Origin of the sequence: Luteimonas padinae (genome assembly GCF_014652935.1) — a bacterium.
In the GTDB taxonomy this organism is placed as follows: Bacteria; Pseudomonadota; Gammaproteobacteria; order Xanthomonadales; family Xanthomonadaceae; genus Luteimonas; species Luteimonas padinae.
Genome location: NZ_BMZT01000004.1, coordinates 111417 through 223494 on the forward strand (window position 1 = coordinate 111417; position 112078 = coordinate 223494).

The 112078-nt window shown below is 71.5% G+C and carries 105 protein-coding genes and 1 pseudogene (2 of these 106 only partly in view); 42 read left to right on the forward strand and 64 right to left on the reverse strand.

From position 1 onward, the window contains the following. The 6 genes in view from IE168_RS05720 to IE168_RS05745 are tightly spaced (at most 19 nt apart) and all read left to right on the forward strand, a layout consistent with a single transcriptional unit that may run on beyond the window. Window positions 1-223, forward strand: partial view of a hypothetical protein gene (locus tag IE168_RS05720; RefSeq protein WP_189496108.1) — the 3' portion only. The gene continues 140 nt to the left of window position 1, outside the view; only the last 223 of its 363 coding nucleotides appear in the window; its start codon lies beyond the left edge, outside the window; it ends in the stop codon at window positions 221-223. Between the two features lie 3 nt (window positions 224-226). Continuing rightward, window positions 227-787 (forward strand): phage holin family protein, encoded by a 561-nt coding sequence (locus IE168_RS05725; RefSeq protein WP_189496110.1) that lies wholly within the window; start codon window positions 227-229, stop codon window positions 785-787. 10 nt (window positions 788-797) lie between these two features. Beyond that, the gene (locus IE168_RS05730; protein WP_189496112.1) at window positions 798-1337 is read left to right on the forward strand and encodes a protein sip-5; all 540 of its coding nucleotides are present in this window, start codon (window positions 798-800) and stop codon (window positions 1335-1337) included. Window positions 1338-1353: 16 nt separating this feature from the next. Next, window positions 1354-2496 (forward strand): AI-2E family transporter, encoded by a 1143-nt coding sequence (locus IE168_RS05735; RefSeq protein WP_189496115.1) that lies wholly within the window; start codon window positions 1354-1356, stop codon window positions 2494-2496. A gap of 19 nt (window positions 2497-2515) precedes the next feature. Next, window positions 2516-3262: an HAD family hydrolase gene (locus tag IE168_RS05740; RefSeq protein ID WP_189496116.1), complete on the forward strand. Its 747-nt coding sequence runs from the start codon at window positions 2516-2518 to the stop codon at window positions 3260-3262. After that, on the forward strand, window positions 3259-4635 hold the full coding sequence (locus IE168_RS05745) for a leucyl aminopeptidase family protein (protein WP_189496117.1): 1377 nt from the start codon (window positions 3259-3261) through the stop codon (window positions 4633-4635). The genes IE168_RS05740 and IE168_RS05745 overlap by 4 nt, the downstream gene beginning before the upstream one ends. Before the next feature lie 113 nt (window positions 4636-4748). Here IE168_RS05745 and IE168_RS05750 read toward each other — a convergent pair whose 3' ends face one another. The 5 genes from IE168_RS05750 to IE168_RS05770 form a co-directional block, all read right to left on the reverse strand. After that, the gene (locus IE168_RS05750) at window positions 4749-5351 is read right to left on the reverse strand and encodes a response regulator transcription factor (RefSeq protein WP_189496120.1); all 603 of its coding nucleotides are present in this window, start codon (window positions 5349-5351) and stop codon (window positions 4749-4751) included. After that, entirely contained in the window at window positions 5348-6583 is a 1236-nt protein-coding gene (locus tag IE168_RS05755) for a sensor histidine kinase (protein ID WP_189496122.1), read from the reverse strand. The genes IE168_RS05750 and IE168_RS05755 overlap by 4 nt, the downstream gene beginning before the upstream one ends. 18 nt (window positions 6584-6601) lie before the next feature. Continuing rightward, window positions 6602-8485, reverse strand: coding sequence for a CIA30 family protein (locus IE168_RS05760; RefSeq protein WP_189496124.1), 1884 nt, complete (start codon window positions 8483-8485; stop codon window positions 6602-6604). Window positions 8486-8594: 109 nt separating this feature from the next. Further along, window positions 8595-9383 carry an ABC transporter permease gene (locus IE168_RS05765; protein ID WP_189496126.1) on the reverse strand — a complete coding sequence of 263 codons (789 nt, stop codon included), beginning with the start codon at window positions 9381-9383 and terminating at the stop codon, window positions 8595-8597. Further along, a complete protein-coding gene (locus tag IE168_RS05770; protein ID WP_189496128.1) occupies window positions 9383-10297 on the reverse strand; it encodes an ABC transporter ATP-binding protein in 915 nt (304 codons plus the stop codon). Before IE168_RS05770 ends, IE168_RS05765 begins: the two co-directional genes overlap by 1 nt. 271 nt (window positions 10298-10568) lie before the next feature. Here IE168_RS05770 and IE168_RS05775 point away from each other — a divergent pair, with 271 nt between their 5' ends. The 9 genes from IE168_RS05775 to IE168_RS05815 all read left to right on the forward strand — a co-directional run bounded on the left by IE168_RS05775 (window position 10569) and on the right by IE168_RS05815 (window position 18566). Further along, window positions 10569-10715 carry a hypothetical protein gene (locus IE168_RS05775; RefSeq protein WP_189496130.1) on the forward strand — a complete coding sequence of 49 codons (147 nt, stop codon included), beginning with the start codon at window positions 10569-10571 and terminating at the stop codon, window positions 10713-10715. A gap of 102 nt (window positions 10716-10817) precedes the next feature. Beyond that, window positions 10818-11408, forward strand: a complete 591-nt coding sequence (locus IE168_RS05780) for a hypothetical protein (RefSeq protein ID WP_189496132.1) — start codon at window positions 10818-10820, stop codon at window positions 11406-11408. Further along, window positions 11408-12568 carry an FtsX-like permease family protein gene (locus IE168_RS05785; protein WP_189496134.1) on the forward strand — a complete coding sequence of 387 codons (1161 nt, stop codon included), beginning with the start codon at window positions 11408-11410 and terminating at the stop codon, window positions 12566-12568. Before IE168_RS05780 ends, IE168_RS05785 begins: the two co-directional genes overlap by 1 nt. An 8-nt stretch (window positions 12569-12576) precedes the next feature. Next, window positions 12577-13407, forward strand: coding sequence for a hypothetical protein (locus IE168_RS05790; RefSeq protein WP_189496136.1), 831 nt, complete (start codon window positions 12577-12579; stop codon window positions 13405-13407). Window positions 13408-13409: 2 nt separating this feature from the next. Then, window positions 13410-13754: an FtsX-like permease family protein gene (locus tag IE168_RS05795; protein WP_189496138.1), complete on the forward strand. Its 345-nt coding sequence runs from the start codon at window positions 13410-13412 to the stop codon at window positions 13752-13754. Between the two features lie 163 nt (window positions 13755-13917). Continuing rightward, a complete protein-coding gene (locus IE168_RS05800) occupies window positions 13918-15174 on the forward strand; it encodes an efflux RND transporter periplasmic adaptor subunit (RefSeq protein ID WP_189496140.1) in 1257 nt (418 codons plus the stop codon). A 157-nt stretch (window positions 15175-15331) separates the two neighbouring features. Further along, window positions 15332-16024, forward strand: coding sequence for an ABC transporter ATP-binding protein (locus IE168_RS05805; protein ID WP_189496142.1), 693 nt, complete (start codon window positions 15332-15334; stop codon window positions 16022-16024). A gap of 31 nt (window positions 16025-16055) precedes the next feature. After that, entirely contained in the window at window positions 16056-17225 is a 1170-nt protein-coding gene (locus IE168_RS05810) for an ABC transporter permease (RefSeq protein WP_189496144.1), read from the forward strand. Window positions 17226-17249: 24 nt separating this feature from the next. Beyond that, entirely contained in the window at window positions 17250-18566 is a 1317-nt protein-coding gene (locus IE168_RS05815) for an ABC transporter permease (RefSeq protein WP_229823152.1), read from the forward strand. A gap of 81 nt (window positions 18567-18647) precedes the next feature. On the opposite strand, the gene rarD is transcribed toward IE168_RS05815, so the two are convergent. From rarD to IE168_RS05845, 6 genes and pseudogenes are all read right to left on the reverse strand, one after another. Further along, a complete protein-coding gene (gene rarD / locus IE168_RS05820; protein WP_189496147.1) occupies window positions 18648-19550 on the reverse strand; it encodes an EamA family transporter RarD in 903 nt (300 codons plus the stop codon). A gap of 140 nt (window positions 19551-19690) precedes the next feature. Further along, a pseudogene (gene yedA, locus IE168_RS05825) lies at window positions 19691-20590 on the reverse strand (drug/metabolite exporter YedA); the annotation flags it as partial. A 268-nt stretch (window positions 20591-20858) separates the two neighbouring features. Continuing rightward, window positions 20859-23045, reverse strand: a complete 2187-nt coding sequence (locus tag IE168_RS05830) for a carboxy terminal-processing peptidase (protein WP_189496151.1) — start codon at window positions 23043-23045, stop codon at window positions 20859-20861. Window positions 23046-23210: 165 nt separating this feature from the next. Next, window positions 23211-24221 carry a lipoyl synthase gene (gene lipA / locus IE168_RS05835; protein WP_189496153.1) on the reverse strand — a complete coding sequence of 337 codons (1011 nt, stop codon included), beginning with the start codon at window positions 24219-24221 and terminating at the stop codon, window positions 23211-23213. 105 nt (window positions 24222-24326) lie between these two features. Then, complete coding sequence (lipB, locus tag IE168_RS05840; RefSeq protein WP_189496444.1) at window positions 24327-24980, reverse strand: lipoyl(octanoyl) transferase LipB; 654 nt, start codon at window positions 24978-24980, stop codon at window positions 24327-24329. A 44-nt stretch (window positions 24981-25024) separates the two neighbouring features. Beyond that, the gene (locus IE168_RS05845) at window positions 25025-25303 is read right to left on the reverse strand and encodes a DUF493 family protein (RefSeq protein WP_189496155.1); all 279 of its coding nucleotides are present in this window, start codon (window positions 25301-25303) and stop codon (window positions 25025-25027) included. A 165-nt stretch (window positions 25304-25468) separates the two neighbouring features. On the opposite strand from IE168_RS05845, the gene IE168_RS05850 reads away from it, so the two are divergent. Then, entirely contained in the window at window positions 25469-26386 is a 918-nt protein-coding gene (locus tag IE168_RS05850; protein ID WP_189496158.1) for a CsgG/HfaB family protein, read from the forward strand. A 9-nt stretch (window positions 26387-26395) separates the two neighbouring features. Here the strand turns inward: IE168_RS05850 and IE168_RS05855 are convergent, their stop codons facing one another. The 8 genes from IE168_RS05855 to IE168_RS05890 form a co-directional block, all read right to left on the reverse strand. Further along, the gene (locus IE168_RS05855) at window positions 26396-27616 is read right to left on the reverse strand and encodes a D-alanyl-D-alanine carboxypeptidase family protein (RefSeq protein WP_189496160.1); all 1221 of its coding nucleotides are present in this window, start codon (window positions 27614-27616) and stop codon (window positions 26396-26398) included. Window positions 27617-27692: 76 nt separating this feature from the next. Further along, the gene (locus IE168_RS14735; protein ID WP_189496162.1) at window positions 27693-29153 is read right to left on the reverse strand and encodes a septal ring lytic transglycosylase RlpA family protein; all 1461 of its coding nucleotides are present in this window, start codon (window positions 29151-29153) and stop codon (window positions 27693-27695) included. Beyond that, on the reverse strand, window positions 29153-30310 hold the full coding sequence (gene mltB / locus IE168_RS05865) for a lytic murein transglycosylase B (protein ID WP_189496165.1): 1158 nt from the start codon (window positions 30308-30310) through the stop codon (window positions 29153-29155). The genes IE168_RS14735 and mltB overlap by 1 nt, the downstream gene beginning before the upstream one ends. A 65-nt stretch (window positions 30311-30375) precedes the next feature. Further along, a complete protein-coding gene (gene rodA, locus IE168_RS05870) occupies window positions 30376-31488 on the reverse strand; it encodes a rod shape-determining protein RodA (RefSeq protein WP_189496167.1) in 1113 nt (370 codons plus the stop codon). Beyond that, on the reverse strand, window positions 31485-33530 hold the full coding sequence (gene mrdA, locus IE168_RS05875) for a penicillin-binding protein 2 (protein WP_229823154.1): 2046 nt from the start codon (window positions 33528-33530) through the stop codon (window positions 31485-31487). Before mrdA ends, rodA begins: the two co-directional genes overlap by 4 nt. Then, window positions 33527-34012, reverse strand: coding sequence for a rod shape-determining protein MreD (gene mreD / locus IE168_RS05880; protein WP_189496169.1), 486 nt, complete (start codon window positions 34010-34012; stop codon window positions 33527-33529). The genes mrdA and mreD overlap by 4 nt, the downstream gene beginning before the upstream one ends. Next, entirely contained in the window at window positions 34009-34959 is a 951-nt protein-coding gene (gene mreC / locus IE168_RS05885) for a rod shape-determining protein MreC (RefSeq protein ID WP_189496171.1), read from the reverse strand. Before mreC ends, mreD begins: the two co-directional genes overlap by 4 nt. A 21-nt stretch (window positions 34960-34980) precedes the next feature. Then, window positions 34981-36024 (reverse strand): rod shape-determining protein, encoded by a 1044-nt coding sequence (locus IE168_RS05890; protein WP_189496173.1) that lies wholly within the window; start codon window positions 36022-36024, stop codon window positions 34981-34983. A 269-nt stretch (window positions 36025-36293) separates the two neighbouring features. On the opposite strand from IE168_RS05890, the gene IE168_RS05895 reads away from it, so the two are divergent. Further along, entirely contained in the window at window positions 36294-37226 is a 933-nt protein-coding gene (locus tag IE168_RS05895) for a carbohydrate kinase family protein (protein WP_189496175.1), read from the forward strand. Window positions 37227-37410: 184 nt separating this feature from the next. Here the strand turns inward: IE168_RS05895 and IE168_RS05900 are convergent, their stop codons facing one another. The 3 genes from IE168_RS05900 to ubiE form a co-directional block, all read right to left on the reverse strand. Next, entirely contained in the window at window positions 37411-38166 is a 756-nt protein-coding gene (locus tag IE168_RS05900) for a hypothetical protein (RefSeq protein WP_229823156.1), read from the reverse strand. A gap of 63 nt (window positions 38167-38229) precedes the next feature. Then, complete coding sequence (locus tag IE168_RS05905) at window positions 38230-40305, reverse strand: M1 family metallopeptidase (RefSeq protein ID WP_189496177.1); 2076 nt, start codon at window positions 40303-40305, stop codon at window positions 38230-38232. 118 nt (window positions 40306-40423) lie between these two features. Continuing rightward, window positions 40424-41182, reverse strand: coding sequence for a bifunctional demethylmenaquinone methyltransferase/2-methoxy-6-polyprenyl-1,4-benzoquinol methylase UbiE (gene ubiE, locus IE168_RS05910; protein WP_189496178.1), 759 nt, complete (start codon window positions 41180-41182; stop codon window positions 40424-40426). Window positions 41183-41287: 105 nt separating this feature from the next. Here ubiE and IE168_RS05915 point away from each other — a divergent pair, with 105 nt between their 5' ends. Further along, window positions 41288-41743, forward strand: a complete 456-nt coding sequence (locus tag IE168_RS05915) for a nucleoside deaminase (protein WP_189496180.1) — start codon at window positions 41288-41290, stop codon at window positions 41741-41743. A gap of 16 nt (window positions 41744-41759) precedes the next feature. On the opposite strand, the gene IE168_RS05920 is transcribed toward IE168_RS05915, so the two are convergent. From IE168_RS05920 to IE168_RS05930, 3 genes are all read right to left on the reverse strand, one after another. Then, a complete protein-coding gene (locus tag IE168_RS05920) occupies window positions 41760-42065 on the reverse strand; it encodes a HigA family addiction module antitoxin (RefSeq protein WP_229823159.1) in 306 nt (101 codons plus the stop codon). A 12-nt stretch (window positions 42066-42077) separates the two neighbouring features. Further along, window positions 42078-42359 (reverse strand): type II toxin-antitoxin system RelE/ParE family toxin, encoded by a 282-nt coding sequence (locus tag IE168_RS05925; RefSeq protein WP_189496182.1) that lies wholly within the window; start codon window positions 42357-42359, stop codon window positions 42078-42080. A gap of 115 nt (window positions 42360-42474) precedes the next feature. Beyond that, complete coding sequence (locus IE168_RS05930) at window positions 42475-42951, reverse strand: hypothetical protein (RefSeq protein ID WP_189496185.1); 477 nt, start codon at window positions 42949-42951, stop codon at window positions 42475-42477. Between the two features lie 118 nt (window positions 42952-43069). Between IE168_RS05930 and IE168_RS05935 the strand changes: the two genes are divergently transcribed. Together IE168_RS05935 and IE168_RS05940 are read left to right on the forward strand one after the other, a co-directional pair. Then, window positions 43070-44731: a site-specific DNA-methyltransferase gene (locus tag IE168_RS05935; RefSeq protein WP_189496187.1), complete on the forward strand. Its 1662-nt coding sequence runs from the start codon at window positions 43070-43072 to the stop codon at window positions 44729-44731. Beyond that, window positions 44728-47397 carry a DEAD/DEAH box helicase gene (locus IE168_RS05940; protein ID WP_189496189.1) on the forward strand — a complete coding sequence of 890 codons (2670 nt, stop codon included), beginning with the start codon at window positions 44728-44730 and terminating at the stop codon, window positions 47395-47397. Before IE168_RS05935 ends, IE168_RS05940 begins: the two co-directional genes overlap by 4 nt. 55 nt (window positions 47398-47452) lie before the next feature. On the opposite strand, the gene IE168_RS05945 is transcribed toward IE168_RS05940, so the two are convergent. The 11 genes from IE168_RS05945 to IE168_RS05995 form a co-directional block, all read right to left on the reverse strand. Beyond that, the gene (locus IE168_RS05945) at window positions 47453-47887 is read right to left on the reverse strand and encodes a hypothetical protein (RefSeq protein ID WP_189496190.1); all 435 of its coding nucleotides are present in this window, start codon (window positions 47885-47887) and stop codon (window positions 47453-47455) included. A gap of 118 nt (window positions 47888-48005) precedes the next feature. Further along, window positions 48006-49400, reverse strand: coding sequence for an ATP-dependent protease ATPase subunit HslU (hslU, locus tag IE168_RS05950; RefSeq protein ID WP_229823161.1), 1395 nt, complete (start codon window positions 49398-49400; stop codon window positions 48006-48008). Window positions 49401-49402: 2 nt separating this feature from the next. Beyond that, window positions 49403-49954, reverse strand: coding sequence for an ATP-dependent protease subunit HslV (hslV, locus tag IE168_RS05955; protein WP_189496192.1), 552 nt, complete (start codon window positions 49952-49954; stop codon window positions 49403-49405). 56 nt (window positions 49955-50010) lie between these two features. Beyond that, complete coding sequence (gene xerC, locus IE168_RS05960; protein WP_308430342.1) at window positions 50011-50958, reverse strand: tyrosine recombinase XerC; 948 nt, start codon at window positions 50956-50958, stop codon at window positions 50011-50013. A 17-nt stretch (window positions 50959-50975) separates the two neighbouring features. Then, on the reverse strand, window positions 50976-51650 hold the full coding sequence (locus IE168_RS05965; RefSeq protein ID WP_189496194.1) for a DUF484 family protein: 675 nt from the start codon (window positions 51648-51650) through the stop codon (window positions 50976-50978). Further along, window positions 51647-52501 (reverse strand): diaminopimelate epimerase, encoded by an 855-nt coding sequence (dapF, locus tag IE168_RS05970; RefSeq protein WP_386659158.1) that lies wholly within the window; start codon window positions 52499-52501, stop codon window positions 51647-51649. The genes IE168_RS05965 and dapF overlap by 4 nt, the downstream gene beginning before the upstream one ends. 4 nt (window positions 52502-52505) lie before the next feature. Further along, entirely contained in the window at window positions 52506-52808 is a 303-nt protein-coding gene (gene lptM / locus IE168_RS05975) for an LPS translocon maturation chaperone LptM (RefSeq protein WP_189496196.1), read from the reverse strand. Window positions 52809-52817: 9 nt separating this feature from the next. Further along, window positions 52818-53267: a YbaN family protein gene (locus tag IE168_RS05980; RefSeq protein WP_189496198.1), complete on the reverse strand. Its 450-nt coding sequence runs from the start codon at window positions 53265-53267 to the stop codon at window positions 52818-52820. 59 nt (window positions 53268-53326) lie between these two features. Then, entirely contained in the window at window positions 53327-55510 is a 2184-nt protein-coding gene (locus IE168_RS05985; protein WP_189496200.1) for a S9 family peptidase, read from the reverse strand. 57 nt (window positions 55511-55567) lie between these two features. After that, window positions 55568-57685, reverse strand: a complete 2118-nt coding sequence (locus IE168_RS05990; protein WP_189496202.1) for a prolyl oligopeptidase family serine peptidase — start codon at window positions 57683-57685, stop codon at window positions 55568-55570. 106 nt (window positions 57686-57791) lie between these two features. Further along, window positions 57792-58013, reverse strand: coding sequence for a hypothetical protein (locus tag IE168_RS05995; protein ID WP_189496204.1), 222 nt, complete (start codon window positions 58011-58013; stop codon window positions 57792-57794). Between the two features lie 137 nt (window positions 58014-58150). Here IE168_RS05995 and IE168_RS06000 point away from each other — a divergent pair, with 137 nt between their 5' ends. Continuing rightward, window positions 58151-58777, forward strand: a complete 627-nt coding sequence (locus tag IE168_RS06000; protein WP_189496206.1) for a lipocalin family protein — start codon at window positions 58151-58153, stop codon at window positions 58775-58777. A gap of 15 nt (window positions 58778-58792) precedes the next feature. Here the strand turns inward: IE168_RS06000 and IE168_RS06005 are convergent, their stop codons facing one another. Next, window positions 58793-59761 carry a helix-turn-helix transcriptional regulator gene (locus tag IE168_RS06005; protein ID WP_189496208.1) on the reverse strand — a complete coding sequence of 323 codons (969 nt, stop codon included), beginning with the start codon at window positions 59759-59761 and terminating at the stop codon, window positions 58793-58795. Window positions 59762-59768: 7 nt separating this feature from the next. Next, window positions 59769-61157 carry an FAD/NAD(P)-binding protein gene (locus IE168_RS06010; protein WP_189496210.1) on the reverse strand — a complete coding sequence of 463 codons (1389 nt, stop codon included), beginning with the start codon at window positions 61155-61157 and terminating at the stop codon, window positions 59769-59771. A gap of 98 nt (window positions 61158-61255) precedes the next feature. On the opposite strand from IE168_RS06010, the gene IE168_RS06015 reads away from it, so the two are divergent. The 3 genes from IE168_RS06015 (at window position 61256) to IE168_RS06025 (ending at window position 64015) form a co-directional block, all read left to right on the forward strand. After that, window positions 61256-63025 carry an SLC13 family permease gene (locus IE168_RS06015; protein ID WP_189496212.1) on the forward strand — a complete coding sequence of 590 codons (1770 nt, stop codon included), beginning with the start codon at window positions 61256-61258 and terminating at the stop codon, window positions 63023-63025. Then, a complete protein-coding gene (locus tag IE168_RS06020; RefSeq protein ID WP_189496214.1) occupies window positions 63022-63249 on the forward strand; it encodes a hypothetical protein in 228 nt (75 codons plus the stop codon). The genes IE168_RS06015 and IE168_RS06020 overlap by 4 nt, the downstream gene beginning before the upstream one ends. A gap of 628 nt (window positions 63250-63877) precedes the next feature. Then, window positions 63878-64015 (forward strand): hypothetical protein, encoded by a 138-nt coding sequence (locus IE168_RS06025; protein ID WP_189496216.1) that lies wholly within the window; start codon window positions 63878-63880, stop codon window positions 64013-64015. A 115-nt stretch (window positions 64016-64130) separates the two neighbouring features. Here IE168_RS06025 and hemC read toward each other — a convergent pair whose 3' ends face one another. Genes hemC through IE168_RS06060 form a run of 7 tightly spaced genes read right to left on the reverse strand, consistent with a single transcriptional unit; the run spans window position 64131 to window position 72271 of the window. After that, window positions 64131-65054 carry a hydroxymethylbilane synthase gene (hemC, locus tag IE168_RS06030; RefSeq protein WP_189496218.1) on the reverse strand — a complete coding sequence of 308 codons (924 nt, stop codon included), beginning with the start codon at window positions 65052-65054 and terminating at the stop codon, window positions 64131-64133. 24 nt (window positions 65055-65078) lie between these two features. Then, the gene (locus IE168_RS06035) at window positions 65079-65810 is read right to left on the reverse strand and encodes a LytR/AlgR family response regulator transcription factor (RefSeq protein WP_189496220.1); all 732 of its coding nucleotides are present in this window, start codon (window positions 65808-65810) and stop codon (window positions 65079-65081) included. Continuing rightward, a complete protein-coding gene (locus tag IE168_RS06040; RefSeq protein WP_189496222.1) occupies window positions 65807-66868 on the reverse strand; it encodes a sensor histidine kinase in 1062 nt (353 codons plus the stop codon). The genes IE168_RS06035 and IE168_RS06040 overlap by 4 nt, the downstream gene beginning before the upstream one ends. A gap of 3 nt (window positions 66869-66871) precedes the next feature. After that, a complete protein-coding gene (locus IE168_RS06045; RefSeq protein WP_189496457.1) occupies window positions 66872-67540 on the reverse strand; it encodes an alpha/beta hydrolase in 669 nt (222 codons plus the stop codon). A gap of 56 nt (window positions 67541-67596) precedes the next feature. Then, on the reverse strand, window positions 67597-68700 hold the full coding sequence (locus tag IE168_RS06050) for an energy transducer TonB (RefSeq protein WP_189496225.1): 1104 nt from the start codon (window positions 68698-68700) through the stop codon (window positions 67597-67599). 50 nt (window positions 68701-68750) lie between these two features. Then, a complete protein-coding gene (mdoH, locus tag IE168_RS06055; protein WP_229823203.1) occupies window positions 68751-70706 on the reverse strand; it encodes a glucans biosynthesis glucosyltransferase MdoH in 1956 nt (651 codons plus the stop codon). A gap of 38 nt (window positions 70707-70744) precedes the next feature. After that, entirely contained in the window at window positions 70745-72271 is a 1527-nt protein-coding gene (locus IE168_RS06060; RefSeq protein WP_229823167.1) for an OpgD/OpgG family glucan biosynthesis protein, read from the reverse strand. Between the two features lie 154 nt (window positions 72272-72425). On the opposite strand from IE168_RS06060, the gene IE168_RS06065 reads away from it, so the two are divergent. After that, on the forward strand, window positions 72426-73679 hold the full coding sequence (locus tag IE168_RS06065; RefSeq protein WP_189496229.1) for a TerC family protein: 1254 nt from the start codon (window positions 72426-72428) through the stop codon (window positions 73677-73679). Window positions 73680-73779: 100 nt separating this feature from the next. On the opposite strand, the gene IE168_RS06070 is transcribed toward IE168_RS06065, so the two are convergent. From IE168_RS06070 to IE168_RS06080, 3 genes are read right to left on the reverse strand one after another with little or no spacing between them, the layout of a single operon-like run. After that, on the reverse strand, window positions 73780-75234 hold the full coding sequence (locus tag IE168_RS06070; RefSeq protein ID WP_189496231.1) for an efflux transporter outer membrane subunit: 1455 nt from the start codon (window positions 75232-75234) through the stop codon (window positions 73780-73782). Continuing rightward, window positions 75227-78394 (reverse strand): efflux RND transporter permease subunit, encoded by a 3168-nt coding sequence (locus IE168_RS06075; RefSeq protein WP_189496233.1) that lies wholly within the window; start codon window positions 78392-78394, stop codon window positions 75227-75229. The genes IE168_RS06070 and IE168_RS06075 overlap by 8 nt, the downstream gene beginning before the upstream one ends. Before the next feature lie 11 nt (window positions 78395-78405). Further along, the gene (locus IE168_RS06080) at window positions 78406-79698 is read right to left on the reverse strand and encodes an efflux RND transporter periplasmic adaptor subunit (protein ID WP_189496235.1); all 1293 of its coding nucleotides are present in this window, start codon (window positions 79696-79698) and stop codon (window positions 78406-78408) included. A gap of 160 nt (window positions 79699-79858) precedes the next feature. Here IE168_RS06080 and IE168_RS06085 point away from each other — a divergent pair, with 160 nt between their 5' ends. After that, window positions 79859-80536 (forward strand): TetR family transcriptional regulator, encoded by a 678-nt coding sequence (locus tag IE168_RS06085; RefSeq protein ID WP_189496237.1) that lies wholly within the window; start codon window positions 79859-79861, stop codon window positions 80534-80536. A gap of 143 nt (window positions 80537-80679) precedes the next feature. On the opposite strand, the gene IE168_RS06090 is transcribed toward IE168_RS06085, so the two are convergent. Further along, complete coding sequence (locus IE168_RS06090) at window positions 80680-81276, reverse strand: YceI family protein (RefSeq protein ID WP_386659128.1); 597 nt, start codon at window positions 81274-81276, stop codon at window positions 80680-80682. Between the two features lie 305 nt (window positions 81277-81581). Between IE168_RS06090 and IE168_RS06095 the strand changes: the two genes are divergently transcribed. The 3 genes from IE168_RS06095 to IE168_RS06105 are packed head-to-tail and all read left to right on the forward strand — an operon-like array spanning window position 81582 to window position 83470. Then, window positions 81582-82289: a pirin family protein gene (locus tag IE168_RS06095; protein WP_189496241.1), complete on the forward strand. Its 708-nt coding sequence runs from the start codon at window positions 81582-81584 to the stop codon at window positions 82287-82289. 22 nt (window positions 82290-82311) lie between these two features. After that, window positions 82312-82896 (forward strand): cytochrome b, encoded by a 585-nt coding sequence (locus IE168_RS06100; RefSeq protein WP_189496243.1) that lies wholly within the window; start codon window positions 82312-82314, stop codon window positions 82894-82896. Window position 82897: 1 nt separating this feature from the next. Continuing rightward, window positions 82898-83470 carry a YceI family protein gene (locus IE168_RS06105; protein WP_189496245.1) on the forward strand — a complete coding sequence of 191 codons (573 nt, stop codon included), beginning with the start codon at window positions 82898-82900 and terminating at the stop codon, window positions 83468-83470. A 74-nt stretch (window positions 83471-83544) separates the two neighbouring features. Here IE168_RS06105 and IE168_RS06110 read toward each other — a convergent pair whose 3' ends face one another. Further along, the gene (locus tag IE168_RS06110) at window positions 83545-84444 is read right to left on the reverse strand and encodes a pirin family protein (RefSeq protein WP_189496247.1); all 900 of its coding nucleotides are present in this window, start codon (window positions 84442-84444) and stop codon (window positions 83545-83547) included. 108 nt (window positions 84445-84552) lie between these two features. Here IE168_RS06110 and IE168_RS06115 point away from each other — a divergent pair, with 108 nt between their 5' ends. Together IE168_RS06115 and IE168_RS06120 are read left to right on the forward strand one after the other, a co-directional pair. After that, a complete protein-coding gene (locus IE168_RS06115; protein ID WP_189496249.1) occupies window positions 84553-84954 on the forward strand; it encodes a hypothetical protein in 402 nt (133 codons plus the stop codon). Window positions 84955-84979: 25 nt separating this feature from the next. Continuing rightward, the gene (locus tag IE168_RS06120; protein WP_189496251.1) at window positions 84980-86302 is read left to right on the forward strand and encodes an XVIPCD domain-containing protein; all 1323 of its coding nucleotides are present in this window, start codon (window positions 84980-84982) and stop codon (window positions 86300-86302) included. A 52-nt stretch (window positions 86303-86354) separates the two neighbouring features. Here IE168_RS06120 and IE168_RS06125 read toward each other — a convergent pair whose 3' ends face one another. The 9 genes from IE168_RS06125 to dtd all read right to left on the reverse strand — a co-directional run bounded on the left by IE168_RS06125 (window position 86355) and on the right by dtd (window position 94444). Continuing rightward, window positions 86355-87461 (reverse strand): alkene reductase, encoded by a 1107-nt coding sequence (locus IE168_RS06125; protein WP_189496253.1) that lies wholly within the window; start codon window positions 87459-87461, stop codon window positions 86355-86357. 146 nt (window positions 87462-87607) lie between these two features. Next, window positions 87608-88816, reverse strand: a complete 1209-nt coding sequence (fabB, locus tag IE168_RS06130; RefSeq protein WP_189496255.1) for a beta-ketoacyl-ACP synthase I — start codon at window positions 88814-88816, stop codon at window positions 87608-87610. Between the two features lie 2 nt (window positions 88817-88818). Next, window positions 88819-89331 (reverse strand): 3-hydroxyacyl-[acyl-carrier-protein] dehydratase FabA, encoded by a 513-nt coding sequence (fabA, locus tag IE168_RS06135; RefSeq protein ID WP_189496257.1) that lies wholly within the window; start codon window positions 89329-89331, stop codon window positions 88819-88821. A gap of 43 nt (window positions 89332-89374) precedes the next feature. Beyond that, window positions 89375-89557, reverse strand: a complete 183-nt coding sequence (locus IE168_RS06140) for a hypothetical protein (RefSeq protein ID WP_189496259.1) — start codon at window positions 89555-89557, stop codon at window positions 89375-89377. A gap of 70 nt (window positions 89558-89627) precedes the next feature. Beyond that, window positions 89628-89987: a carboxymuconolactone decarboxylase family protein gene (locus IE168_RS06145; RefSeq protein ID WP_189496261.1), complete on the reverse strand. Its 360-nt coding sequence runs from the start codon at window positions 89985-89987 to the stop codon at window positions 89628-89630. A 108-nt stretch (window positions 89988-90095) separates the two neighbouring features. Further along, entirely contained in the window at window positions 90096-90941 is an 846-nt protein-coding gene (locus IE168_RS06150; protein ID WP_189496263.1) for an alpha/beta fold hydrolase, read from the reverse strand. 555 nt (window positions 90942-91496) lie between these two features. After that, window positions 91497-91874, reverse strand: a complete 378-nt coding sequence (locus tag IE168_RS06155; protein ID WP_189496265.1) for a hypothetical protein — start codon at window positions 91872-91874, stop codon at window positions 91497-91499. A 202-nt stretch (window positions 91875-92076) separates the two neighbouring features. Then, window positions 92077-93948, reverse strand: a complete 1872-nt coding sequence (gene rpoD / locus IE168_RS06160) for an RNA polymerase sigma factor RpoD (RefSeq protein WP_189496267.1) — start codon at window positions 93946-93948, stop codon at window positions 92077-92079. A gap of 55 nt (window positions 93949-94003) precedes the next feature. Continuing rightward, a complete protein-coding gene (gene dtd, locus IE168_RS06165; RefSeq protein ID WP_189496269.1) occupies window positions 94004-94444 on the reverse strand; it encodes a D-aminoacyl-tRNA deacylase in 441 nt (146 codons plus the stop codon). Window positions 94445-94487: 43 nt separating this feature from the next. Here dtd and IE168_RS06170 point away from each other — a divergent pair, with 43 nt between their 5' ends. From IE168_RS06170 to IE168_RS06180, 3 genes are read left to right on the forward strand one after another with little or no spacing between them, the layout of a single operon-like run. Next, on the forward strand, window positions 94488-95411 hold the full coding sequence (locus tag IE168_RS06170; RefSeq protein ID WP_189496271.1) for a lauroyl acyltransferase: 924 nt from the start codon (window positions 94488-94490) through the stop codon (window positions 95409-95411). Between the two features lie 50 nt (window positions 95412-95461). Beyond that, window positions 95462-95899 (forward strand): PH domain-containing protein, encoded by a 438-nt coding sequence (locus IE168_RS06175; protein WP_229823173.1) that lies wholly within the window; start codon window positions 95462-95464, stop codon window positions 95897-95899. A 13-nt stretch (window positions 95900-95912) separates the two neighbouring features. Beyond that, window positions 95913-97436, forward strand: coding sequence for a PH domain-containing protein (locus tag IE168_RS06180; RefSeq protein ID WP_386659160.1), 1524 nt, complete (start codon window positions 95913-95915; stop codon window positions 97434-97436). Window positions 97437-97447: 11 nt separating this feature from the next. On the opposite strand, the gene IE168_RS06185 is transcribed toward IE168_RS06180, so the two are convergent. Then, the gene (locus IE168_RS06185) at window positions 97448-98338 is read right to left on the reverse strand and encodes a glycosyltransferase family 2 protein (RefSeq protein ID WP_189496277.1); all 891 of its coding nucleotides are present in this window, start codon (window positions 98336-98338) and stop codon (window positions 97448-97450) included. Window positions 98339-98442: 104 nt separating this feature from the next. On the opposite strand from IE168_RS06185, the gene IE168_RS06190 reads away from it, so the two are divergent. Beyond that, on the forward strand, window positions 98443-99261 hold the full coding sequence (locus tag IE168_RS06190) for a glycosyltransferase family 2 protein (protein WP_189496279.1): 819 nt from the start codon (window positions 98443-98445) through the stop codon (window positions 99259-99261). Here the strand turns inward: IE168_RS06190 and IE168_RS06195 are convergent. After that, on the reverse strand, window positions 99194-100255 hold the full coding sequence (locus IE168_RS06195) for a CDP-glycerol glycerophosphotransferase (protein ID WP_189496463.1): 1062 nt from the start codon (window positions 100253-100255) through the stop codon (window positions 99194-99196). The two genes, IE168_RS06190 and IE168_RS06195, sit on opposite strands and share 68 nt — an antisense overlap. Between IE168_RS06195 and IE168_RS06200 the strand changes: the two genes are divergently transcribed. Genes IE168_RS06200 through IE168_RS06210 form a run of 3 tightly spaced genes read left to right on the forward strand, consistent with a single transcriptional unit; the run spans window position 100254 to window position 104144 of the window. Then, the gene (locus IE168_RS06200) at window positions 100254-101066 is read left to right on the forward strand and encodes a glycosyltransferase family 2 protein (protein WP_189496461.1); all 813 of its coding nucleotides are present in this window, start codon (window positions 100254-100256) and stop codon (window positions 101064-101066) included. The two genes, IE168_RS06195 and IE168_RS06200, sit on opposite strands and share 2 nt — an antisense overlap. Before the next feature lie 10 nt (window positions 101067-101076). Further along, window positions 101077-103014: an asparagine synthase (glutamine-hydrolyzing) gene (gene asnB / locus IE168_RS06205; RefSeq protein ID WP_189496281.1), complete on the forward strand. Its 1938-nt coding sequence runs from the start codon at window positions 101077-101079 to the stop codon at window positions 103012-103014. Further along, window positions 103011-104144, forward strand: a complete 1134-nt coding sequence (locus IE168_RS06210) for a glycosyltransferase (protein WP_189496286.1) — start codon at window positions 103011-103013, stop codon at window positions 104142-104144. Before asnB ends, IE168_RS06210 begins: the two co-directional genes overlap by 4 nt. A 23-nt stretch (window positions 104145-104167) precedes the next feature. On the opposite strand, the gene rsmB is transcribed toward IE168_RS06210, so the two are convergent. The 3 genes from rsmB to def are packed head-to-tail and all read right to left on the reverse strand — an operon-like array spanning window position 104168 to window position 106956. Beyond that, window positions 104168-105490, reverse strand: coding sequence for a 16S rRNA (cytosine(967)-C(5))-methyltransferase RsmB (rsmB, locus tag IE168_RS06215; RefSeq protein WP_189496287.1), 1323 nt, complete (start codon window positions 105488-105490; stop codon window positions 104168-104170). Continuing rightward, window positions 105487-106407 (reverse strand): methionyl-tRNA formyltransferase, encoded by a 921-nt coding sequence (fmt, locus tag IE168_RS06220; protein WP_189496290.1) that lies wholly within the window; start codon window positions 106405-106407, stop codon window positions 105487-105489. Before fmt ends, rsmB begins: the two co-directional genes overlap by 4 nt. A 36-nt stretch (window positions 106408-106443) precedes the next feature. Continuing rightward, window positions 106444-106956, reverse strand: a complete 513-nt coding sequence (gene def / locus IE168_RS06225; RefSeq protein ID WP_189496292.1) for a peptide deformylase — start codon at window positions 106954-106956, stop codon at window positions 106444-106446. Between the two features lie 139 nt (window positions 106957-107095). On the opposite strand from def, the gene IE168_RS06230 reads away from it, so the two are divergent. From IE168_RS06230 to IE168_RS06245, 4 genes are all read left to right on the forward strand, one after another. Further along, the gene (locus IE168_RS06230; RefSeq protein ID WP_225218141.1) at window positions 107096-108268 is read left to right on the forward strand and encodes a LysM peptidoglycan-binding domain-containing protein; all 1173 of its coding nucleotides are present in this window, start codon (window positions 107096-107098) and stop codon (window positions 108266-108268) included. Window positions 108269-108343: 75 nt separating this feature from the next. Next, a complete protein-coding gene (dprA, locus tag IE168_RS06235) occupies window positions 108344-109492 on the forward strand; it encodes a DNA-processing protein DprA (RefSeq protein ID WP_189496294.1) in 1149 nt (382 codons plus the stop codon). A gap of 28 nt (window positions 109493-109520) precedes the next feature. Then, window positions 109521-109994, forward strand: coding sequence for a DUF494 family protein (locus IE168_RS06240; RefSeq protein WP_189496296.1), 474 nt, complete (start codon window positions 109521-109523; stop codon window positions 109992-109994). A gap of 172 nt (window positions 109995-110166) precedes the next feature. Beyond that, window positions 110167-112078 carry the 5' portion of a DNA topoisomerase I gene (locus IE168_RS06245; RefSeq protein ID WP_189496298.1) on the forward strand. 629 nt of this gene lie beyond the right edge of the window, so 1912 of the gene's 2541 nt are visible here — the first part of the coding sequence; its start codon is at window positions 110167-110169; its stop codon lies beyond the right edge, outside the window.

Consider the following 112078-nt stretch of genomic DNA (forward strand, 5'->3'; position numbering starts at 1 on the left):
CAACCTGAAGGCCGACCTGGCCGACGGCGCCGTCGCCGGCCTGTCCGCGCTCGAGGAAGCCGCCGGCGCCGGCGGCGAGCAGGTCGACCAGCTGCTGGAGAAGGGTCGCGACCTCGTCGACAGCGCCGCCGACCTGATCCGCGAGCGCCCGATCGCGTCCTTCGGCGTCGCCTTCGCCACCGGCTGGATCATCGCCAAGCTCGCGCGCAGCGGCGACCGCTAAAACGTGGAGCCGCAGACGCCCCCCGGACCCGGCCCGGCGGAACCCACGCCGGGCGGACCCGAGCCCGGGCCCACGCCACCGCCCACGCCCGACCTGGCCGACACGCTGCGCGCGCTTCGCGACAGCGGCAAGGCCGGCGTCGGGGCCGCGGGCGACGCGGCCAAGGCCCTGCGCGACCTGGTCGCGGCCGACGTCTCGCTGGCACGCAGCGCAGCCGGGCGCAGCGCGGTGTTCGCCGGCGTCGCGGTGATGTTCGGCGTCTCGGCCTGGCTGCTGCTCATGACGGCGTTGATCGTGGTGCTCAGCAACCAGGTCGGCCTGCCGTGGTGGATGTCGCTGGGTGGCTGCGGCCTGGCCAGCCTGCTCGCCGCATGGCTCTCGCTGCAGAAGGCCACCGACTATTTCGAGCACACGCGGCTCAAGGCCACGCGGCGCCAGCTGGCCCGCCTGGGCATCGGCGAGCTGTCCGACCTGATGCCCGACCCCGGCTCGCCGGCCTCCGCCCGCGCGGTCGGTTCCGAGGTCCGCGAAGGCGCGCGGGCCGAAGGCAAGACGCCCCCATGAGGCCATGGACATGAGTTTCGAAGCCCTGCAGGCCAAGGTCGCGCGCGCCGAGGACGCGCTGGAAGCGCGCGAGCGCCAGGTCGCGGCCGATTTCCGCGTGTTCGGCGGCTGCTGGCGGGACACCTGGTCGCCGCCGCGGGTGGTGATCGCCGGCCTCGCCGCCGGCCTCCTCGCCGGCTGGGCGCGGCCCGGCCGTGCGATCGCCGGTGTGCAGCCGGCCCGCTGGCTGCAGCTGGCCACCAGCCTCGCCGGCCTGGCGGGGACGCTGCAGGCGGCCTTCGCGGCGTCGGACGCCAAGGATGCGGCCGAGGACGCCGGCGATGCCGCGGCCGTGGCCAGCGGCCAGCCGCCGGGTGCGAAGGTGCCGGCGGCCGATGCCGCGGCGGCCCGGGCATCGGCGCCGGACGCGGTCGCGCCTGCGCCTCCGACCGCCGCGCCTGGGCGCACCCCGCCGGCGCCGCCCAGCGCCCGCCGCTACGTTCCGGATCCCAGCTGGGATACGCCGCCGCGCCCCGCGGAAGCCGCCACCGAAGTGTCCGAACGGCGCTGAGCGCGCCGCCCCCGCCATGAGCGCCACCGGCCCGGACATCGATTCCGATCGCCCCTCCGCGGACGCCGGCCCGCCCGCTGCCGGCGTCGCGACCCCATCCCCGACGTCGGCGCCGCCGCGCCCCCGGGCCTCCGGCGCGGTGGTCGTCCTCGCCTTCCTCGCGGTGGGCTACACGCTGTGGGCCGCGCAGGGCGTGGTCCTGCCGGTGCTGCTGGCGATGTTCCTGGCGCTGGTCGGCAATCCGCTGATCCGCGGCCTGCGCCGCCTCCACGTCCCCCGCTTCCTGGCGGCCCTGCTGGTGCTGCTGGGCGGAATCGCCGGCGCCGCCCTGCTCGGCCAGCAGCTGCTGGCACCCGCGGTGGACTGGATGCAGGAAGCGCCGCGGCAGATGCGCCAGGTCGGGCGCGAGCTGAGCGAACTGGTGAAGCCGGTGCATGAGGCCAACCGGGTCGCCGAGGACATCGCGCGCCAGGCCAGCAGTGGCGACGGGCGCAAGGTCGAGGTGGTGCGCACCGTTCCCGACGACCCCTACGCCCTGCTCACCCGGGCGCCGAAGGCCGTCGGCGGCGTCCTGGCGGTGGTGCTGCTGACGTTCTTCTTCATGGTCTTCGGCGAGGACCTGCAGCGCCGCGCCATCGCCCTGCTGCCCACGCGCCAGCGCCAGCGGATCACCGTCGACATCATGCAGTCGATCGAGCGCGACCTGTCGCGCTACGTCCTCACCATCAGCCTGATCAACGCCGGGGTCGGCCTGCTGCTGGCGGCGGTGCTGCATTTCGCGCTGGGCGTGGACATGCCCGAGGCCCTGCTCTGGGGCACGATCGCGACCCTGCTCAACTTCGCGCCCTACGTCGGCCCGGCGATCGGCGTGGCGTTGATGCTGGCCATGGGCTTCGTGACCTGGGACGAGGTCGGGCCCTCGCTGTTGCCGGCGGCGATCTATCTCGGCCTGCACACGCTGGAAGGCCAGCTGGTCACGCCGCTGGTGCTGGGCCAGCGCATGCAGCTGTCGCCGCTGGTGCTGATCCTGGCGCTGCTGGTGTTCGGCTGGCTGTGGGGCATCGTCGGGCTGCTGCTGGCGGTGCCGCTGCTGGTGTGCGTGAAGCGGGTGCTGGCGCGCATCGACGGCCTGCAGGGCTGGGCGCGGCTGCTGGAGTAGCCGGTCGTACAATGGCGGCATGGCCTTCGCCGTCCGCGCCATCACCCTCGACCTCGACGACACCGTGTGGCCGTTCGCACCGATCGGCGCGCGCATCGAGCGCGTGCTCGACGACTGGATGCGCCGGCACAGCCCGGCCACCGCCGACATGTTCCCGATCGAGGCCATGCGCGCGCTGCGCGAGCGCGTGGCCGGCGAGCACCCGGCGCTGGCGCACGACATGTCGGCGCTGCGCCGGCTGACCCTGGAGGCTGCGCTGCGCGAGAGCGGCGGCGACGTGGCGCTGGCGGAGGCGGCCTATGAAGCCTTCTTCGCCGAACGCAACCGGGTGGAGTGCTACCCCGACGCCATCGATGCGCTGGAGCGCATCAGCGCGCGCCTGCCCATCGCCGCGCTCAGCAACGGCAACGCCGACCTCGCGCGCATCGGCCTGGACCATCTGTTCACCGCGCAGCTCAGCGCCTGCAGCTTCGGCAGCGCCAAGCCCGACCCGGCGATCTTCCTGGAAGCCTGCAGGCTGCTGGAGACGCCGCCGCAGCAGGTGCTCCACGTCGGCGACCACCCCGACGCCGACGTTGCCGGCGCCGCGCGCGCCGGGCTGCGCAGCTGCTGGATCAACCGCGCGGGCGACGACGGCAGCCGCGCCCGCTGGCCGCACGCCGACATCGAGCCCGACCTGCATTTCGATTCCCTGGCCGCACTGGCCGACTGGCTGGAGGCGGCGCCGCCCGCCCTCGCCGCACGCACACGGAGCCCCCACGCATGAGCCCCATCGACTGCTACGCCCCCGCCGGCACCACCGGCGCCCGCCCGCTGCACCTGGTCTCGAAGGACGGCCTCGGCGCCTGGCGCGAGGCCCAGCCGCAGACGGTCATCGCGTGGCTGGACGCGCACGGCTTCGACGCCTCCGCGGGCAGCTGCATGGTGGTCCCGGGCAGCGACGGGACACCGGCCGCCGCGGTGCTCGGCATCGGCGACGCGCTCGACCCCTGCGCCTACGCGCACGCGCCACGCGCGCTGCCGGCAGGCGACTGGTCCCCGGCCGGCGACCTCGATGCCGATGTCCTGCGCGCGCTGCAGCTGGGCTGGGGCCTGGGCAGCTACGACTTCGACCGCTACCGCAAGGCGAAGCCCGCGCGCGCGCGCCTGGCGCTGGCCGCGACCGATGCCGAGACCCTCGACGTGCTGGCCGCCACCGTGCGCGTGCGCGACCTGGTCAACACCCCCACCCAGGACATGGGCCCGGACCAGCTGGAGGCCGTCGCCCGCGGCATAGCCGAAGCACACGGCGCCCGCTTCGAGGCGATCACCGGCGATGCGCTGCTGGAGCAGAACTTCCCCGCCATCCACGCCGTCGGCCGCGCCTCGCACCGCGCGCCGCGCCTGCTGGCGCTGCGCTGGGGCGAGGACGCGCACCCGCACGTCGCGATCGTCGGCAAGGGCGTGTGCTTCGACACCGGCGGTCTGGACCTCAAGCCCGCCGACGGCATGCGCAACATGAAGAAGGACATGGGCGGCGCCGCGCACGCGATCGCGCTGGCCGAGCTGTTGATGGCGCGGAAACTGCCGCTGCGCTTCACCCTGCTGGTGCCGGCGGTGGAGAACGCGATCGGCCCGGATGCGTTCCGCCCGGGCGAAGTGATCGCCACCCGTACCGGCGTCAGCGTGGAGATCGACAACACCGACGCCGAGGGTCGGGTGATCCTGGGTGACGCACTGGCCTATGCCGGCGAACAGTCACCGGACCTCGTCCTCGACTTCGCCACGCTCACCGGCGCCGCGCGCATCGCGCTCGGCCCCGACCTGCCGGCGCTCTTCAGCAACGACGACGCGCTGGCGCAGGCCTGGCTCGACGCCGGCACGCAGGCGCGCGATCCGCTGTGGCGCATGCCGCTGTGGCGGCCGTATCTCCGCTACCTCACCAGCAAGGTCGCCGACCTGGCCAACGCCGGATCGAAGATGGCCGGCAGCGTGACCGCGGCCCTGTACCTGGAGCGCTTCGTGCCGAAGGACATGCCGTGGGCGCACCTCGACACCTACGCCTGGAACGACAGCGACCGCCCGGGCCGCCCGGCCGGCGGCGAGGCGCTGGGCCTGCGCGCGGCGTATGGAATGCTGAAGCGCCGCGCAAGCGCGTGAGGTGACACGCGCCGCACCGCGATACCCCTGTAGGAGCAGCTACAGCTGCGACCCCAACGCTCCGGCAGGAATCCGGTCGCAGCTATAGCTGCTCCTACAGGGGAAATCCCGGGTCACAGCCAGCCCTTCTGCCGCGCGAGGCGATAGGCCTCGATGCGGTTGCCCACGCCCAGCTTGCCGATGGCCTCGGACAGGTAGTTGCGCACCGTGCCCGGGGACAGGCCCAGCGCGGCGGCGATCGCGCCCGCCGACTGGCCTTCGCCGGCCAGCCGCAGCACCTGGCGTTCGCGTTCGTTGAGCGGATCGGCCTCCGACCAGGCCTCGAGCGCAAGCTGCGGGTCGATCGCGCGCCCGCCCGCGTGCACGCTGCGCAGCGCCGCGGCCAGCTGCTCGGCCGGGGCATCCTTGAGCAGATAGCCCTGCACGCCGGCGTCGAGCGCGCGGCGCAGGTAGCCGGCGCGCGCGAAGGTGGTGACGATCACCACCTTCGTCGCCAGGCCGTGGCGCTGGATGCGCTGGGCCAGCTCCAGCCCGGTCAGCCCCGGCATCTCGATGTCGGTGACCAGCAGGTCGGGCGCGGTGCGCTGCAGCTCGCGCCAGGCGGCCTCGCCGTCGGCGGCCGCGGCCACGACGTCGATGTCGTCCTCCAGCGCCAGCAGCGCCGCCAGCGCGCCGCGCAGCATCGCCTGGTCCTCGGCGAGCACGAGGCGGATCACGCCCCGCCCTCCGCGTCATGGGCATCCGCGTCGTACGGGGCTCCCGCAGCATCGCTCTGCACGGCCAACGGCAGCCAGGCCTCCACCACGGTGCCCTGTCCGCGCTCCGACGCCACCGCCAGCTGACCACCCAGGCCCTCGATGCGCTCGCGCATGCCCGCCAGGCCGTTGCCCGGCGCAGACGCGCCGCCGCGGCCGTCGTCGCTCACCCGCAGCTCGACGCCGTCAGCGTGGGCGCGCAGGCTCACTTCGGCCCGCTGCGCGCGCGCGTGGCGATGGATATTGGTCGCCGCCTCGCGCACCACCAGGGCGAGCGCGGTCTCGACGGCCGGTGGCAGCGAGGCGCCGGCCAGGCCGCGTTCGTCCCAGTCGTGGCGGAGCGCCACGCCCTCGCATTCGAGCAGCAGCTTGGCCGAGGCCAGCTCCGCGGCGATGCCGGCCGCGCGGATCCCACTGACCGCCGAGCGCACCTGCGCCAGCGCCTCACGCGCGACCTGGCTGACGGCATCGATCTCGCGCCGCGCGGCCGCGGGATCGCGTTCGACCAGGCGCGCAGCCAGGTCGGATTTCAGCGCCACCAGCGACAGCGTGTGCCCGAGCAGGTCATGCAGGTCGCGGCCGATGCGCTCGCGTTCGGCCAGCCCGGCCAGCCGGCGCACCTCGTCGTGCGACAGCCTGAGCGCGGCGTCCTTGCGCTGGCCGACATGCTCGGCGTGCACCACCATCGCCACCACCACGGTCACCACCGGCAGCCACACCAGCGCCTGCCAGGGATAGCCGATCCACAGCGCGAACGCGACGAACGCGACGCCCAGCGCCCCCAGCACCAGCAGGTAGTCGCGCAGCGACGCCTCGTGCCAGGTGCGCAGCATCACGCAGCCGAAGATGAAATAGCTCATGCCCGACGGATACCAGGGCAAGAGCGCGAAGCTGAGCGCGACCATCGCCAGCGCGTAACGCGGCGCCACGCGCTGCGGCCTCAGCAGCGCCATGGCGTACAGCCAGAGGAACAGCGGATACGACAGCAGCGTCAGCAGCAGCCAGCGCAGGCTGTAGCCGCCGGGCGAGAACAGCGGGGTGATGAACACCCACAGCGTCCACATCAGGTGGACCCATTCCGTCCACTGCGGACGCCCCAGCCGCAGCGTCGCCGCCATCAGCGAGTCCGGCGCCGGCGCGAACCACGCGCGCCAGCCGGCTCCGGTCCTGCCCTGTGTCTTCGCTGGCTGCATGGCGCGATGATGCCGCACTCAGCGCAGCTCGACCTGGTCGATGAAGAGTTCGAAGCCGCCGTCGGGCAGGCCGGCGGTGATCGCCACGGCGCGCAGCGTGGCGGGATCGGCGCCGGCGAAGGCCGCCAGCGGGATCCGCACTTCGCGCCACTCCGGGCCGGCGGTGAACGGCTGCATCGCCGGCATGCCCTGCATCGACGGACCGGAGAACAGCATCGCCTGGTAGGTGCGGCCGTCGCCGCGGGCCTGGAACACCAGCTCGCTGCGCGACGAGGCGTCCACCGGCTGCATCGGCTGCGCGCCCGGATGGAACATCGTGCCCGCCCAGGGGAAGGCGAAGCCGGGGCGGATCTCGCCGGACACGCGCAGCGCGCCGCGCGATCCGGCGGCGCCGCCCGCGATCGCCTCCTGGGTGGCGACGGAGCGTCCGCCGGCCATGGCGTCGGTGGTGACCTGCCAGCCGTGGCCGAAGCGCACGCCGGTGCCGCCGTCCTCGAAGTCCGCGACGAGAGCGTCGTCGGCGATCGCCGGTGCGGCGGCGGTGGCGGCGGCCTGGCCGACACGCGGCCGCGGCACGGCGTGGCCGTTCTTCCAGATCCCGGCGATGGCGCGCGTGGCGCTGATGTCCGCGGTGGGATCGCCCTCGACCAGCAGCAGGTCGGCGCGCAGCCCGGGGGCGATGCGGCCGCGGTCGGCCAGGCCGAAGCGGCGAGCGGGTACCGCGGTCGCGGCGGCCAGCGCCTCGGCCGGCGTCAGGCCGGCGCGCACCAGCAGCGCGAGTTCACCGTGCATGCTGATGCCGTGCGCGGTGCCGGGATTGCCGGCATCGGTGCCGGCCAGGATATCGACGCCGGCCGCATGCAGCGCGGCGACGCTGCGCAGCGCGTTGTCGAGCGCCTGCGGCCGCGGAGCGCCAGGGAAGCTGGCGGCAAGCCCGGCGCCCTGCGCGGCCTCCAGCCACGGCGACAGCCGCGCGTCGTCGGCCAGTGCGGCTCCGCTGCCGTCCTGGGCGAAGCCCGCGATCACCGACAGCGTCGGCGTGACGAAGCTGCCGGCCCGCTTCGCCGCGGCGACGAAGCCTGGCGACGCGGCCACGTCGTGGAAGACATGCACCAGCCCGTCGGCGCCCGAGTCCACGGCATGCAGCGCGTCGGCCTGCGAGGCCACGTGCACCAGCGCGAGGCGCCCGCCTTCCTGAGCGGCGGCGATCGCGTCCGCGACCTGCGCCGGCGTGATCGTCGGCAGCCGGCGCTCGGCCGAGTGCGTGCTGAAGTCCTCGACGATCAGCTTGATGTAGTCCGAACCTTCCGCCATCCGCGCGGCGACGAAGGCCCGCCCGTCGCCGTCGGCGGCCAGCGTCGGCACCGGCAGACCGAACTGGGTGCCATGGCCGCCCTCGGTGGTGACCGTGGCTCCCGCGGTCCAGAGGTCGGCCTGTGGCGTCGCCGCCAGCGACTGGCGCTGCGCACGCAGCGCCGGGATCCGGTTCCAGTCGCCGAACATGTCGAGCTCGGCGGTGACGCCGAAGCGCAGGGCGTCGCGCTGCGCATCGCCCCAGCTGTGGGTGTGCGCGTCGATGAAGCCCGGCAGCAGGGTGCGCCCGGCGCCGTCCACGACCTCGAGGCCTGCGGGAATGGCGACGCCGGCGCCAACGGCTTCGATGCGGCCGTCGCGCACCACGACGTTCGCCTCGGGCAGCACGCGTTCGCCGTCGAACACGCGCACGCCGGAGATGGCGAAGGCCGCGCCTTCGCCGCCGGACGGCAGGGCTTCTCCGGACGCGGGTGCCGGCGCTGACGCGGCCCCGTGCGCGGAGGGCGAACGCGGCTGTGCGAACACCACCGCGCCGGCGATGGCAGCGGCGATGGCGGTTGCGGCGAGGACTTCAGGCAGGCGCGTCATGGCATGGACTCCGTGGCAGGCAGAAGAAGGCGCAGGGGTGATCGGGACGCTTGCGCGGCGACTGCGGGCGCGAGGCCCGCTCGCGACCGCATCGAGGGTCGTGGCGGCATCAGCCGCGCCGCGCCAGGCGCGCACGCGCCAGGACGAAGAAGCCGAAGGTCACCGCCAGCAGCACGCCGAGATGCAGCGCGACCGCCTGCCTCGCGTCCATGCCGACCACCTTGAGCGCGAGCTGGGCGTGGTGGTAGGACGGCCAAGCCGGCGCCAGCCGCGCCAGCGCATCCGGCAGCATCGACAGCGGCAGCCACAGCCCGGACAGGAAGGCCATCGGCAGGTAGAGCAGGTTGACCACCACCGGCGCGGCCGCGCCGCTGGCGAGCGTGCCGACGTACAGGCCCAGCGCGCAGAACGGCAGCGCGCCGGCCACGTGCACCGCCCACAGCAGCAGCCACTGCGCGGGCGCCAGCGACACCCCGACAAGCGTCGCCGCGATCACCGCCAGCAGCAGCGAGACGATCGCCGAGAACAGCAGGGCCATCGCCATCTTCGACGCCAGGTACGCACCCGGCGGCACCGGCAGCGCGCGCTTGAGCGCGAGCAGTCCCTGGTCGCGGTCCATCGCCACCGTCACGCCGAAGCCGAACAGCGCCGCGCCCATGACGCCGAACACGCCGTAGGTCGCCAGCAGGTACTGCCCGGCGCCGCCGCCGCGGTTCATCGCCACGCCGAACAGCAGGTAGAACATCGCCGGGAACAGCAGCGTCGGCAGCGCGAAGATCGGCGTGCGCAGCAGGCCGAGGAACTCGTACTTCGCCTCCAGCAGGCGGGCGCGCAGCAGCGGGTGCCGGCGCGCGGCCGGGGCATGGGCGTCGGGGCGGACATCGGGAACGGCATGCATCACGCGGCCTCCTGCATCGGTGCGTCGCGGGTGATTTCGAGAAAGGCTTCAGCGAGGCCGGCGCTGCTGACGTCGAGGTCGGAGAGCGCCGGATCGGCCGCCAGCAGGCGCCGCACGACGTCCTCGGCGGCGCCGGCCAGCACCTCCAGGCGTCCACCGTCGCGGTTCGCCGCGCGCACGCCAGGCCAGCGCGCGACTTCGGTGGCGTCCAGCGCGGTGACGCAGCGGATGCGGCGCTGGTCGACGCGTGCGCGCACCTCGTCGAGGCTGCCGTCGGCGACCACGCGGCCGCCGGCCAGCACCACGACGCGATCAGCCAGGGCTTCGGCTTCCTCGAGGTAGTGCGTGGTCAGCAGCACCGAGGCGCCGCCGGCCACCAGCGCGCGCAGTCCGCGCCACAGGCCCTGCCGCGCCTCGATGTCGAGGCCGGTGGTGGGCTCGTCAAGGAACAGCACCCGCGGCCTGCCGCACACCGCCAGCGCGAACTGCACGCGGCGCTGCTGCCCGCCCGAGAGCCTGCCGTAACGGCGCGAGAGCAGGCCGTCGAGACCGGCGATCGCCACGCACGCCGCCACGCCGAGCGGATCGGCGTAGTAGCTGCGGACGAGGTCGAGGTGTTCGGCCACCGTCAGCGTCGGCGCCACCGCGCCCGACTGCAGCATCACGCCGACGCCCTGGCGCGCGGTCAGCTCCCGCGGGTCGCGGCCGAACAGCCGCGCCTGGCCGGCGTCGGGCTCGAGCAGGCCCAGCAGCAGCGACACCGCGGTGGTCTTGCCGGCGCCGTTGGCGCCGAGCAGCGCCAGCACCTGGCCGGCACGCAGCTCGAGGTCGACGCCGTCGAGCGCGGCGGTCGCGCCGTAGCGCTTGCAGGCGCCCTGCAGGCTGGCCAGTGGCATGTCGAGTCGGTGGTCCATGCGCGTCTCCTCGGTGACGCTCACAGGCTAGGAAACGGCCACCGTCCGCGGCAGTCCGCGCGATCACCTATCGCGCATGACAGGCGTCACATCGCCGTCCGCTTGTGCACCACCGTCGTTGTGACCACTGGCAACGGCATGCTAGAAGTCCACGGCCCGCAGCTGGAACCGCGCTGCCGGCCTACGCCCGGCCATCGCGCGGCGCCCGGAAAACCGGATTCAAGTCGGAAGGCCATGGACAGGGCTCTCTCAATGCACAAGGACAGTCAGCATGCTCAAGAACAAGATCACCTCTGGTGTCTTCGGACTCCTGCTCGCGGTCTCGGCCGCGTTCGCACTCCCCGTCCAGCAGGCCGAGGCCGCGACATCGATCACGGTCTGCATCAACGGCAAGTGCGTCACGATCATCATCCACTGATCGCAGCCGCGGGTGGGGGACACGCCCCCTTCCGCGGCACCCCGAACGCCCATGCGCAGCTCCCGCGGGGAGCATCCACGTTGCCAGCAGCGAGTCGATGACATGAACCACGCACGACGCCCGTCGTTCCGGGCTCCGTTCCTGAAGTGCCTCCCCCTGGGGATCGCTGCGCTGCTGCTGGCTTCGGCCTGCACGCAGCCGGCCGACAACGCCGTTGACCAGGCGGTCCCGGCGGAATCAAGCCAGCTCGCCGCCAACGCCACAGACCAGCCAGTGGAGCTCCCGGTACAGGACTTCATCATCGCCTTCCACAAGGCGAGCATCGCCGCCGGCCTTGGTGCCAACACCACCTACGAGTTCCCGGCCATCTGGCTCTACGCGCCCGACGGCACCCTGCACTCCCGGATCACCGACGAAGCCGGCCTTGAGCAGCTGCGGCAGACCTTTGGCAGCCTCGACCCCGCGTCCGCCCAGGGCGATGGCCTCAACCTCGACGGGGTCGCGGAGCTGGTTGCGCAGGCCGGCGCCAGCCTCGACCGTTCCGGCAACCCCGAGGCCTGGACGGCCCTGGTGCTGCTGGGCGAGGAAGCCTGCGGCCAGCCGCCCTGCCCCGCCTTCGCCGAAACCGCAGCCCGGCTGCAGGACGCGCACCCCGATACCCTGCATGCAACCACCGTGACCCTGGTGCAGTAGTGCCCGGCCGCGGCCCTGCGCAGACACTGCGCGCCTGCCTTGTCATCGCCGGGCTGCGGCTGCGGGAATCCCTTGGCCGCCATGCCTACCTGGCCGCCACGCTGATGGTGGGCGTGGCGGGTTTCTGGGTCCTGGGTGCGCTCTCCGCGCCCTTCATCGCTCGGCATGTCTTCAGCGATGCCGGCATCTACGTCAGCAGTTCCCGCGAGGGCACCCTGCTGCCACTGCGCCATGCCGAAGCGATCGCGCGCCACCCGGACGTGGTCGCGGTCAACCACATGAACGTGCTCGCACTGATGTGCAAGCCGCCCATCGGCGTCGCCACGCTCAACGGCTGGGGCGGCACCGATCCGATGCGCAGGCTGCGCGACATCCAGGTCGCGCCCGCCGACATCGCGGCGTGGACGGCATCGCCGCACGCCGTGCTGGTCGGTGCCGAGCTCGCGCAGCGCTGCGGCTGGACCGCGGGCACGACGCTGGAACCACCCGACCTCGCAGGCAACCCGGTTCCGATCACGATCGCCGGCATCTTCCGCAGCGACGAAGGCGGCTTCGGCGAACAGATCGTGATCGCCCATTACGAGCACGTGGACCGCATGCTCCCCGAACCCGAGCAGGGCCAAGCGCGCATCGTGCAGGTGTACGGCCACGATCCGCTGGCCCTGGCCGAGCTGGCCGGCGAAGTGGAAGCCCTGCTCCAGCACGCCGACCCGCCCGTCCAGGCGCACGTGGCCAGCGGCACGGACAGTCTTCTCGGCAGCTTCGGCAATGTCAGCGCACTGTTGCTGTCCGTGCTCGTCGCACTGGCGCTGTGCGTGCTGCTGGTGTTCGTGAGCATCGCCGCACACCTGGCCGCGCAGCGGCGCGCGAGCATGGCGATGCTGCTGGCCCTGGGCTTCGGGCGGGGCCTCCAGCTGGCCGCGATGGTCGTGGAGCTTGCGGTCGTGGTCCTGGTGGGTGCGTTGCTTGGTACGGCCCTGGGAAGCTTCCTGCTGGAGCTGATGTCGTCCCGCGTCGGCCACATGCTCGGCCGCCTGGCGCTGTCCCCGCGCGACGGGCTCTGGCTGCTGGCCGGGCTGCCGCTGCTGGTGGCGATCGCCGCGTCCGCGCCGGGCTTCGCCCTGCGACGGCTGCGTCCGATCGACCTGCTCCGGTCCTGAGCCACGGCATGCCGAAGGCCATCGCCAGCATCCTGGGCATCTTCCTCGCCGGCCACCTGGCACGGCCGCGCGACGCGCTGCTGATGCTGGCCGGCTTCCTGATCGCCGCATCCACCCTCGTCCTGCTCCTGTCCATTCCCGCGGGCATCGACAGGATCGCTGCCAGCAGCGGCGATGCCCGCATCGCCCTGGTGCTCTCCTCGCAGGCGCGCACGGAGATCGAAAGCGTCCTTCCGGTCGATGCCGCCGGCATCATCTCGGCCCTGCCGCAGGTCGCACGCCACCCGGACGGGCGCGCGATGGTGGCGCCGCAGTTCATCGCCAACACCAAACTCACGCGCGGCGACGGTGTGCGCAGCACGGTTCAGGTCCGCGGCGTGGACGCCTCCACCTGGGCCTTGCTCGAGGCGTTCGGCGACCTGGTTGATGCACCCGGACAAGGCGGCGAACGCGACCTGCTGGTGGGGAAGATGGCCGCGGGCGCATACCGGGAGCTCCAGGGCGCGGAATCGCTGCGGCTGCGCGGCACAGCGCTCGCCATCCGGCACGGACTCGCTGCGAACGGCGGCTTCTGGGAGTCCGAACTCTGGACCGCGCTCGCCACGCTGCAGGCCGCCTACAACGCACCCGGCCAGGTCTCGGTGCTCTGGGTGGCCCTGGTGGACGAGGCGGCCTTCGATGCCTTCGCGGCCGGCGTCCGTTCCGATCCCCGGCTGTCCGGCGTGCGCGTCGTCGCACAGGACTCCTATTACGGTGAGCAGGTCGCCTTCGTGTCGCAGCTTGTCCGCCTCGCCGCCCTCGGCGTCTCGCTGCTGCTGGCTGCGGCGCGATCCTGGTGATCATGAACGCCCTGGACACCGCGCTGCAGAAGCGGCGGCGCGAAGCCGGCACGCTCCGCGCGCTTGGTTTCCCGCGCACGGGCATCGGCGCCGCCGTGCTGGTGGAGGTGGCCGTCATCGGCACGATCGCCACCGCGCTGGCGCTCGGCGCCATGTACCTGGCGGTCGACGGGCGGATGTTCGGCACCTCGGCCGGCAGCCAGGCGATCCAGGCCCATGTCGCCATCACCCCAGCGTTGGCCCTGTTGGTCCTCGGCTACAGTCTGGCGCTGGGCCTGCTGAGCGCCCTGCTGCCGACGTGGCGGCTGGCGGGCGGCAGGCTGATCGACTCCCTGCGTGCAGACTGAGTGGCCGGTGCCCCGCCTGCACCGCTCCGGCGCCTGCCTGACCGGAGCACGTGCGGATGCATGACACTTCACAGGTGACACGGCCCGCCCCGGCGCTTGAAAGTGGCGCCACCCCGCGGCGGGCCCGGTCACACTCCATCCACTGCCCTCGTCCCTGGTCCCGATGAACACGAAAGCCGACCTGCTCAAGGAACTCCGCATCGACCGCCAGCCCACGCCGCCGCCCTCGCGCCGCGGCCTGTGGATCGGACTCGCGATCGCCGTCGCGGTGCTGCTGCTCGCGGGCCTGGCCTTGGCGCTGCTGTCCGGCGCCCGCACGACCGAAGTCCGCACCGCAACCGCCGCCGCAACCGGCAACGGCGGCAGCGGCGCGACCTCGGTGCTCGACGCCAGCGGCTACGTCGTCGCCCGGCGCATGGCCACCGTCTCGGCCAAGATCACCGGGCGCGTGCGCGAAGTGCTGATCGAGGAAGGCATGGCGGTGGCCGAGGGCCAGGTCATGGCCACGCTCGACCCGGTGGACGCCGACGCCCAGCACGACCTCGCCCGTGCCCAGCTCGGCGCCGCGCGCAGCCAGATCGCCGGCGTCCAGGCGCAGCTGACCGAAGCCGAAGCGAATGCGACGCGCCTGTCGGGGCTGGTGCGGCAGCAGCTGGTCTCGCGCGCGCAGTACGACCAGGCGGTCGCGCAGCGCGATGCACTGCGCGCCCAGCTCGCCACCGCCCGGCGCAACGCCGAGGTCGCGACCGAAAGCCTGCGCATCAGCGACATCGGCGTCGACAACACGATCGTGCGCGCGCCCTTCGCCGGCGTGGTCATCGCCAAGGCCGCGCAGCCGGGCGAGATCGTCTCGCCGCTGTCGGCCGGCGGCGGCTTCACCCGCACCGGCATCGGCACCATCGTCGACATGGATTCGCTGGAAGTCGAGGTCGACGTCGGCGAGGCCTACATCGGCCGCGTGCAGGCGAAGATGCCGGTCGAGGCCACGCTCAACGCCTATCCCGACTGGAAGATCCCGGCCGAGGTGATCGCGATCATCCCCACCGCCGATCGCGGCAAGGCCACGGTGAAGGTGCGCGTGGCGCTGAAGGAGAAGGACCCGCGGATCGTGCCCGACATGGGCGTGACCGTGAGTTTCCTCGAGCGTGCGCCCGAGACCGGCGACGGCGCAGGCGACGACGCGCCGCGCGGCGTGCGCGTGCCGGAGGCCGCGGTGGCCACGCGCGACGGCGGCGACGTGGTGTTCGTGGTCGCCGGCGACGACGGCGATGCCACGGCCGAGCTGCGCGGCGTCAGCACCGGAGGCGCCTCGGGCGGCCAGCGCATCCTGCTGTCGGGCGTGGCGCCCGGCGAAACCGTGATCCTCGATCCTCCCGCAGACCTGGCCGACGGCGACAAGGTCAGCCCGGCCGGTCCCTAGGCGCCGCTTCCACCAGACACCTGCATCCCACATCCCACCTGTAGGAGCGGCTATAGCCGCGATGGCGCAGACCCGGTCGCGGCTATAGCCGCTCCTGCAAAGAAGCAAAGAAGGCGTTCGGGTTCACCGCATCCACCACATCCACCGGAGCATCGTGATGACGACCCTGGTATCGATCCGCAACCTCACCAAGTCCTACCAGCGCGGCCCGGAGAAGGTCGACGTGCTGCACGGGCTGGACCTGGACATGGCGGCCGGCGACTTCGTCGCGCTGATGGGCCCCTCGGGCTCGGGCAAGACCACGCTGCTGAACCTGATCGGCGGCCTCGACGCGCCCACCAGCGGCGAGATCGACGTCGCCGGCCAGCGCATCGACCGCATGGGCGCGGGCCAGCTCGCCGCCTGGCGCAGCCAGAACGTCGGCTACGTCTTCCAGTTCTACAACCTGATGCCGGCGCTCAGCGCGCAGAAGAACGTCGAGTTGCCGTTGCTGCTGACGAAGCTCGGTGGCGCGCAGCGCAAGCGCAACGCGCAGATCGCGCTGGAGCTGGTCGGCCTGTCCGACCGCACGTCGCACAAGCCGTCCGAGCTGTCCGGCGGCCAGCAGCAGCGCGTGGCGATCGCGCGCGCGATCGTCTCCGACCCGACGCTGCTGATCTGCGACGAACCCACCGGCGACCTCGACCGCCAGTCGGCCGAGGAGATCCTGGGACTGCTGCAGGAGCTCAACCGCGAACACGGCAAGACCATCGTGATGGTCACCCACGACCCGAAGGCGGCCGAGTACGCCAGTCACACCCTGCACCTCGACAAGGGCGTGCTGGTCGAACAGCAGGCGCACGCGGCCTGAGCCGCCGGGGCAACCACCGGAGGGGTTCGCCATGAAGTATTTCCACCTGGTCTGGGCGGCGCTGTTCCGGCGCAAGACCCGCACCTTCCTGACGCTGGCCTCGATCGTGGCCGCGTTCCTGCTGTTCGGCCTGCTCGACGGCATCCGCACCAGCTTCGCCGAGCTCGGCCGCAACGCCGACGGCGCGCAGCGCCTGCAGACCGCGTCGAAGCTGTCGTTCATCGAGACCCTGCCGATCTCGCTGCAGTCGCGCATCGCCAACATCGACAACATCGAGGCGGTGACGCACGCCAACTGGTTCGGTGGCGCCTACCAGGACCCGAAGAACCAGCTCTTCACCTTCGCCGTAGCGCCCAACTACCTCGAGCTCTACCCCGAGATCGAAGTCGACCCGGCGCAGCTCGAAGCGTGGAAGCGCAACCGCACCGGCATGCTGGTGGGCGAGGCGATGATGAAGCGCTTCGACTGGAAGGTCGGCCAGCGCATCCCGCTGCAGTCCACCATCTATCCCAACAGCGACGGCACGCTCGACTGGGCCTTCGACATCGTGGGCGTGCTGCGCGCGAAGGAGGGCGGCGCGGGCGGCGGATTCACCGATGCGCTGATCCTGATGCACTACGACTACTTCGAGGAGTCCTCGCCCTACATCGACGGCGACGTCGGCTGGTACATCAGCCGCGTCTCCGACGTGCGCCGCAGCGACGCCGCGGCCAAGGCGATCGACGCGCTGTCGGCCAACTCGCCGCACGAGACCAAGACCATGAGCGAGCAGGCGGCGATGGCCTCGCAGCTCAAGCAGATGGCCGACATCGGCCTGATCGTGGGCTCGATCATGGGCGCGGTGTTCTTCACCCTGCTGCTGCTGACCGGCAACACCATGGCCCAGGCCGTGCGCGAGCGGACGTCCGAGCTGGCGGTGCTCAAGACGATCGGCTTCACCAGCACCAGCGTGCTGATGATGGTGCTGGCCGAGTCGATGCTGATGGTGGTGATCGGCGGCGTGCTGGGCCTGGGCCTGGCGGCGGTGATCGGCAAGGCGGCGACGGCCGGCAGCGGTGGCCTGGTCAACCTGCCACCGGTGGGACTCGAAAGCTGGCTGCTGGGGCTTGGGCTGATGCTCGCCATCGGCCTGCTGGTCGGCGCGCTGCCGGCGATCCGCGCGATGCGCCTGAACATCGTCGACGCCCTCGCGGGCCGCTGACCGGGAGACACACGGATGAACCGTATGAAGAAGCTGCTTCGTGGTGCGGGCCTGGTGCTGCTCCTGGTCGCCTTCCTCGCCGCCTGGATCGTGCTGCCCTGGCCGGCGCTGCTGGCGCTGGCGGTGGCGTTCGCGCTGTGGATGGTCCTCACCCGCAGCGGCCGCCAGGCCGCTTCGGTGACGCGCGTGGGCGTCAGCACGCTCACGCAGCGGCTGGGCGCGTCGTCGGTGGTGATCGTCGGCATCGCCGGCGTGGTCGGCGTGCTGGTGGCGCTGCTGGCGATGGCCGAGGGCTACCGGCACACGGTCAGCAGCAGCGGCGACGAAGAGACCGCGATCGTGCTGCGCGGCGGATCCTCGGCCGAGCTGATGTCGGTGATGACGCGCGATGCAATCACCGCGATCGAGCGCGCGCCGGAGATCGCACGCGACGCCGACGGCCGCCCGCTGGCCTCGCCCGAGCTGGTGGTCGCGGCCAACCTGCCGATCCGCGGCGGCGGCGCCGACGAGGACGGCAGCGTGCAGCTGCGCGGCGTCGGCGACATGGCCTGGGCGGTGCGCCCCAACGTTCGGCTGGTCGAGGGCCGGCGCTTCGAGCCCGGCAAGCGCGAGCTGGTGGTCGGCAAGGGTGCGCGCCGGCAGTTCGCGGGCCTCGAGCCCGGCGCCGAGCTGCGCCTGGGCAACCAGCAGTGGACGGTGGTCGGCGTGTTCGAGTCCGGCGACGGCATGGAGTCCGAGATCTGGGCCGACGCCGAGGTGGTCGCCACCACCTATCGCCGCGGCTCCAGCCGCGCCTCGGTCTTCGCCCGCCTCACCTCGCCCTCTGCGTTCAACGCCTTCAAGGCCACCCTCGACGCCGACCCTCGCCTGCAGGTGGAGGCGCAGACCACGCTGGCGTATTTCCAGGGCCAGTCGGCCGGCGTATCGAAGGTGCTTCGGATCATCGGCATCGTGGTCGGCTCGATCATGGCCATCGGCGCGGTGTTCGGCGCGCTCAACACCATGTTCGCAACCGTCGCCTCGCGCGCGCGCGAGATCGCGACCCTGCGCGCGATCGGCTTCCGCGGCATGCCGGTGGTGGTCGCGGTGATGCTGGAGACCATGCTGCTGGCCGCGCTCGGCGGCGTGCTCGGCGGGCTGCTGGCCTGGCTGGTGTTCAACGGCTACACCGCCTCGACGCTCGCCGGCGGCGTGGCGCAGCTGACGTTCGAGTTCAAGGTGTCGCCGGAGCTGCTGTGGCAGGGCCTGAAGTGGGCGCTGGCGATCGGCTTCGTCGGCGGCCTGTTCCCGGCGCTGCGCGCGGCGACCATGCCGGTGACCGACGCCCTGCGCGCGGCCTGAGCGGCGCGGCGCCGCCGCCTGCAGCCAGCCGTACGACAACGGCACTGCAGCCGGAAGGCGCACGGCACGCGTCCCAGTGGATCAGGCCTGCTGTGCCACCACCCGCCGCCGGGAGCGGATGAAACCATCGATGGCGAACACCGCCAGACCCGCCCAGATCACCGCGAAGCCGATCGCGCGGTCGCGGTCGAAGGCCTCGCCGAATACCAGCACGCCGCACAAGAGCTGCAGCGTCGGCGCCAGGTACTGCAGCAGGCCGACGGTGGTCAGCGACACCTGGCGCACGGCGTAGGCGAAGCCGATCAGCGGCAGCGCGGTGAGCGCGCCGCCCAGCACCAGCAGCAGGTTGCTGCCCCAGCCCCAGCGCACATCGGTGAAGCCGCCCTGCCCGCCCAGCTCCAGCCAGGCCAGCAGCGCCGCCGCCGGCACCAGCAGGTACAGGTTCTCCACGCCCAGTCCGGCCACCGCATCGACCTGCGCCTGCCGCCGGATCAGCCCGTAGAACGCGAACGAAGTGGCCAGCGCCAGCGCGATCCAGGGGAAGCTGCCGTAGTTGAAGGTCAGCCAGAGCACGCCGCAGGCGGCCAGCGCCACCGCCACCCATTGCGCCGGCTGCAGGCGCTCGCGCAGGAATACCACGCCGATCACCACATTGAGCAGCGGGTTGATGAAATAGCCCAGGCTGGTCTCGACCACGTGCCCGGCGTTCACCGCCCAGACGTACAGGCTCCAGTTGAAGCCGATCAGGAGCCCCGAGGCCAGCAGCATCCCGGCCAGACGCGGCTGCGCAAACACCGCGCGCAGCCAGCCGCGGCCGCGCGTGAGCGTCAGGAAGGCCGCCACCAGCAGCGCCGACCACAGCGCGCGGTGCAGCACTACCTGCAGCGAGGGCACGGATTTGAGCAGATGCCAGTACAGCGGCATCAGGCCCCAGAGCACGAAGGCGCCGACGGCCATCCACAGGCCGCGGGTACGGCTGTCCATGCTCAACTGCGCGCTCCGGGGTCGGGAAGGCGGACGGCGGTGGACACCGCGTCCGCGGTGGCCGGCACCGGCACCGCATCGGCGCTCGAGGCCGCGATCGGCTCCGCCACGGTCGACGGCGCCGGCTGCGGCGGCACCCGGCGGCGCGCGCTGGCGATCGTGATCGCGACCACGCCGGCGAGGATCACCGCCATCGCGCCGAGGTCGTGGGCACTGAAGCGCTCGCCGGCCAGCAGGGTGCCGAGCAGCACCGCGATCACCGGATTGACGTAGGCGTAGCTGCCCAGCAGGGTCGCGCGCACGTTCTGCAGCAGCCAGGCATAGGCCGAAAACGCCACGATCGAGCCGAACACGGCCAGGTAGGACACCGCCAGCCAGCCGCGCGGCGTCGGCATGGCCTCGATGCGCTCGCCGAGCAGGCCGCCGGCCATCGTGAGCAGCACGCCGCCGCAGAGCATCTGCGCGGCGGCGGCCATGAACGGCGACGGCAGCGCGCGCCCGCGGCTCCAGACCGAGCCGAAGGCCCAGGCCAGCGGCGCCACCAGCAGCGCGGCCAGGCCCACCGGCGACGCGGTGAGCGAGCTGCCGGCGTTGAGCCAGGCGACGCCGGCGAAGCCGATCGCCAGGCCGACGACCTCGAGCCGCGACGGCCGCTCGCCACGCAGCGCCGCGAACAGCCCGATCCACAGCGGGCACGAAGCCACCGCCACCGCGGCCAGCCCCGACGACACCGTCTGCTGCGCGATGCAGACCATGCCGTTGCCGAGGCCCAGCAGCAGCAGGCCCATGACCCACAGGTCGCGCCACTGCGTGCGCGTGGGCGCAGGCACCCCGCGCAGGCGCAGCAGCGCATACAGCAGTCCGCCTGCGACCAGGAACCTGCAGCCCGCCATCAGCAGCGGCGGCCAGCCGCCCTCCAGCGCGAAGCGGATGCCGAGGTAGGTCGAACCCCAGACGACGTAGACCGCACCCAGCGCGAGCACGACCGCGGTCGCGCCCGGAGGCGTGCGGGAAGGGAGGGACGGCGAAGCGGCACCCATGGCGCGATCCGGAACGTGTTCGGGGAGGAAGGCCGCGGGAACCCGCCGGCCGGTCCGCCATTCTACGCCGCCGGGGCACCTGCGCTGCCGGCAGCGTCTACGCCGCCCGCGCCGCGCCTGTAGGAGCAGCTACAGCTGCGACCGCATCTCCTCCGACGCCAGGTCGGGCGCCGTCGCAGCTGTGGCTGCTCCTACACAGGCGCGTCCGGCGGAGGCGATCGGTAAATGCGTCCGGCAGGCGCGTCCGGCGGTGCGTCCGGTCGCGGCCTCAGCGCGCCCAGCGGCCCGGGCCGGTCGACTCCGGCAGCACCACGCCCGACAGCTTGCGGTCGGCGTCGAGCAGGCGCACGGCGTCGGCGAGGATCGCGGCGGACTCGCGCAGCAGCGGATCCGGGCGCTTCTCGGCGGCGTCCTCGCGCGCGGTGTCGGTGGCGATGTCGCGCTCGTTGGCGGTCAGGCCGTCGTCGTCGGCAAGTTCGGCCAGCGGATCCAGGTCCAGGCCCAGGCGCTTGCGCTCTTCCTGGCGCTGCGTGCGCTTGGCGGCCTGGCGGTCGCGCTCGGCGCGCCGCTCGGCCTCGTTGAGCGAGATGTATTCCTTGTCGGCCTCGGCGCGGAACTCGGCCACGTCTTCCTTCCACCACTGGAACTCGCGGTCGGCGGCCACGCGCGCCGAGTGCAGTTCGCCCAGGCGCGGCAGCAGCGGGGCGAAGTTGCCGTAGCGGGTGTGCTGCACCGCCGAGATGCGGGTCCACGGCAGCGCGTTGTCGTAGGTACTCTCGCCGAACTCGCTGCCGTTGACCGTGGCCGGGAAGCGGATGTCGGGCACCACGCCCTTGTTCTGCGTGCTGCTGCCGCCGGGCAGGAAGAACTGCGCGATGGTCATCTTGACCTGGCCGTGGCGCGCGCCCTCGTTGGCCGGCCAGCGGTCGAGGTCGAACAGGTTCTGCACCGTGCCCTTGCCGAAGGTGGTCTCGCCGATCACCAGGCCGCGGCCATAGTCCTGGATGGCACCGGCCACGATCTCGGACGCCGAGGCCGAGGCGCGATTCACCAGCACCGCCAGCGGGCCGTCCCAGGCGACGCCGGCCTTGCGGTCGGACTCGACGTTGACGCGGCCACCCGATTCGCGCACCTGCACCACCGGGCCGGTGTCGATGAACAGGCCGGTCAGCTCGACCGCCTCGTTGAGCGAACCGCCGCCGTTGTTGCGCAGGTCGAGCACCACGCCGTCGAGGCCCTTGCCGCGGAACTCGCCGAGGATGCGCGCGACGTCACGGGTGGCCGAGGCGTAGTCGCCGTTGCGGCTGCGGCGGCCCTCGAAGTCCTGGTAGAACGCCGGCAGCTCGATCACGCCGATGCGCCGGGCATCGCCGGTGGGGCCGGCCGGGATGTCGATCACCTTGGACTTGGCGGCCTGCTCCTCGAGCCGGACCTTGGCGCGCGTCAGCGTGATCCTCACCGGCTCGCTGTCGAGCAGCGCTTCGACCGGCACCACGTCCAGCCGCACCTGGCTGCCCGCCTTGCCCTTGATCCTGTCGACCACATCGTCGATGCGCCAGCCGATCACGTCCTCCATCGGCCCGCTGGTGCCCTGGCCGACGCCGACGATGCGGTCGCCCGGCGTGAACTTGCCGCTGCCCGCGGCCGGCCCGCCCGGGATCAGCTCGCGGATCACCACCACGTCGTCCTGCTTCTGCAGCTGCGCGCCGATGCCTTCCAGCGACAGCGACATGCTCTGCGTGAACAGGTCCGCGGTGCGCGGGTTGAAGTAGTCGGTGTGCGGATCGATCGAGGCCGTGTAGGCGTTGAGGAATGTCTGGAACGCGTCTTCCTGGTTGAGCTGGGCGACGCTGGTGGCCATGTTGGCGTAGCGCTTGTCGAGCGTGGCGCGGATCTCGGCGGGCTCCTTGCCGGCCAGCTTCAGGCGCAGCCAGTCGTTGCGCACCGACTTCTGCCACAGCGCGTCGAGTTCGGCCTGGTCCTTGGCCCACTCCGCGTCCTCGCGGTCGTAGTACCAGCGCTCGTCGCCTTCGAAGTCGAAGATGTCCTTGCCCAGCAGGTCGCGCGCGTACTGCACGCGCTCGGCCACGCGCTGCTTGTAGATCGCGTACATCTCCATCGCCACCGCTGTGTCGCCCTGGCGCACGGCCTCGCCCAGCGTCGCCTCGTGGCGCCGGAAGCGCGCGACGTCGGCGGCGTCGAGGAACAGCTTGTTGCCGTCCAGCGCCTCGAGGTAGCGGCGGAAGATGTCCTGCGACAGCGAGGCGTCCAGGCCGCGCGGCCGGTAGGCGTAGCGGCTGTCCGAAAGCAGGCCGTAGACCAGCTTCGAAGTGGTGGCGTGGTCGGTCGAGGGACCGGCCGGGATCGCATCGCCGCCCGACCTCGCCATCAGCGCCAAGGGCATGGCCAGCGCCAGGGCGACGACGGAGGTGGACAGGACTTGGCGTGCTTTCATGGACAGTGCTCGGTGCTCACGTGGGTGGCGTCGCGTCATGCACCAACATCGGCCGCCGGTGACAGGCTGCACAGTGCTGGAAGTCGCATGGAACGCCCTGGAGCCACTCTAACCGCGGCCCAGTGGCGGGGTGTGAACAATTCGCCAGACAGCAGGAAGCCGCGTTCAGGCGGCGACGCCGGCGCCCGCGGCCTGCCGGTCGGCGTGGTACGACGAACGCACCAGCGGCCCGGAGGCGACGTGGGTGAAGCCCAGCGCCATGCCGTAGTCCTCGAAGTGCTTGAACTCCTCCGGGGTCCAGTAGCGCAGCACCGGATGGTGGTGTGCGCTGGGCTGCAGGTACTGGCCGATGGTGACCATGTCGACGTCGTGCGCGCGCAGGTCGCGCAGGGTGGCCTCGACCTGCGCCTGCGTCTCGCCAAGGCCGAGCATGATCCCGGACTTGGTGGCGACGCCGGGATGCTGGGCCTTGAAGCGCTGGAGCAGGGTCAGCGACCACTGGTAGTCGGCGCCCGGGCGCACGTTGCGGTACAGATCCGGGACGGTTTCGACGTTGTGGTTGAAGACGTCCGGCGGATTGGCGGCCAGGATCTCCAGCGCGCGGTCCATGCGGCCCTTGCCGCGGAAGTCCGGGGTGAGGATCTCGACCTTCGTGCCCGGCGTGGCCTCGCGGATGGCGGTGATGCAATCGACGAAGTGCTGGGCGCCGCCGTCGCGCAGGTCGTCGCGGTCGACCGAGGTCACCACCACGTACTTCAGGCCCATGTCGGCGACGGTTTCGGCCAGGCGCCGCGGCTCGTCGGCGTCCGGCGGCTTCGGGCGGCCGTGGGCGACGTCGCAGAAGCTGCAGCGGCGGGTGCAGACATCGCCCAGGATCATGAAGGTGGCGGTGCCGTGGCCGAAGCACTCGTGGATGTTCGGGCAGCTGGCGTCCTCGCACACCGTGACCAGGCGGTTCTCGCGCAGCTTCGACTTCAGCGCCGCGACCGCGCCGTTGGACGGGATCCGCACCCGGATCCACGACGGCTTGCGCAGCACCGGCGCATCCACGAACTCCACCGGCGACCGCCCGATCTTGTCGCCGGCCACCTGCTTCACCCCGGGCACCAGCGACGGCGGCGCGTCGCTGACCACGTTGAGCGGGATGGATCTGGGATTTGCGGAAATATCGGACATTTCTTTTTTGCCACGGATGAACGCGGATAACGCGGATTTACACGGATAGAGCAAAAGCCAAGGCAGATGCGTCAGAAAGCGGATTGTCTTCCAACTGTTTTCGCTTTATCCGCGTAAATCCGCGTTATCCGCGTTCATCCGTGGCAAAAGCTCCTGCTCTTCAGCAGCCTCGACAGGCGCGAGCCCGAGCTGTGCGGCAAGCGCCGCGACCAGGGGGGGCTGGGCGGCTTCGAGGCTGGCGGGACCGCCGCATTCTACCACCGAGGTCACGTCCAGCCCGGCGTAGCCGCAGGGGTTGATGCGACGGAAGGGCTCGAGGTCCATGGCGATGTTGAACGCCAGGCCGTGGAAGCTGCGGCCGTGGCGGACGCGGATGCCGAGCGCGGCGATCTTGGCGCCGCTGTCGACGTAGACGCCCGGCGCGCCCTCGCGGCGCTGCGCGTGGATGTCCCAGCCGGCCAGCGTGTCGATGATCGCCTGCTCGATGCGGCAGACGTATTCGCGCACGCCGATCCCCAGCCGCTTCAGGTCCAGCAGCGGATAGGCCACCAGCTGGCCGGGGCCGTGGTAGGTCACCTGCCCGCCGCGGTCGACCTTCAGCACCGGGATGTCGCCGGGTATCAGCACGTGTTCGGGCTTGCCGGCCTGGCCGAGGGTGAACACCGGGTCGTGCTCGACCAGCCACAGTTCGTCGGGGGTCTCCGGGGTGCGCGCGTCGGTGAAGTCCTGCATCGCCCGCCACACCGGCCCGTAGGCCATCCGGCCGAGGTCGCGCACCCGCACCGGCCGTGCGTCCGCGGCGGCTACAGCGTCCACTTCACCTCGGGATGCTCGCGCAGCGCGGCGTGCGCGCTCTCGTACTCCTCGCGCGAATTGGCGCGGAAAGTCAGCTTCACCGACACGAAGCGGCCGCCGCTGGAGGGGCGGCTGGTCAGGCTCTCGTGGACCACGGTAAGCCCCGCCGCGCGCAGCAGGTTGGGCACCTCGACCTCGAGCCCGGCCGACGCCGGCCCCATCGCGGTGATCTCGAAGTCGCCGGGAAACTGGAAGCCGTGTTCCGGGTTGTCGGATTTGATCTCCATGGGCCCGATTATGGGCCCGCGGGCGCGCGATCCCAATGCCATGGCTGAAACACCGCGACCCGCGCCCGGCCCCGGAACCGCTGTCCGACGGGCGGCCGCGCGGCCGCTGGCGGGCAAGCGCTGCGTTTGGCGATGTGGAATCGACCCATATCCACGGAGCACGACATGCCACGCAAGCCCCTCGCCGCCGCCCTCGCCGCCTGCCTGCTGGCCGCGCCCGCCGCGGCTGCCGCCCAGCAGGCCAACGACGTCCCGGTGTGCTCGCGCAACCTCGGCAGCATCGCCGTGATCGAGCCGACCGGCCAGAACTGGTGGACCGGCCAGCGCCTGCCGTCGCCCGCCGCGCTGATCAAGGTCTACGTCAACCGCTCGCGCTGCTTCACCCTGGTGGATCGCGGCACCGGCATGCAGGCGATGCAGGCCGAGCGCGCGCTCGCCGCCTCGGGCGAGCTCCGGGGCGGTTCCAACATCGGCAAGGGCCAGGTGCGCGCCGCGGACTACGTGCTGGTGCCCGACGTGGTGTCGCAGAACCGCGATGCCGGCGGCACCAACATCGGCGGCATCGTCGGCGGCCTGCTCGGCAACCGCCGCGCCGCGGCGGTGGTCGGCGGCATCAACCTGAAGCGCAGCAGCGCCGACGTCGTGCTGACCGTGACCGACGCGCGCTCGTCCGAACAGGTGGCGATGGCCGAGGGCCAGGCCAGCAAGACCGACGTCGGCTGGCGCGGCGGCGGCGGCGGGATCGGCGGCGCGCTGCTCGCCGGCGGCGCCTCGGGCTATGCCAATACCGAAATCGGCCAGGTGGTGGCCCAGGCCTATATCCAGGCCTATGCCGACCTGGTCGCCCAGCTCGGCGGGCTGCCCGGCGATGCCTCGGCGGCGAACGTGGCCCAGGCGGTGACGATGACCCGGCCGGGCCGGCTGCTGGCCTCGGCCGACGGCAGCGGTGCCGCGGTGCGCGACCTCGAGTCCGGGATGCTGCTCTATCCCACCGGCGCCAGGGCCGGCACGATGTGGGAAGTCGAAGACGAGGTCGGCAACCGCGGCTGGGTCAACTCGACCCAGCTGTCGAACGCGCGCTGAGGCGGGGCCTCAGAGCGACTGCCACCACATCAGCAGCTCGTGCCACAGGCGCTTGAAGAACCCGGCCTCCGGCACGTCGGCGAGCGCCACCAGCGGCGCCTCGGCCACCAGCTTGCCGTCGAGCATCACCCGCACCTTGCCCACGGCCTGGCCCTTGGCGAGCGGGGCCACCAGGGTGCGCGGCACGTCCATGCTCGGCTGCAGCCTGGCGTACTGGCCGCGCTGCATGCTCACCAGCAGCGGCTGGGCCACGCCCAGGCCGATCTCGTTGGCCTCGCCCTTCCAGACCTTCTGGGTGGCCATCGGCTCGCCGGGCGTGTACAGCTCGTGGGTCTCGAAGAAGCGGAAGCCCCAGTTGAGCAGCGCCTGCGAATCGGTCGCGCGCTGGCTTTCGCTGGTCGAGCCCATCACCACCGAAATCAGGCGCTGGTCGCCGCGCTTGGCCGAGGCCATCAGGCAGTAACCGGCGCCCGAGTGGTGACCGGTCTTGATGCCGTCCACGCTCTTGTCGCGCCACAGCAGCACGTTGCGGTTGCGCTGGGTGATCGGGCCGACGGTGAATTCCTTGATCGCGTTGTAGGCGTAGTGCTCGGGGAAGTCGCGCGCCAGCGCGCGGCCGAGGGTCGCCAGGTCGCGCGCGGTCGAGTAATGCTCCGGACCCGACAGCCCCGTGGCGTTCTCGAAGTGGGTGTCCTTCATGCCCAGGCGCGCGGCATGCGCGTTCATCAGCGAGGCGAAGGCCTCCTCGGAGCCGGCGATGTGCTCGGCCAGGGCGATGGCGGCGTCGTTGCCCGACTGCACGGTCATGCCCTTTTCCATCTCCAGCAGCTTCGCGGTCTTGTTGACCTCGAAGCCGCTGTAGCTGCCGTCGGTGCCCGCGCCGCCGGTGCGCCAGGCGTTGACGGTCATCATCACGTCGTCGTCGTTGCTGATCTTGCCGGCGGCCATCTCGGCGGCGATCACGTAGCTGGTCATCACCTTGGTGATGCTGGCCGGTTCCACGCGCTCATCGACGTTCTCGCCGGCCAGCACCTGGCCGGTGGCGTAGTCCATCAGCAGCCATGCGGTGCCGGTCACGGCGGGCGCGTCGGGCACCGGCAGCTGGTCGCTCAGCGCGGCCGCGGGGGCGGCCGGGGTCGGCGCGGGCGCGGGATCCTGGGCAAAGGCGAGGCCGAGCGTGGCGGCGGAAACGGCGGCAAGCAGCGCGACGCGGGCGGCGTGGGCTTTCATCAGGCGGGAAACTCCGGGAATTTCGGGCCACCCGTGTCCGGGCGGCGTGGACAGTCGTTGATTCTAACCGCGCACGTCACTCACGCACGGGCTGCGGCGCGCCGAAACCGAGGCCGGCGACACGGGCGCTGAGGTCGGCGACCGTGGTCGGCGCGACCGGCCCCACGCGCAGGCGCCAGACCGGCTTGCCCGCCGAGGTGCCGTCCTGCAGCCGGGCCTCGCCGATGCCGGCGCCGCGGAGCATCGCCAGCGCGCGCTCGGCGTTGTCGCGCGAGCCGAAGGCGGCGACCTGGAGCAGGATGCCGGCGGCCGCGCGCGGGGCGGGGGCCGAAGCGGCGGTGGCGGATGCAGGCACGGAGGCCACGGCCGCCGGCTGCGTGCTGGATGCCGCGGGCACCTTTGCGGCGCCGGCCGTGGAGGCGGCCGCCGCGGCCGCGCCGCCGGACGCCCGCGCCGGATCGCGCGGATCGGGCGTGCCGGCGCGGCCGGTGGCCACGCGCGCGCGGCGGGCCTTCATCCAGGCGTCGAACTCGTCGGCGGTCATCGCGCGGCCGTCCTGGTGCATGTCGAAGCGCCAGTCGCCCGCGGACGAGGACGAGGACGGCGACGCCGGCGCGGCGTCCGTGCCCGCGTTCGCGGCCCCACCCTGTTCAGGCGCCGAAACCTCCGCGTGCAGCGAGGCCGGCTGCGAGACCGCCGCGATCAGCGCCGCCGGGGCCACGGGCTCCTGCACCGTCGCGACCAGCCCATCCATGCCGCTCTGCGCTGCCGGCTGCGGCCGGCCCGTTGCCACGCGCACGCCGGGCGGCAGCCCGGTCGCGGGATCGACCGCCGCCGTGCGGGCGTCGGCCGGGCGCTCGCGGGCGTTCTCGCCCGGCCCCAGCGCGCGCACTTCCACGCGTGCGGTGCCGCGCGGATGCACGCCGATCTTCACCGCGGCGGCGTAGCTGAGATCGACCACGCGGCCGTCGTGGAAGGGGCCGCGGTCGTTGACGCGCACCACCACCGACTGCCCGGTGTCGAGGTTGGTCACCCGCGCGAAGCTCGGCAGCGGCAGCGACTTGTGCGCCGCGGTGAAGGCGTACATGTCGTACACCTCCTGGTTGGACGTGCGCCGGCCGTGGAACTTCTGGCCGTAGTACGAGGCCGTGCCGGTCTCGACGAAGCCGCGGGTCTCGTCGAGCACCCGATAGCGCTTGCCCAGCACCGTGTAGGTGGGGCCGTTGCCGTAGCGCGACCGCGGCAGGTCGACGACCTCGGGCTCGGGGATCGCGTCCACGTCCGGGACGTAGTCGGGGGTGGTGTCGGCGACACCGGGCTTGTACAGGCCGCCGGCCACGTAGTCGCCGCGGGTGGAGGGGTCCTCCTGCGCCGGCGCATAGGGCGACACCTTCGGGCCGTCGCCGCGCGGGGCGCCGCCGGCGGCGGGATCGGCAGCAGGGGCGTCGCCGCGCTTCGGTGATCCCGCGCAGCCGGCCAGCAGCACGGCCACCGCTGCGACTGCCCAGCACGCGGACTTCGCGCGCCGGAGGCGCATCACGGCCCGCGCCCCGCGATCGCCTGCGCCAGCTGGTGCACCGCCAGCGAGTACATCGGCGAGCGGTTGTAGCGGCTGATGACGTAGAAGTTGCGGTAGCCGAGCCAGTACTCGCGACCCGCGTCGCCGTCCAGCGCGATCACGGTGGCGCCCTCGCCCACCGGTTCGCCGGCGCGCGGGGTGAAGCCCAGTTCGGCCAGGCGCGGCAGCGGGTGGTCGGGCTCGAGCGACTTCGGGTCGCCGCTGGGCACGAACTCGGCGGCACCTTCGGCCTTGTCGGCGCGCGCGACCACGGGGCCGCCGCGCTCCCAGCCGTGCACCACGAAATAGTTCGCGATCGAGGCGAACACGTCGGGCTTGTGGGTCAGCAGGTCGCGCCGGCCGTCGCCGTCGCCGTCCTTCGCCCACAGGCGGTAGCTGGACGGCATGAACTGGCCCATGCCCATGGCGCCGGCATAGCTGCCCTTGAGCGCGGGGATGTCGAGCTGCGGCTCTTCCTTCGCCAGCGCGAACAGCTGCGCCAGCTCGCCGGCGAAGAAGGGCGCGCGCTTCGGGAAGCCGAAGGCCAGCGTGTACAGCGCATCGAGCACGCGGTGGTTGCCGGTGATGCGGCCGTAGCTGGTCTCGACGCCGATGATGGCGACGATGTATTCGGCCGGCACGCCGGTCTCGGCGGCGACGCGGTCGAGCGCCGCGCGGTTCTCGGCATAGAAGGCCTTGCCGCCGCTGATGCGCGCGTCGTTGATGAAGATCGGGCGGTAGTCGCGCCAGGGGCGCACCGCCTCGGCCGGGCGGGACATCGCGTCGATGATCGACTGCTTGTGCTCGGCGCCGGCCAGCACGGCCCGCACCTTCGCGGGATCGACGCCGTAGGTGGCGGCGGTGTAGTCGACGAAGTTCGCGATGCGCTGCGCGCGGTCGATCGCCGGATCGGTCACCGCGGGCGGCGCCACCGGCCGTTCCGGCGGTTGCGGCACCGGCGGCAGCAGGCCGGGCGCGGACGCCGCGGCATCGGCTGCGACCGCCACCGGGGCGGTTTCGCTGGCGATGGCCGGGGCATGGAGGGCGGAGGGCGCGCAGGCCGCCAGCAGCAGCGGCGCAGCCAGGACCGGCAGCAGGCGCGGTCGAGAGGGGGTCGGTCGCGGGTGTCGGTTCATCGGCGGCGAGGTTAGCACGCAGCTGCGACGCGTCCGGGCGCCGCGTTCACGCCCGGTTGTGGCTGTCAGCGCCCGCGCACGGGTCGTCCGGCGTGCACCGCCATCACCACGCCCATGCCGGCCAGCAGCGAGACCGCCGCGGTGCCGCCGAAGCTGAGCAGCGGCATCGGCACGCCCACCACCGGCAGCAGGCCGGAGATCATGCCGCCGTTGACCAGCACGTAGACGAACAGCGCCAGCCCGAGGCCGCCTGCCAGCAGGCGCCCGAAGCCGTCGCGCGACTCCGCCGCGATCCACAGGCAGCGCCCCACCACTACCAGGTACAGGGCCAGCACCGTGACCACGCCGAGCCAGCCGAACTCCTCCGACAGCACCGCGAAGATGAAGTCCGTGGTGTGCTCGGGCACGTAGTTGAGGTGCGACTGCGAGCCCTGGCCCCAGCCCTGCCCGCGCAGCCCGCCGGAGCCGATCGCGATCTTGGACTGGATGATGTTCCAGCCCGCGCCGAGCGGATCCGACTCTGGGTCGAGGAAGGTCAGGATCCGGTCCTTCTGGTAGGGCCGCAGCAGCCAGAACCAGGCCACCGGCGCCACGGCGGCCACGCCCGCCGCCGCCGCCACGAACCACCACCACGACATGCCCGCCAGGAACAGCACGAAGACGCCGCTGCTGGCCACCAGCATCGCGGTGCCGAAGTCCGGCTGCAGCAGGACCAGGCCGGTCGGTACCGCCACCAGCAGCAGGCTCGCCACCGTCGTCGCGAAGGACGGCGGCAGCGGGCGCGTGTTGAGGTACCAGGCGACCATCATCGGCAGGCTGAGCTTGAGCAGCTCGGAGGGCTGGAAATAGAACACGCCCAGGTCGAGCCAGTGCGCACCGCTGCGGCCGGTGCCCAGGAACAGCACCGCGACCAGCGGCAGCAGCGACAGCAGGTAGGCCACCGGCGCGGCGTCGCGCAGGCGCATGAGCGGCACCCGCGACAGCAGCCACAGGACGCCCAGCCCGACGCCGTAGCGGGCGCCCTGCGAGACCACCAGCGCGGGGTTCTGGCCGCCGGCGCTGTGCAGCACGGCCAGGCCGATGCCCATCAGCGCCACCAGTGCGCCCAGCAGCACCCAGTCCAGCGTGCGCACGAAGCGCAGCACCAGGTCGAGCAGGAAGCGCAGGATCACGTTCATCGCGTGGCGCGCTCCGGTACCGACGGCGCCAGCGGCACGGGTGCCGGGTCGCCGGACGCGTCGGACGCGTCGGGGGTGTCCGGCGCGGGCACCGCGAAGCTCGCGCCCGCCCCCGCGAGCACGGCCGACTCGACGCCGCCAAACAGATCGACCATCGGCACCTCCTCGCCCTCCGCCGCCGGCACCGCCGGCATCTCGCCCAGCAGCCAGGCATCGAAGATCCGGCGCGCGATCGGCGCCGCGGTCGAGCCGCCGTAGCCACCGTGCTCCACGACCACCGCCAGCGCGATGGTCGGGTTCTCCGCAGGGGCGTAGCCGGCGAACAGCGCCTGGTGGCGCAGGTGGTAGGGCAGCGTGCGCGGGTCGAGGCTGGCGCTGCCGCGGCGGCTGATCTTCTGCGCGGTGCCGGTCTTGCCGGCCATGCGGTAGGGCGCGCCGCGCGCCATGGCCACGGCGGTGCCGCGGCCGTGGATGGTGTTCTCCATGCCTTCCTGCACCGCGCGCAGGTGGGCGGGATTGTCGGTGATCCGCGGCGCCGGCGCGGCCGGCAGCGGCGACCAGGGCGCGTCGTAGCCGGTGCGGCGCTCGGCGACCAGGCGCAGCGGATGCAGGCGGCCGCCGTTGGCGATCGCCGCGGTGCCGCGCGCCATCTGCAGCGCCGTGGCCACCCAGTAGCCTTGGCCGATGCCGGCGATCACGGTCTCGCCCGGGTACCAGGGCTCGCGGCTGTTCTTCGCCTTCCATTCGCGCGAGGGCACGATGCCCGCGCTCTCACCGGTGAGGTCGATGCCGGTGGGCTCGCCGAAGCCGTAGCGGTGCATGTATTCCGCCAGGCGGTCGATGCCCATGTCGTAGGCGAGCTTGTAGTAGTAGTAGTTGATCGAGCGCGAGATCGAATCGCGCAGGTCCACCCAGCCGCCGCCGCGCCCGGCGTCGCGATAGCCGCGGCTCTGCCCGGGGATGAAGAACTCGCCGGTGGAGAACACGCGGCTCTCGGGCGTGCGCAGGCCGCTGTCGACGCCGGCCAGTGCCACGAAGGGTTTCACGATCGAGCCCGGAGGCCCGCCACCCAGCACGTTGCGGTTGAACAGCGGCCGCGCCGGATCGTCCATCAGCGCGCGGTAGTCGGTGTTGGAGATGCCGTTGACGAACAGGTTGGGGTCGTAGCTGGGCAGGCTGACCATCGCCAGCACCTGGCCGGTGGCGGGGTCCACCGCCACCGCCGAGCCCTGCATGTCGCCGAAGGCGGCCACCATCGCCTGCTGCAGCTCGACGTCGATCGACAGCCGGAGGTCGGCGCCGGCGGTGGCCGGCACCAGGCCGAGCCGGCCCAGCGCGCGGCCTTCGACGTTGGTCTCCACCTGCTCGTAGCCGACCACGCCGCGCAGGGTCTCGTCGTAGTAGCGCTCCAGGCCGGTGCGGCCGGTGTGCGTGAACACCCCGTGCGCCTCGCCGAAGCGCGCGATGTCGTCCTCGTCGGTACGGCCGACGTAGCCGACCACGTGCGCCAGCAGCTCGCCGTAGGGATAGCGGCGGTTGAGGTAGGGCACCAGCTCGACGCCGGGAAAGCGCCAGCGTTCGACCGCGAAGCGCGCGGCCTCGTCGTCGCTGATGCGCAGCTTGAGCGGGATGGCACGGAAGCCGCGCGCGCCCTTGCGCGCCGCCTCGAAGCGTTCGATGTCCTCGGGCGCAAGTGCCACCACCTGCGACAGCGCCTCGATCAGCGCCTGCGGGTCGCCGGCCTCCTCCGGGGTCACGTCCAGGCGGTAGGCCGGCACGTTGTCGGCCAAGATCCGGCCTTCGCGGTCGAGGATCAGCCCGCGTCCCGGCACCACCGGCCGCGGCTTGATGCGGTTGGCCTCGGAGCGCTTGGCGTAATCGTCGTGGTCGAGCACCTGCAGCTTGAAGTACCAGCCGGCCAGCCCCGCCAGCGACAGCAGCACGACGGCGAAGCCCAGCAGCGCGCGCCCGCGGAACAGCTGCGCCTCGGCCTCGGGATTGCGCAGCCGCCGGGCCGGCCGGCCGCGCCTGCCGGCGATCACAGGCGTGCGCCGCGGCCCATGCGCAGCGCGTCCAGCAGCACGAACAGCGGCGCCCAGAGCAGCATGCCCACCAGCGGCGCCCACCAGTAGGCCAGCGGCAGCACCGGCTCGCCGAGGGCGAGGTGGACGACGGTGCTGATGACGCGATCGTTGAGCAGCAGGCCGCCGATCGCCAGCGCCTGCTGCGGGATCGGGAAGAAGCGCAGCTGGGTGCGGAAGCGCTGCAGGATGAAGGTCATCACCACCAGCCGCAGCGCCTGCTCGCCGAGCAGGCCGCCGAAGGCGACGTCGGCGACCAGGCCGACCAGGAACGCGAAGCCCAGGCCCACGCGCTCGCTGTCCTCGATCACCCAGTAGGCGATGACCAGCGCCAGCCAGTACGGCCGCAGCGGCTGCAGCAGCCCGGGCATCGGCAGCAGGCCGAGCAGCAGCGCCAGCACCACGCTGAGCGGCAGCACCCAGGCACGGCCGCGCGCGGTCACGGCGCGGGCTCCGCGGGCGGCGGGGCGGCGTCCGGGGTGGCGTCGGGGGCGGCGTCCGCGGCGGGTGCCGGCGTGGCCGCCGCGGCCGGAGCGGGCGCGGCAGGCACGGCGGGCTCCCGCCGCAGCAGCAGCACGTCGCGGCCGCGGTCGAGCTGGGCCGCGGCATCGACGTCGCCCACCAGGAAGGCGCGGCTGTCGTCGGGGCGCAGCGCCGCGATCGTCCCGACCGGGAAGCCCGGCGGAAAGCGCCCGCCAAGACCCGAGGTGATCAGCACGTCGCCGGGGCGGACATCGCTCGACAGCGGCACGTTGCGCAGCTCCAGCACGTCGCTGCGGCCGGTGCCGTAGATGATCAGGCGCACGCCCGTGCGCGCGACCGCCACAGGCACCGCATGGTCGGGATCGGTCAGCAGCAGCACGGTGGCGGTGGTCGGGGTGGCCTCGATCACCTGGCCCACCAGGCCGCCGGCATCGATCACCGCCTGCCCGCGGCGCACGCCGCTGGCGCTGCCGGCATTGAGCATCAGGCGCTGGCGCGTCGGGTCGAGGTCGACGTCGAGGATGGGCGCGAGCTGCACTTCGTGCCCGCCGCGCTCGGCGGCCCCGAGCAGGCCGCGCAGGCGCGCGTTCTCCTCCGCCTCGACCTGCAGCCGCGCCTGGCGCGCCGCAGCCAGCAGCAGCTCGTTGCGCAGGACGCGGTTCTCCTCGGCCAGCCGCGTGCGCGTGGCGGCATCATCGCGCAGGCTCTCGCCCATGCGCGACGGCAGGCCCGCCAGCCACCACAGCGGCTGCATGGCGACGCTGGCATGCCCGCGGACCTGGGCCAGCCAGTCGCCGCGGTGATCCATCACGATGAGCGCCACCGAGATCGCGAGGTAGGCCAGCAGGCGGAGCGTGCCGGCGACGTCACTGGATCGGGGGTTGGCGGGACCGGCGTAGCTGGACACTGTGGGAGCCGGGCCTGTGCCTTATTCCGAGGCGAAGAACTCGTTGCCGTGCATGTCCAGCAGCTCCAGCGCACGCCCGCCACCGCGGGCCACGCAGGTCAGCGGGTCCTCGGCCACCTGCACGTGCAGGCCGGTCTCCTCGCTGAGCAGCCGGTCGAGGTCGCGCAGCAGCGCGCCGCCGCCGGTCAGCACGATGCCACGCTCGGCGACGTCGGCGCTCAGCTCCGGCGGGGTCTGCTCCAAGGCCTGGCGCACCGCGGCCACGATGCCCATCAGCGGCTCGCGCAGGGCCTCGAGCACCTCGTTGTTGGAGATCGAGACCATCTTCGGCACGCCCTCGGCCAGGTGGCGGCCGGAGATCTCGGTCTCCTCCACCTTGTCCTGCGGGTAGGCGCAGCCGAGCTCGATCTTGACCCGCTCGGCCGTGGCCTCGCCGATCAGCATGCCGTGGTTGCGGCGCACGTAGTTGATGATCGATTCGTCGAAACGGTCGCCGCCGATGCGCGCGGACTGCGAATACACGATGCCGTTGAGCGCGATCACCGCGACTTCGGTGGTGCCGCCGCCGATGTCGACGACCATCGAGCCGCGGGCCTCGGTCACCGGCATCCCGGCGCCGATCGCGGCGGCCATGGGCTCTTCGATCAGCGAGACGTCGCGGGCGCCTGCCTCCATCGCGGAGTCCTTGATGGCGCGCTTCTCCACCTGGGTGGAGCCGGCGGGGACGCAGATCAGCACCCGCGGGCTCGGCCGCAGGAAGCGGCTCTTGTGCACCTTGCGGATGAAGTACTTGAGCATCTCCTCGGTATAGGTGAAGTCGGCGATCACGCCGTCCTTCATCGGCCGGTGGGTGGTGAGGTGGCCGGGGGTGCGGCCGAGCATCTGCTTGGCCTCGCTGCCGACGGCGGCGACCGCGCGCGGGCCGCCGTTGCGGTCCTGGCGCACCGCGACCACGGACGGCTCGTTGAGCACGATGCCCTGGCCGCGGACGAAGATGAGGGTGTTGGCCGTGCCCAGGTCGATGGACAGGTCGTTGGAGAACATGCCGCGGAACTTCTTGAACATCGGGGGCGCGCGTCCGTCAGGAGGGGGGCGGGGAACGGGGGAATTCCCGCGAAAAAGCGGTCGTCAAGCGTAGCAACCGCCCCCTGCCCCGGCAAGGAAAACCGGCCCGCAGGCCGCGCCGCGCTTGGCCGCCCGCCCGCCCGCGGGCTACCCTATGCGGCCCCGCGACGCCGCGCGCGCCGGACCCTTCCGCCGGAACCCGGCCCCTTCCAAGAAAAAGCGAGACCGCCGTCCCGAAGGGCCGGCCCACCACCCGGAGCGCCTCCACGATGTCTGCACTGATCTGCGGTTCCCTGGCCTACGACACCATCATGGTGTTCCCCGACCAGTTCAAGAACCACATCCTGCCGGACAAGGTGCACATCCTGAACGTCTCGTTCCTGGTGCCGCGGATGCGCCGCGAGTTCGGCGGCTGCGCCGGCAACATCGCCTACAACCTCAAGCTGCTCGGCGGCGACCCGATCCCGATGGCCACCGTGGGCGGCGACTTCGGCCCCTACCGCGCGTGGTTCGAGGAGCACGGCATCACGCTGGACCGGGTCAAGGTGATCGACGAGCTGTTCACCCCGCAGGCCTTCATCACCACCGACCACGACAACAACCAGATCACCGCCTTCCATCCCGGCGCGATGATGCGGTCGTACGAGAACCACGTGAAGGACGTGCCGGGCGTCACCATCGGCATCGTCAGCCCCGACGGCTACGAGGGCATGCTGCAGAACGCGAAGGAGTTCCACGAGGCCGGGATCCCCTTCATCTTCGACCCGGGCCAGGCCATGCCGCTGTTCAACGGCGAGGAGCTGCGCGCGTTCATCGAGCAGGCCGACTACGTGACCGTCAACGACTACGAGTCGAACCTGCTGCAGGAGCGCACCGGCTGGGACGACAAGACCATCGCCGGCAAGGTGAAGGCCTACATCGCCACCCGCGGCCCCAAGGGCGCCTGCATCCACGCCGACGGCAAGGTCCACGACATTCCGCCGGCGCAGGAGCGTCGCATCACCGATCCCACGGGCTGCGGCGACGCCTTCCGCGCCGGCCTGATCTTCGGCATCCAGAAGGGCTACGACTGGGAGACCATCGGCCGCATCGGCAACCTGATGGGGTCGCTGAAAGTGGAGCATCCGGGCACCCAGAACCAGCGCTTCGACTACGACGAGTTCGCGGCGCAGTTCCGGCAGCAGTTCGGCTACGTGCTCTGACCCTCCGCCACCCGCATCCACACGGCCACTTGTAGGAGCAGCTATAGCTGCGACCGGCAGACATCGCGCTGGTCGCGGCTCTGATCGCAGTTCTGGTCGCAGCTATAGCTGCTCCTACAGGGGGGCGTGTGGATGCGGCCAGGGGGGCCGCGTGGGTGCAGGGGATCGGCGTGGATGCGGCGGCTCAGTTCCAGGCCGGCAGCTGCGTCCGGTCCAGGCCACCGACCTCGAACTCGGCCGTGCGCGTGCCCCCGGCCTTGACCGGATACTCCACGGCAAGCCGCTTCGCGCCGTCGATCATCCGCCACAGCGCCTTCTCGTCGTCGATGAACATGGCGATGGCCTCGTCGGTATCGGGGCGGTTGGCGGCCATGCGCACCGGCGCCGCGTCGTCCACGGTCACCGCCACGCGGCAGGCGTCGTAGCAGTCGAAGTCGCCGGCCTGCATCACCAGGTAGCTGCTGCGGCCCCAGTCCGGGTGGTCGCGGAAGATCAGGCGCACCGGCTTCGCGCCGCTGCCGTCGCTGTCCACGTTCTCCTTCGAGAAGATCGCCGCCGACAGCTGGCTGCCGCCCTTCACCGCCTCGACGTTGTAGGCCCAGAGCGCGGCCAGGCGCGCGTCCTCGCGCACGGCGTTGCCCTTGGCGCGGGCGTCCTCGTGCAGCGGGCGGATCCGCTCCGCGGCCGCGGTATCGGGATACCGCGCCAGCAGCACGTCGCCCTGCGCGGCCGCCAGCGGCCAGTTCTCCGCGGCATAGGCGGCGTCGAAGTCGGCGGCGGCCAGCTCCGCGGCGGCTTCGCTGGCCTGCCGCTGGGCCGCCGCCTGCGCTTCGGCCTGGACGGCGGGGTCCTGGCAGGCGACCAGCCCGGCACCCGATGCGGCGATGGCGGCGGCGAGCAGGGCGATGCGCGCGGCGGTGGCTGGACGTGGACGGCTCATGCGGCGTCTCCCGGGGTGGGTTCACCGCGGGACGACCGGTCCCGCGGGATGGCGTGGCGTGCGTCAGCGGCCGGTGGGCGCCGGCCGGGTCGGGTCGCCATCGGCGGCCGGCATCGCCGGCGTGGCGGCTTCGGCGTCCACATCGGCCTCCGGTACGGCCGCCGGCTCCACCGCCGCCGGCAGGAACGGCGTGCCGCTGCCCGGCGCCGGCTTCGCTTCGGCGATAAGCTTCTCCACCGAGCCCGTGGTGATCGGGTGGTAGCCCGGGCGCGCGGCCTCCAGCTGCTCCTTCGCAAACGCGAGTCCCGCTTCGGTCGCGACCAGCGCCTGGTAGGTCGGCATGATCAGCTTGCGGCGGCCGATGGTGCGCACGAAGTCGGCGATCGCCGGATACGTCTGCATGTAGCTGCTGCGCACCGCCAGCGGGTACCAGCGCTGCGCAAGCTCGGCGTTGGGCGTGCCGGTGAGGCGGTAGGCGGTATCGAGCTGCGAGAGCTGCTCGATCGACAGCGTGTCCGGCAGGCCCTCGAGGAAGTGGATCCATTCCTGGGTGCTCCACTCGCCGGTGATCGACTGCGGCGGCAGCGTGCCGCTGCCCAGCCACGCCAGGCGCGCGCTGTCGACCACGCCGAAGTTGCGCGACATCACCTGCGGCGCGCTGCCCGGGATACCGGGCTCGTACAGCCAGGCGTCGAACTCCTCCGGCGTGACCTTGTCCGGATACTTGCCCAGCAGGTGCTCCTGCGCGTACTCGACGAAGCGCGTGGTCGGGATCGACTGGAAGGCGAAATGGTCGAAGTAGCCGCGCAGGAAGGCGTCGAACTCGGCGCGGCCGTAGCGCTCCTCGAGGAACTGCAGGAACCACGCGCCCTTGTCGTAGGACACCGCGCTGAGCGAATCATCTGGATCCTTGACCACGCCCGGGCGCACGGCCAGCGCCTGCTCCTCGGGGCTCATGCGCTCGATCTCGGACTTCAGCCCGTTGCGCGAGATCACGTACTCCATGTCGGCGCGCTCCTTGCCGTACAGCGCCTCGACGATGCGGTTCTCGACGTAGCTGGTGAAGCCCTCGTTGAGCCAGCCGTCCTTCGCACTGGAGTTGGTGACCAGGTTGCCCGACCAGCTGTGCGCAAGCTCGTGCGCGATCAGCGACACCAGCGACTTGTCGCCCACGATCACCGTCGGGGTGATGAACGACAGGCGCGGGTTCTCCATGCCGCCGTAGGGGAACGACGGCGGCAGGATCAGCAGGTCGTAGCGCTCCCAGCGGTAGGGGCCGTACAGCGACTCGGTGGTCGCGATCATCTTCTCGGTGTCCTCGAACTCGGCCACCGCGCGGTCGACGGTGGACGGCTCCGCCCACACGCCGGCGCGCGCCGAGATCGGCTTGAACACCAGGTCGCCGGCCGCGATCGCCATCAGGTAGGACGGGATGCGCTGCGGCATGCGGAAGCTGTAGTCGCCGTCGCGCGGCGCGGCCGGGTCGTTGTCGGCGCTCATCAGCACCATGACGTCGACCGGCGAGGTCACGTGCGCGCTGTAGGTGTAGCGCACGCGCGGCGTGTCCTGCAGCGGCACCCACGAGCGCGCGTGGATCGCCTGCGACTGGCTGAACATGAAGGGCGTGGCCTTGCCTTCGGTCATCGAGGCCTCGAGCCACTGCAGGCCCGATGCCTCCGGCGAGGTGCGGTAGGACACGCGGATGCGCGCGTTGCGCTCCGGCGCCTGGATGGTCAGCTTGCTGCCGAGCAGGTCGTCGCGGCCGGCAAGCTCGAACTGCAGCGGCTGCCAGGCGCCGCCGGCGCCCTCGCCTTCCGCGCGCTCGATGGTCAGGTCGCGGGTGTCGAGCACCAGCGCGGTGGCGGTGTCGTCGCGCCAGTCGAGGGTGTAGGTGGCGGTGCCGCTGATGGTGCGGGCATCGAAATCCAGGGCCAGGTCGAGCGCGAGGTCGTCGATGGCGACCTTGTCGGGCTCGGCATAGGAATGCTCGTCGTAGTCGCCGGACTCGGCGGCGGCCTGCGGCTTGGGGGCCGGGGCGGCGGTGGTGGCGGCGGGCGTCGGCTCGCGCTTGCAGGCAGCGACGGCAAGGGCGACCAGCGCCGCGAGCGCGGCCAGGCGGAGGATACGGCTGAGGGTCATGGACGGGGGTCCGGTGATTGGAACAGCCCCCGATTCTAGCCGCAGGGCAGCGCCGGGTGCGCCGCGGAGGCGCCCGTCGGGGCCCGGCCCGGTTCCCCGGCCGCCCGCGAAACGCCCCTCAGGCCTTGTAGCCGTCGTGGATGGCGACGATGCCGCCCGACAGGTTGCGGTAGCGGCAGCGCGCAAAGCCCGCGGCCTCCATCATCGCCTTCAGCTCGGCCTGCGGAGGATGCTTGCGGATCGACTCGGCCAGGTACTGGTAGCTGCCGGCGTCGCCGGCGAACAGCTGGCCCAGCTTCGGCAGCACCTTGAACGAGTGGAAGTCGTACACCGGCTTGAACCACTCCGGCACCTCCGAGAACTCCAGCACCCGCGCCTGCCCGCCGACCTTGAGCACCCGCAGCATCTCGCGCAGGCCCGCGTCCTTGTCGGTGACGTTGCGCAGGCCGAAGGCGATCGTGACCAGGTCGAAGCTCGCGTCCGGGAACGGCAGCGACTGCGCGTTGCACTGTACGTAGTGGAAGCCCGCCACGTGGCCGCGGTCGACCATGCGGTCGCGGCCCACGCGCAGCATGCTGCCGTTGATGTCGCCGAGCACCAGCTCACCGGTGTCGCCCACGCGCGGCCGCAGCAGCGCGGCGATGTCGCCGGTACCGCCTGCGAGGTCCAGCACCCGGTCGCCGCGCGAGACCTGCGCAGTGGCGGTGAAGTAGCGCTTCCACAGCCGGTGGATGCCGAACGACATCAGGTCGTTCATCAGGTCGTAGTTGCCGGCCACCGACGAGAAGACCTCGCCCACCAGCTTCTGCTTCTCGGCCACCGGCACGTCGCGGAAGCCGAAGTGGGTGGTGTCGGGGCGGGGGTCACGGTCGCTCATGGCAGCGATTATCGCACCGCAGCGGCGCTGCGCGTGCGCGATGCCGGCCGGAGGCCGGCGCGGCATGGCACGATGCCGGCCCGTCCCTTCGCCTGGAGCCCCGCCATGATCGCCACCCCGGACTATCGCGCCCTGCTCGACACCGCCATCGAGGAGGCGCGCCAGGGCCTGGCCGAAGGCGGCATCCCGATCGGCGCCGCCCTGTACCACGCCGACGGCCGCCTGCTGGGCTGCGGCCACAACCGCCGCGTGCAGGAAGGCGACCCCTCGATCCACGGCGAGACCGATGCCTTCCGCAAGGCCGGCCGCCAGCGCTCCTACCGCGACACGATCATGGTGACCACGCTGGCGCCCTGCTGGTACTGCAGCGGGCTGGTGCGGCAGTTCAACATCGGCACGGTGGTGGTGGGAGAAGCGGTGAACTTCGCCGGCGGCGTGGACTGGCTGCGCGAGTCCGGCACCGAGGTGGTGGTGCTGGATGACGAGCGCTGCGTCTCGATGATGGGGGAGTGGATCGAGGCGAATCCGGGGCTTTGGAACGAGGATATCGGGGAGGAGTGAGAGGCCGCATACCTTCTCAGGCGGCCAGGGGCTGCACCTTGTCGAGGCTCTCTCCGAGTTCGCGCTCCGCAATCTTCAGGTCGTAGTCGTTCTGCAGGTTGATCCAGTACTGCGCGCTTTGTTCGAAGGCACGCCCAAACCGCAGCGCCAAATCGGCAGTGACCGGACGCGTGCCACGCACGACGTGCGAAATACGCATCGGAGACACGCCAATGGCCCGCGCGAATGCCGCCTGGCTGATTCCGAACTCCTCGAGAATTTCAAGGACGAACTCGCCAGGATGGATCGGCGGCATTCCGTTCTTCGGAAGACTGGTGTTCACGGTGAAGGCTCCTCAGTGGTAGTCGACGATCTCGACTTCGAATGCGTCGCCGTCCTCGAACCGGAAGCAGAGTCGCCACTGGCCGTTGATGCGAATGCTCCACTGTCCTTCGCGATCGCCGGACAGGGCCTCAAGCCGGTTTGAAGGCGGATTCCTCAAATGGCCGACCACTTCAGCAACATGAAGCTGCAAGAGGCGCATAATGGCCCGCTTCCAGATGGAAGACGGCAACCTGCGCGCGACTCCAGTGAAGAACAGCCTTTCGGCATCCTTGTCGGCGAAGCTCCTGATCACCCTGTCCACATCCTGTGTCGCGGGTACGCATGCAGGATAATAAACAGATTGTTTATTATTGCAAGCGCCAGCCGACACCTGTGGGCCGGAATGCCATCACCGGCATATGCCTGCTTCAGCCCCTGGGCACCGCCGCCAGCGCCGCGACGAGTTCCCTGACCAGCTTGCGATGGCGTTCGTCCAGCGCGAGGAACGCGTCGATCGCGTGCCGGTCCATCGCGCTGGCGTCCCACTTGCCACGCGGATCCTGGACCCTGCGGCCGCCCTCTTCCTCGCCATAGAGCCAGTCGAGCCGGACGCGCAGCAGCGTGGCCAGCGCCCGCATGTTCTCGGCCCGAGGAATCGACCGGCCCGCCAACCAGCGATGCGCGGCGGCCGCGGTGACCGGAATGCCGCCGTACTGGGGCACCAGGCGCGCCAGCTCGGCCGCGCTCTCGGGCAGCTTCGCGGCCCGCAGTGCCTCGCGGAGGCGGAGGCCGAACTTTTCCTGCTCGCTGGTCATCCCGGCGACGGTAGGCGGCCGTGCCGGGGCATCAATCAATTCTTGATTTATGTCATCATCAATTATCGATTGATCGTGCTGTCCATCCATGCCCGGGCATCCGCTCGAAACCCCGCCGCCTGCACGCCGCGCCGCCCACCCCCGGGCCGCAGCGCCGTGGGCCGCCGCGGGCAGGCCATGGCTGGAGGCCCTTCCGGTGGCGCGGTAAATGCCGGTCTTGGACTGGATCGGGAAGTCCGCCGTGGTGAAGCACCACCGGGACGTGCCGTACCGGCTCCTGGAGCCGGTGCCAGCGCTGTCGTGCGGTGATCCCGACAGCGGCAACCTGATCGTCCAGGCCGACAACCTGCACGCGCTCAAGGCGCTGCTCCCGCGCTACGCAGGGCAGGTGAAGTGCATCTACATCGACCCGCCGTACAACACTGGCAACGAGGGCTGGGCCTACAACGACAACGTCAACAGCCCGGAGATCCGCCGCTGGCTCGGCGAGGTCGTCGGCAAGGAAGGCGAGACGCTCGACCGGCATGATCGATGGCTCTGCATGATCTATCCGCGGTTGATCCTGCTCAAGCAGTTCCTGCGGGATGACGGGGTGATCTTCGTCTCGATTGACGAGTTCGAGATAGCCGCCCTCGAGCACGTCCTCTCAGAAGTGTTCGGAACGATCAACCGTCTCGGCATCTTCAGCTGGCAGCGCAAGAAGAAGGGAAGCCATCTCGATGCGCATGTAAGGAAGATGTCTGAATTTGTCGTGTGCTACTCGCGCGACAAATCCTCGCTTGAGAGCCTGTATGGCGAAGATGCCTACGCCGAAAAACTGCAGCCCCTCGTAAAGAGGACGAACAAGCCGAAGACACTCCGGTTCGGCGCCGGCAAAGTTGCGACAAAGCTTCCAGACGGCCGGTATGAGGAAGGCTTCAGGGGCAAGGAAGGAACCGGCCTCACCTTCAAGGAGCCATTCGTCGTCAAGGAAGGCATCGTAACCAGCACCATGCTGATCGAAGGTCGCTTCGTATGGACCCAGAGCACCCTGGATGACGAGTTCGCTCGAGGCTCTACCGTTGAACTTTCGAAGAAGTTCGGCCTGAACTCCGGACGACACGATCAAGCCGAGAAAACCAAAACGCCGTCTACGCTCCTGCTGCCGAGTGCAGGCATCGGAACGAATGAGGACGCCAGCCAGGAGTTGGCGAGCATATTCGGCCGCGAGATGGGGAAGGTTTTCCCTTATCCGAAGCCCAGCACGCTCGTTCAGTACCTGATTCGCGCAGCAACCCACAAGGACAAGGAAGCGATCATCCTAGACAGCTTCGCTGGCTCCGGAACTACGGCGCATGCCGTCCTGCAACAGAACATCGATGATGGTGGAAGTCGCCGCTTCATCCTGGTGGAAATGGATGAAGCCATCGCCCGCGACGTCACCTACGAGCGGGTAAAGCGCGTCGCGCAGGGCTATGTCAACGGAAAGGGCGACGATGTCCCCGGCCTCGGCGGCGGCTTCCAGTTCTGCAGGCTCAGCGCGGAGCCGCTCTTCACCGCCGACGGCCAGATCCGCGACGACGTGCGCTTCGCACAGCTGGCGGAGTTCGTCTGGTTCTCGGAAACCGGCACTGGCTTCAAGCCCGGGGCGAAGTCACCGCTGCTCGGCGTGCACCAGGGCCGTGCCATCTACCTGCTCTACAACGGCATCCTCGGCGACAGGTCGGTGGATGGCGGCAACGTGCTGACCGGCCCGGTGCTGGACCTCCTGCCCGCGCACGACGGGCCACGGGTGATCTACGCCGCGGCCTGCCGCCTGGGCGTGCCGCGCCTCAACCGCGAGGACATCATCTTCAGGCAGACGCCGTACGCGCTGGACGTCGCGCCGTGACCGGGTTCGCGCCCAAGCAGTACCAGCAAGGCGCGCTGGACAGCGTGCGGTCCTACTTCGGCCAGTGCCACAACCTCGGCAGCCCCGGCGTCGCCTTCACCGCCACGACGGAAGCATTGTGGGGCAAGGGACTGGCCTACCACCGCATCGATGGCTTCGCGGCCGACATGCCGTACTTCTGCCTGCGCATCCCCACCGGCGGCGGCAAGACCTGGCTGGCGGCCAAATGCGTGGCGCTGGTCAACACCCACCTGCTACGGAGCGAGCACAGCGTGGTGCTGTGGCTGGTGCCGTCCCGGGCAATCCGCGACCAGACCCTGAAGCTGCTGAAGGACCGCGGGTCACCCCTGCACGCCGCACTGGCGGACGCCGGCCCGGTCACGGCGCTCGACCTGGACGAGGCGAAGTCCCTGACCCGCGCCACGCTGGACACCAGCACGGTGGTGATCGTGGCGACGGTGCAGGCCTTCAACCGCGAGGAGAAGGACGGGCTGAAGGTGTACCAGTCCAGCGGCACGCTCATGCAGCACTTCGAGCACCTGGCCGGGCCTCAGCGGGAGAACCTGCTGACCGACGAGGGCGGCGCCGTGCCCTGTTCGCTGGCCAACGTGCTGCGCCTGCGGCGGCCGTTCCTGGTCGTGGACGAAGCGCACAACAACCGTACCGACCTCGCCTTCTCCACACTCGCCGCGTTCAATCCCAGCGGGATCCTGGAACTGACCGCGACGCCGGACACCGAAAAGACGCCGAGCAACGTGCTGCACAGCGTGTCCGCCGTAGAGTTGAAGGCGGAGCAGATGATCAAGCTGCCCATCCTGCTGGAAACCGAGGGCGACTGGCAGAAGTGCCTGGCGTATGCCGCCGACAGGCGCGAACAGCTGCAGGCGGCGGCGGACGCCGAGCGGCGCACAGGCGCCCCTGCACTGCGACCGCTGGTGCTGGTGCAGGCGCAGGCCCGCAGCAAGGACCGGGACACCCTGCACTGGGAGCGCGTACTGGCGGAGTTGACCGGCAACCAGGGCCTTGGTACCGAACACGTCGCCGTGGCGACGGGCGAACGCAACGACCTGCCCGACATCGAGAAGAAGTATCCGCGCGGCATCGCCGACGAGGCCTGCCCTGTGCGCTTCATCATCACCCAGCAGGCGCTGGCCGAAGGCTGGGACTGCCCGTCCGCCTACATCCTGGCCAGCCTGGCGGGCACGCAGTCGGAAACCGCCGTGGAGCAGCTGCTGGGCCGCGTGCTGCGCCAGCCCGAGGCCAAGGCACGTGCGACGCAGGCGCTGAACCAGTCCTATGCCTACGTGATGTCGTCGGACTTCACCGCCACCGCGAGCGCGTTGCGCGATCGCTTGGTGGCGGGGGCCGGCTTCGAGCAAAAGGCGGTGGAGGAGTTCGTGCGTGCCGGCAGGCAGGAGCAGGCCCGCTTCGACCTGAGCTCACGCCCCGGGCGCATCGTGGTGCAGCCGGTGGTGGTGCCGCTCGCCGATGCCCCGCAGCTGCGGCAGCTGCCCAGACCGCTGCAGGGCAAGGTGGAGTGGAACCGGAAAACGAAGGAACTCACCATCCGCCAGCCGCTGACCGAGGAGGAATCCGGCCAGCTCGCGGCCACGGCCGCCACCGAGACGGAGCGCGCGGCCATCGTCCAGGCGGGCGAGATCAGCCGCACGAGTGCTGTCGAAGTGCGGCTCAGTCCCGCCGAACGCGGTGAGACCCTGTCCGTCCCGGGGATCGGCCTGTGGACACAGGGCGAGCTGCAGCTCTTCGACGATGCGGAAGTGCTGGACTACCCCTTCGACCTGTCCGGCTACGACGCACACCCCACGCAGGACGACCTGCAGTCGCTGGGAATCGCCGACCGGGTGGCCAGCCGCGGCGCGATCGACGTGACCGACGAAGGCCGGGTGAAGTTCGGCTTCATCGCCGAGCTGCAGCGCGACCTGGGGTTTTCGTACCGGCCGGAGCACTGGGACGAGGTGAAGCTTTCCGCCTGGCTCTGCCGCAACCTGCCGGACGTCGGCATCACCCATGCGTCGAAGTGGGCCTTCGTGCAGAAGTGGCTGCGGACGCTGCTGCGGGAGCCCGGCTGCGACCTGGCGCGCGCGAATCGGCAGAAATTCCTGTTGCGTGGCCTGCTCGAGTCCCGCATCCGCGCGCTGCGCAAGGACGCGGTGAGGCAGGCGTTCCAGCACGTCCTGTTCGGCGACGGCCGCCGCGAGCGGGTCAAGGTCGGCGGCGAATTCCAGATCGCCTTCGACCCGCAGGCGTATGCACCGAATGCGGACTACGACGGCGACTACGACTTCCGCCACCACTACTACGGCCGCATCGGCGCCTTCGACAGCAGGGAAGAATTCGAATGCGCCTGCTGGCTGGACCAGCAGGCGGCGCGGGGACGCATGAGGTTCTGGGTGCGCAACCTGGTCAACAAACCCGGTGCGTCGTTCTTCCTGCAGAAGGCCGATGGACGGTTCTACCCCGACTTCATCTGCATGCTGCCGGAGGGCGAGATCCTCGTCGTCGAATACAAGGGCGGCCAGGGCTGGACGGACGCACAGGACGACCGCGACATCGGCGGCCTGTGGGCGGAGCTGAGCAACGGCCGATGCCGGTTCGTGATGGTGCGTGACCGCCAGTGGCGGCAGATCGAGGATGCCTTGGGCTGATCGCGCGCTGGAGGTTCCAGTTCTGGTGCGAAGCTCGATCCGCGACGGGCCGCCCTCAGCGCGCCTCGATCGTGAACGCCCCGAACGCCACGCCCAGGTCCACGCCCTCGCCCGTTCCGGCCAGGGCCAGCGACACCTCGCCCTTGGTCATCACCTGGGCCTTGCTGGACTTCACCACGCCGGCGTGGGCTTCGGCCGTTGCGTAGGTGCCAAGCACTTCACTGATCGAGCGCACCCCGGAGAACTCGCCGCGGCCGCCGCGGATCTCGGACTTGCCCACGGTCAGGCCGCCGCCCTTGGCGCTGATGCTCACGGCCATGGCCTGGCCGTTGTCGCAGCTGACGCGGCCGGTGCCCGAGGCGGTCTTGTAGAACGCCGACCAGCCGGCCATGTCGAAGTCGAGGCGGCAGGAGACATCGCGGGCGGCGGCGGGCGCGGCCGCCAGCAGCAGCGGAAGGGCGACGCCAGAGACCAGGACGGATCGAAGCATGGTGGGCCTCGCAGGAATGACAGGGGCCGCCAGTCTGCCAGCCATCGTTCGCCGGAGCCGATCCGCCTGCTTAACGCCAGGGGCCTTCCCTTGCGGAGAAAGGCCCCCGGCGCCGGACTCAGAGGATGTACCGGCTCAGATCCTGGTCCTGCACCAGCCCACCCAGCTGGGCGTCGACGTAGGCGCGATCGATGGCCACCTGCCCGCCGCGGTCCGGCGCCTCGAAGCTCAGGCTGTCCAGCAGCCGTTCCAGCACCGTGTGCAGGCGGCGGGCGCCGATGTTCTCCTGGCGCTCGTTGACGTCGGCGGCAATCTCGGCGAGCCGGTCGATGGCGTCGTCGGTGAACGCCAGGTCCAGGCCTTCGGTCTTCATCAGCTCGACGTACTGCTTCGTCAGCGCAGCCTTCGGTTCGGTCAGGATGCGCACGAAGTCGTCCTTGCTCAGCGCGGTCAGCTCGACGCGGATCGGGAAACGGCCCTGCATCTCCGGGATCAGGTCGCTGGGCTTGGCCAGGTGGAAGGCGCCGGAGGCGATGAACAGGATGTGGTCGGTCTTCACCGGGCCGTACTTGGTGCTGACGGTCGAGCCTTCGACCAGCGGCAGCAGGTCGCGCTGCACGCCTTCGCGGCTGACGTCGGCGCCCATGCCTTCGCTGCGCTTGGCGACCTTGTCGATCTCGTCGATGAAGACGATGCCGTGCTGTTCGCAGGCCTCGATCGCGGCGGCGCGCACTTCGTCCTCGTTGACCAGCTTGCCGGCTTCTTCCTCGATCAGCAGCGGGCGCGCGGCGCGGATCGCCAGGCTGCGCTTCTGGGTGCGGCCGCTGCCGAGGTTGGCGAACATCTGCCGCAGCTGCTGGCCCATCTCCTCCATGCCCGGCGGGGTCATGATGTCGACGCCGCCGCCGGCGCTGAGGTCTAGCTCGATCTCGCGCTCGTCGAGTTCGCCGGCGCGCAGCTGGCGGCGCAGTTTCTGGCGGGTCTCCGATTCACGCGACGACGGCTCGGCGCCGATGTCGACGGTGGTGCTGCCCTGCCCGCCCGCAGCGCCGAAGCCGAACGGTGCCTGCGGCTGCTCGCGCTTCGGCAGCAGGGCGTCGAGGATGCGGTCCTCGGCGCGCTCCTCGGCTTGGGTGCGCATCTTCTGCTTGGCCTGCTCGCGGTAGAGCTTGACCGCGGTGTCGGCGAGGTCGCGGATGATCTGCTCGACGTCCTTGCCGACGTAGCCGACCTCGGTGAAGCGGGTGGCTTCCACCTTCACGAAAGGCGCATTGGCCAGCGTGGCGAGCCGCCGCGCGATCTCGGTCTTGCCGACGCCGGTGGGGCCGATCATCAGGATGTTCTTCGGCATCACCTCGTTGCGCAGCTCGTCGCCGAGCTGGGCGCGGCGCCAGCGGTTGCGCAGCGCGATCGCGACCGCGCGCTTGGCCTCCTGCTGGCCGACGATGTGGCGGTCGAGCTCCTGCACGATTTCGCGCGGGGTCATGCTGGCGTGGGAGGTATCGATCTTCATGGTCAAAGCTCTTCGACGACGACGTTGCGGTTGGTGTAGATGCAGACGTCGCCGGCGATGTTGAGCGCCTCGAGGGCGATCGTACGCGCGTCCATCTGCGTATGCGCGAGCAGCGCGCGCGCGGCCGACAGCGCGAAGGGACCGCCGGAGCCGATCGCGATCAGCCCGTCTTCGGGCTCGATCACGTCGCCGGTACCGCTGATGATCAGCGAGGTCTCGCGGTCGGCCACCGCCAGCAGCGCCTCGAGCTTTCCGAAGCGGCGCTCGGTGCGCCAGTCCTTGGCGAGCTCCACCGCGGCGCGGGTGAGCTGGCCGTGCTTTTCGAGCTTCGACTCGAACAGTTCGAACAGGGTGAAGGCGTCGGCGGCGGCGCCGGCAAAGCCGGCGAGGATCTGGCCATCCTTGCCAAGCCGACGCACCTTGCGCGCGTTGGCCTTCATCACCGTGTTGCCGAGGGTCACCTGGCCGTCGCCGGCAATGGCGACGCGGCCCTCGCGGCGCACCGAGACGATGGTGGTGGCGTGGAAGACGTGGGGGTTCTGGCTGGGGTCCATGCGGCCTCCGGGGGCTGAACCCCAGACGTGGGGACAGCCCGCGGGGGCTTCAAGCGCTATTTCCGCCGCTTCGCCCGCGGGTGCGCGTCGTCGTACACCTTCGCCAGGTGCTGGAAGTCCAGGTGGGTGTAGATCTGGGTGGTGGCGATGTCGGCATGCCCCAGCAGTTCCTGCACGCCGCGCAGGTCGCCGGACGACTCCAGCACGTGGCTGGCGAAGGAGTGTCGCAACATGTGCGGGTGCACGTGCTTGAACAGGCCCTGGCGCTGGCCCAGGGCGCGCAGGCGCAGCTGGATCGCACGCGCGGTGATCGGTGCGCCGCCACGGCCGGGGAAGACGGGGGCCTCGGGTCCGGGCACGGCTCCGGGAGCGCCACCGGCGGCCGGTTCGGCGCGCCATTCCGCCAGTGCCCGGCAGGCGTGCGATCCCACCGGCACGGTGCGCTGCCGGCTGCCCTTGCCCAGCACTGTCACCAGGCCCTGCTCCAGGTCCAGGTCGCGCCAGCGCAGCAGGCGCAGTTCCGACAGGCGCAGGCCGGAGGAATAGAACAGCTCGAGCAGGGCGCGGTCGCGCAGGCCCAGCGGCGCGTCGGTGGGGACTTCGACCAGCGCCACGGCCTCGTCCACGTCCAGCACCTGCGGCAGCTTGCGCGGCACCTGCGGCGCACGCACGCCGGATGCAGGATTGGCGACGACGCGGCCGTGCTTCAGCAGCCACTGGAAGAAGCTGCGGCAGCCGGACAGCCGGCGCTGCAGGCTCTTGGGCGAGAGGCCGCGGCGGTGTTCGGCGGCGACGAAGGCGCGGACCGCGGCGCTGTCCAGGGCGAGCAGGTCGTCATGTCCCTGGGCGGTGGCCCACTGCGCAAGCGCGGCCAGGTCGCGCCGGTAGGCGTCGAGGGTGTGCGCCGACATGCGGCGCTCGACCTCGAGGTGCGAGAGGTAGTCGGCCACCGCCGGATGCAGGCCGGCCGTGGCCGCGCCTTCCGCACCCGCCGTGGCCGCCACGCCGCGCGTCCGGAGGCTCAGTCGCGATGGCGCAGCAGCGCCACCGCGAAGGCCTCGCCCATCATGCGCAGGAACAGCGTGCCCATGCCGGGATAGAAGCGGTTGGGGTCGCGGCTGCCGACGGCGACCAGGCCGACGCCGGCGATCGGCAGCAGCGCGGTGGACGCCACCTCGTCCACGCGCGCGGCGTACAGCAGCGCCTGCTTGTCCGGATGCAGGCGGCCGCACAGCGGTTCGCCCTCGCGGATGCAGTCGGCGAAGGGCTGCAGGCGGCGGTCGTCGCGCGCGATGACCTGCAGCCACTCCTCGTCGGCCAAGCCCGGAAGCTCATCGAACAGCACCACCCGCACCAGGTCGCCGTTGAAGTCCTCGGCCAGGGTCGCGACCATCGCGCGCACCACGCCCGCCGCGCTGCCCGGACGCATCAGCGCCAGCGTCAACTGGTGCGTGCGCACGGCCAGGCGCTCGTTCTCCTGGGAAACCGCGTACAGGTCCTGCAGCCGGCGCGACAGCTCGCGATTCTTGTCGCGCAGCACTTCCAGCTGGTAGCTGGCCAGCGACGCGGCCGGACCGTCCTCGCGCGGGACCACCATGCTGATGGCCAGGTCCGGGAACTGCTTCAGGAAGTCGGGGTGGCGGCGCAGCCAGGCCGCGACCTCGTGGGCGCCGAGCTTCTCGACGATGTCGTTCATGCGTTGAATTCCCCTTCGTAGACGAATGCCGCCGGCCCCGCCATGCGCAGGATGCCGTCGGTGCCTTGCTGGATGCGGAGCGTGCCGCCGGGCAGTTCGACATCGACGCCCGTGGCGGCATCGACGCGCCCGCGCCGCGCAAGCACGGCCACCGCCGCGCAGGCGCCGCTGCCACAGGCCAGCGTTTCGCCGACGCCGCGCTCATGCACGCGCAAGCGGACGTGGCCGGCGTCGAGCACCTGGGCGAAGCCGGCGTTGCACTGCTGCGGGAAGGCCGGATGCTGCTGCAGCGCCGCGCCAAGCTCGGCCACCGGCGCGGCGTCGACATCGTCGACCTCGAGCACCGCGTGCGGATTGCCCATCGACACCGCGCCAAGCGGCCACGTGCGGCCATCGATCGCGATGGCGTAGGCGTCGGCCTCGCGGTCGAAGCCGGCCAGCGGGATCGCGGCCGGCGCGAACGCGGGCGCGCCTATCGCGACCTCGAAACCGCCGTCGTCGAGCTGGCGCACGCGGTGGCTGGCCAGCGGGCTGTCGAGGACGAAGTCACCCGATGCCGCGCCGTCGCGCACCAGCCAGGCGGCGACGCAGCGCGCGCCATTGCCGCACTGCTGCGAGGGCGAGCCGTCGGCGTTCCAGATGCCATAGGACGCCACCGCATCGGCGCTGCGCGGCGCCGCGATGGTCAGGATCTGGTCGCAGCCGACGCCGCGGTGCCGGTCGGCAAGCAGGCGGCACAACGCCGCGTCCGGCGGCGGCATGCCGCCGCGCAGGTCGAGCACCACGAAGTCGTTGCCGGCGCCGTGCATCTTGCTGAAGCGCAGCCCGGCCGGGGCGGCCGCGGCGTCCACGGGATCAGGCGCCGCCATCACCATCGTCGACGGGCGCCGCCTGATCGTCGCCTTCACCATCGACGTCGGCTTCGGGCAGCGGTTCGGCACCGTCGGCGTCGTCGCGCGCGGGGTCGTCGGACACGGGATCGACGGCGTCATCCTGCGCGTCCGCATCGGTGCCGGTGCCGGCGTCGTCCACCTGCTCGTCCGGCCACTCCTCGTCGTCCGGCGCCGGCGGCGGGAGCAAGGGCCCCTTGTTGCCGCAGGCGGACAGCGCGAGCGCGGAGGACAGCAGGACGAGGGGCAGCAGGGCGCGGGTGTTCATGGCCGCAGTCTAGCGCGGCGGCGGTTCCGGCCGCATCCACAGCCATGCGCCCACCACCACCATGCAGGCGATCGGCATCGCCACCGCCCACCAGCGCTGGTAGCCCGTCCACCAGGCCGTGGCCAGCAGCAGCGCCGCGGACGCCAGCATCGCACCGCTGGCCAGCCACTTCGACCGGCGCGTGACCGCCCCATGCTCGTGCCAGTCGCGGATCATCGTCCCGAACCTCGGATGCGCCAGCAGCCAGGCATGCAGGCGCTCGGAGCCCTGCGCCGCGGCCCAGGCCGACAGCAGGATGAAGGGCACCGTCGGCAGCCCCGGCAGCACCACGCCGAGCAGGCCGAGGCCGAGCGCGGCGTACGCCAGCAGCCACCAGGCCCAGCGGAAGCGCCCGGCGCGCGCGCCGGGACGCGCGCTGCTGGACGGTGCCGACGGCGGCCGCGGCTTCGTCGCGTGCATGCGGGATTCCGGTTCCATCCCGCCATCATGCCTTTTGTGGGGCGGGAGCTGCCTCGGCCTCAGTCGGCGGGCGCGTCGCCGGCGCCCACGCCGAGCTGGTCGAGCATGAAGGCGTACATCTCGGCCAGTTCGCGGTAGCGGCGGAAGCGCCCGGATTTGCCGCCGTGGCCGGCGTCCATGTTGGTGCGGAACAGCACCGGCGCACCCGAGGTGTTCAGGTCGCGCAGCCGCGCCACGTACTTCGCCGGTTCCCAGTACTGCACCTGCGAATCCCACAGGCCGGTGCCGATGAACATCGCCGGGTAGGCCTTCGCTTCCAGGTTGTCGTAGGGCGAGTAGGTGACCATGTAGTCGTAGTCGGCCTTGCGCTCGGGGTTGCCCCACTCGTCGTACTCGTTGGTGGTCAGCGGGATGCTGCGGTCGAGCATGGTGGTCACCACGTCCACGAACGGCACCTGCGACAGGATCAGGCGGTACTTCTCCGGCGCCATGTTCGAGATCGCGCCCATCAGCAGGCCGCCGGCGCTGCCGCCGTAAGCTGCGACGCGATCCTTCGCCGCCCAGCCCTCGGCCACCAGGTGGTCGGTGACGTCGATGAAGTCGGTGAAGGTGTTGACCTTGTTGCGCAGCTTGCCGTCGTCGTACCACTTGCGGCCCATCTCCTGGCCACCGCGGATGTGGGCGATGGCGTAGACCATGCCGCGGTCGAGCAGGCTGGTGGTGGTCAGGCTGTAGCCGGGGTCCATCGACATGCCGTAGCTGCCGTAGGCGTACTGCAGCAGCGCCGCGGTGCCATCCTTCCTGAAGCCCTTGCGGTACACCAGCGACACCGGGATGCGGGTGCCGTCGCGGGCGGTGGCCCAGGTGCGCTCGGTGGCGTACTTCGAGGGGTCGTAGCCGATCACCGGCTGCTGCTTGAGCAGGCGGCGCTCGCCGGTGGCGACGTTGAGCTCGTAGGTGGTACCCGGCGTGGTCATCGAGGTGTATCCGTAGCGCAGCCACTCGGTGTCCGGCTCGGCGTTGACCGACAGGCCCATCGAGTACGCGGGCTCGTCGGCGGCCACGTACTCCTCGCTGCCGTCGGCCTTGAGCAGGCGGATGCGTTCGAGCGCGTTCGAGCGCTCGGCGAGCGCGGTGAACCCCTTGAACAGTTCGAAGCCTTCCAGCAGCACATCGTCGCGGTGCGCGACCACGTCGGTCCACTCCGCGCGCGAGGTGGACGCGGTCGGTGCCGTGACCAGGCGGTAGTTCGGCGCCTTGTTGCCGGCGGCGTCCGGGGCGTTGGTGAGGATCACCCAGCGGCCGTCGAAGTGATCGGCGTCGTATTCGACGTCGCGCTCGCGCGGCGCCAGCACGGTGAAGTCACCCGGATTCGCGGCCGGCGTGCAGCGCAGCTCGCTCGATACCGTGCTCTCGACGCCGATGCAGATGAAGCGGTCGTCGCGGGTGCGCGACAGGCCGATGTAGAAGCTGTCGTCCTTCTCTTCGTACACCAGCACGTCGTCGGCCACCGGCGTGCCCAGCACGTGCTTCTTCACGCGCACGGTCAGCAGCGTCTCCGGGTCGTTCTCGACGTAGAACAGCGTACGGTTGTCGTCGGCCCAGACCATGTCCGCGGACAGGCCGGGGATCGCCTCCGGATACACTTCGCCGGTCTCGAGGTTGCGGAAGCGGATCGTGTACTGGCGGCGACCGACGCTGTCGTCGGCCCAGGCCAGGATGCGGTTGTCGGGGCTGGTCTCGTACACGCCGACCGAGAAGTAGTCCTTGCCCTCGGCCATGGCGTTGACGTCGAGCAGCACCTGCTCGGCGGCGAAATCCCCGGCTTCGTTCAGGCGCATGACTTCCGCCGCGCCCAGGCCTTCGGCGTCCTTGCGGCGCGCGTGCACCGGATAGTCCTTGCCGGTCTCGTAGCGCGAGTAGTACCACCAGCCGTTGTCGCGGAACGGCACGCTGGCGTCGTCCTGCTTGATGCGGGCGACGAACTCGTCGTACAGGCGGTCCTCGACCGGCTTGAGCGGCGCCACCACCGCGTCCACGTAGGCGTTCTCGGCTTCAAGGTAGGCCAGCATGGCCTTGTCCTCGCGCTTGTCGTCGCGCAGCCAGTAGTACTCGTCCTGGCGCACGGCGCCGTGCGGAGCGCGGACTTCGCGCGCGCGCTTCTCGACGTCGGGCGGCGTGGGCGTGGCGGCGTGGCTGGTGGCGGTCATGAGCAGCAGGCTGGCGATGGCAAGGGTTTTCATGGATGGGGTCCCCGTGGTTGCAATGCAACGGGGCGCCCTGAGGCGCCCCGTCGGTCCTTATTCGGCGTCGCGGCCGAGATGCTGCCAGAGGAACGTCAGGTACAGCGCGTCCATGTGCGCCGCCTGGCGGTTGTTGGCCGCACCGCCGTGGCCGCCCTCGATGTTCTCGTAGTAGCGCACGTCCTTGCCGGCCGCGGTCATCAGCGCGTGCATCTTGCGGGCGTGGCCGGGGTGGACGCGGTCGTCGCGGGTCGAGGTCAGGATCAGGGTCGGCGGGTAGTCCTTGGCCGCGTCGAACAGGTGGTAGGGCGAGAACTTCTGGATGAAGGCCCACTCCTCCGGCTTGTCCGGGTTGCCGTACTCGGCCATCCACGAGGCGCCGGCCAGCAGCTTGTGGTAGCGCTGCATGTCCAGCAGCGGCACCTGGATCACCACGGCGCCGAACAGCTCCGGGTACTGCGTCAGCATGTTGCCAGTGAGGAGCCCACCGTTGCTGCCGCCGCGGATGCCGAGGTGCTTGGGCGAGGTGATCTTGCGGTCGATCAGGTCCTGCGCCACCGCGGCGAAATCCTCGTAGGCCTTGTGGCGGTTGGCCTTGAGCGCGGCCTGGTGCCAGCGCGGGCCGTACTCGCCGCCGCCGCGGATGTTGGCCACCGCATAGGTGCCGCCCTTCTCCAGCCAGCCCTTGCCGACGCCGCCGGAATAGCCCGGCACCATCGGGATCTCGAAGCCGCCATAGCCGTACAGGAGCGTCGGATTGCCGCCGTCGAACGCCATGTCCTTCGGGCGCACCAGGAAGTAGGGCACGCGGGTGCCGTCCTTCGAGGCGACGAAGTGCTGCTCCACTTCGTGCGTCGAGGCGTCGAAGAACGCCGGTTGCGTCTTCAGCACTTCCGGCGCGGCCGCGCCGGGCGCGGCGCTGGCCAGCATCAGCGTGGTCGGCGTCAGGTAGTCGGTGACCGTCATCCACAGCGCGTCGGATTCGTCGCTGTCCACCGCGCTGGCGCTGACGGTGCCGAATTCCGGCACGCCCGCGAGCTCGCTGCGCGTCCAGCCGCCGGCGCCGGGCGTGAGCACGCTGATGCGGTTCTTGACGTCGTCGAGCACGTTGAGCACGAGGTGGTTCTGCGTGAACGAACTGCCGGCCAGCGAGGTGGTGTCGGTGGGCTCGAACAGCACCTCGAACTCGCGCTTGCCGGCCATGAAGTCGTCGAACTTCGCCACCAGCAGCGAACCGGCCTTGTACGCCTTGCCGCCGACCTCCCAGGGCTCGCGCAGCTCGACGCCCAGCCACTCGCGGTGCACGGACTTCTGCGCCGAGTTGGGCAGGTCCAGCTTCGCCAGCGAGCCGTCGGCGTTACGCAGGTACAGCTCGTCGTTGTAGAAGGCGAGCGTGCGCATGACGAAGTCGCGCTCGTAGCCGGGCGTGTGGTCGTGCGCCGCGGCGATGTACATGTCGTCGGGCTTGCCCTCGTACACCACCGTGGCCGCCGAGATCGGCGTGCCGCGCGTCCACTGCTTGACGATGCGCGGATAGCCGGAGCTGGTCATCGTGCCGTCGCCGAAGTCGGTATAGGCGTAGACCGTGTCGCGGTCGATCCAGCTCAGCGCGCCCTTGGCTTCGTCGCGGAAGAAGCCGCCGTCGACCCACTGCTTCGTCGACAGGTCGAACTCGCGGGTGACGTCGGCGTCCGCGCCGCCGCGCGACAGCGCGACCAGGCAGCGGGTGTATTCGGGGCGCAGACAGTTGGCGCCGTGCCAGACCCAGTTCTCGCCCTCGGCCTTGTTCAGCGCGTCGAGGTCGAGCACGGTCTCCCACTTCGGCTGCGGCTTGCGGTATTCCTCGAGCGTGGTGCGGCGCCAGATGCCGCGCTCGTGGTTCCGGTCGCGCCAGAAGTTGTAGTACCACTCGCCCTGCTTGTAGACGCCCGGGATCTTGTCGTCGGAGTCGTAGATGGCCAGCAGGTCGGCCTCGAGCGCCTTGAAACCGGGCGTGTCGGCCAGCTCGGCCTCGGCCTTCGCGTTCTGCTCGCGGACCCAGGCGAGCTGCTTCTCGCCCTCCACGTCCTCGAGCCACTGGTAGGGATCGGTCACGGCGGCGTTCTCCTGCGCGTTCACGCCGAAGGCGGCGACGGCAAGCGCTGCGAACAGGCAGGCATGGGGCAGCTTGTGCATTGCGACATGGCTCCGGCGGCTCGGAATGGGCCGGCAACGCTAGCACAGGCCGCCGGCTCCGCCCCCGGGCCGAAGGTCGTGCCCGGGCCGCGCCACTCCGCCGCGCTCAGGAGCCTGCGTGGCGACGGGCTGCCGCCAGTGCCAGCCCGGCCGTGGCCGGCAGGCCCGCCAGCCACAGCGGCAACCAGCCGAACATCGCGCTGGCGGTGCGCGCATCCGGCAGCGAGAGCATGGCCACCGCGGCCAGGAACGCCAGTGCCAGCACCGCGCGGCCGGCCCAGTCCGGCGATGCATGGATGCCCGCGCGGCGCGGCGGAAACGGGGACACGGAGTGTCTGCGTGCTGTCATGATGGCGCTCCAATGATGTGGACCCCAGCCTGCCGACGCCCCATCTCACGGACTGCGATCCCGTTGACGCCTCCTTCGCCGTGCCGCTGGCAGGCTGCGGCGCTCCGAACCCGCCCATGACCCGGACCTTGCCCGCCATCGCCCGATTCCACGCCCTGCGCCCGCTCTGCCTGCTGGCCGCCTGCCTGGTCCTGGCGGGCTGCGCCGCGTTCGGGGGCGACCGCCGCGACGACGCACGCATCGACCGCCGCGACGCCATGCCGTCGCTCGATGCCCTGACCGGCGACTGGTACGTGGCCGCGCGCGTGCCCTGGTTCGGCGAACGCGGGCGCGTCGCCACGCGCATCACCTTCCGCCTCGACGGCGACGCGAGGATCGACATCCAGCGCTACTGGCGCGACGGGTTCTCCGAGCCGCTGGAATCCGACACCACGACCGCGCGGCGGGCCGGCCCGGACGATCGCGTCTGGAAGGTCCGCGCCTGGCGCGTCCTGCCCACGCGGCTGCGCGTGCTCGAAGCGGCCGTGGACGGCAGCTGGATGCTGCTGGATGCGGACGAGCGCGACCATGCCTGGATCCTCACCCGCGCGCAGGTGGTCACCGACGAGGCCTACCTGGAGCTCGAGCGTCGCATCCGCGGCCACGGCGTCAACACCGACCGGCTGCGCCGCGTGCCGCAGGTGCCCGAACAGGAAGGCCGACTCGGCTTCGAGCCGGCCGCGGTGCCCACGCCCGGCCGCTGAGCCGCGGGCGCGCCCTCAGCCCTCGTACTTCGACAGTGCCAGCGACAGCAGCGTGCGCGCCTGTTCGCGCAGCGACTGCGGCGCGGTGATCTCGGCGTCGCTGCCGTAGTGCAGCACGTCCATCAGCAGCTCGCGCGGCGCGCTGTAGGGCACCTTCAGCTCGTAGCGGCCATCGGCCAGGTAGCGGCCCTGCTGCTGCGAGTGCCAGTGCTCGTCGGCCACCCAGCGCGCGGCCTTGGCGCTGAAGACGATGGTGGCCACGCCCTTGGGCGTGCCGGAGAAGATGCCGTAGCCGCCGCCGAGGTGGCGGTCGAGCTCGGACTCGTCGACATCGATGGCGGCCTCGTCGAGTCCGCGCGCCTGCGCGATCCGGTCCACCGAGAAGCTGCGCAGGCCCTCGCGCTCGTGGTCCCAGGCATCCAGGTACCAGTTGTCGCGGTAGTGGGTGATGCGCTGCGGCGACACCGTGCGTCGGGTCTTCTCGTCGGTGGAGCGCGCGCGGTAGTCGAAGGCCAGGCGCTTGCGGCCAAGCACCGCGGAACACACGCTGCGGAACACGTGCTCGTCCAGGCGCCGGGTGCGGTGCGGGATCACGCGCACGCGCTCCACCGGCCAGGCGTCGCCGCTGGAGTGCTCGCTCAGAAGCTTCTCGATCCGCGACTGCAGCGGCGCCAGCGCCGACGACAGCACCCCGCCGCCGCTGCGCGACAGCAGCTGCTGCGCGGCCAGCAGCGCGTGCAGCTCTTCCGAGCTCAGCCACAGGCCGGGCAGTTCGAAGCGGCCGCTGTCCTCGGTGTCGTAGCGGATGCCCGACTCGCCGTCGCCGACGATCGGCGCCATCAGGCCGTCGCGCAGGAAGGCGACGTCGCGGTACACGGTGGCGCGCGAACAGCCGAGCTCGTCCTGAAGCCTGGCCACCGTCACCGGGTAGCGCGAGGAGCTGAGGATGCGGTGCAGCGAGAGGATGCGCTCGTATCGGTCCATGGCCGGATTATGGCCCCAGATGGGCGCGCACGGCGTCGGCCACGCGCCGCGCCTGGCCGCGCAGCTCCGGCATCGCGATGGTCTCCCAAAGGTCGCCGATGCGCAGCGTGCCGAGCGTCCACACGCCCGGCACCGGGACGCCATCGGCATCCAGCGGCACGCCCTCGCCGACCGTGGCCGCGCCCATGCGGTGCGGGCCGGGCCGCAGCAGCCCGCGCGCGCACAGCCGGGCGGCCAGGCCGCTGCCGCCGTCGATCCGCTTGTCCATGCCGAGGGCGTTGACCACGACATCGGTGTCGAAGCGCCGCACGGCATCGCCGCCGCGCGGCCGCCAGGCGATCGCGGTCCGCGCGCCGGGTTCGATGGACACCAGGTGGCCCGCGAGTCGCTCGAGCTGGCCGGCCGCCGTGGCGGCGTCCAGCTGCGCCGCGACCTCCGGCGCGATCCGGTGGCGATGCACGTCCCAGTGCCGCACCAAGTGGCGCAGGAAGCGGGCCTGCGCGTGCGTATCCAGGCTCGTCCACAGCGCCTGACCGTGCGGCCGCAGCGCATCCAGCGCCCCCTGCCAGGGCCGGCCCGCCGCTTCCTCGCTGGCGGCCAGCGCGCGCACCGCGCGGGTCCGCGCGCCGAGGTCCATCGCCAGCAGCCCGGCGATGTCGATCGCCGCCGCAGCCGCCGGCGCCGCGTGCGGCAGCGGCACCAGGCCGCGCCGCGACAGCGAGACGATGCGCCCGCGGTGGCCGCTGGCGCGCAGCGTCAGGACCACGTCGACCATGCTCAGCCCGGCGCCCAGGATGCAGACATCGGCGTCCGGCGCGATCGCGGCGACCGCCGGATAGTCCCAGGCATCGACCGCTGCGACCGCCGCCGCAGCGGGATCGAGCGGCAGCCGCGCCGCGCGGTTGCCCACCGCCAGCACCACCGCCCTCGCCTGCAGGCGCGCGCCCGAGGCCAGCTCGACCTCGAAACCGTCCGCGGCCGGCGCCACGTCCACCGCGGTTCCGGCCACCCGCTGCACGCGCTCGCGCCCCGGCGCCGCGTCCAGGATCGCGGCGAGGTAGCGGGCATAGACCCTGCGCGGCGCGAAGCGCTGGCCGGGCTCGGCGGGATCCTCTCCGGCGCGCCCATCGTCGGCGCGCTCCGGCAGGGTGCGCAGGAACCGGACGAAATCGCCGGGGCTGTCGTCGAACGCGCTCATCCCGGCGGCGCGCACGTTGAGCAGGTGCTCCCCGCGCCGCGTGGCGTAGGCCACGCCCTCCCCGACCACCGGCGACGACTCCACCAGCGCCACCGACGGCGGCGCATCGCCGCGCGCGAGATGGGCGGAGACGAGCGTGCCGCTGGCGCCGCCGCCGATGACGACGACGTCGAAACGGGAAGGAACTGGACTGGACACGCGATCCCCAGGCAGGGCCGGAAAGCGGCCAGTATCCCATCGGCGCGCGCGGCGCATCCACATCCGTCGCGGCCGCTGCGCTACGCTGCGCATCGCCCATGACCCCAGACATGCTGCTTACTTTCCTCGTGCTCGCCGGCGCCGTGGCGCTGTTCGTCAGCGAAAAGATGCCGCCCGAAGTGGTGGCGATGCTGACGCTGGCCGCCCTGCTCACCCTGCGCCTGGTCAGCACCGAGGAGGCGCTGTCGGGCTTCAGCAGCCCCGCCACCGTGACCGTGGCCGCGATGTTCGTGCTCAGTGCGGGCCTGCAGCACAGCGGCTCGCTCAACCGGCTGGGCGAAGCCATCGCGCGCATCCGCTGGGGCTGGTTGCTGGCGCTGGTGATGATGCTGCTGACCGCGGCGGTCTCGGCCTTCATCAACAACACCGCCGCGGTGGCGGTGTTCCTGCCGCTGATCATCGCCGCCGCGGTGGCCAACAACCTGCCGCCGTCGAAGTTCCTGATCCCGCTGTCGTACGCAGCGCAGTTCGGCGGCGTCTGCACCCTGATCGGCACCTCGACCAACCTGCTGGTCGATTCGATGGCGCGGCAGGCGGGGCATGACGGCTTCACCATCTTCGAATTCAGCCGGCTGGGCCTCGTCTTCGTGGTCGCCGGCACGCTGTACCTGATGTTCGCGCGGCGCTTCCTGCTGCCCGACCTGGGCGTGCCGCAGCGGGCCGACAGCGGCCACGCCGGGCGCTACGTGGTCGAACTCGTGGTGCCCGACAGGTCGGGCGCCATCGGCAAGCGCGGCGCCGAGCTGCTGCCGCATGACATCGGCGACGTGGTCCTGCTGGAGATCATCCGCGCGCGCAGCGTGCTGCCCTCACCGCGCGGCACCGACATCGAGGCCGGCGACCGCCTGCTGGTGCGTGGCAGCTGGCCCGACATCGAGGCGGCGCGACGCAAGCTCAGGCTCGCACACGACCACGTCGCCACCGACCTCGAGGACGATGTCGAGGACGGCCGGGTGTACGCCGAAGCCATGGTCGCGCCGGGCTCGCACCTGGTCGGGCTTTCGCTGGCCGATGTCCGCTTCGCCCACGTCTACCGGGCGCGCGTCCAGGGCCTGCACCGCCACCGCCTTTCGATCCGGCAGCCGCTCGACCAGGTGCCGCTGGCCGTGGGCGACGTGCTGCTGCTGGACGCGCCGGAAAGTGCGCTCGACCTGATGCGCGCCGACCCCGGGCTGGTGGTCATGGGCGAACGCGAACAGACGCGCACCTCGATCCGCCGCTCGCTGCTCGCGCTGGGCATCCTGACCGCGGTGGTGGCGGTGGCGGCCACCGGGCTGATGAGCATCGTCGCCTCGGCGATCATCGGCTGCTGCATGCTCCTGCTGCTGCGCGTGCTCAAGCCCGAGGAGGCCTATGCCGCCATCGACTGGCGCGTGGTGCTGCTGCTGGCCGGCGTGCTGCCGCTGGGCATCGCGCTGCAGAACAGCGGTGCCGCGGCGCTGATCGCGGACTTCTCCATCGGGATGGTCGGCGGCCTGGGGCCGGTGGCGACGCTGGCGGTGATCTACGTCATGACGTCGCTCCTGACCGAGATCATGAGCAACAACGCCTCCGCCGCGCTGGTGGTGCCGATCGCGATCGCCACCGCGGAGTCGCTGGGCCTGGACAGCAAGCCCTTCCTGGTGGCGGTGGCCTTCTCGGCATCGACCAGCTTCGCCACGCCGATCAGCTACCAGACCAACACCATGGTCTATGCCGCGGGCGGCTACCGCTTCCGCGACTTCGTGAAGGTGGGGCTGCCGCTCAACCTCATCTTCATCGTGCTGGCGATCGTGCTGATCCCGCGCCATTTCCCCTTCCACGCATGAAGGCGCTCCACCGGATCGTCGGCGTGTTGATGGTCGTGGGCGGCTGCGCCGGCGCGATCGCCTGCGCGTGGGCGCTGGTCGATCCGTCGATCATGGCGGCGCCGACTCCGCTGGGCGCCTTCGAACCGCCATCGCCGCGCTGGCGGGCCGCGCTGGGACTGGTGGTGTCGATCGGCCTGGTACTGTTCGGCAGCGGCCGGCTCCGCCACCGGGAGCTGCCATGAGCGGGCGCGCGGCCGGTTCCTGAACCGGACCACCGCGCCGCCTTGGAACGGTCGCGCCGGGCGCGGATAATGCCGGTGTAACCGTTTACACCGGAGTCCGACGCCATGCTTGCGGCCCTCTGGCTGGCCCTTGCCGCACCGCCCGTGTTCATCGCGCCCTTGCCGGACTCCCCCGGCGAGCCGGCGGCGGTCGCGCTGGCGGCGGGCCGGGCCGACCTGCGCCGCCCCTGCTACCGGCTCGTGTGCGAGGACGCTTCCTGGCAGGCGCCGAACCGGTTCACCCGCATCGAGCAGGCCAGGGTGCCCGGCAGCATCGACCCGCTGGCGAAAATCCGCATGCCGGTGCTCGCGGCGCGCCGCTATCCGCTGTACTCGCCGGCCTCGCGCCGCGACTGGCGCGTCACCCACGGCAGCCATTCGCGCTTCACCGCCGGCTTCGGCTACGAAGCGGTGCGCACGCCCGACACCAACGTACGCCTCGAGTTCGGCACCGGCTACCGCCTGCAGCCCTACGCCGACTACGGCACGGCCATGGAGGGCCCGATCGCCCGCGGCAGGCTGGAGCTGCGGCAGAACATCGCCGACCGCGCGCTGCTCACCCGGGAAGTTCAACACCACCACCCGCCAGGTGATCGGCCTGCACCTGGAGCTGCTGCCGCAGTGGACGCTGCAGTCGAACTTCGAACTGCGCCACGACAGCGCCGGCAACGGCGGCAGCGGCGCGACGGACACCGAAAGTTCGCTCAACCTGCGCTACCGCTTCTAGCCCGCCGCGCAAGCGGCTGCAGGAGCAGCTGTAGGAGCGGCTACAGCCGCGACCACGACCGCCATCGCCTCCACCCGCTTTTCCGCCGCGAAACCGGTCGCGGCTATAGCCGCTCCTACAGAGTGCCGGGCGCGGGGAGGAATTCGCCGGCGCCGGCGGCCAGCAGCTTGGCCGCCACGTCGCGACCGAGGACATCCGGCGCCGACGCCGGGCCCGCCGCCTCCGCCCGCACCGCACGGCCATCGCTCGCCGACCCCACCAGCCCCTGCAGGTGCAGCGCATCGCCGTCCAGCCGCGCGAACGCCGCCACCGGCACGTGGCAGCTGCCGTGCAGCGCGAGGTTCAGCGCGCGCTCGGCGCCCGCGCTGGTGCGCGTGGGCGCGTGGTCGAGCGCGCGGCACAGGCCCATCACCGCGGCATCGTCGCCGCGGCATTCGATCGCGATCACGCCCTGCGCCGGCGCCGGCAGCCAGCCCGGCGCATCCAGCCGCGCACGGATGCGGGCGTCGAGCCCGAGCCGCTGCAGCCCCGCGCAGGCGAGGATGATCGCGTCGTACTCGCCGGCATCGATCTTCGCCAGGCGCGTGTTGACGTTGCCGCGCAGGTCGCGGATCTCCAGGTCCGGCCGCAGCGCGCGCAGCTGCGCCTGGCGCCGCAGCGACGAGGTGCCGACGCAGGCGCCCGGCGGCAGCGCCTCGAAGCTGGCGAACTGGTTGCTGATGAAGGCGTCGGCGTGGTCGGCGCGTTCGAGGAACGCCGGCAGCGCGAACGGCGCATCGACCTCCATCGGCACGTCCTTGAGCGAATGCACCGCGCAGTCGGCCTCGCCGCGCAGCATCGCCAGCTCCAGCTCCTTCAGGAACAGGCCCTTGCCGCCGATCGCAGACAGCGAGCGGTCGAGCACCTCGTCGCCGCGCGTGGACATGGGCACCAGCACGACCTCGAGGCCAGGATGCGCGGCGCGGAGCAGGTCGGCGACGTGTTCGCTCTGCCAGAGGGCGAGCGGGCTCTTGCGGGTGGCGATGCGGAGGGTGGTCATGCGGGGATTATCCCCGACCCGCGGTCAAAACTGCCGCAGCACCTCGCGCAGAGGCGCCACGCAGCGCCGGCTGACCTCCAGCGGCTCCCGCCCGTGGCGCAGGATCGCGTGCACGTGCCCTTCCGGATCACGGCGCAGCTCCACCAGTTCGTGCCGGGCCACCAGGCAGTTGCGGTGGATGCGCAGGAAGCGGTCACCGAACTCCTCCTCCAGCGACTTCAGCGACTCCTCGATCAGGTCCTCGCCGCGGGCGTGGTGCACCACCACGTACTTCTCCTCGGCCTGCAGGTAGTGGATGTCCTCGATCGGGATCAGGCGCAGGCTGCCGCGCAGGCGCGCGCACAGGTGCGTGCGGCGCTTGCCGTCGCCGGCATCGGCTCGGCCGCGTTCCAGCCCGGCGGTGAAGGTGCGCACGCGCTCGAGCGCGGCCTGCAGGCGCTCGGCGCGCACCGGCTTCACCAGGTAGTCGACCGCGGCGGCGTCGAAGGCCGACAGCGCGTGCGCGTCGTAGGCAGTGCAGAACACCACCGCCGGGCGCGGTTCGAAGGCCGCCAGGTGGCGCGCGGCCTCGAGGCCGTCGATGCCGGGCATGGCGATGTCGAGCAGCACCAGGTCGGGTTCGTGTTCGGCGCAGGCCTGCAGGGCGGTGCGGCCGTCTCCGGCCTCGGCCACCACCACGATGTCGGCATGGGCCGCGAGCAGGCTGCGCAGGCGCTCGCGGGCCAGCGGTTCGTCGTCGGCGATGACCACCTTCATGCGGTCCTCCTTCCGCTCCCCAGCGGCAGCTCGAGCTCGCAGGCATAGTAGCCCGCGTCCCAGCCGCAGGCCATGCGCGCACGCGGCCCGAAGGCGTAGCCGATGCGGTGGGCGATGCTGCGCTGCGCATGGCCCGCGCCGTGCACGCCCCGCGCGCCCGGGGACTCCGGCGGCAGCGACGGATTGCGCACGCCGAGCCGCAGGAGCTCGCCATCCGCCTCGAGGATGATCTCCACCGTCCCGCCTTCGGGGAGCCGCGAAATGCCGTGCAGCACCGCGTTCTCCAGCAGCGGCTGCAGCACCAGCCGCGGCATCGGCAGGTCCCAGGGCAGCGGCTCGTGGCGGCGCCACTGCACGCGCAGGCGCTCGCCCAGGCGCAGCTGCTCGATGCCCAGGTAGTGCTCGGACAGCCGCACTTCCTCGGCGAGCGAGGAGTCGTCCTCGCCCGCGCCGAGCGCGGCGCGGAACAGGTCCGACAGGTCCAGCACCGCGCGCTCGGCCACGTCCGGATCCCGGCGCAGCAGGCTGGCGATCATGTTCATGCTGTTGAACAGGAAGTGCGGGCGGATCCGCGCCTGCAGGGCATCGGCCTCGGCGCGCGCATGCGCGGCCAGCTGCGCCTGCCAGCGGTCGATGACGTAGAAGTAGCGCAAGGCCAGCGCGGTGATCAGCGTGACCACGCCGGCCGACCCGGTCACGAAGCGCATGGCCGACGGCCACTCGCCGGCATCCCCCACGCTCGCGAACAGCGCATGCACGATCGCCGCGACCGCCGCCGCCACGGCCGCGGCCAGCGCCACCGCGAGCAGCGCGCCGGTGCGCCGCGGCAGCCGCGACAGGGCGCGGCGCGACACGCACAGCAGCACCGACACCGAGAGCGCCATCCACAGCGCGAAGCCGCTGGTCGACAGCATGCGCGGCAGGTCCCAGTGCGAGCCGGCGTCCGGCACCAGTACCACGACGATGACCACCAGCTGGGCGATGCCGAGCATCGCCGCCAGCCGCGGCAGCCGGCACAGGTCCGGCAGCCAGGGCTCGTCGGCGCGCCGTTCGCCCATCGCTCAGCCCGCGTCGAAGCGCTTCGCCAGCCAGTCGCCGAGGTCGCGGATCTCCTCGGCGCAGACCGAGTGCGGCATCGGGTAGGCATGCCACTCGACCTCGAAGCCGAGCTCGCGCAGCAGCGCCGCACTCTGCTGGCCGGCCTGGAACGGGACCACGGGGTCCTGGCTGCCGTGGGCCATGAACACCGGCTGCCGCTCGGCACCCACCGCCAGCGCCGCGCGCGCCTTCGGCGCCGCGGGGACGTAGGTCGACAGCGCGACGAGGCCGCCCAGCGGATCGGCGCTGCGCAGGCCGGCCGCCAGCGTGACCGCGCCGCCCTGCGAGAAGCCGGCGAGGATGATCCGCGAGCGCGGCACTCCGCGCTCCACTTCGCGCGCGACCAGGGCTTCGACCTGCTCCACCGACTGGCTGACGCCGGACTCGTCGGCGCGGTTGGCCAGGTCGATGTCGACGATGTCGTACCAGGCGCGCATCGGCACGCCGTTGTTGATCGTCACCGGGCGCACCGGCGCATGCGGGAACACGAAGCGCAACGCCGGCCAGCCGCGGCGCAGCAGTTCGGGGACGATCGGCACGAAGTCGTGGCCGTCGGCGCCCAGGCCGTGCAGCCAGAGGATGCTCCAGGACGGCTGGGGACCCGTCTCGCGCTCGATGCATTCCAGCAGCATGGCAACCTCGTGGACCGGGCGCGCCATTATGCATGGGGCGCGCCCGCGCCTCCGGGCTACCCGCCTAGGTTGAAGCGCACCGTGACCACCGAAGGCATGGCGCGGCCGGGCGGTTCGAATCGATAGCTGCCCACCGCCGCCAGCGCGGAGCGGTCGAAGATGCCGGGCGGGTCGGCGCTGACCACGCGCGTGTCGCCCACGGCGCCGTCGGCGCGGATGGTGAAGGCCACCTGCACCGAACCCTCCATCTTCCGGCTGAGCGCCAGCGAGGGATAGCGCGGGGCGGGCTGGTGCAGCAGGCGCGGCGGTGCCGCCGGCGATGGCGGGCGCGTCGCGGTTCCGGCGCTGCGCTCCCCGCCGGCGGACTGGACCGGCGGCGCTGCCGGCACCTGCGGCGACGGCGCGTCCGACGCGGAGGCCAGCGCGTCTACGGCTGGGGGCTGCAACTGCGACTGCGACGAAGGCGACTGCGGGCGCGTCGACGCTGCCACTGCCGGCGGCGCGGCTGCCGACGCGGACTGCGGCGATGGCGATGGCGATGGCGATGGCGACGAAGCGGACACCGATGCGGCCTGAGCCGCCGCCACGCGCGCGGCAGCGGTGCGCGCCATCTCCTCCGCCCGCGCATCGGCCTCGAGGGGCTGGCGCTGGGCTTCCTCCGCGGCCAGGCGCGCGGCCTCGGCGCGGCCGGATTCGGCTTCGGCACTGGCGATCGCCGCGGCCAGGCGCGGCAGCGCGGGCGCGGCCGGATCGCTGGCGGCCACCAGCGCGTGCAGCCGGTGCGCCTCGGCGAAGTCATGCCGCGCGATCGCCTGCTCGCAGCCGATCAGCAGGTAGGGCTGGAGCCCGACGATGGCCGCGTTGACCGCGGCGTTCGCCGGGTCGAGGCGCCGCGCCTGCAGCCAGTGTTCGATCGCGCTGTCGCCTTCCGGCGCATACAGCCGGCCCTCGCGCAGCGCACGCGCGGCCGCCTGGTCGAGTTGCGCGACGGACTCGCGCGAATCCGGCCCCTGCGCATCGCCCGGAGCCGCGTCCGTACCGGCGCCGTCGACAGCGGTCGCACCGTCGCGCACCGCGTCCGACGCCGGCGGCGCGTGCGGCTGGCACGCGCTTGCTAGCAGGGCCGCGGCAAGCGCCGCGGCCATGGTGTGTCGCCTCATTGTCCAGCCCCCTGTGGCTTCGGGGTACATGCTGGGCCTGGTCGATGACGCTACGGCTTCGGTTCCGAGTCAGTCGCCGCAGCGGCGCGCACTCCAGCGCTGTGATCTTCAGCAGGATGCTCCACGCCCGACCCGCCGCCGCGCAGCTCGCCGGCACGCACCAGCACCGGCGGCGGTGCCGACTCTTCCGGCGTCAGGAAGATGCGGCGCCGCCGCAGCCACTCGCCCGCCGTGCGCGATGCGCCCAGCGCCACGATCGGGATCGCCAGCAGCAGGCCCAGCACCACCGGCGACATCCACGCCAGCAGCGCCGGCGACACCATCCACGCCGCCACGCCGGCCACGACGCCGGCCAGGGTCAGCCCGCCGTACAGGCGCAGCAGTTCGCGCAGCGGCAGGCTGCCGTCGTCGCGGCGCTGCGATTCCCATCCGGAATCCTTGCCGGCCAGCACCTCGGCCACGCCGCGGGACTGCACCCACATCGTGACCGGCGCCATCAGCGCGGCCAGCAGGGTTTCCAGCAGCATCCCGATGAAGGCGCGCAGCGCACCGCCGCAGCCTCGCCGCATGGCGGGGTCCACGATCGTCGCCAGCCAGCCCATCAGCTTCGGCGACAGCAGCATGGCCATCGTCACCACGAACACGGCGATGAAGCGGTCGCCGTCCTGCTCGCGCCAGTACGCGGTGGGAGTGAAGCCGTCGAGCGACACGTGCCCCCAGCCGAAGCCCGCGTGCAGCAGCGGGATCGACACGCCGACGATCATCAGCATCGCCCACATCGGCGCGGTGAAGTAATGGCCGATGCCGATCATCAGGTGCCAGCGGCTGACCCAGTGCAGGCCGCGCCCGGGCAGCACCGCGCCGTGCTGCAGGTTGCCCTGGCACCAGCGGCGGTCGCGCACCAGCATGTCGGTGAGCGAGGGCGGGCCCTCCTCGTAGCTGCCGCCCAGCCCGGGGATCATGTGCAGCGCCCAGCCGCCGCGGCGCATCAGCGCGGCCTCGACGAAGTCGTGGCTGAGCACGGTGCCGGCAAAGGGCTTCACCCCGCGCAGCTCCGGCAGGCCCGCGCACTCGGCGAAGGCGCGCGTGCGGATCATCGCGTTGTGGCCCCAGTAGTTGCTCTCGGCGCCGTGCCACCAGGCCACGCCATAGGCGATCACCGGCCCGTACACGCGGCCGGCGAACTGCTGCATGCGCGCGAACACGGTGTTGCCGTTGACGATCACCGGCAGCGTCTGGATCAGCGCGACGTCGTCGTGGCGCTCCATCGCCGCGGCCAGACGCACCAGCGTGTCGCCCGACATCACGCTGTCGGCGTCGAGGATCAGGAACTGCGGCCAGGCACCGCCCCAGCGCCGCACCCACTCGGCGATGTTGCCGGCCTTGCGCTCGCTGTTGTCCTCGCGCAGGCGGTAGTACACCCGCGCTCCCGGGCCCAGGCGCTCGCGCAGCGCCGCGACTTCCTCGCGTTCGGCGGCCTGCAGTTCCGGCCGGCGCGTATCGCTGAGCACGAAGAAGTCGAAGCGCCCGAGCTGGCCGGTCGCCGCCAACGACTCGTGCATCGCCTGCACCCCGGCCAGCACGCGCGCGGGATCCTCGTTGTAGACCGGCACCAGCAGCGCGGTCGCGGTGGAGACCTCGGGCAGCGGCCCGTCGGCGTGCATGCCCATGCGCAGCGGCCGCCGCTGCAGCAGCAGCACGAAGCCGGCGATGGCGCCGACGAAGGCCTGCACGATCCACGCGAACAGCGCCACGAACAGCACCAGCAGCACGCCCTCCAGCACGTCGATGCCGTCGCCGCGCAGAAGCCACCACATCTGGTAGGTGGCGACCAGGGTCAACAGCACGACGCCGCCGATGACGCCGAAGCGGCGCCAGGCCATGTTCGGCGGCGTGGTCGGGCGGGGCGGGTTGGCGATGCGACCGCGGTCGAGCGCCTGCACCGGCATCGCCAGCGGCGACTCCGGCGGCAATGGCGGCAACGCGGACAACGGCGACGGCGGCAGCCGGTGGTCATTGGCGTCCGTCGCCCCGGGAGCCGTGGTCACGGCGTCCACCGCGACAGCCAGGTCTCGGACAGGCGCCCGGCGTCGCCTTCCAGCCACAGCCGCATTTCCACCGCGGCGGCGTCGCCCGGCAGCAGCTCGAAGCCGACGCGCCAGCTGTCGGTGCCCGGAATGCGGTAGGCGGTGGCGTTGCGGAGCTCGCCCGCGTTCGCCGCCGCCTGCACGCGCACCGCGGCGTCGCCGCCGGGCAGCGCGCCGCCGCTGAAATCGACCAGGTACTGCCGGCCCTGCGCACCATCCAGCGCCCCGCTGCGCGTGGACGCGACGCGCGCCAGCGCGGGATTCCAGTCATGGCCCGCCGACCAGTGCAACCGGTAGCGCCAGCGGTGCTCGCGGCCAGGCGCCAGCGGCGCGCGCGGACGCCAGAAGGCGACGATGTTGTCGGCGTACTCGTTCGCGGTCGGGATCTCGACCAGGTGCACCTCGCCCTCGCCCCAGGCGTCGAGCGGCTCGACCCAGCAGCCCGGCCGCTTCTCGTAGCCGGCCTCGGGATCCTCATAGTCCTCGAAGCGGCGCTTGCGCTGCATCAGGCCGAAGCCCTTCGGATCCCGATCCTGGAAGCCGCTGTGCTCGACGTGCCGCGGATTGCGCAGCGGCCGCCACGCCTGTTCGCCGCTGCCAGCCAGCAGCGCCAGCCCGTCCGAGTCGTGCACCGCCGGCCGCGGATCGTCGATGCCCGCGCGGTCGCCGGCGTCGAACTCGTACATGCTGGTCAGCGGTGCGATGCCGGCGTTGGCCAGTTCCACGCGCGGATACAGGCGCGCGTCGACGTCGAACACCGTGTCCTCGCCCGGGGTGATCGCGAAGCGGAAGGCGCCGGCCACGCCGGGCGAGTCCAGCAGCGCATGCACCACCGCCTGGCGGGCGCCGGGCGCCGGCGTCTCCAGCCAGAACGCCCGGAACACCGGGAATTCCTCCGGCCCCGGATCGCCGCTGCCCAGGGCCAGGCCGCGCGCCGACAGGCCGTAGCCCAGGCCGCGGGCGACCGCGCGGAAATAGCTCGCGCCCAGGAACGCCGCGATCTCGTCCAGCGTGCCTGCCTGGTGCACCTCGCCGTGCAGCCGGAAGCCGGCGAAGCCGATGTCGCGCCCCGCCGGCGGCGCGGGCACGCCGTGGTCGAAGCGGAACAGCTCGCGCGCGTAGGGGAAGGGCCGGCTGCGCCCGGCCTCGACCACGTGCATGTCCACGCGGTCGAGGAACATGTAGCCGCGATGGAAGAACTGCGCCTCGAAGCCGCGCCCCTCACCGGCCCAGAGCGCACGCTCGGCGCGGTAGCGGTAGTCGCGGTAGTGGTCATAGCCGAGGCCGGTGAGCGCGGCCGGAAGCTCGCGCGAAGGCGGGGCCCACCGCGCCGCCGCCAGGGCCCTGGCCAGCGCAGGCACGGTGTCCGCATCGAACGCGGTCGCAGTCTCGGCCGCCGTGGATGGGGACGCCGCGCGAACCGGGGGCAGCGCTGCGGCGACCGGCAGCCACAGGCCTGCCAGCAGGAGATCTCTACGTTGCAAGGGGGAACCAGGGGGCGGGGGAAAGCGGCGGAATATAGCGTGCAAGGCCGCGCAGCCTTCACGCATGGCTAACGATCCCGGCACTGCCGTGGGGCACGACGCGGACGCGACGGCCTGCGTGCGATCCTGCCCTGCCGTTCCCGCCGGGCCATCGATGCCGACCACCACGCCCCTCGTCTGGGAGGCCACGATCGCGCTGATCATCGGCCTGCTGGCGTTCGATTACTTCTTCCACGTCCGCAAGGCGCACGCCCCCGGCCTGCGCGAGGCCGCGGTCTGGTCGGCGCTGTACGTCGGCATCGCCCTGCTGTTCGGCGTGGCGGTCTGGACCTGGGGCGGCGCCGACATGGGCGCGGAGTACTTCTCCGGCTACATCACCGAGAAGGCGCTGTCGATCGACAACGTCTTCGTGTTCCTGGTGATCATGTCGAGCTTCAAGGTCCCGCGCGAGGACCAGCAGAAGGTGCTGCTGTTCGGCATCACCTTCGCGCTCATCGCGCGCACGGTGTTCATCCTGCTGGGCGCGGCGCTGATCGAGCGTTTCTCCTGGGTGTTCTACCTGTTCGGGCTGGCGCTTCTGGTCACCGCGGGCAACCTGCTGGCACCGGACGGGCATGACGAGGACAAGCCCAACATCGCGGTTCGGACCGTGCGCCGCGTGTTCCATGCCAGCCCGCACTACGACGGCGACAGGCTGTTCACCACCTGGCAGGGCAAGCGCGCGCTCACGCCGATGCTGCTGGTGATGCTGGCGATCGGCGGCACCGACATCCTGTTCGCGTTCGACTCGATCCCGGCGATCTTCGGACTCACCCGGAACGTGTTCATCGTGTTCACCGCCACCGCGTTCTCGCTGCTGGGCCTGCGCCAGCTGTACTTCCTGGTCGGCGGCCTGCTGGAGCGCCTGGTCTACCTGTCGATCGGCCTGGCGGTGGTGCTCGGGTTCATCGGCATCAAGCTGGTGCTGCATGCGCTGCACGAGAACAACCTGCCCTTCATCAATGACGGCGAGCCGGTGCCGGTGATCGAGATCAGCACCTGGACCTCGCTGGTGGTGATCGTGGCGATCCTGCTGGTGACGGTGGTGGCCTCGCTGACCAGCCCCAAGGGCAAGGCCAAGGTGGCGGTGTCGGCGCTGCGCCAGAAGATCGCCGATTACCTGTCGCTGTCGCAGGACGCCGCGCCGACGGTCCGGCGCGCCGTGTTCGCCGACCTCGTCGCCGCACAGGCGCGCGTCGACGCGCTCGAGCCCCGGTTCAAGGCGATGGTGCAGCGGCCCGACGTGCTGCAGCACGACCTGCGCCGCGCGCACGAGGCGCACGCGGCGTCCACCGGCGAGCCGCCGGCCGCCCGGGAACTGGGACTTCCGCGTTCGGACGACGACGCCGGCGATGCTCCCGCCGACTGACGCTGCGGCATTCGCCGCGCGCGTTGCCGGAAGGGGCGGCTACTGCTGCGGCCAAGCGTCAGGTCTTCTCATTGCGAGGCGGTCGCAGCTGTAGCTGCTCCTACGGCTTGGAGGTGGTGGACGGCGGCGCCGCGCTGTCCTCGCGCCAGCCACCGCCCAGCACGCGGTACAGCGTGACCCGGTTGACCTGCTCGGCCAGGCGCGTGGCGACCAGCGCCTGCTGCGCGCCATAGAGCATGCGCTGCGCATCCAGCTGCACCAGATGGCTGTCGACGCCGGCGTCGTAGCGCGCCGTGGCCAGGGATTCGGCCCGGGTGGCGGCATCGACCAGCTCCTGCTGCGCAGCCACCTGCTTCGCCAGGGACTCCGACTGCACCAGCGCATCGGCGACCTCGCGGAAGCCGGACTGGATCGCCTGCTCGTACTGCGCCAGCGCGATGTCGCGGTCGGCGGTGGCCATGCCCAGGCCCGCGCGCAGGCGCCCGCCCTGGAAGATCGGCAGGTTGATGCGCGGGATGAAGCTCCAGACCCGGGTGCCGCTGTCGAACAGGCCCGAAAGGTCGTCGCTGGCGGACCCGATGCTGCCGGTCAGGCTGATCGAGGGGAAGAACGCGGCGCGCGCCGCGCCGATGCTGGCGCTGGCGGCCAGCAGCCGGTGCTCGGCGGCGATCACGTCCGGGCGCCTCAGCAGCACCTCGGAGTCCAGGCCCGCCGGCACCGCGGCGATGCCGGTGACCGGCGCGACGCTCGCGCCTGCGGTCGGCAGCAGCGAAGCGTCCAGCCGCGTGCCGGCCAGGAGGTCGAGCGCGTTGCGGTCACGCGCGACCTGGCCCTTGAGGCGTTCGACGTCGGTGCGTGCGGTCGCGACCTGGGTGCGCACCTGCTCGACCTCGAGCGCGGAGGTCGCGCCCAGCTCGTAGCGCCTGCCGGTCAGCTCCAGCGTCTCTTCGTATGTGCCCAGCGCCTGCTCCGACAGTCGCAGCTGTTCCTGGTCGGCGGCCAGCGTGAGCCAGGCGCCGGCGATCTCGGCGACCAGCGACAGCTGCGCCGAACGCTGCGCTTCCTCCGTCGCCAGGTACTGCTGCAGCGCCGCCTCGCTGAGGTTGCGCACGCGGCCGAACAGGTCGAGCTCGAACGCGGCCAGGCCGACGCCGGCGGTGTAGCTCTCGCTCACCGGGATGTCGCCGCCCACGCGTTCCATTTCCACCGACGCGCCCAGCGAAGGCAGCCGGTCGGCGCGCTGGATGCGGTACTGCGCCCGCGCGCGCTCGACGTTGAGGATGGCCACGCGCAGGTCGCGGTTGCTGTCCAGCGCCAGCGCGACCACCTGTTCCAGCCGCGGGTCTGCGAAGAAGTCGCGCCAGCCGATGTCGGCCACCGGCAGGGCGGCGACGCCGTCAACACCCGTCGCGCCCGCGGCGGGCGTCACCTCCGGCATCGGCCAGGTGGCCGGGATGCCGGCCTGCGCCTCGGGCGTGGCCGGCACCAGGGTGGCGCAGCCGCTGGCGGCAAGGACCGCCGCCAGGGCCAGCGCAAGGCTCGCGTGCCTACTCATGTCCGATCGCTCCTTCCGCGGCGGGCTGCTCGCCCGCCTTCGCGGCCTTGCCGCCGAACATCTTCTGGATCACCACGAAGAACAGCGGGATGAAGAACACGCCCAGCAGGGTGCCCACCACCATGCCGCCGACCACGCCGGTGCCGATCGCGCGCTGCGCGCCGGAGCCCGCGCCGGAGGCCAGCGCCAGCGGCAGCACGCCCAGGCCGAAGGCCAGCGAGGTCATGATGATCGGGCGCAGGCGATCCTTGACCGCCTGCATGGTCGCTTCGATCAGCTCCATGCCGCTTTCCACGTTGGCCTTGGCGAATTCCACGATCAGGATCGCGTTCTTGCTGGTCAGACCCACCGTGGTCAGCATCGCCACCTGGAAGTACACGTCGCGCTCCATGCCCAGCAGGGTGTTGGCCAGCACCGCGCCGAGGATGCCCAGCGGCGCGACCAGCAGCACCGCGGTCGGCACCGTCCAGCTTTCGTACAGCGCCGCCAGGCACAGGAAGATGATCAGCAGCGACAGCGAATACAGCAGCGGCGTCTGCGATCCCGACTCGCGCTCCTGGTAGGACACGGCCGTCCACTCGACGCCGAAGCCCGGCGGCAGCTGTTCGGCCAGGCGCTCGATCTCGTCCATGGCCTCGCCCGACGACCTGCCCGGCGCGGCCTCGCCCTGGATTTCCACCGAAGCCACGCCGTCATAGCGCTCCAGCCGCGGCGAACCGTAGTCCCAGTGCGAGCTGCCGAAGGCGCTGAACGGCACCATCTCGCCGGCAGCGTTCTTCACCGACCACAGGTTGAAGTCCTCGGGCGTCATGCGGAACGCCGCATCGGCCTGGACATAGACGCGCTTCACGCGGCCGCGGTCGATGAAGTCGTCGATGTACTGGCCGCCCCAGGCCGCCGCGAGCGTGGCGTTGATCGCGTCCTGGGTGAGCCCCAGCGCGCCGGCCTTGGCCACGTCCACGTCGATGCGCAGCTGCGGCGTGTCCTCCTGGCCGTTGGGGCGCACGTTGGCCAGCACCGGGCTTTCCGCGGCCATGCCGAGCAGCTGGTTGCGCGCCGCCATCAGCGCGTCGTGCCCCTGCCCGCCACGGTCCTGGAGATAGAACGAATAGCCGGTGGCGATGCCCAGCTCGGGCATGGCGGGGGGTGCAAACACGAAGATGAAGGCGTCCTTGACCTGGCTCATCGCCGCCATGCCTCGGCCGGCGACCGCGGTGGCGCTGAGCTCCGGATCGGTACGTTCGCTCCAGTCCTTGAGCTTGATGAAGGCGATGCCGGTGTTCTGGCCCATGCCCGCGAAGCTGAAGCCCTGCACCGCGAACACCGACTCGACCGCGTCCTTCTCGTTCTCGAGGAAATGCTTCTCCAGCGCCGCGATCGACTCCAGCGTGCGCTCCTGGGTGGCGCCGACCGGCGTCTGGATCATGGCCATCAGCACGCCCTGGTCCTCGTTGGGCAGGAAGGCGCTGGGCAGGCGGGCGAACAGCAGGCCCATGACCAGCGCCAGCGCCGCGAACACGGCCATGAAGCGCCACGGGCGGCCGAGGATGCCGCGCACGCCGCGCTGGTACTTGCCGCTGGTCTTCTCGAAGCCGCGGTTGAACCAGCCGAAGAAGCGCGCGAAGCGCCCGCTGCCGCTGTCGTGGTGCTCGCCCTTCTTCAGCGGCTTGAGCATGGTCGCGCACAGTGCCGGGGTCAGCACGATGGCGACCAGCACCGACAGCGCCATCGCCGAAACGATCGTCACGGTGAACTGCCGGTAGATCACGCCGGTCGAGCCGGACATGAAGGCCATCGGCACGAACACCGCCGACAGCACCACGCCGATGCCGACCAGGGCGCCGGTGATCTGGTCCATCGACTTGCGCGTGGCCTCGAGCGGCGACAGCCCCTCCTCGCTCATGATGCGCTCGACGTTCTCCACCACCACGATGGCGTCGTCGACCAGCAGGCCGATCGCCAGCACCATCGCGAACATGGTCAGCATGTTCACCGAGAAGCCGAGGGCTGCGAGCACGCCGAAGGTGCCCAGCAGCACCACCGGCACCGCGATCGTGGGGATCATGGTGGCGCGGAAGTTCTGCAGGAACAGGTACATCACCAGGAACACCAGCACGATGGCCTCGAGCAGGGTCTTGATGACGCCCTTGATCGACACCTGCACGAAGGGCGTGGTGTCGAAGGGCACCACCGCCTTCAGGCCCGGCGGGAAGTACGGCTCGAGCTCGGCCAGTGCCTGCTTCACGCCCTCGGCGGTATCGAGCGCGTTGGCGCCGGTGGACAGGGAGATCGCGACGCCGGTGGCCTGCTGGCCGTTGTAGCGGGAGTCGAACTCGTAGCTCTCGGTGCCCATGTCGACGCGCGCGATGTCGCCCAGGCGCAGCGCCGAGCCATCCGGATTGCTGCGCACGATGATGTCGCGGAACTGCTCCGGCGTCTGCAGCCGGTCCTGCGCGTTGATGGTGGCGTTGATCTGCTGGCCGTCGATGGCCGGCGCACCGCCGAGCGAGCCGATGGCGACCTGGGCATTCTGCGCCTGGATCGCGGCGGTGACCTCGGGGATTGACAGCTGGTAGGTGTGCAGCTTGTTCGGGTCCAGCCAGATGCGCATGGCGTACTTGCCACCGAACACCTGGATGGTGCCGACGCCCGGAACGCGACTGAGCGGGTCGACGATGTTGGCACCGACGTAGTCGGCGATGTCGGTCTTGTCCATGCTGCCGTCTTCGGACACGAAGCCGATCACCTGCAGGAAGCTCGACGTCGACTTGCTCACGTTCACGCCCTGCCGCTGGACCTCCTGCGGCAGCAGCGGCATCGCCAGCTGCAGCTTGTTCTGCACCTGCACCTGGGCGATGTCGGGGTCGGTGCCGGTCTCGAAGGTCACGGTGATGCTCGCCATGCCGTTGGAGGACGACTGCGAGGAGAAGTACATCAGGCCGTCGAGGCCCTTCATGTTCTGCTCGATGATCTGGGTCACCGAGTCCTCGACCACCTTGGCCGACGCACCGGGATAGGTGGCGCTGATCTTGATGCTGGGCGGTGCCACGGTGGGATACATCGAGACCGGCAGGCTGGTGATCGACAGCGCGCCGGCGAGCATGATGATGATCGCGATGACCCACGCGAAGATGGGCCGGTCAATGAAGAAACGTGCCATGGGGGTCTCCGTTACTCCTGCGCGGCCGGAGCGGGCGCGGTGGCGGCGTCGGCCGCGTCATTGACGGCGGGGTCCGCCGCATCGGCTGCATCCGCTGCATCCGCTGCGTTGTCCGCGGAAGCAGCGCTCGCAGCGGCCCCCGGGCTGGCGCCCGCGGCGGCCGGCAGGCGCGGCGCCGGCGCCTCTGCGGTCACCTCCACCGCCGCGCCCGGCGCGATCTTCTGCAGGCCCTCGACCACCACGCGGTCGCCCGCGGCCAGTCCGGACTCGACCAGCCACTGGTCGCCGATGGTCTGGCTGACCACCACCGGGCGCTGCTCGACCACGCCCTCGGCGTTGACCACCATGGCCGAGGTGTTGCCCTTGGGATCGCGGGCCACGCCCTGCTGCGGCACCAGCAGCGCGTCCCGGCGCACGCCGGCGCCGAGCTTCGCGCGCACGTACATGCCGGGCATCAGCACGTGGTCGGGATTGGGCACCTCGACGCGCAGCGAGAAGCTGCCGGTGCTGGGGTCCACGGCCACTTCGGAGAACTTGAGGCTGCCGGGATGGGTGAAGGCGCTGCCGTCCTCCATCAGGATCGTCACCGGCATGCCCTCGGTGCTCTCCAGGCGGCCGTCGGCGAACGCGCGCCGCAGGTCCAGCAGCTCGGTGCTGGACTGGGTCAGGTCGACGTAGATCGGATCCAGCTGCTGCACGGTGGCCAGCGCGGCGCCCTGGTTGGCGGTGACCAGCGCGCCCTGGGTGACGCTGGACTTGCCGATACGGCCGCTGATCGGCGAGGTGATGCGGGCGTAGCCCAGGGTCACGTTGGCGGCGTCGAGCGCGGCGCGCGCGGCGGCGACGTCGGCCTCGGCCTGGCCCAGCGCGGCGGTGGCGTTGTCGTGGTCCTGCTTGCTGACAGCGTTGACCTCGACCAGGTCGGCGGTGCGCTTCGCGGTCAGGCGCGCGGCCACCAGCGTGGCTTCCGCGCGCTTGAGCTGGGCGCGGGCGCTGTTGGCGGCGGCGCGGTAGCTGGCGTCGTCGATCTGGTACAGCGGCTCGCCGGCCTTGACCATGCCGCCCTCGGTGAACAGCCGCCTGGCGACGATGCCGCTGACCTGCGGCCGGACCTCGGCCACCAGCCAGGCATTGGTGCGCCCCGGAAGCTCGCGGGTGATGGTCACCGGGCGGGTCTCGAGGGTGGCGACGGTGACGGCGGGCTTCGGGGGTTCTCCGCCCTGCTGACCACCGCCGCAGGCAGCGAGTACTGCTGCGGCGAGGAGAGCGAACATCGGGCGGGCACGGCGGAGGGTCGTGGTCATGGGGGGAGGCCTTGTGGGGATTCGAAAACGGCACGCCCAGCGACCGGAACTCCGCGCAGGCGGCGTTGGTGCTGGGCGTTTCAGGTAAGACGATGTAATATACATACATGAATGTATGTCAGTCAACGCGCGTACAGTGTTGTCGGGTCAGGAGGCGTTGATGGCACGCAGGACCAAGGAAGACGCACACGCCACGCGCGAGGGCATCCTCGACGCGGCGGAGGACTGTTTCCGGGAAAAGGGCCTGTCCGGCACCAGCCTGGAGGCTATCGCGGCGCGCGCCGGCGTGACCCGCGGCGCCGTCTACTGGCACTTCAAGAACAAGGCCGAAGTGCTGGAGGCGATGATCAACCGCGTCAGCCTGCCCTTCTTCCACGGCCTGGAGCGCGTCTCGCGCCCCGACGGCACGACCCCGCTGCTGGACCTGCGCGAAATGATGCGCCAGGCCTTCGCCGACCTGGTGCACACGCCGCGGGTGCGGGCCACGCTGGAGGTGCTGGAGCTGCGCTGCGAGATCCCGGCCTCCGACGACACCCTGGCCACGCTGCGCAAGACCGGCATGCACCAGAGCCTGTCGCGCATCAAGGCCGCGTTCCGCCGCGCCGAGGCCCTGGGCCAGCTGCGCGACGACATGAGCGCGGACAGCTGCGCGCGCACGCTGCACTTCATCATCGGCGGCGCGCTGCGCATGCACCTGGTGGATCCGGAAGAAATCGACCTGGAGCGCGACGGCCTGGCCGCGGTCGAGCTGGCCCTGCGCGGCAGCGCGCGGGATCCCTCGCAGTTCGACGCCGCGCCCGGATCCGGCCCGAGTGCCGCCGCCCCTGCGGCCGACTGAGGCCTTCGCCCGCGTCCAGCCCGGCAGGCAAGCAGGCCCACGCCGACACTTCCCCGTGCACAAGAAGGCCGCCGCACCTCGCGATGCGGCGGCCTGTGTCGATGGCGCCGTGCGGACGCGCGCCTGCGCGCCCGCGCTAACCCTTACTCGCCCTGCTTCGGCACCGAGGCTTCGGTGGTGATGCGCAGCTGCACCTCGTCGCTGACGTTCGGAGCGTACATGCCCAGGCCGAAGTCGGTGCGCTTGATGGTGGCCACGGCGTCGAAGCCGGCCGCCGGCTGCTGGGTCATCGGGTTGGTGCCGACCTTGTTGATGGTGGCGTCGAGCACGACCGGCCTGGTGATGTCCTTGATGGTCAGGTCACCGGTCATCTTCAGCTTGCCCTCGCCGGCGGCCTCGACCGAGGTGCTCTTGAAGGTCGCCTGCGGGAACTTCTCCGCGTCGAAGAAATCGGCGCTGCGCAGGTGCTCGTCGAAGGCCTTCACGTGCGAAGACAGGCCGGCCAGCGGCATCACGACCTCGACCTTCGAGGCGGCGACGTTGTCCGGGTCGTAGGTGATCGTGCCCTCGACCTGGCCGAAGTGCGCGATCGGATTCGAGAAGCCGAAGTGGCTCCACTGGGCCACCACGTCGGTATGCGTGGGGTCCATGGTGTAGGTGACCGGCGCGGCGAAGGCGTAGGCCGAGGCGGCGAGCAGGGTGGCGGCAAGGACGCCGCGGGACAGGCGATTGATGGTCATGGGCATGCTCCGGAAGCTTGGATGGAATGGAATGGCGATGGGCCGGCTGGACAGGCATCGCCGACCGGGAGCCAGAGGATATCGTTCCAAATTCGACCTTCAATCAATCAATTTGGAACAATTGGTCGCATAATTGAAGCTTTTGCGAATTGATCCACGCGCAGGACGATTTGATGGCCTCCTTGGCAACTGCTGCTTAAATGGAACAATAACATCTGCATCCGCATGTTTATCGCAAAACCTAGCACAATCACACTGGCTCCCGACGCGGCACTGCCGCCCCCACTTCCACGGAGCACGCCACCATGATCACCCTGCGCCCTGCCCACGAACGCGGTCACGCCAACCATGGCTGGCTCGACTCCTGGCACAGCTTCTCCTTCGCCGACTATCGCGACCCGCGCCACGTCCACTGGGGTCCGCTGCGCGTGATCAACGAGGACCGCGTGCAGGCCGGCCAGGGCTTCGGTGCGCACAGCCACCGCGACATGGAGATCATCAGCTACGTGCTCGACGGCAGCCTCGCGCACAAGGACTCCATGGGCAACGCCGCCAGCATCGTGCCCGGCGAAGTCCAGCGCATGAGCGCCGGCAGCGGCGTCACCCATTCCGAATACAACCACGAAGCCGACCGCACGACGCACTTCCTGCAGATCTGGATCATCCCCGACACCATGGGCGTCCAGCCGGGCTACGAGCAGAAGGCATATCCGGACGCCGAGAAGCGCGGCCGCCTGCGCCTGGTCGCGAGCCCGGACGGCGGCGAGGGTTCGGTGCGCATCCGGCAGGACGCGCGCATGTACGCCGGGCTGTTCGACGGCAGCGAGGCCGCCACGCTGGACATCGCGCCGGGCCGCCTGGCCTACGTGCACATGGCGCGCGGCACCGCGGTCGTCAACGGCCAGCCCCTGTCCGCGGGCGACGCGCTGCTGTATTCAGACGAGCCGCGGGTCGAGATCGAGGGCGGCGACGGCACCGAGATCCTCGTGTTCGACCTGCCCCGCCTCCAGTAACGCCACGACACGGAGCCACCACATGCAACTGCGCAACCCACCCGACCGCTGGGGTCCGATCAGCATGCTGCTGCACTGGGCCATCGTGGCCCTGATCGGCTGGCTGGCCTGGCTCGGCCTGACCATGGTCGACATGCCGCCCACGCCGGCCAAGATCAACGCCTACGCGCTGCACAAATCGCTGGGCCTGACCCTCCTGGCGCTGGTGGCGGTCCGCCTGGCCTGGCGCCTGTTCGCCGGCGCGCCGGAGCCGGTGCCCGGCATGCCGACCTGGCAGGAGCGCATCGCCTCGGCCACGCACTGGGCGATGTACGTCCTGCTGTTCGCGATCCCGCTCAGCGGCTGGGTCTTCAACTCGGCCTCGGGCTATCCGCTGCAGTGGTTCAAGCAGTTCAACCTGCCGGCGATCGCCGGCCGCACCGAGGAGCTGGCCGCAACCGCCATCCAGGTGCACGAATACGGCTTCTGGCTGCTCCTCCTGCTGGTGCTGGCACATGCCGGCGCCGCCTTCTACCACCACCTCTTCCAGGGCGACGACACCCTGCGCCGCATGCTGCCCTCGCTGCGCCGCGCCGACGCCACCCCCGACCAGACTCCGGAGCGCTGACATGGACACCCGCACCCTTCGCAACCGCCTGCGTCCCCTCGCCTTCGCCGCCGCGCTCGCCGCGTTCGCGGCCCCGGCCGCCGCCGCCGACTACGTCCAGTCCTCCGGCGCGCTGAGCTTCGCCAGCGAGTACCAGGGCGAGACCTTCGTCGGCCTGTTTCCCGACTTCAGCACCACGCTGAGCTTCGACCCCGCGGCGCCGCAGGACGCGAAGCTCGACGTCACCATCCCGCTGGCCACCGCCGACACGAAGAACGGCGACCGCGACAGCACGCTCAAGACCGCCGACTTCTTCAACGTCGCCCGGTTCGCCACCGCCCGCTACACCGCGAACGGCTTCCGCAGCGTCGGCGACAACCGCTACGTCGCCGACGGCACCCTCGAACTGCGCGGCGTGAAGAAGCCGGTGTCGCTGGCCATCACCTGGACGCCGGGCGACCGGCCCGTGCTGTCGGGCAAGGCCACGGTGAAGCGCCTGGACTTCGGCGTCGGCGCCGGCGACTGGGGCGACGTGTCGATCATCCCCAACGACGTTGCCGTCTCCACCAGGGTGACCTTCCGCGCCGCGCCCTGACGCAGCGCCCCGACGAGTGCGTCAGCCCCCACACCGCACTCGCCCCAACGCTCCGTACCCTCAGTCCCCACCACTCAGGACATCGGCTCCGGCTCCACCATGCGCCCGACCTTCGGCGGCAGCGGAATGAACTCGTCGTTGTCCAGGTCCGGCAGCTTCATCCGCCCTGCCGCCCAGTCCGCGCGCGCCTGATCGATCCGCTCCTTCGACGAGGACACGAAGTTCCAGTCGATCCAGCGTGGCCCCACCGGCTCACCGCCCAGCGCCATGACCACCGCATCGCCGAGCGCGGCGACCGTCACCGCCTGGCCGGGCTCGAGCACCGCCATGCTCCCGGCTTCGATGCGCTGGCCGGCCACCTCGACCTCACCGCTGACGACATAGACCGCCCGCTCGCTGTACTCCGCCGGCAGCGACGCCCGAGCGCCCTCGCGCAGCTGCCAGTGCACGTAGAACTGCGGGGAATCGACCTGCACTGGCGACTCCACCCCCGCCAGCCGCCCCGCGATCATCCGGCCGACGATGCCGTCGCCGTCGAACACCGGCAGCGCATCGCTGGCGTAGTGCCAGAAGCCCGGATCCATCTCCTCGCGCTCGTCGGGCAGCGCCACCCACGCCTGGATCCCGTCGAGCGGACCGCCGTGGGCGCGCAGCTCCTCGAAGCGTTCGGAATGGGTGATGCCACGTCCGGCGGTCATCCAGTTGACTTCGCCGGGCCGGATCGGCTGCTCGGACGAAAGACTGTCGCGGTGCATGATCTCGCCGTCGAACAGATAGGTGATCGTCGACAGGCCGATGTGCGGATGCGGCCGCACGTCCGCCTCCAGCGGCAGCCCCGGCGCCATCCGCTTGGGGCCCATGCGGTCGAAGAAGATGTAGGGGCCGACCATGCGCCGCTTCGCGAACGGCAGCACGCGGCCGACTTCGAATGCCCCCAGGTCGCGGCGGCGCTGCGGGATGACGAGTTCGATCATGCCTGGCTCCGGCGTTCGATCACGGAGGGTGACTATCGCACCGATCGGGGCAAGAACCGACTTCTGCGCACGCGCGGGCGGTGCTAGGCTCGAGGGCGGTTGAATGTCATGGAGGACGTCATGCGAGCATGCACACGGATTGCAACCAGCCTGCTCCTGCTCTCGCCGTTGATCGCAACGGCCGGGCCAGGCACTCCGCAAGGGCTGCACTTCCCCACGGAAATCGTCGGTGTCTGGGACGCCTATCCGCTGCCCTGCGTCGTCGACGGCCCGTCGGACAGCGACATGCGGATCCGGATCGCGGGGAACATGCTGCACGGGTACGAGAACAACGATACGGTCAGGTCGATCGAACGGGTCGCCGAGTCGCCCATGGCATGGCGCGTGGTGACGATCTCCGACATCGCCCCCGAGGAGATCCAGGGCGAAGCCGACATCTACGTCCTCCGCGGGGACACCCTGACGATCACCAACGGAGAGCGTGCGTACACGTATATCCGCTGCAGGTAAGCGCCGGCACGACAAGGAATGTCCAATGCCTGAAGAACACTCGAGACCCTATCGTGTCACCCAGTCCGGCCGTGCGCCTCCCGGCACGTTCGTCGCGAACGGCCCGGTGTCGGATCTGGACAGCCTCTACACGCATCATCCAAAGCGGAACTTCAGCGCCACGCTGGTGGACGGATTACCAAGAAGCGCCGAAAACACCGCGACCCGCTCCTATGCCGTCGTGGGCGGCGAGTTCCAGGAAGTGCTGGACCGGCGCGTGGACAAGTACCGCAGCCTCGAGCCCGACCAGGTCCTGCTGGTCAAGGACTTCATCCTCGACGACATGTCGGCCCGGGACACGCGGCGGGTGGACGTGCCTTCGCCCCTGGCCGGCGTCATCGGTCGCGTGGATGCGCGGAACGGCGTGGTCGACGTCCACGAGACCGCCGATGGCCCGCTGGTGGCGCGGATCCGCCATCTCGGCCCGATCGCGGTGAAGCCGGGTGACGCCGTGGCGTACGGGCAATCGCTCGGCACGCAGAACAACGTCGGCCTGCAGCCCTCGGCCGGGAAGCACGTGCACATCGAAATGGACACGCGCCACTACCAGCGCTTCGGACACTACATGCTCGACCTCGTCGAAGGCCGCCTGCCGGTGCAGGCCGCCCATCGCGCCGGCGTTGAGCCGCGCACGGTCGTGGACGACGGCGTGCAGCGCGTCGGCGAGGCCGGGCAGCGGGTGGAGGCCGTGCAACGCGCGCTGGTCGCCGGCGGCTATCACGGTGCTGGCGGCATCCCGATCGCGGTGGACGGCGTCTACCGGATGTCGATGCAGGGCGCGGTGCTGCAGTTCCAGCAGGACCACGGCCTCGCTGCGTCCGGCGACATCGACGCGGCCACCTGGCGGACGGCGCTCGACCTCGCCTTCGGCCGGCGCGTGATGCCGCCACCGGTCGTCGACGCCCCCTCCTTGCACCTGCAGCCCGCCCACCAACGACTGCTGGACCGGATCCGCGACCACCTGGGCCGCCTGGAGCCGGCGGCCGGGGCCGGCTTGCCGGAATGCGAGCGCGAGCGGGCCGCCTGCTCGCTGCTGCGGCTGGCGATCGAGCATCGCCTGGGCAGCGTGGACCACGTGCTGGTCGGCAACGCGCGCCCGGGCGAAGCCGACGCGCGCCTGTTCCTGGTGCAGGGCCGGCTGGACGATCCCGCGCAGCGCCGCGCATGGATGCCGATGGCGGATGCGCTCGGCACGCCTGCCGCCGAGTCGCTGGCCCGCGCCAGGATGCCCGACGGGTCCGGCGTGGACCTGCACCGCGATGCCGTCGCACAGGTGCACGCGGTCGCGATGCCGCGGGCCGTCATCTGATCGCGGGTCCCGGTCTGCCGGCGCGGTGCGCTGCGCCGGCGGCTACCCGCCTTCAGGCGGGCTGCGCCTCTTCGCGGTAGGCGGGATAGTCGGTGTATCCGGCGGTGCTGCCGCCGTAGAAGGTGGCGCCGTCGGCATGCGCCAGCGGCCAGCCGTTGCGCAGGCGCTCGACCAGGTCGGGATTGGCGATGAAGGGCCGGCCGAAGGCGACCAGGTCGGCAAGGCCGGCGTCCAGGTCGGCCTCGGCGCTGTCGCGGGTGTAGTTGCCGGCGAGGATCAGCGTGCCGCCACAGGTCTGGCGGAATGCGCGCAGGAAATCTTCGCCGCCACCGGCCAGGATCGCCTCGCGGTTGCCGAGATGGACATAGGCCAGCCCTCGGGTCGAAAGCTCGTGCGCGAGCGCCATCCACGTCTCCGCCTCGCCCTCGAAGGCCGGCATGTCGAAGACGCGGTTGAACGGCGACAGGCGGATGCCGACGCGATGGCGGCCGATCGCGGCCACGACGGCATCGACGGTCTCGAGCACGAAGCGCAGGCGGTTGGCGATCGAGCCGCCGTAGGCGTCAATGCGCGTGTTGAGGCCGCCGTTGATGAACTGCTCGAACAGATAGCCGTTGGCGCCGTGGATCTCGACGCCGTCGAAGCCGGCCTCGACCGCATTGCGGGCGGCGGCGACGAAATCGGCGGTGATGCCCGGGATCTCCCCCGTGGCGAGCGCACGCGGCGTGCTCACCGGCATCTGCCCGGGCGTGCCGTCCTCGCGGTAGCCGAAGGCCTGCACGCCGGCGGCGGCCTTCGCCACCGGCGCCACCGGCGCGCGCTCGCAGGGCTGCAGCGATACGTGCGACAGGCGACCCACGTGCCAGAGCTGCGCGAACACCGCGCCGCCCGCCGCATGCACCGCCGTGGTGACCTGCTTCCAGCCCGTGACCTGGGCGCGCGTATGCAGTCCCGGCGTGAACAGGTAGCCGCGCGCCTGCTCCGAGACCTGCGCGCCCTCGGTGACGATCAGCCCGGCCCCGGCGCGCTGCGCATAGTAGGTCGCGGTGTGCGCGTCCGGCACGGTGGTCACCGCGCGGGAACGGGTCATGGGGGCCATCACGATGCGGTTGCGCAGCGTCAGACCAGCAAGGTCATGGCGGTCGAACAGGGTGCTCATGGCGAGGATCCGATGCTCCAGCAAGATGGGCATCCAATCTACGTCGCCGCCCGCGGCCGCGGGTGCGCGGCCATGGAACGTTGGGTCCCGGACGGCCTGTGCCGCGGTGCTGCGGCGCCGGAGCGCCGGGCACGCTCCAGCGCGCGTCAGGCGCGCGTGAACACCAGGCTGGCGTTGGTGCCGCCGAAGCCGAAGCTGTTCGACATCACCGTGTCCAGCTTCGCCTCGCGGCTTGCGCGCACGATCGGGAAGCCCTCGGCGCGCGGGTCCAGCTCGTCGATGTGCGCGGAGCCGGCGATGAAGCCGTCGCGCATCATCAGCAGGCTGTAGATCGCCTCGTGCACGCTGGCCGCGCCGAGCGAATGCCCGGTCAGCGCCTTGGTCGACGACAGCGGCGGGATCGCGTCGCCGAACGCCGCGCGCACCGCTTCCAGTTCGACGATGTCGCCCAGCGGCGTCGAGGTGCCGTGGGTGTTGAGGTAGTCGATCGGCGCCTTCACCGTGGCCATCGCGTTCCGCATGCAGCGCACCGCGCCCTCGCCGCTCGGCGCGACCATGTCGGCGCCGTCGGAGGTCACGCCGTAGCCCACCAGCTCGGCGTGGATGGTCGCACCACGGGCCTTCGCGTGCTCGTACTCCTCCAGCACCAGCATGCCGCCGCCGCCGGCGATGACGAAGCCGTCGCGGCCGGCATCGTAGGGGCGCGAGGCCACGGCCGGGGTGCCGTTGAAGCCGGAGGACAGCGCGCCCATGGCGTCGAACATCACGCTCATGGTCCAGTGCTCTTCCTCGCCGCCGCCGGCGAACACGATGTCCTGCGCACCGTGGCGGATCAGGTCCGCGCCGGCGCCGATGCAATGCGCGGACGTGGCACAGGCAGCGGAGATCGAATAGCTCAGGCCGAGGATGCCGAAGGCCGTGGCCAGGGTGGCCGAAACCGTCGAGCACATCGTGCGCGGCACCATGTACGGACCGACCTTGCGCACGCCCTTCTCGCGCAGCAGGTCGGCGGTGGCCACCTGCCATTCGGCCGAGCCGCCGCCGGAGCCGGCGATCACGCCGACCCGCGGGTGGCTGACCTGCTCCGCGCTCAGGCCGGCCTGCGCGATCGCGTCGCGCATGGCGACCCAGGCGTAGGCCGCAGCGTCGCCCATGAAGCGCTTCTTCTTGCGATCGATCTCGGATTCCAGGTCGATCACCGGAACGCCGGCCACCTGGCTGCGCAGGCCCAGCTCCGCGTACTCCGGCTTCGCAGTGATCCCGCTGCGACCCTCGCGCAGCGCGCGCGAGACGTCATCGAGCTTGTTGCCCAGGCACGAGACAATGCCCATGCCGGTCACGACTACGCGGCGCATCTTCAGTCCTCGAGGTTCTTGAACAGGCCGACCCGCATGCTGCTCACCTGGTAGATCTCGTTGCCGTCGACGAAGGTGCGGCCATCGGCGATCACCAGCGGCACCTTGCCGCGCATCACGCGCTTGATGTCGATCTCGTAGCCGACCTTCTTCGCAGTCGGCAGCACCTGGCCGGAGAACTTCAGCTCGCCACAGCCCAGCGCGCGGCCGCGGCCGGGCTCGCCCAGCCAGGGCAGGTAGAAGCCGGCGAGCTGGAACATCGCGTCCAGACCCAGGCAGCCCGGCATCACCGGGTCGCTGAGGAAGTGGCAGTCGAAGAACCACAGGCCCGGATCGATATCGAGCTCGGCCTTGATCACGCCCTTGCCGTAGGCGCCGCCCTCGCTGGCGATGTGGGTGATGCGGTCCATCATCAGCATCGGCGGCGCCGGCAGGCGGGCATTGCCTTCGCCGAACATCTCGCCGCGGCCACAGGCCAGCAGCTGCTCACGGTCGAGGGAAGAAGGACGCGTCATGGGACTCCCGGATCAGTGCGGCGCGGAGCGCCGGAATAGACCGTCATTGTGCACCACGGGGGGCGCAGGCGCGGCTGATCGAAGTCACGTGCGCAGCGCCGGAAGGCGCTGAAAACCAGTGCGCCAGCGTATGGTCGACGCGATTCGCGATGTCGGCCAGGACACCCTTGGCCGCCAGCTCGTCCGTCATCGCCGTGACTTCGCCGACGCGAACGTCTTCAAGCACGGACTGCTGCTGCGCGCCGCAACGCCACGGTCGCCGGCGTGCGTACCGCCCCGAAGTGGCGGCGAGCCCGTCAGTCGCCGGCGTCGACCTGTCCGGCCGGATGCGCGGCCACGGCATCCATCACCCGGGCCGAATACACCAGCGCCGCACCGGCATTCAGGGCGACCGCAACGCCGAGCGCCTCGGCGATCTCCTCGCGGCTGGCGCCATGCTTGAGCGCGGCGTCGACGTGGACGGTGATGCAGCCGTCGCAGCGCGTGGTGACCGCCACGGCCAGCCCGATCAGCTCACGGGTTTTGGCGTCGAGATGCTGCGTTTTCGCACCCGCGACGCTGAGCGTCGCGTAGCCGCGCACGGTGTCGGGCGAGAGCTTGCCGATCTCCCGGATCCGGCCCTTGAGTTCGTCCCGGTACGTGTTCCAGTCGATCATGGCGGTGTCTCCGTGCGCGCGCCGCAGCCGTGCGGCCTGGCGTCCGCAGCGTACGCCCGCGCGGGACACCGGCGGGACACCGGTGGGATCGGCGCGCATGTCCGCCGCCTACCCCGGCGATGCGGGGTTGCGGCGCAGGCATTCCCGCTCGAGCCAGCGCGCGGTCGCATCGGCCACGATGTCGCCCTGCTCCCGGTGCGGGAAGTGGCCGCAGCCTTCCATCACCCGCAGCGTCATCTGCGTCTTCAGCCCGCGCTCGATGCGCGCCGGATGCGCCAGCGTGCCGTATTCGTCCTGGTCGCCGTAGATGGCCAGCACCGGGCAACGCAGCTGCGCCAGCTGCGCGTCGAGGTTCCAGTCGGCGAAGCCGGGATCGAACCAGGTGCCGATCCACGCCTGCAGCGCCCAGGCGGCCTTGTCGCCGTGGTACTTCGCCAGGCGATCGAGCTGGCCGGGGCGGGCGAAGAAGGCTTCCGCGTCACGGATGCCGGCGAGCGTGTGCGGTTCGACGAACAGCTGCGAGGATTCCACGACGAGCGCGCGACAGGCGTCAGGGAAAGCGGCCGCGCAGGCGATCGCCATGCCGCCGCCGATGCTGTGGCCGAACAGGATGAACCCATCGAGGCCGAACGCGTCGCGCACGGCCGGGAAGCCCACCCGCGCCTCCTCCAGCACGAAGCCGAGGCCCTGCGCGCCCGGATGCCGGTCCGACTGTCCGTAGCCCAGGCGGTCGTAGGCGATGACGCTGTGGCCTGTGGCGCGCACGAGCCGCTCGGGGAAATCCCGCCACAGCGCCGCGCTGCCCAGGGAGTCGTGGAACAGCACGATCGGCGCGCGGCCGTCGCCGTCGCCGTCGCCGTCGCCAGCAGACCAGTGCCTGGCGTGGAGCCGGCCCTGCGGGGTCGGGATCCAGGCGTCGCGGGTGTCGATGGGGGTGGAAATGATCCTATCCATGCCAGGCGCGAAAGCCACGCGGCAGCATCCAGGCCGCCCCGGCGCGGCGGACCGGCCTGGACGCAGCCGGATCAGCAGATGGTGGGCCCACCAGGATTCGAACCTGGAACCAAGGGATTCGCGTGGTCCACGGGTTTCCCCGCGGCGCGGACTATCTCTTCACCCTCCGCTCGCGCGGGTGGGGTGCGGGACGCTCGAGCCTGTGATCAAGGGCACTGCAGCCCCCAGGTAGTCTCTGCACCTTCCGGCGGTGTACCGCCGGCTTGGCTCAGGGTTGCCACCGTCCGCGCCAAGCGCGCCGCTGAGGTTTCCCTGAATTCATCCCGTTCCCGTCCGCGCATTCCTGCGCGGCGGCACCTTTCGATGAGTCCCCTGCTCTGACCGTTGAGCTATAGGCCCGTGGCGGGAATCTTACCCATTCGCCATGTGGAATGAGCGCAGGCGTGCCGAAGAAAAAATCGCGCGGCCGCGACCAGACGACGAGTGACTGGCCACGACCACGCGATCCGATCGTGCGGCGGACGGATCCGCCGCACGGCTCGCGATGACGACGTCTTACATGCCGTCGGTGTTGTTCTCGCCGTCGGCGGCCGCATTGGCCTCCTCGGCGGCATCCTGCGCCTGCTCGGCGGCGTCGGCGGCCTTCTCGGCGGCGTCGGCGAGGTCCTCGCGGCGGGTCAGCTCGTCACCGGTGTCGACCTGGCTCGCGATCTGCGAGGCCGCGTCGGCAGCGGCGTCGGCGGCTTCGGCGGCCGCCTGGGCCGACGAGGTCGCCGCCATGTCGCCCGTGGCGGAGGCGTTGGCCGCCGCCTGGTGGGCTTCGGTGGCCGACTCGGCGGCTTCCTGGGCGGAGTTGGCGGCCTGGTCGGTGTTGCTGCAGGCGGCGAGGGCGGCAGCGAAGCCGAGGGCGATGAGGGTCTTGGTGGTATTCATTGGATCTCCTGTTCCGGGCGCCTTGGTGCGGCCGTGGGACGCACAATGCACGGGCCCGCGTGGGCGCCATGCGAAGACCGCGGCATGTCCGCGCCCTCCATTCAGGATCGGATCAGTCGGCCGCTCCCGGCATGCCGGAAAAAGAAAAAGGCGCACCGGAGTGCGCCTTTCCTTCGCCCTGCGGCCGTCCTGCCGGCGCCGCTCAGTCGATGTCGAGGAAGCTCCGCAGCTGCTCCGAGCGGCTCGGATGGCGCAGCTTGCGCAGGGCCTTGGCTTCGATCTGGCGGATGCGCTCGCGAGTGACGTCGAACTGCTTGCCGACCTCTTCCAGCGTGTGGTCGGTGTTCATGTCGATGCCGAAGCGCATGCGCAGCACCTTCGCCTCCCTCGGGGTCAGGCCGGCCAACACCTCGTGCACGGTCTCCTGCAGGTTGGTGTTGGTGGTGGCCTCGATCGGGGACTCCACGTTGGTGTCCTCGATGAAGTCGCCCAGGTGCGAGTCCTCGTCGTCGCCGATCGGGGTCTCCATGGAGATCGGCTCCTTGGCGATCTTCATCACCTTGCGGATCTTGTCCTCGGGCATGTCCATTTCCTTGGCCAGCTCCTCCGGCGTGGCCTCGCGGCCGAACTGCTGGAGCATCTGGCGGGAAATGCGGTTGAGCTTGTTGATCGTCTCGATCATGTGCACCGGGATACGGATGGTGCGCGCCTGGTCGGCGATCGAGCGGGTGATCGCCTGGCGGATCCACCAGGTGGCGTAGGTCGAGAACTTGTAGCCGCGGCGGTACTCGAACTTGTCGACCGCCTTCATCAGGCCGATGTTGCCTTCCTGGATCAGGTCCAGGAACTGCAGTCCGCGGTTGGTGTACTTCTTGGCGATCGAGATCACCAGGCGCAGGTTGGCCTCGACCATCTCCTTCTTGGCCTTGCGGGCCTTGGCCTCGCCGTAGGCCATGGCGCGGTTGATCTCGCGCAGGTCGGCCAGGGTCACCATCATCGCCTTCTCGATGGCGAGGGTGGCTTCCTGCTCGGCGATGATCTGGTCCTTGACCTCGCGCAGGCCGCTGGCCCACTTCTGCTTGCGCTTGAGCAGCTCGTCGACCCACTCGAGGTTGGTCTGGTTGCCGTCCCAGGCGCGGATGAAGTCCTTGCGGGGCATCTTCGCCACGCGCGTGGACAGGTCGAGGATTCGGCGCTCGTGGTCCTTGATCTCGCCGACCACGTCGCGCAGCTTCTTGACCAGCACGTCGGTCAGCGGCAGCGGCAGCTTGAAGCTGGTGAAGGTGGCGGCCATCTCCTCGCGCAGCTTGAGCGCGGGCTTCGCCTCCGGGCCGCCCTTGGCCACCGCCTTCTGGAACTTCGCGTACGCGGCGGCCATCTCCTCCATGCGGCGCGCGACCTCGGCCGGGTCCGGGCCGGTGGGCGCGGGCTCGTCGGTGCTGCTGTCGTCCTCGTCCTCGTCTTCGGCGGCGTCGTCGTCGGTGGCGGCGGTCGCGTTGGCGGCCTCCGGTGCCTCGGGGGCGGCCGGCGGCTCGGGCTCGTCCAGGCCATCGGTGAAGCCGACGACGATCTCGGCCAGGCGCTTCTTGCCGGCCTTGTGCAGCTCGTAGTCCTCCAGCAGCATCTCGACCGACCAGGGGAAGCTGGCCAGGGCGGCGCCCATCTGGTTAAGGCCTTCCTCGATGCGCTTGGCAATCGCGATCTCGCCCTCGCGGGTCAGCAGCTCCACCGTGCCCATCTCGCGCATGTACATGCGCACCGGATCGGTGGTGCGGCCGCCTTCGCCGTCGAGCGCGGTCAGCGTGGCCGCGGCCTCTTCGGCCGCGGTGTCGTCGACGTCGCGACCGCCGTCGGACTCGCCGGCCAGCAGCAGCTGCTCGGCATCCGGGGTGGTTTCATGCACCTGGATGCCCATGCTGTTGATCATGCCGATGATGTCTTCGATCTGCTCCGGATCGACGAGATCGTCGGGCAGGTGGTCGTTGACCTCGGCATAGGTGAGGTAGCCCTGCTCCAGCCCCTTTGAAATCAGGAGCTTGATGTCGGACTGGGGGGCTGGACGCTCGTTCGCCATGTGGCGCTCACCGTGGGAAAAGAGAACCCGTAATTATACCATTCCGCGCGCGGGCTCAGGAGCGCAGCAGGAAGGTGACCGGTCCGTCGTTGGTCAGGCTCACGGACATATGGGCACCGAAGCGCCCGGTTTCCACCCCCCGGGAGTGCAGGGTCCGGCATTCCTCCACCAGGGCGCTGAACGTGCGTTCAGCCTCGGCGGGGGCCGCGGCGGTGCTGAAGCCCGGCCGGAGCCCGGAGCGGGTATCGGCCGCCAGCGTGAACTGGCTCACCAGGAGCAGGCCGCCGCCGGTGTCCGCGAGCGAAAGGTTCATCCGGCCCTGGTCGTCGCCGAAGACCCGGTAGGCGAGCAGTCGCCGGGCCATCCGCGCGACTTCGGCGGCGCCGTCGCCGGGCTCGATGCCCGCCAGCACCAGCAGGCCGGGGCCGATGGCGCCCACGACGTCGCCGTCGACTTCGACGCTGGCACGGCTCACGCGCTGGAGCAACAGGAGCATCGGGATCCTCTGGGTGTCCGGCCGGACGGCTAGACTCTCGCCAATGACCGACCTCCTCGCAAGCCTGCTGCACGCCCTCGCGACCGCGATCGGGCGGCTGCCGTGGCCGCTCCAGCGCGGGCTGGGCAGCGCGCTCGGCGGCCTGGCGCGGCGCCTGGGCAGCCGCGAGAGCGTGGTCGCGCTGCGCAACCTGGAGCTCGCGCTGCCGGAGCTGGACCCCGCCGCGCGGGACGCGCTGCACCGCGAGGTGATGCGCACCACCGGCCGCCAGGCGATCGAGACCCTGCGCCTGTGGACCCGCCCGCACGCGGACAATCTGGCCCTGATCCGCGAGCGCCACGGCGAAGCGCTGTTCGACGCCGCGCTGGCATCCGGCAAGGGGCTGATCGTGGCCGCGCCGCACCATGGCAACTGGGAGCTGCTCAACCAGTGGCTGGCCGCGCGCACGCCGCTGGCGATCCTCTACAAGCCGCCGGAGTCCAGGGTCGGCGAGGCCTTCCTCCGCCGCGTGCGCGCCGATGCCGACGCCGACCGCATCACCCAGGTGCGCGCCGAGGGCCCCGGCATCCGCCAGCTGTTCAAGACCCTGAAGGACGGCGGCGTGGTCGGGATCCTGCCCGACCAGCAGCCCAAGGCCGGCGACGGCGTGTTCGCGCCCTTCTTCGGACGCCAGGCGCTGACCATGACCCTGCTGTCGCGGCTGGCCGAGCGCAGCGGGGCGACGGTGCTGTTCTGCAGCTGCGAGCGGCTGGACGGCCCGGATCTGGCCTATGCCCTGCGCATCGACCCGGCGCCGGACGGGATCGCCGATCCGGAGACCGCCACGTCGGTGGCCGCGCTCAACGCCGGCGTCGAGCGCATGGCACGGCGCGCGCCGGCGCAGTACCAGTGGACCTACAAGCGCTACAAGGCCCGCCCGGCCGGAAGCGGCGAGCCCAATCCCTACGCCGACCTGGAGGGACGATGATCCCGGATGATGGGTGGCAGCCACTGCCTCCCCGCGCACGCACCCTGTTCATGCTCAGCGACGGTCTGGGCTGGGGGCTGCTGGCCGTGCCGGCGATGATCGCGGCCGCGATGCTGCTTCCGCGACCGGTTCCGGCGATGCCCGCGGGTCTCACCGCGCTCGTCCTCCTGCCCGCGCTTGGCGTGTGGGTGGCGCTGCGCCGGTATCGCTACGCGCGCTGGCTGGTCGACGACACCGGTTTCGGCTACCGCCGCGGCCGCATGTGGCAGGTGGAGACCCGCGTGCCGCGTACCCGCGTGCAGCACGTGGACCTCAAGCATGGCCCGCTGGAGCGCCACTTCCGCCTCGCCACCCTGGTGGTGCACACGGCCGGCACCCGTGACAGCGCGGTCGCGGTGAGGGGCCTGGACGCGGACGAGGCGACGCGGCTGCGCGACCTGCTCGCGCGCCAGATCGACCAGGACGACGATGGACACGCAGCCGACTGACGCCACGCCTTCCGTGGACGCGGCGCCCGCGCCCGGCGGACACGAACGGCGCCTGCACCCCTGGTCGTGGCTGTTCGTGCTGCTGCAGCAGCTGCGCCAGTTCCTGGTGCCGCTGGCGGTGCTGGTGTTCGTGGGCGGCCGCGCCGAGGACGGCTACCTGCTCTGGTCGCTGGTCGGCGTCGCGGCCCTGGTCGCGGCCGCGGTCTGGCAGTACTTCACCTATCGCTACCGGGTCGACGAGGACCGCCTGGTGGTGCGGGACGGCCTGCTGGAGCGCAACGTCCGCCAGGTGCCGTTCGCCCGGATCCACAACGTGGCCCTGCACCAGACCCTGCTGCACCGCGCCTTCGGCGTGGCCGAGGTGCGGCTGGAATCCGCCGGGGGCACGAAGCCCGAAGCCGAGATGCGGGTGCTGCCGATGGCCGAGGCGATGGCGCTGGAGCGGCTCATCCGCAGCCGCGGCGCGCCCTCCGCGGCCCCCCGCACCGACACCGGCGCGCACGGCGTCGACATCGCCGACGCCGGCGAAGGCCGGGTCATGCTCACGCTCCCCTTCGGCGAGCTCGTGCGCCTCGGCCTGGCCAGCAACCGCGGCATGGTCGTGGTGGCCGGCGCCTTCGCCCTGGCATGGCAGGCACTGCCCGACCGCATCATGACCGGCCTGGTACGCGAGTACGCCGGGCAGGCGGTGGGCTATGCCGGAAACCTGGTCCACGGCGCCGCCGCACGGGTGATGGCGCTGGCCGCGCTGGTGGTGCTCGCACTGGCACTGCTGCGGCTGCTGTCAGTGCTGCTGGCGCTGACCCAGTACCACGGCTTCCGGCTGCTGCTCGAGGGCCGACGGGTGACCGTCGAGCGCGGCCTGCTGACCCGCCTGCGCACCAGTGTGTCGCGGCGACGCATCCAGGCCTGGACCCTGCATGAAGGCCTGGTGCACCGCCTGCTCGGCCGGCGTTCGATGCAGGTCGATACGGTCGGGGGCAGCGGGGAAGACTTCGAGCAGCGCTCGCTGCGCGAACTCGCCCCGATCGCAACGCCTGCGGCCTGCGATGCTCTGGTGCGCGACGTCCTGCCGGGGGTGGCGTGGCCGCCGGTTGGCTGGCGCCGCCTGCATCCCCGCGCCTGGCAGCGCCTCGCCCTGCCTGGCGTGCTGCTCGCGGCCATCGTGGCCGCCGCAGCCTGCTGGCACTTCGGTCCGGTCGGACTGGTGGCGCTCGCGTGGCTGCCATGGTCGATGTTCGCCGCGCGCCGGCACGCCGGGCACGCCGGCTACGCACTCGACGAGCGGCTGCTCGCGGTGCGCGGCGGCTGGTGGTCGCGGTACTGGCGGTTCGCCGAGATCGACAAGATCCAGGCCCTGCGCCTGGAGCAGGGGCCGCTGGACCGGGCCTTCGGCATGGCGACGCTGTGGCTGGATACCGCGGGCGCGAAGCCCACGCCCACGCCGCTGCGACTGCGCTTCATCGCGGCAGCCGAAGCGCGCGCCCTGCACCGCCGGCTGGCGGCCGAGCTGGCCGGGATGCCGCTGCGCTGGTAGCGCCGCAGGGCTCAGGCGCGGCCGTGCTGCGCCACGCCCGGCAGGCCCGGCGCGGCCGGAATACCCTGGGCGCGCGGTGGCCCGGCGTGGAGGCCGTGCTCGGTCCAGGTCCGTCCGCTGCGGCGGGTCTCGGCGCGCAGCGCGCGGTTGAAGGCGACGCCTTCGGCCGTGACGTAGCCGCGCGCATGGTCGAGATGGACCACGATCGCCCGATGCCGGATCCGTTTTCCACGGATCCCGGCGTTCACCAGCCGCTCGCCGAACTCGCGGTCCTCGCCGCCGTAGCACATGCGCTGGTCGAAGCCGTTGACCGCCAGCACGTCGCGCGTCCAGGCCGACGCGTTGTGCCCGTTCCAGCTCGCCCGCGCCGGGCTGACCAGGTCGAGCAGCCGCGCCATGCCCGGCCCTGCGGTGAGCTTGCGGTCGCGGGAGGAGCGCGGCATGCCGTTGGCACGCAGCCAGCCGGCGTCGAAGCAGCGCTGGTCGCGGATGTCGCCTGCGGTGATCGCCAGGCTCGTGGCCATCGGCAGCTTGTGGTAGCCGCCGGACAGGAACCGGCCCGGCGCACGCTCGCGCAGGTGGGTGGACAGGAAGTCCGCGCGCGGGATGCAGTCGCCATCGATGAACACGAGGTAGTCCGCCCGCGCCGCGGCGATCGCCATGTTCAGCGCCTCGCACTTGCGGAAGCCCTCGTCGGCCTGCCACAGGTGGCGCACCGGCATCGGCAGTCGCGGCCGCAGGGCGTCCAGCGCTTCGCGCGTACGCGCGTCGCTGCCGTCGTCGGCGACCAGCACTTCGAAGTCCACGCGGTCCTGCGCGGCCAGGCCGTGCAGCACCTTCTCCATCCAGGCCGGCTGGTTGTAGGTGGTGAAGATGACGCTGGCGACGGGACGACGTTCCATCACCCGATTATCGCCGGACAAAGTGACGTTCCGGCGACCTTCCCGGGGCACCCGGGGTTTGCAGGGGATAATGGCGCCCCCGCCGCCTGAAACACCGCCCCGTGATGCCCCCGATCTCCGCCACCGTGATCACCTTCGACGAAGCCGACCGCCTCGCCGACTGCCTGGCGTCGCTGGCGTTCTGCGACGAGATCGTGGTGGTCGACTCCGGCTCCACCGATGCGACGCGGGACATCGCCGCGGCCGCCGGTGCACGCGTCCTGGTGCGGCCGTTCGACGGCTTCCGCCGCCAGAAGCAGTTCGCCGTCGAACAGGCCACCCACGACTGGGTGCTGTGCGTGGACGCCGACGAACGCGTCGACGCCCGGCTGGCGGAGGCGATCCGCGCGGCGCGCGACGGCGGCTTCGCGGGCGCCGCGGGCTACCGCTTCGCGCGTTGCTCCGAGTACTTCGGCCGCTTCCTTCGCCACGGCAACGCCTACCCCGACCGCCAGATGCGGCTCTTCGACCGTCGCCGCGGCGGCTGGCAGGGGGACCGCGAGATCCACGAGCGCGCCAGCGTCGACGGACCCGTGCGCACGCTGGACGGGCACCTGCTGCACCTGCCGTTCCGCTCGTTCGAACACCAGCTCGCCAAGGGCCACCAGTACGCACGGATGATGGCCGAGCACGCCCATGCCCGCGGCAAGCGGGCCTCGCTGGAGAAGCTGGTGCTGGCCCCGTGGTGGCGCTTCTGGCGCGGCTACGTCCTGCGCGGCGGGTTCCTGGACGGCTGGGCCGGCCTGGTCCATGCCTACGTGACCGCCGACAACGCACGCCAGAAGGCCATCCAGCTGTGGCTGCTGGAGCGCGGCCTCAATGCCCCGTCGGCCCCCAGTAGCCAAGCTCCCGGCGGATCTGCAGGCCGCGATACAGGGCCGTGAACGGCCGGCGCCGGAGACGGCCCAGCTCGCCCGCAAGCAGGGCATCGGTCGCCGCGATGACCCGCTGCGAAGACCGCCCGTCGCGCCAGGGATGGATGCTGTCGGCATAGGCGTCCAGGGCGGCCTGCAGGGCGGGCTCCGGCGCGAAGGCGCGTTCCAGCATGGCGGGCAGTCGCGCCGGGTCGTCGAAGTCGATCATGTGCGGCTTTGGCGCCCGGTTGCGGAAGGTCACCACCGGCTTGCGCTGCACCGCGAACTCGCTGACCACCGAGGTGGTGTCGGCCAGCAGCACGTCGGCCGCGCATTCGGCCTCCACCAGCTGCTCCGGCTCGATGAAGGTGGCGTTGGGGCCGGCCAGGGCGCGGTAGCGCTCGAACAGCGCCGGCGCGCACTTCGGATGCAGGGTCAGCAACCAGTAGCGACGACCTTCGGCGACCTCCGCCGCGATCGCTTCGTACAGGTGCGGGGCCGCGCTCAGGCGCTCGGTGAAGGTGGCGGCGGACATCACGATCCCGCGTCCACCGGCCTGCGCGCGCAGCGCCGCCACCAGCGGCGGCGGCGTCCCGAACAGCGGATCGAGCTTGGGCCATCCGGTCTCGACCACCCGGAAGTGCCCGGCGCGCGCGGCGAGCGCCTGGAATGGCAGCGTGGTGGCCGGCCCCTGCGTGCAGTAGAGGTCGAACAGCCCGCGCAGCCGGAAATGGCCGCGGGCGTCCTCGCGCTTCTCGACGTTGAAGCCGTGGAACAGCTGCACCTTGGCCCCGCCCACGAACGGGGGCACCCAGTTGGCCGCGCTGAACACCGCCCGCGGCCGCAGGTCCACCGCCTCGCGTGCGCCGGCGATGCGCCTGACCGGCGGCGCCAGGCGCGACTGCGCGGCGCCGTCCACCAGCCAGGCGTGCGCGGCGTGGCCGGCATCTTGCAGCGCATCGGCCAGCGGCTGCAGGATGGGCAGCGCGTAGCGTTCCGTCGCGAACAACAGGTAATCCGCCATCGACACGTCCTCGAGCCCAGGCTCCGCCATCTCGGCCTGCATTATCGCGTTCAACGAGGCCGACCGGATCGGCGACTGCCTCGCGTCGCTGTCGTTCTGCGACGAGATCGTGGTGGTCGACTCCGGCTCGACCGACGACACCGCCGCCATCGCGCGCGCCGCGGGGGCCCGCGTGCTGCAGCGCCCGTTCGACGGCTTCCGCAGCCAGAAGGCCTTCGCGGTCGCCGAGGCGGCGCACGACTGGGTGTTGTGCCTGGACGCCGACGAGCGCGTGGGTGATGAGCTGCGGGATTCGATCCAGGCCGCGCGTGCGGCGGGGTTCGAGGGTGCCGCCGGCTACCGCTTCGCCCGCCTCGACAATTACTTCGGCCGCTTCCTGCGCCATGGCAACGCCTATCCCGACCGCGTGCTGCGCCTGTTCGACCGTCGCCGCGGCGGCTGGCGGGGCAGCCGCGAGGTGCACGAAGCCGCCAGCGTCGACGGCCCCGTCCGCACCCTGCGGGGCGACCTCGTCCATTACCCCTACCGCTCGTTCGAGCAGCAGCTGGCCAAGACCCAGCGCTATGCGCGGATGATGGCCGAGCACGACTTTGCGCGCGGCCGGCGCGCCTCGCTGCGCAAGCTGGTGCTGGCGCCGGCCTGGCGCTTCTGGCGCGGCTACGTGCTGCGGGCCGGCTTCCTCGACGGCTGGCATGGACTGGTCTACGCCTATGTGCGCGCCAACTACGTGCGCCAGAAGACGGTGATGCTCTGGCTGCTGCAGAACGGGCAGCCGGTGGCGACGCCGGCCGTCGACGCGGCGCGCGACTGAGGCCGGCGGCATGTGTGGAATCGCAGGCGCCTGGGCGCCACGACCCGGGGACGCGGCCGTCCTGCACGCCCTGGGCGCGGCCATGGGCGCCGCGATCGCACATCGCGGCCCCGACGACGCCGGCACCTGGGCGGACCCCGGTGCCGGGCTGGTGCTGTCCCATCGCCGCCTCTCGATCCTCGACCTGAGCCCGCACGGCCACCAGCCGATGGCCTCCGCCGACGGCCGCTGGCAACTGTCCTACAACGGCGAGGTCTACAACCACGCCGCCCTGCGCGCGGAGCTGGCGGCGCTGGGCCACGGCTTCCACGGCCACTCCGACACCGAGGTGCTGCTGGCGGCGATCGCGCAATGGGGCGTGGAGGCGGCACTGGCGCGGGCGAACGGCATGTTCGCGCTGGCGGCCTGGGACACGCGGGCACGCGAGCTGTGGCTGGCGCGCGACCGTGTGGGCAAGAAGCCGCTGTACTACGGCTGGGCCGGCGACGGCAGCTTCGTCTTCGGCAGCGAACTGAAGGCACTGCGCGCGCACCCGGCGATGCACGCCGGGGTCGATCCGGACGCGCTCGCGCTGCTGCTGCGCTTCGACTACGTTCCGGCCCCGTACGCGATCCTGCACGACGTGCACAAGCTGTGCGCGGGGCGGCTGCTTCGCATCGACGCGTCGCGGGTGGCCGCCGGCGCCGCCGGCCACGACCCGGCGCGCGACCAGCAGGTCTGGTGGAACGCACGCGAACGCCAGGAGGCGATGATCGCGCGCGGGTTCGCAGGCGACGAGGCCGCAGCGCTCGAGGCCCTCGACGCCCTGCTGCGCGACGCCACCGCGCTGCGCATGGAGGCCGACGTGCCGCTGGGCGCGTTCCTCTCCGGCGGCACCGATTCCTCCCTGGTCACCGCGCTCATGCAGGCACAGTCCGCGCGGCCGGTGCGCAGCTTCTCCATCGGCTTCGACAGCGCCGTGCACGACGAGAGCGCCCACGCCGCCGCGGTCGCCCGCCATCTCGGCACCGAGCACACCGAACTGCGCGTCGACGGCCGCGCCGCGCTGGACCTGGTACCGTCGATGCCGCGGATCCACGACGAGCCCTTCGCCGATTCGTCGCAGCTGCCCACCGCACTGCTGTGCGAGCTGACCCGTCGTCACGTGACGGTGGCGCTGTCGGGCGACGGTGGCGACGAGCTCTTCTTCGGCTACGGCCGCTACGCGCGCGCACTGCGCAACCACCGGATGGCCGCAGGGGTACCGGGACCGCTGCGCCACCTGCTGGGACGCGAACACGGCGAAGCCGCGCGCCTGGGCGGACTGGCCGCACTCCGCGCCGCCCTGGCGGCGGACGGCCTGCAGGGCGTCGCGCGCCAGCGCGTGCAGCGCTGGCGCGCGCCCGAGGCAGTGGTCCAGGGCGCCCGCAGGCGGCCCACGGCGTACGACGATCCGCGCGCGCTGCCCCGCAACGGCACCCCGGGCGACGCGCTGATGGCCCTGGACTTCGCCTGCTACCTCCCCGAGGACGTCCTCACCAAGGTGGACCGCGCGAGCATGGCGGCGTCGCTGGAAGCGCGCGCGCCGCTGCTCGACTGGCGCGTGGCCGAGTTCGCCTGGTCGCTTCCGATGTCGATGAAGTGGCGCGACGGACGCCTCAAGCACCTGCCCAAGCGCCTCCTCGGCCGCTACCTGCCCGACGCGCTGGTGCAGCGCCCGAAGTCCGGCTTCGGCGCGCCGGTGGGCGACTGGCTGCGCGGGCCGCTGCGCGACTGGGGCGAGGCGCAGCTCGATCCGCGCCGGCTGCGCGAGGAAGGGCATTTCGATCCCGCCCCTGTCCGCGCGCTGTGGGAAGCGTTCCAGGCCGGCGAGCGCAAATGGCACACCCATCTCTGGGGCGTGCTCATGTTCCAGGCCTGGCGCGAGAACCTGCAGCGGGACCCGCCGTCTCCGGAACGGCCCCGATGAAGATCCTCTACACCAACTTCCACGACGGCGACGGCGGCGGCCACACCACGTACATCCTGGCGCTTGCGCGCGGACTCGGCGGTCGCCACTGCATCCATGTCGCGGCCCCCCCGGGCAGCCGGCTGCTGGCCGGTGCCGAGGCGCTCGAGGGGGTGGTCGCGGTGCCGCAGCCGTTCCCCAACGGCCTGCGGCGGCTCGCCGCCCGCCGCCGCGCCCGAGTGCACCTCCGCGCGCTGCTGCGCGACCAGCGCTTCGACCTCGTCCATGTCAACGGCTCAGCGGACCATCGCCTGGTCCTGTCGGCACTGCGGGGACTGCCGCAGCGCCCGCGGATCGTGTTCACCAAGCACAACTCCAAGCCGGTCTCCGGCCCCGGCGCCTGGTGGCGCGCCCGCCGCGGCACCGACCGTGTCATCGCGGTGTGCGAGGACACCCGCCGGCACCTGCTCGCCACCGCCTACGGCGACCTGCCGGTGGAGGTGGTCGCCAACGGCGTCGACCTGGCGCACTACCACCCCTGGCCGGACGCGGCCCGCCCGGCGGCGCGGCGGCAGTGGCTGGACGGCGACGACGGCGACGACGTGCTGCTGCTCGGCTCCAACGCCGGCACCGCCGCCTACAAGGGCTGGATGGACCTGGTCGAGGCGCTCGCCCTGCTGCCGGAGCCGGCGCGCGCGCGCGTCCGCGTGCTGCTGGCGGGCCTGCCACCGGCCGCGGATGCGCTGGCGAGGATCCAGGCGCTGGGACTGGCACGGCACGTCCGCTTCGCCGGGCTGCTGGACGACGTCCGGCCGCTGGTGGCGGCGATCGACGCGGGCTTCGTGCTGTCCTGGGACGTGGAGACCATCTCCTTCGCCTGCCGGGAAATGATGGCGATGGGCAAGCCCGTGCTGGTCAGCGACTACGCCGGTCTTCCGGAAAACATCGAGCCCGGCGTCGACGGCTGGATCGTGCCGGTGCGCAGTCCGCCGCGCGTCGCCGACGCCATCCTGCGGATGCTGGACGCGCGCGACAGGCTCCCCATGATGGCGGCGGCAGCCCGTGCGCACGCCGGACGCGCATTCGGGATCGAGCGCTTCCTCGATGCCACCGAGGCGGTCTATCTCCGCACCGTGGCCGTCACGTCCTGAGCCACGCGCCGCGGCCCACGCCGTCAGTCGGCGCGTTTCGCCAGCCGGGCCAGGAAGAACCCGTCCATGCCGCCGTCACCGGGCAGGCGCTGGCGCCCGTGGCGCGCTTCCCCGGCGGCCGGCGCGCGCCCGAAACATCCGGGCAGGGGCTCCGCCACGGCATCGGCGGTCCGGGCCAGGAAGGCCTCGACCTGCGCATGGTTCTCGGCGCGCAGGATCGAGCAGGTGACGTACACCAGCACGCCACCGGGCCGCAGCATCGTCCACGCCGCATCCAGCAGCCGCGCCTGCAGCGCCACCAGCGCCTCGACATCGGCGGCGCGGCGGTGCAGCAGCACGTCGGGCTGGCGGCGGACGATGCCGGTGGCCGAGCAGGGCGCGTCGACCAGGATCGCGTCGAAGGGGTCGCCGTCCCACCAGGCCTCCGGATCGGCGGCGTCGGCGACGCGCGCGGCGGCGCCGGGATCGACGCCCTCGCCCACGCCCAGCCGCCGCCACGTGCCGCGCACGCGCGCCAGCCGGAGAGGATCGACGTCGAGGGCGAGGAGGCGCAGGGTCGGGTCGCGCTCGAGCAGGTGGGCGGACTTGCCGCCGGGCGCGGCGCAGGCGTCGAGCACGCGCGCGCCGGCCGGCGGGTCGAGCGCGTCGGCCACCGCCTGGGCGGCGCCGTCCTGCACCGACACGTCGCCGTCGGCGAAGCCGGGCAGGGCGCCGACGGCGATCGAGGCCGGCAGGCGCAGGGCGTCGGCCAGCACTGGATCAGGCGTCGCCTCGATGCCCGCGGCCTGCAGCCGGGCCAGGTAGTCGTCGCGTCCGCTGCGGCGGCGGTTCACCCGCAGCCAGGTGCCGGCGGGCCGCGCGCTGGCTTCGAAGATGGCGTCGGCGTCGTCCGGCCAGTCCGCGCGCACGCGCTCGCGCAGCCAGCCCGGCCAGGCGTCGGCGGCCGCCGGCGTCGGGAGGCCTTCGCGCTGGGCGCGGCGCAGCAGCGCATTGACCAGCTTCGCCTGGTGGGCACGCCCGATGCCGCGGGCGGCGTCGACGGTTTCGGCCACCGCGGCGTGCGGCGGCAGCCCGAGCGGATCGAGCTGTGCGAAGCCCGCGTGCAGCAGCGCGCGCAGGTCGCCGTCCCGGCGGCCGGGCGGCTTCGGCATCCACGCCGCCAGCGCGGCGTCGGCGCGGGCGTGCTGGCGCAGGGCGGCGAAGCAGATCGCCTCGACCAGGGCGCGGTCACGCGGGTCGGCCAGCGCCGGCAGCGCGCGCGCGAGTTCGGCCTTCAGCGAGCGGCCGTGGTGCAGCACCGCGTCGAGCACGCGCGCGGCCGCCACGCGCGGCGCCTCGCCGCTCATGGCGCGGCGAGGTCGCGGCGGGCGTTGAGCCAGTCGACGGCGGTGATCGCCTTGCCACCGTCGCGCTGCAGCACGCGGATGCGCAGGGCGCCCTCGCCGCAGGCGACGTCGATCCCGTCGCGGCCGGCGGCGAGCACCGTGCCGGGCGCGGCGCCCGCCGGGGCGTCGATCGCCACCGCACCGTGGATGCGCAGGCGCTCGCCGGCCAGCACCGCCTCGGCGACCGGCCAGGGATTGAAGGCGCGGACCCTGCGCGCGAGGACGGCGGCCGGCTGCGACCAGTCCAGCTTCGCCTCCGCCTTGTCCAGCTTGTGGGCGTAGGTCACGCCCATGGCCGGCTGCGGCCTCGGCACCGGACGGATGCCGGCGCGCAGCAGCCCGAGGCCGTCGGCCAGCACCTGCGCGCCAAGCTCGGCCAGGCGATCGTGCAGCTGGCCGCCGGTCTCCTGTTCACCGATCGCCAGCGATTGCGACAGCAGCACCGGACCGGTGTCCAGGCCCTTCTCCATCCGCATCAGGCAGACGCCGGTTTCGGCATCGCCGGCCTCGATCGCACGCTGGATCGGCGCCGCGCCGCGCCAGCGCGGCAGCAGCGAGGCGTGCACGTTCCAGCAGCCTTCTTCCGGGATGTCGAGGATCTTCTGCGGCAGCAGCAGGCCGTAGGCCACCACCACCATCAGGTCGGGCTTCAGCGCGCGCAGCGCGTCGCGCGAGACCTGCGACTTCAGCGTCTGCGGCTGCAGCACCGGGATGCCGCGCGCCAGCGCTTCCTGCTTCACCGGCGAGGCCTGCAGGCCGCGGCCGCGGCCGGCGGGCCGGTCGGGCTGGGTGTAGACGGCGACCACTTCGGCCTTGCCGCAGGCGGCGCGCAGCGACGGCACGGCGAACTCCGGCGTGCCGGCGAACACGATCCTCATCGCGACGCTCCGCGGGCCGCGCGCGGGGCGCCGCGGTCAGTCATGCCGGCGCAGCTTGTCGTACTTCTTCATCGCCCGCTCGCGCTTGAGCGGCGACAGGTAGTCGATGAACAGCTTGCCGTCGAGGTGGTCGACCTCGTGCTGCACGCAGGTGGCGAGCAGGCCGTCGACGGCCAGGGTGAAGGGCTTGCCGTGGCGGTCCAACGCCTCGACCTCGATGCCGTCGGCGCGGGTGACGTCGGCGAAGATCCCCGGGATCGACAGGCAGCCTTCCTGGTGCACGCGCAGGTCCACGGACCGCTCGCGAATCACCGGATTGATGAACACCAGCGGCTGGTCGCGCTCCTCGGTGACGTCGATCACCATGAAGCGCTCCATGACGTCGACCTGGGTCGCGGCCAGGCCGATGCCGGGCGCCGCGTACATGGTCTCGAACATGTCGTCGAGCAGGCGCTGGAACGCGGGATCGGCGATGGCCGCGGCGTCGCGCTCGCCGGCGACCTTGCGCAGGCTGGGATGGGGATGCTCGAGGATCGTGATCAGTGACATGCTGGCTTTGAATAAGGTGGCGGCCGTCACAACCGTGCGGCGCGGCGGTCGATTGTACCGCCGGCAGGCTTGCGCAGGGTCCATTCCTGTAGGCATAGTGCGGCCGCTATTCGGGGAAATCTCCAAGGGGAGCAGGTAGATGGCCGGCAAGGTTGAGCGCCTTTCGAATGCGCTGCGCACGGGTGTTGCGGTAGCGATGCTCACGGTGGCGACGTACGCGGCGGCCCAGGGCCTGCGCGGCGACCACCCTGATACATATGTGGTGGTCCGCGGCGACACCCTCTGGGACATCGCCGGGCGCTTCCTGCAGAAGCCGTGGCTGTGGCCGGAGATCTGGCAGGCCAACCCGCAGATCGCCAACCCGCACCTGATCTATCCGGGCGACGTGATCAGCCTGGCCTACCTCAACCGCGTCGGCGTCACGCCGGGCCCGCGGACCGAGGCGGCGCCGATCAACGCCGTGCCGCTGTCCGAGATCGAGCCCTTCCTGAAGGACCTGCGCGTGGTCGACGAGTTCGACCAGATGCCCTACGTGGTCGGCCTGGAAGAGGACCGCATGCGCGCCAGCCGCGGCCAGGTCGTCTACGTGCGCGGCCTTGGCGATGCCTCTCCCGGCACCCGCTACGCGGTGCTGCGCCCGACCGTGCGCTACACCCACCTGCTGCGCGCCGGCATGTGCTGCGACACCTTCGGCAAGGACGAGCTCGACGCCACCGGCCGCCGCAGCATCGACTGGGGCCAGTACTGGGCCAACGTGGTCATGCCCGACAAGGGCCAGGAAGTGCTGGGCCACGAGCTGATGCGCGTGACCGCCGGCACCCTGACCCGCGGTGAAGTGGGCGGCATCCAGGCCAGCACCCTGCTGCTCGACGAGGAGGGTCGCGAGGTCCGCATCGGCGACCGCGTGGTGCCGGTGGACGCCCAGCCGTATGACCTGCAGTTCTTCCCGCACCCGCCCAAGGTCCAGACCGACTACGGCAAGGCGCGCGTGCTGGCGGTGACCGACATGCTCACCTCCGGCGGCCCGCGCGACGTGATCGCGCTGTCGGTCGGCGCCCGCGAAGGCGTGGACAACGGCACCGTGTTCTCGATCTGGCGCGAAGGCACCAATACGGTGGACCGCGTCGAGAAGGGCCTGGATCGCGACGAGGACACCGTGTTCTTCGAGAACAAGGTGCGCCTGCCCGACGAGTTCGCCGGCCACGTCATGGTGTTCCGCACCTTCGACAAGGTGAGCTACGGCCTGGTGATGGACAGCATCAAGCCGACCCGCGTGGGCTACCACCTGAAGCATCCCGACTCGCCCTACTGAGTCGCGGGCTTTCCCCACGGCAGGACACGACGGCGCCCCAGGGCGCCGTCGTCGTTTCCGGCGCAGGCTGGGGACATGGACAGCGAAGACACCCTGGCCCTGATGCGGCTGCTTGCGGGCGGGGGCCGCAGCGAGCCGCGGCGGCACCTGCTGCAGAGCCATGGGAGCGCCGCCGCCGCCGTGCGTGCGGGGCCCACCGCCTGGCGCCGTGCCGGGCTGGAGCCCGCGCAGCGCGCGGCGCTGATGGCGCCCGACCCGGGTCCCGAGGTCACGCGATGGCGTCGCTGGCTGGAAGGCGGGCCTGGACGCCACGTGATCGGCCTGCACCACGCCGACTATCCCGCCCTGCTCGCCCGCCTGCCCGGCGCACCGCTGGCACTCTGGGTGCTGGGAGACCCGGACCTGCTCTGGCATCCCTCGGTCGCCGTCGTCGGCAGCCGCGCCGCCAGCGCCGGCGGCCTGCGCAACGCCTTCGACTTCGCGCGAACCTTTGCAGCGGGCGGTCTCGCCGTCACCAGTGGACTGGCGGCCGGCATCGATACCGCCGCCCATGAGGGCGCGCTGGCCGCCCCCGGCGGGCGCACGGTGGCCGTCCTCGGCACCGCCATCGACCAGCCATATCCCCGCCGCAACACCGCGCTGTACGCGCGCATCGCGGCCTGCGGGGCCGTGGCCAGCGAACTCCCGCCCGGTGCCGCGTACAGCCGCGGCACCTTCCCCAGCCGCAACCGGATCGTGATGGGGCTGTCGCTCGGGGTGCTGGTGGTCGAGGCCGCCCTGCGTTCGGGCGCCGCGATCACCGCCCGGCTGGCCGGCGACGCCGGGCGCGAGGTCTTCGCCATCCCCGGCTCGATCCACAACCCCAAGGCACGGGGCTGCCATCGCCTGATCCGCGACGGCGCCGGGCTGGTGGAAACCCCGGAGGAGGTGCGCGAGGCGCTGGCCCCGCTGGCGATCAGCCTCGGCGACGCCTTGCGCGGGCGCCTGGCCGCCCCCATACAGCCTGCCGGGAGCGTCACCGGGACGACCGGCACGGCCGGTCCGCCCACACACCCCGACCACCAGCGCTTGTGGCAGGCACTGGGTCACGACCCTACCGGTATGGATGAACTGGTCTCGCGCACCGGATTGACGGCCGCGGAGCTAGGCAGCATGCTGCTGCTCATGGAGCTGGAGGGTCGCGTCGAGGTCGGGCACGGCCGCTATTCCCGAAAGTCTCAGTAACGCGCCCCCGGGCGCAGGCCGGGGGGAAATGAAAGAGAGCATCCTGGACGTCCTGCTCTATCTGTTCGAACACTACTTCACCGAAGACGCGGACCTCATCCGCGACCGCGACTCCCTCCAGAACGGCCTGCTCCAGGCCGGATTCAGCCCGGCGGAAACCAGCAAGGCCTTCGACTGGCTCGACGGCCTGGCGGAGCAGCGCCCGTCCGAAGGCGCGGCCCGCGCCGACGGCCCGGTCCGCCTGTTTTCGCCGGGCGAGGAGGCCAAGCTGGACCTGGAGTGCCGGGGTTTCCTGATGTTCCTCGAGCAGCACGGGGTGATCGACGCCGATCGCCGCGAACTGGTGCTGGACCGCGCCATGGCGCTGGACCAGGACGAGCTCGACCTCGACGACCTCAAGTGGGTGGTGCTGATGGTCCTGTTCAACCAGCCCGGCGCCGAAGCGGCCTATGCCTGGATGGAAACCCAGATGTTCGTGGACGAGCCCGAAACCGTGCACTGAGCCACGCCCCGGCCGCGGAACGGGCGTCCACCGACGCCTTGACAGCCCCACCGCGGCCGTGATTCCACTATAAATAGCAGCCGCCACGCGCCCGGGGCCTCGTCCCGGGCGTTGCCGTCTACACGTCCACACCCTCAAGGCACGGCCCCGCCGTCCCGGAACCCCCGCCCGCATGGCCAAGAACCTCCTCATCGTCGAGTCGCCCGCCAAGGCCAAGACGATCAACAAGTACCTCGGCAAGGACTTCCAGGTCCTGGCCTCGTACGGCCATGTCCGCGACCTGGTGCCGAAGGAGGGCGCGGTCGATCCCGAGCACGGCTTCCGGATGCGCTACGACCTGATCGACAAGAACGAGAAGCACGTCGAGGCGATCGCGAAGGCGGCGAAGGCGGCCGACGGCATCTACCTCGCGACCGACCCGGACCGCGAGGGCGAGGCGATCAGCTGGCATATCGCCGAAATCCTGAAGGAGCGTGGCCTGCTCGAAGGCAAGGACCTGCAGCGCGTGGTGTTCACCGAGATCACGCCGCGCGCCATCAAGGAGGCGATGCTGAAGCCGCGCGGCATCGCCAGCGACCTGGTCGATGCCCAGCAGGCGCGCCGCGCCCTGGACTACCTGGTCGGCTTCAACCTCTCGCCGGTGCTCTGGCGCAAGGTGCAGCGCGGCCTCTCCGCGGGCCGCGTGCAGTCGCCCGCGCTGCGCATGATCGTCGAGCGCGAAGAGGAGATCGAAGCCTTCGTCGCCCGCGAGTACTGGACCATCGAAGCCGAACTCGCGCATCCCTCGCAGGCCTTCAGCGCCAAGCTGACGAAGCTGGACGGGAAGAAGTTCGAGCAGTTCACCGTCACCGACGGCGACACCGCCGAGGACGCGCGCAGGCGGATCACCGCCGCCGCGCAGGGCGCGCTGCACGTCACCGACGTCGCCAGCAAGGAGCGCAAGCGCCGCCCGGCGCCGCCGTTCACCACCTCCACGCTGCAGCAGGAGGCCTCGCGCAAGCTCGGCTTCACCACCCGCCGCACCATGCAGGTGGCGCAGAAGCTGTACGAGGGCGTGGCCATCGGCGACGAGGGCACCGTCGGCCTGATCAGCTACATGCGTACCGACTCGGTGAGCCTGTCGGCCGAGGCGCTGTCCGAGATCCGCGACGTCATCGCCCGCGACTACGGTACGCGCGCGCTGCCGGACAAGCCGAACTTCTACCAGACGAAATCCAAGAACGCGCAGGAGGCCCATGAGGCCGTGCGCCCGACCTCCGCCCTGCGCACGCCGGCCCAGGTCGCGCGCTTCCTGTCCGACGACGAGCGCCGCCTGTACGAGCTGATCTGGAAGCGCGCGGTGGCCTCGCAGATGGTGCCGGCCACGCTCAACACCGTGTCCGTGGACCTGGCAGCCGGCAGCGAGCACGGCTTCCGCGCCAGCGGCACCACCGTGGTCGATCCCGGCTTCCTCGCCGTGTACGAGGAGGGCAAGGACACCAGGGGCAAGGACGACGAGGACGAGGGCCGCAAGCTGCCGGCGATGAAGCCCGGCGACCGCGTGCCGCTCGACCGCATCCACGCCGACCAGCACTTCACCCAGCCACCGCCGCGCTTCACCGAGGCGTCGCTGGTGAAGACGCTGGAGGAGTACGGCATCGGGCGCCCGTCCACGTACGCCTCGATCATCCAGACCCTGCTGTTCCGCAAGTACGTCGAGATGGAGGGCCGCGCCTTCCGCCCCAGCGACGTCGGCCGCGCCGTGTCCAACTTCCTCAGCGGGCACTTCACCCGCTACGTCGACTACGACTTCACCGCGAAGCTCGAGGACGAGCTCGACGCGGTCAGCCGCGGCGAGGAGGACTGGGTGCCGCTGATGGAGAAGTTCTGGGGCCCGTTCAAGGAACTCGTCGACGAGAAGACCGAGAGCGTCGACCGCAGCCAGGCCACCGGCGCGCGCGAACTCGGCATCGATCCCACGTCCGGCAAGCCGGTCAGCGTCCGCCTGGGCCGCTACGGACCCTATGCCGCGATCGGCAGCACCGCCGAGGACGCCGAGGACAAGCCGCGCTTCGCCTCGCTGCGCCCCGGCCAGAGCATGCACA

What these genes read in the sequence shown, in the direction of transcription:
- IE168_RS06210 (WP_189496286.1), top strand. Translation starts at nt 103,011, where the DNA reads ATGAAGATCCTCTACACCAACTTCCACGACGGCGACGGCGGCGGCCAC.
- IE168_RS05790 (WP_189496136.1), top strand. Translation starts at nt 12,577, where the DNA reads ATGCCGAAGGCCATCGCCAGCATCCTGGGCATCTTCCTCGCCGGCCAC.
- IE168_RS06035 (WP_189496220.1), bottom strand. Translation starts at nt 65,810, where the DNA reads ATGAAGGTGGTCATCGCCGACGACGAACCGCTGGCCCGCGAGCGCCTG.
- def (WP_189496292.1), bottom strand. Translation starts at nt 106,956, where the DNA reads ATGTCACTGATCACGATCCTCGAGCATCCCCATCCCAGCCTGCGCAAG.
- rsmB (WP_189496287.1), bottom strand. Translation starts at nt 105,490, where the DNA reads ATGAGCGGCGAGGCGCCGCGCGTGGCGGCCGCGCGCGTGCTCGACGCG.
- IE168_RS05735 (WP_189496115.1), top strand. Translation starts at nt 1,354, where the DNA reads ATGAGCGCCACCGGCCCGGACATCGATTCCGATCGCCCCTCCGCGGAC.
- IE168_RS06185 (WP_189496277.1), bottom strand. Translation starts at nt 98,338, where the DNA reads ATGGAACGTCGTCCCGTCGCCAGCGTCATCTTCACCACCTACAACCAG.
- IE168_RS06070 (WP_189496231.1), bottom strand. Translation starts at nt 75,234, where the DNA reads ATGAGTAGGCACGCGAGCCTTGCGCTGGCCCTGGCGGCGGTCCTTGCC.
- IE168_RS05980 (WP_189496198.1), bottom strand. Translation starts at nt 53,267, where the DNA reads ATGCACGCGACGAAGCCGCGGCCGCCGTCGGCACCGTCCAGCAGCGCG.
- IE168_RS05800 (WP_189496140.1), top strand. Translation starts at nt 13,918, where the DNA reads ATGAACACGAAAGCCGACCTGCTCAAGGAACTCCGCATCGACCGCCAG.
- IE168_RS06065 (WP_189496229.1), top strand. Translation starts at nt 72,426, where the DNA reads ATGCCGACCACCACGCCCCTCGTCTGGGAGGCCACGATCGCGCTGATC.
- IE168_RS05900 (WP_229823156.1), bottom strand. Translation starts at nt 38,166, where the DNA reads ATGAGCCGTCCACGTCCAGCCACCGCCGCGCGCATCGCCCTGCTCGCC.
- lipB (WP_189496444.1), bottom strand. Translation starts at nt 24,980, where the DNA reads ATGGCCTACGGGCCGGTGTGGCGGGCGATGCAGGACTTCACCGACGCG.
- IE168_RS05895 (WP_189496175.1), top strand. Translation starts at nt 36,294, where the DNA reads ATGTCTGCACTGATCTGCGGTTCCCTGGCCTACGACACCATCATGGTG.
- fmt (WP_189496290.1), bottom strand. Translation starts at nt 106,407, where the DNA reads ATGAGGATCGTGTTCGCCGGCACGCCGGAGTTCGCCGTGCCGTCGCTG.
- IE168_RS05805 (WP_189496142.1), top strand. Translation starts at nt 15,332, where the DNA reads ATGACGACCCTGGTATCGATCCGCAACCTCACCAAGTCCTACCAGCGC.
- IE168_RS06005 (WP_189496208.1), bottom strand. Translation starts at nt 59,761, where the DNA reads ATGGACCGATACGAGCGCATCCTCTCGCTGCACCGCATCCTCAGCTCC.
- IE168_RS05830 (WP_189496151.1), bottom strand. Translation starts at nt 23,045, where the DNA reads ATGAAAGCACGCCAAGTCCTGTCCACCTCCGTCGTCGCCCTGGCGCTG.
- IE168_RS06040 (WP_189496222.1), bottom strand. Translation starts at nt 66,868, where the DNA reads ATGGGCGAACGGCGCGCCGACGAGCCCTGGCTGCCGGACCTGTGCCGG.
- rarD (WP_189496147.1), bottom strand. Translation starts at nt 19,550, where the DNA reads ATGGACAGCCGTACCCGCGGCCTGTGGATGGCCGTCGGCGCCTTCGTG.
- IE168_RS05990 (WP_189496202.1), bottom strand. Translation starts at nt 57,685, where the DNA reads ATGCACAAGCTGCCCCATGCCTGCCTGTTCGCAGCGCTTGCCGTCGCC.
- dprA (WP_189496294.1), top strand. Translation starts at nt 108,344, where the DNA reads ATGGACAGCGAAGACACCCTGGCCCTGATGCGGCTGCTTGCGGGCGGG.
- rpoD (WP_189496267.1), bottom strand. Translation starts at nt 93,948, where the DNA reads ATGGCGAACGAGCGTCCAGCCCCCCAGTCCGACATCAAGCTCCTGATT.
- IE168_RS06115 (WP_189496249.1), top strand. Translation starts at nt 84,553, where the DNA reads ATGGAGGACGTCATGCGAGCATGCACACGGATTGCAACCAGCCTGCTC.
- hslU (WP_229823161.1), bottom strand. Translation starts at nt 49,400, where the DNA reads ATGAAGATCGATACCTCCCACGCCAGCATGACCCCGCGCGAAATCGTG.
- mltB (WP_189496165.1), bottom strand. Translation starts at nt 30,310, where the DNA reads ATGAACCGACACCCGCGACCGACCCCCTCTCGACCGCGCCTGCTGCCG.
- IE168_RS05775 (WP_189496130.1), top strand. Translation starts at nt 10,569, where the DNA reads ATGCTCAAGAACAAGATCACCTCTGGTGTCTTCGGACTCCTGCTCGCG.
- IE168_RS05760 (WP_189496124.1), bottom strand. Translation starts at nt 8,485, where the DNA reads ATGACGCGCCTGCCTGAAGTCCTCGCCGCAACCGCCATCGCCGCTGCC.
- IE168_RS05945 (WP_189496190.1), bottom strand. Translation starts at nt 47,887, where the DNA reads ATGCTTCGATCCGTCCTGGTCTCTGGCGTCGCCCTTCCGCTGCTGCTG.
- IE168_RS06120 (WP_189496251.1), top strand. Translation starts at nt 84,980, where the DNA reads ATGCCTGAAGAACACTCGAGACCCTATCGTGTCACCCAGTCCGGCCGT.
- IE168_RS05965 (WP_189496194.1), bottom strand. Translation starts at nt 51,650, where the DNA reads ATGAACGACATCGTCGAGAAGCTCGGCGCCCACGAGGTCGCGGCCTGG.
- IE168_RS06230 (WP_225218141.1), top strand. Translation starts at nt 107,096, where the DNA reads ATGGCCGGCAAGGTTGAGCGCCTTTCGAATGCGCTGCGCACGGGTGTT.
- IE168_RS06090 (WP_386659128.1), bottom strand. Translation starts at nt 81,276, where the DNA reads ATGACCATCAATCGCCTGTCCCGCGGCGTCCTTGCCGCCACCCTGCTC.
- IE168_RS05755 (WP_189496122.1), bottom strand. Translation starts at nt 6,583, where the DNA reads ATGCAGCCAGCGAAGACACAGGGCAGGACCGGAGCCGGCTGGCGCGCG.
- IE168_RS05985 (WP_189496200.1), bottom strand. Translation starts at nt 55,510, where the DNA reads ATGAAAACCCTTGCCATCGCCAGCCTGCTGCTCATGACCGCCACCAGC.
- IE168_RS06155 (WP_189496265.1), bottom strand. Translation starts at nt 91,874, where the DNA reads ATGAATACCACCAAGACCCTCATCGCCCTCGGCTTCGCTGCCGCCCTC.
- asnB (WP_189496281.1), top strand. Translation starts at nt 101,077, where the DNA reads ATGTGTGGAATCGCAGGCGCCTGGGCGCCACGACCCGGGGACGCGGCC.
- IE168_RS05855 (WP_189496160.1), bottom strand. Translation starts at nt 27,616, where the DNA reads ATGAAAGCCCACGCCGCCCGCGTCGCGCTGCTTGCCGCCGTTTCCGCC.
- IE168_RS05745 (WP_189496117.1), top strand. Translation starts at nt 3,259, where the DNA reads ATGAGCCCCATCGACTGCTACGCCCCCGCCGGCACCACCGGCGCCCGC.
- ubiE (WP_189496178.1), bottom strand. Translation starts at nt 41,182, where the DNA reads ATGAGCGACCGTGACCCCCGCCCCGACACCACCCACTTCGGCTTCCGC.
- IE168_RS06125 (WP_189496253.1), bottom strand. Translation starts at nt 87,461, where the DNA reads ATGAGCACCCTGTTCGACCGCCATGACCTTGCTGGTCTGACGCTGCGC.
- IE168_RS06095 (WP_189496241.1), top strand. Translation starts at nt 81,582, where the DNA reads ATGATCACCCTGCGCCCTGCCCACGAACGCGGTCACGCCAACCATGGC.
- IE168_RS06150 (WP_189496263.1), bottom strand. Translation starts at nt 90,941, where the DNA reads ATGGATAGGATCATTTCCACCCCCATCGACACCCGCGACGCCTGGATC.
- rodA (WP_189496167.1), bottom strand. Translation starts at nt 31,488, where the DNA reads ATGAACGTGATCCTGCGCTTCCTGCTCGACCTGGTGCTGCGCTTCGTG.
- IE168_RS06015 (WP_189496212.1), top strand. Translation starts at nt 61,256, where the DNA reads ATGACCCCAGACATGCTGCTTACTTTCCTCGTGCTCGCCGGCGCCGTG.
- IE168_RS05890 (WP_189496173.1), bottom strand. Translation starts at nt 36,024, where the DNA reads ATGTTCAAGAAGTTCCGCGGCATGTTCTCCAACGACCTGTCCATCGAC.
- fabB (WP_189496255.1), bottom strand. Translation starts at nt 88,816, where the DNA reads ATGCGCCGCGTAGTCGTGACCGGCATGGGCATTGTCTCGTGCCTGGGC.
- IE168_RS06045 (WP_189496457.1), bottom strand. Translation starts at nt 67,540, where the DNA reads ATGCTGCTGGAATGCATCGAGCGCGAGACGGGTCCCCAGCCGTCCTGG.
- IE168_RS06105 (WP_189496245.1), top strand. Translation starts at nt 82,898, where the DNA reads ATGGACACCCGCACCCTTCGCAACCGCCTGCGTCCCCTCGCCTTCGCC.
- IE168_RS06170 (WP_189496271.1), top strand. Translation starts at nt 94,488, where the DNA reads ATGACCGACCTCCTCGCAAGCCTGCTGCACGCCCTCGCGACCGCGATC.
- IE168_RS06240 (WP_189496296.1), top strand. Translation starts at nt 109,521, where the DNA reads ATGAAAGAGAGCATCCTGGACGTCCTGCTCTATCTGTTCGAACACTAC.
- IE168_RS05770 (WP_189496128.1), bottom strand. Translation starts at nt 10,297, where the DNA reads ATGGACCACCGACTCGACATGCCACTGGCCAGCCTGCAGGGCGCCTGC.
- IE168_RS06085 (WP_189496237.1), top strand. Translation starts at nt 79,859, where the DNA reads ATGGCACGCAGGACCAAGGAAGACGCACACGCCACGCGCGAGGGCATC.
- IE168_RS05935 (WP_189496187.1), top strand. Translation starts at nt 43,070, where the DNA reads ATGCCGGTCTTGGACTGGATCGGGAAGTCCGCCGTGGTGAAGCACCAC.
- IE168_RS05810 (WP_189496144.1), top strand. Translation starts at nt 16,056, where the DNA reads ATGAAGTATTTCCACCTGGTCTGGGCGGCGCTGTTCCGGCGCAAGACC.
- IE168_RS05730 (WP_189496112.1), top strand. Translation starts at nt 798, where the DNA reads ATGAGTTTCGAAGCCCTGCAGGCCAAGGTCGCGCGCGCCGAGGACGCG.
- IE168_RS06020 (WP_189496214.1), top strand. Translation starts at nt 63,022, where the DNA reads ATGAAGGCGCTCCACCGGATCGTCGGCGTGTTGATGGTCGTGGGCGGC.
- IE168_RS05850 (WP_189496158.1), top strand. Translation starts at nt 25,469, where the DNA reads ATGCCACGCAAGCCCCTCGCCGCCGCCCTCGCCGCCTGCCTGCTGGCC.
- IE168_RS06000 (WP_189496206.1), top strand. Translation starts at nt 58,151, where the DNA reads ATGACCCGGACCTTGCCCGCCATCGCCCGATTCCACGCCCTGCGCCCG.
- fabA (WP_189496257.1), bottom strand. Translation starts at nt 89,331, where the DNA reads ATGACGCGTCCTTCTTCCCTCGACCGTGAGCAGCTGCTGGCCTGTGGC.
- hemC (WP_189496218.1), bottom strand. Translation starts at nt 65,054, where the DNA reads ATGACCACCCTCCGCATCGCCACCCGCAAGAGCCCGCTCGCCCTCTGG.
- IE168_RS05780 (WP_189496132.1), top strand. Translation starts at nt 10,818, where the DNA reads ATGAACCACGCACGACGCCCGTCGTTCCGGGCTCCGTTCCTGAAGTGC.
- IE168_RS06110 (WP_189496247.1), bottom strand. Translation starts at nt 84,444, where the DNA reads ATGATCGAACTCGTCATCCCGCAGCGCCGCCGCGACCTGGGGGCATTC.
- IE168_RS06100 (WP_189496243.1), top strand. Translation starts at nt 82,312, where the DNA reads ATGCAACTGCGCAACCCACCCGACCGCTGGGGTCCGATCAGCATGCTG.
- IE168_RS06080 (WP_189496235.1), bottom strand. Translation starts at nt 79,698, where the DNA reads ATGACCACGACCCTCCGCCGTGCCCGCCCGATGTTCGCTCTCCTCGCC.
- hslV (WP_189496192.1), bottom strand. Translation starts at nt 49,954, where the DNA reads ATGGACCCCAGCCAGAACCCCCACGTCTTCCACGCCACCACCATCGTC.
- IE168_RS06190 (WP_189496279.1), top strand. Translation starts at nt 98,443, where the DNA reads ATGCCCCCGATCTCCGCCACCGTGATCACCTTCGACGAAGCCGACCGC.
- dtd (WP_189496269.1), bottom strand. Translation starts at nt 94,444, where the DNA reads ATGCTCCTGTTGCTCCAGCGCGTGAGCCGTGCCAGCGTCGAAGTCGAC.
- IE168_RS06145 (WP_189496261.1), bottom strand. Translation starts at nt 89,987, where the DNA reads ATGATCGACTGGAACACGTACCGGGACGAACTCAAGGGCCGGATCCGG.
- IE168_RS05930 (WP_189496185.1), bottom strand. Translation starts at nt 42,951, where the DNA reads ATGGATGGACAGCACGATCAATCGATAATTGATGATGACATAAATCAA.
- IE168_RS05905 (WP_189496177.1), bottom strand. Translation starts at nt 40,305, where the DNA reads ATGACCCTCAGCCGTATCCTCCGCCTGGCCGCGCTCGCGGCGCTGGTC.
- IE168_RS05915 (WP_189496180.1), top strand. Translation starts at nt 41,288, where the DNA reads ATGATCGCCACCCCGGACTATCGCGCCCTGCTCGACACCGCCATCGAG.
- IE168_RS05845 (WP_189496155.1), bottom strand. Translation starts at nt 25,303, where the DNA reads ATGGAGATCAAATCCGACAACCCGGAACACGGCTTCCAGTTTCCCGGC.
- IE168_RS05795 (WP_189496138.1), top strand. Translation starts at nt 13,410, where the DNA reads ATGAACGCCCTGGACACCGCGCTGCAGAAGCGGCGGCGCGAAGCCGGC.
- IE168_RS05765 (WP_189496126.1), bottom strand. Translation starts at nt 9,383, where the DNA reads ATGCATGCCGTTCCCGATGTCCGCCCCGACGCCCATGCCCCGGCCGCG.
- IE168_RS06050 (WP_189496225.1), bottom strand. Translation starts at nt 68,700, where the DNA reads ATGAGGCGACACACCATGGCCGCGGCGCTTGCCGCGGCCCTGCTAGCA.
- IE168_RS06195 (WP_189496463.1), bottom strand. Translation starts at nt 100,255, where the DNA reads ATGGCGGATTACCTGTTGTTCGCGACGGAACGCTACGCGCTGCCCATC.
- lipA (WP_189496153.1), bottom strand. Translation starts at nt 24,221, where the DNA reads ATGTCCGATATTTCCGCAAATCCCAGATCCATCCCGCTCAACGTGGTC.
- lptM (WP_189496196.1), bottom strand. Translation starts at nt 52,808, where the DNA reads ATGAACACCCGCGCCCTGCTGCCCCTCGTCCTGCTGTCCTCCGCGCTC.
- IE168_RS05740 (WP_189496116.1), top strand. Translation starts at nt 2,516, where the DNA reads ATGGCCTTCGCCGTCCGCGCCATCACCCTCGACCTCGACGACACCGTG.
- IE168_RS06075 (WP_189496233.1), bottom strand. Translation starts at nt 78,394, where the DNA reads ATGGCACGTTTCTTCATTGACCGGCCCATCTTCGCGTGGGTCATCGCG.
- IE168_RS06175 (WP_229823173.1), top strand. Translation starts at nt 95,462, where the DNA reads ATGCTCAGCGACGGTCTGGGCTGGGGGCTGCTGGCCGTGCCGGCGATG.
- IE168_RS14735 (WP_189496162.1), bottom strand. Translation starts at nt 29,153, where the DNA reads ATGCGCCTCCGGCGCGCGAAGTCCGCGTGCTGGGCAGTCGCAGCGGTG.
- IE168_RS05815 (WP_229823152.1), top strand. Translation starts at nt 17,250, where the DNA reads ATGAAGAAGCTGCTTCGTGGTGCGGGCCTGGTGCTGCTCCTGGTCGCC.